Origin of the sequence: Veillonella sp. 27098_8_77, assembly GCF_041431535.1 — a bacterium.
Taxonomy (GTDB): Bacteria; Bacillota; Negativicutes; order Veillonellales; family Veillonellaceae; genus Veillonella.
Map to the genome: position 1 here is coordinate 57,672 of NZ_JAPVXW010000004.1, position 89,640 is coordinate 147,311.

The following is an 89,640-nucleotide window of genomic DNA, read 5'->3' on the forward strand; positions in this document are numbered from 1 at the left end:
ATGCGACGCACATTCGTGTGCACTACATCAGATGTGGTGATACGGTTTCTGTTGAAAGCCACGTATACAAGGGATACTAAGATGTCTATTATGTATACGCCTAAAATCCAGTTAATGGGCATATCGTTGAATACGAATAAGCCTAAAACGACAAAACTGATGAGAAAAAATAATTTCATCAACGTGCCCGCTGTTTGGGGTTCCTTTTGTTGTTGTACGCGATCTCTATGTTGTTTCTTTGCCATGATTACTCCTATATAGATTAGTATGTTGATACGATATATAATTTATTTATACATTACTATTATAATAATAAATCACAAATCAATCTATACAAAAAATAGAAATGGTGAATTGGAGATGCTATTTCGAAGTGCCTATGAGATATGGATATATCAATAAATTTTGTTTTATCTAAAAACCGAACATTAAGAAATACTAATATATATATTATTCGGAAAAATACATAAGATTTATTGAACCGAGCTTTCACATATGGTACAATTATTATATAAAAAATCTAGCTTTCACCATGCAAAGGAGACATCATGATACCACGTTATACACGAGAAGAAATGGGCCATATTTGGAGCGAACGCAACGAGTTCGACACAATGTTATTGGTTGAAACATTGGCATCTGAAGCGCAAGCTGAGCTTGGCGTGATTCCGAAGGAAGCGGCAAAAATCATTCGGGAAAAGGGCAATTTTGATGTTGAAAGAATTCACGAAATCGAACGTGAAACAAATCATGACATCATTTCCTTTGTGACTGCTGTGGGCGAATATGTAGGCCCTGAAGCGGCTAAATACATTCATCTTGGCTTGACATCCACAGACGTTAAGGATACAGCACTTGGCTATATGATGAAACAATCTTGCGATATTTTGATCGAAGATTTGAAACAATTACACGCTGTATTGCGCCGTCGCGCTGCAGAATTCAAACATACGCCTATGATTGGTCGTACTCACGGTATTCACGGCGAACCTACTACATTCGGTTTGAAACTTTGCCTTTGGATGGCAGAGGTAGAACGCGATATCGAACGCATGGAACATGCTCGTAAAAGCATTGCCGTTGGAAAATTATCCGGCGCTGTTGGTACATATTCCAATATCGATCCATTCGTAGAACAATATGTATGTGAAAAACTAGGTCTTGAACCTGTTAAAATTGCCACACAAGTTGTACAACGTGACCGTCATGCTGAATTATTGTCCACCATCGCTATTGTAGGCGGTACATTGGATAAAATCGCATTGGAAATCCGTCACTTGCAACGTACCGAAGTGCGCGAAGCCGAAGAATACTTCAGCCCTAAACAAAAGGGTTCCTCCGCAATGCCTCATAAACGCAATCCTATTACATGTGAAAGAATTTGCGGCATGGCTCGTTTGTTGCGTGGTTACGCACAATCTGCGTACGAAGACCAAGCTTTGTGGCACGAACGCGACATCTCCCATAGCTCTGTAGAACGCGTTATCTTACCAGATGCAACCATCGCGTTGAACTACATGCTTCATCTAACAATCCGTACTATCGATAAATTGTTGGTGTATCCTGAAACAATGCTTAAAAACCTTAACCTCACAGGTGGCCTTGTATTCAGCCAAACAATTTTGACACACCTCGTAGACAAAGGTGCCGTACGTGACGAAGCATACCGTTGGGTACAAAAACACGCTATGGAACGCTGGCTCGAAGGCAAAGACTTCGCTACAGGTCTAAAATCCGATGAAAACATCAAAAAATACATGACCGACGAAGAAATCGATGCATGCTTCGATCCATATAAACTATTGAAACACGTAGATACAATAATGGCTCGTTTCGGCCTATAATTCTACCGGTACAGGACGGGCACCCTCCTCAAAGCCTCCACCGCCTTAATCTGTCCCCTTCGGGGACAGGGCAAAGTCGTTTTGAGAAGGGTACCCGTCCTTTTTCGCTATAAGTTCTATGCCGAACTTTTTATTTGCAGCAAGTGCCGTATTTTCTTATGGCGCTTTTATTAGTTAACGTACATAAGGGAGGTGGTGGTACCGGTAAAAACATGACTTTGGCCCTGCGAAGCCCGAAAGGGCGAAGCAGACCTGGCCGGTGGAGTGTTTTTACCGGTACCACCACCCAAATCTGGAGGATACATGAAAAGCACCATAAGAAAATACGCACCGCCTATCTTTCATTGCATTAACGATTTCGGACAAGGTTCTCTTGCCGCGTTGATACCGTTTTTTATTGCTAATTTTAATCTTAATTATTATCAGTCGGCGGCGATTATTTTCTGTAATACCATTGTGGCGTCTATTGCGCAGCCTGTGCTTGGATATGTGGCTGACCGGTGGCGTGTGCCGTGGTTTATTCCGGTTGGCTTTGCGGTGACGCTCGTATCGATTAGTGCCATTGCACTGGCTACAAGCTATGAAATGATTTTGGCCTTAGCGCTTATGTCTGGGGTTGGGGCTGCACTATTTCATCCTGAGGCGGCTCTACTTGTGAATCGCACACAATCTCATGAGATTGGCAATGCTATGGGGCGCTTTGCAGTTGGTGGCAGCGCCGGATTTGCATTAGGGCCGCTTATTGCTGGTGGCGTTTATGTCTTTGGCGGCCAATTCCTCTGGGTGTTTACGGCTATTGCCGCGCTCGGCGTGTTGCTGTATCTATATGCTTTCACAGGTCACACGACTGAGGCCGGTGATGTGCGTGAATGTGAAAGCCAAATTAAAGCCACAAATAAGGGCATAAATGATTGGGTAAGTTTCACGAAGCTATTTTTTGTCATCGCATCTCGATCTATTTTGTTTTCCGTATTATCTATTTTTATTCCGATTTTGTACATTACGGTTATCAATGGCGAAGCTGGTGCATCTAGCTTGGCACTTACTATGTACTTTGCGATGGGCGCAGTTCTCACCTATATGGGTGGTGCCCTATCTGATAAACTAGGTTTTCTAAAAACAGTGCGCTTAGGTAATCTCATATTCTTACCATCTGTTCTTGTATTTATCTTTGTACCTAATATTTTGGGGTTTTTTGGCGCCATGATACCAATGGCCTTTGGTGTGTTCTCGCAATATGGACCTATTACCGTGTTAGGACAAAAATACCTTGCTAAAAATGCAGGATTTGCATCAGGCATTACATTGGGACTTGGTATTACACTAGGTGGTCTCGTAGCGCCATATATTGGACATTTAGCGGATATTTACGATGTACAAACAGCGTTAATGACCTTGATACCTGTTGGTGCCGTAGGATTACTCATGAGCTTCTGGCTTAAGGAACCAAAATAAAATAATTGTTATATAGTACAGGCTTGTGCTAATTCTTGGGGACGCATAATATACGTCTTTAAAATTAGAACAGGCCTGTTCTAATTTGTAGGGGACATGCTAGGCTTATTTTAATTTATTAATTTAATAGGATGAAATGTCAATAGATAGGGGGTGACCATTGGTCACCCCCTATCTATTGACTTATGGTTTGTAGTGGATTATGTTGAAAATATAATGTTGTTTAGCTGATTATGTCTTTACCTAATATATGTTTTAACATATAATTAAGATAAAGATTTCTTCTAGTAAATAGGAGGAATTAAATGGAATCATTTTCTGTAATTTTTTATGAAACACCTAATGGAGAACAACCAGCCAAGCTGTTTTTGAACGAACTTTCAGAAAAACAACGAGCTAAAACGATTAGGGATTTAAAGTTGCTTGAAACCTGTGGTAACAAATTAAGGGAACCAACTTCAAAATTTTTAGAGTCTGGAATTTATGAACTTAGGACAAAGCAGGGCTCTAATATTTCTAGAATTTTATATTTTTTCTTTGTTGGTAAACGTATAGTTTTGACCAATGGCTTTGTGAAAAAGTCTATGAAGACCCCTAGAAACGCGATTGAATTGGCGTTGAAGTATAAACAAGATTATATTGAAAGGTACACATAATATGGAAACATTAGATCAATATTTAGCTGAGCAATTAAAAAATCCTAAATTTAAAAAAGAATGGGATGAGTTAGAAGATGAGTATCAGATTATTGAAAATATAGTTAAAGCACGTATTGAAGCTCATATGACGCAGACTCAATTATCTGAAATTACAGGCATTACGCAATCAGATATAAGTAAAATAGAAAATGGTAATGGAAATCCCTCGTTGAAAACATTAAGAAAGATTGCTCATGCCTTTGGCAAGAAGTTAAAGATTGAATTCGTGTAATCTTTATTTAGTCATTCCGTGCTTTGCTATTATGTTGTATAATAACTATGGATTAATTTGACTTTCACAATTGGAGGACATAGATATGGCAACAAGTATGGTAATCGGCACTCAATGGGGTGACGAGGGTAAAGGTAAAATCGTTGACTGGATTGCGGAACGTGCAGACGTTGTAGTGCGCAGCCAAGGCGGTAATAATGCAGGTCACACTGTTGTGGTAGATGACAAAGCATTCGCGCTTCGTTTATTGCCAAGTGGTATTTTGTACGATGATAAACAAAATATAGTTGGCACAGGCGTTGTTATTGACCCTAAGGTGTTGTTACAAGAAATCGAAGGTCTTGAAAAACAAGGTAAATCTGCTAAATCCCTTCATATTTCTGACCGTGCTCATGTCATCATGCCTTACCATATTGCTCTTGATATGGCCGAAGAAGCATCCAAAGGTGATGCTAAAATCGGTACTACTAAAAACGGTATCGGCCCTTGCTACGCTGATAAGGTAAACCGTATCGGCATCCGTATTTGCGACTTGTACGACATGGAAACTTTCAAACAAAAATTGGCGTACAATGTTGAGTTTAAAAATAAAATGCTTACAAAGGTATACGATGCGGAACCTGTTAACTACGATGAAATCTTAGCGGATTACATCAAATATGCAGAGGCTTTGAAACCTTACGTAACTGACACAAATAATGCTGTGTTGAAAGCGATTAAAGAGGACAAAAAGGTATTGTTCGAAGGTGCGCAAGCAACTATGCTCGACCTTGACCATGGTACATATCCATTCGTAACATCTTCCCATCCAATCGCTGGTGGTGCTTCCACAGGCGCTGGTGTAGGACCTAACTATTTGAAAAATATTTTCGGCGTTGTGAAAGCTTACGCTACACGCGTTGGTGCAGGTCCATTCCCTACAGAACAACTTAATGAAATTGGTGAAGAACTTCGTACGCTTGGTCATGAGTTCGGTACTGTAACAGGTCGTCCTCGCCGTACTGGTTGGTTAGACCTTATGGTTGTAAAATACGCAGCAGGTCTTAGCAGCCTTGATTATTTGGCTATTACACGTTTGGACATTCTTGATTCTTTCAAAGAATTGAAAATCTGTGTAGGTTACAAATTGAACGGTAAAAACGTTGAAGGTTTCCCTGCTAGCTTGAAAGATCTTGAAGCATGTGAACCTGTATACGAAACATTGCCAGGTTGGGAAACAGACATTTCCGGCATCCGTTCCTATGATGAATTGCCTGAAAATGCTCGCAAATACGTAGAACGCATTGCAGAGGTAACAGGCGTGCCTTTGGGTATCGTATCTGTTGGTCCTAATCGTAACCAAACAATCGACCTTGTTAACGTATTTTAATTAGCATTTCGGTACATCGGGTAACATATCGCTAAAATAATAAGCGGAGATTCTCAATATAGAGTCTCCGCTTTTATGCGTATTTTTGGCCTCATAAATGAATTTGATTAGTCAATTAAAATATTTTAATGAGAATAAAAAGAAAAAAATAGATTTAGATATAAAAATAGTATATAATAGTATAAAAGTAGATTGATAATTTTTGATGTATATTGAGGAGTTTTCTTATGGTTGAAGTTTCTTATGAACGTTTAGCAACGATTTTTAAAGCGCTCAGTGATGAAACAAGATTACATATTATAGATATGTTGTCCTGTAATGAGTTGTGTGCAGCAGATATTTTGGCAAGCTTTAATTTGTCTCAATCCACATTAAGCTACCATATGAAAATCTTAATTGATGCTGGCGTTGTAAATTCTCAACGTAATGGCCTTTGGACTCGTTATTCCATCAATGAAGAAACATTTGGTGACATTTTGGAAATCATTCCGCAATTGTACAAAACAAAAGACGAATGTATTTGTGCACAAATCAAATACTGCCGTCTTGATGAACACGAAAAAGACGCGTAATCATGAGACGCTGGATTATGCATGTTGATATGGATGCTTTCTTTGCATCCGTAGAACAACTGGATCATCCTGAATACAAAGGCCACCCCGTTATCGTGGGTGGTCTTTCTTCGCGTGGCGTTGTAGCCACCGCATCCTATGAGGCTCGAAAGTTTGGCGTCCATTCAGCCATGCCCATTTCGAGGGCTAAAAAGCTTTGTCCTCATGGTATTTACGTGTATCCAAATATGGCTCGTTATAAGGAGATTTCTCATATCATCCACAAGGTGATGGAGGAATTTACACCTATCATTGAGCCCTTATCTCTGGACGAAGCCTTCTTGGATGTTACGGGTATTACCCATAAATTTACAGGCCCCAAGGCTTTGGGCCGTGCCATTAAGGATCGCGTGTTTGAGGAAACGGGGCTCATCATTTCGGCGGGCCTGGCTCCGAATAAATTCCTTGCTAAACTGGCATCCGACTTAGATAAGCCGGATGGTCTTGTGGTTATTCCGTATGGTAAGGAATGTGAAAGCCTCGCCAATTTGCCCATAAAACGCATATGGGGCGTAGGTCCCAGTACGGAACGTCGCCTTAAAGATGGTGGCTTTGCCTTGATTAAGGATGTGCAGGCCTTGCCGGATGAGAAACCATTAGTACCCTATGTGGGTAATCAGGCACGCCGCATTTGGGAATTGGCACGAGGCATTGATGAACGGCCTGTAGAACCGGATCGCCAAATTCAGTCTGTTGGTAATGAGGAGACCTATGAAAGCGATATAGAGGACCCAGCTGTTATCGACTTAGAACTTCATTACTTTGCCAATCGCGTAGCCAAACGATTGCGTAAATATGGTTTGATGGGCTATACCGTATCCATTAAGGTGCGTTACAACGACTTTAAAACCGTATCTCGCCAAAAACGGCTCGACTCCGCTACGGACCAGGAACGTATTATCTATGACACATCTGTATTGTTGTGGAACAAGCTCATGCGCACCGCACCATTGCCTCAATTTGATACCTCTGTTCTCAATATGCCAATTAAGCCCATTCGTCTTTTGGGTGTAACGGTCAGTGGACTTTCAACAGAAGGCATTGTACAAGATGATTTATTCTCCATCGGAACGGATGAGAAAGATGAGAAGCTTTCAACAGTGCTAGATTCGTTAGCCTCTAAATTTGGCGAAGGGGCTATCATGAGTGGCGCTCTTTGGCGTCGCGCGCACGGCGATGGGGGAGAACGACGAAAACGGTCGGAATTAAAGGCCGAAATTGATTTAGAGAATGAAGAATAAAAAATCTTTCATGAATAGAAACATTCATGATACAATGTAGCTATACAGAAATGTGTATACGCAAGAAACTATCTGCAAGAGAGGTATAAATATGAGTATATTTCGTGTGGCCATTCATTATGGCGTAAACAGCAATGGTTTTTTATCTTACGATACTGATACAAAAACCGTAACGGTGGATCTACCGGAACAAGAATGGGTTGACAAGGTGCGTGCATACTTAAACGAAGAACGTGCTATTGAGAATGCAACAGGTCTCGATACATATGAACGGGTACAAGTAAAACCTTTAGACTCTTTGGATAACTTTAAACTAGCTCTTACACGCATGTGGGAAGCCATCGACGTACAAGTCGATTGGAGCCGCCCAGCGTAATGACAATGATACCCCTTTATGGCTGTGGTGATGCTATAAAGGGGTTCTCTTATTGTGGTTATAGTTGTTGTGAGATAATAAATCTATACTATGTTATGGCATAACAAAATTAAGGAACTAAATATATGAAAAAGATATTGATACCTATAGGGTTACTCATTGCATTAATCATTGGCGTTATAATGTCTTTCTCCAAAGGTTCTGCTGAAAGTCCTTCCTTTATGCGTGAAGTGTTACCCAAACAGGACGGATTTGCCTCCGCAGGTAATGGCACTACTGGTGGCTCTAATGCTACAGAGCAGAATGTATTTAAAGTGACGAATAAAAAAGAATTTGTAGCTGCTCTTAAGGATAGGAAAAATACGGCACCTAAGATTGTACTAGTGTATGGCACCATAGATTTTGACACTGATGATACTGGTAAATCGCTGACGATGAAAGATTACATGGCCGATAGTTATGACTTTCAACAATATATAGAAACTCATAAGCCACATAGTACAGCGCCTAAGAGTTTGAAAGATGAGCAGGAAGAAAAGCGCAAGGCGTCGCAAAAGAATCAAAGTCAGTCTATTACGGTTCACGTACCGGCCAATACAAGTATCATTGGCATGGATAATGCGAAATTAAAGGGCGTAGATTTAGTCCTTGATGAAGATAATATTATCATACGAAATATACAATTTGAATCACCATATGATTATTTTCCTGCTTGGGACCCTAAGGATGGACCAGAAGGGAACTGGAATTCTCAGTATGACAGTCTTTCCATAAAAGGTGGTACTCACATTTGGATTGATCATTGCTCGTTCCAAGATGCGCCTGAAACGGTAGAAACATACTTTGGCCGTAAATACGAGCATAGGGATGGATTACTGGATATTACCAACCAAGCGGACTATATAACCGTATCTTACTCTAAGTTCGAGAATCATAATAAAACCATGTTAATTGGCAATAGTGATTCAAACGTAGCAGATGAAGGCAAATTACATGTGACGTTACATCATAATTATTTCCATAATGTAGTACAACGTACACCAAGAGTACGGTTTGGACAGATTCATATGTATAACAATTACTTTGCATCAGATACTACAAATAGTGAATACAAGTATGCTTACTCACTAGGCGTCGGAAAACAATCGCAAATCTATGCTGAAAATAATGTGGCGGACATAGCAGGTAAAGACTATACATCATTTGTGAAAGTATTTGGAGGAAAACAACTTACCACCGTTAATAACATGTTTAACGGAAAAGTTATTGAAACATTTAACGATACGTTAACACCTGTAGATTGGAAACCTGAACTGTTTACTACAATAGATCCTGTGAATGAAGTAAAAGAAAAGGTTTTGCATAATGCAGGGCCTATTATGAGATTAACGGATTATTGAGGATATAGTATAATAATCTTACAAATGTACTAAGTTTACCAAAGATTGGAGGTGGAAAGATGTGCCAAGTTAGTTTAAATGAAGCTCAACATGAGTTAAATAGCCTTATACAGAAACTTAAAACTGGAGAAGAAAGTGTTGTGTATATAGTCCGTGATGATAATACCGTTGCAAAATTAACTTTGTCAGAAGGTAATAGTACACCCGTAAAGAGATTGGGAATAGGAAAAGGGAGGATAATAGATCCTCCAAATTTTGATCAATTGGATAAAGACGTACAAGATATGTTTGGAGATGTAATATGAATTTATTACTAGATACTCATATGTTAATTTGGACTTTTCTCGATAGTGAAAAGTTGCCGACATTTGCAAGAAACCTTATTGCTGATTATCAAAATACAATCTATTTTAGTATGGCCAGTATGTGGGAAGTGGAAATAAAACATATAAAAAATCCAGTACAAATGCCTTATGGCGCAGAACTATTACATGAATTATGTGTAGAGGCGGATTTTAAATGTCTTGATATTGATTTTTCACATATTATGGCTCTTCATACATTAAGCTTATTATTAGGTGCGAAACCACATCATGATCCCTTTGATAGACTATTAATTAGTCAAGCTAAAGCATCAGAAATGATTCTTATAACGCATGATAAATTATTATCAGGGTATGATGAACCTTGCGTTTATACAGTTTAACTAGAAATGCCGTATCATATTTTAAAATAGAAATGTGATACGGCATTTTTTATAGCTGTTTGGGCTAATTGTTACTCATCAAATTTTTTATTTGTTAGGTCTTGATACATAAGCTTACCGATTTCATACTGTGGATCGCCGGCTTGTAGTTGGTGTGATGGTAGTTTAAATACAGCTTCAGCTCTTTCCTCTTTCTTAATATCGATGCCTTTTACATCTTCAGAACGACTTATGGAAATGGTATGTGTTGTTGGATTTATGAAGTATGCATTTACATCGATGCTGAAAGCTTTGTTTTCGTCCTTTCTCATAATTGTACGTAAAATCATAGCCGAAATAGCAGTAGTGCCATCTTTTTCACCTAATAGTTGTTTAGATGTGTAGTCCACATAATCTGCATAGACATAAATGTCGCCAGGTTTAGCCTTGTCATAATCTTGTGTATAAGCCTCTACTAAACGTAAATCGAGTTGTCTGCCGAATGGTCTAGAGAACATTTCGCTTTGTAATACGCGTGTTTCACTTACAGGTGGATAGGACGGTATTGGTGTTAAACCTTTTAGCATATCTGTGCGTGTTTCGTCTTTTCTTTTAGCCTGACGTTCTGCAGTGACCTTGTCTAAGCGTTTATGTTCTTTTAACATGGCCTTTTCTTGTTCTTCTTTAGTTTTGTAAGTTTTTACGGATACAACACGGTTACCAGACATAGTGACTGTCGAATAAATTGGCTTACCGTTAGTAGGTTTTCCCTTAGAAGCATCAAGCGTAGATTGTACCATAGCAGGTGTTGCGCTTTCAATAGATTTTTTTAACTCTGGAATATTAGAATAATCCATCTCAACCACTGCAGCATCTGTACTTTTAGTTGGCTGTACCGGTGCAGCTCCATACGCAGATGATATAGCCAATATAGCTAATAGTGAACTGGTGATAATCGATCGTTTACATAGTTTCATTACATATACCTCTTTTTATAAGAACTCTCTAATACTATCAACAGCTGTATTATAGCATAGTTCTTGCATAGATAGATTTAAAAACGATATAATAAATTATACATGCGTCTATAGCTCAACCGGACAGAGCGCCAGTTTCCTAAACTGTAGGTTGGGGGTTCGATTCCCTCTAGGCGCACCAAAATTGGGGATATTTATGTTTTATAATTGCTAAAAACTTAATAGACCACAGAAAAGCCAACTTTCTGATTTGGCTATATATAAAGAAGGAAGTTACTTTGTTCAGTAACTTCTTTTTTTATAGTTAGTATCTTAGGGTGTGTAGTGTTTTATAGGGGTTTTATTATGGCAGATATTATTACTATAGAGAATAATATTAAGAAATATCTAAAAGATGGAATAAATAAGGAAAATTTCTTTTATGACCTTATATCGAATTACGACTTTCCAACTGCTTCAATTACACGAGCAAGAAATGCAGGTAAAACAGCAATAAAAAATAAGGTAATGTACGAAGTAGTTTCTGAAATATCATCGCCTATGGCTCGTGTTACTGATATGGTAAAAGAAGTATCAGAAGAAAGAAATAAGCCGCGTATTGTAATCGCTACAAACTTTAACGAATTAGCAGCCATTGACACGAAGACAGGTGATTCATTGATTACGTTAATAGCTGAATTGCCATTACATGCAGATTTTTTCTTACCTTGGAATGGTATTGAAAAAGTAGATTATAGTCGTGAAAATCCTGCAGATATTAAGGCTGCATCAAGATTTAAAGAGTTATATCATGAGTTAAGAGAAATTAATAGTTTTAAAGATCAAACAACGCAGGAGCATGCGTTTAATCTATTTTTGATTCGTTTGTTATTTCTTTTGTTTGCGGAAGATACCGATATTATGCCAAAAGGTATCTTTACTAATGCTATTAAAACACGTACTAATGTAGAGGGCTCTAATTTAAATCAGGTTATTTCAGAAGTTTATGCATCATTAGATCATGAAAATCGCGATGCTGAACCTGAATGGTTAAGAGAGTTTCCTTATGTAAATGGTAAGCTTTTTTCCGAGCTTCACGTTGATTTGGTATTTGACAAAACGACTCGTGAACTTATTATTGAGGCTGGTGAGCTACTTAATTGGAATGAAATAAATCCAGATATATTAGGAGCTATGATTCAGACCGTAGCTAATGGAGAAAAACGTTCAGTTACAGGGATGCATTATACAAGTGTAGAAAATATTCGCCGTGTTTTATGTCCACTGTTTATCGATGATTTAAATAAAGTAAAACAAGATATATTTAATCGTATCGATGAAAATGAAGTTAAAAATATTACTGATAAGTCTAAGGGGGCTTATCGGAGAAGATTTATTAAAGAATTAGAAGCTTTATTAGACCGATTATCGAAAATAAAAGTTTTTGATCCAGCGTGTGGGTCAGGGAACTTTCTGATTATTGCATATAAAGAATTACGGCATATAGAAATAGAAATTCTTTCCAAGTTAGATGAATTATCTTCTACTGAATTAGATCAAGGGAGTTGGTTTAATGAAAGTAAGATTTCATTAAATAATTTTTATGGTATTGAAATTGATGATTTTGCACATGAGGTGGCAAGATTGTCTTTATGGATTGCAGAACATCAGATGAATGTTGAGATGGAGCGGCAAGTATTTAATTTCAAATCATCACTTCTACCATTACGTGATGCCGGTCAAATACATGTTGGTAACTCTCTACATTTTGATTGGGAAAATATTATAGAGCTTGATTCTGATTCGGAAGTATATGTTGTGGGAAATCCACCATATATAGGTAGTAAACTACAGTCTAAAGCGCAAAAAAAAGATTTACAAGAATGTATTGGTAATTCATATCGCTGGAAAAAAATGGACTATATTGCAGGATGGTTTTTTAAGGTAGAACCATTACTTACTAGCGATAATGTGAAATGTGCTTTTGTAACAACTAACTCAATTTTCCAAGGTGAGCAGGTCGCTTTTATCTGGGGTGTTTTATTGGATAGTCTTGACATAATTTTTACATATAAGGATATTAAGTGGTCTAATAGTGCGAGTAATAATGCTGGAGTTACAGTATCAATTGTAGGTTTAGCCGGTAAAGAAAAAGATATTGTTGATAGATATATTTTTGACAATCAAGGACATAAGGAGAAAGTAAGATATATTAATGCATATTTAACAGATGGTAGTAATATTATTGTTGAAAGTATCAATCAACCTATAAATGGTTTTCCAAAGATGGTAATGGGGAGCATGCCTCGTGATAATGGTCAATTAATTATTGATTCTTATGAAGATTATCAAAAGATTATTTCAGAGTATCCAAATTTAAAAAAATATATTAAGAAGTATATAGGTAGTTATGAACTTATTAATGGTAAAAATAGATATGTTCTATGGTTAAATTCATTTGATTATAGCCAAGTAAAAGATAATCCATGGGTTGATATGAGAGTTAAAGCTGTAATTTCGTTTAGGGAAAATAGTGATGCAGCATCTACAAGAATGGCTGCTTTAACACCTTATGCATTTGTTCAAAAAGGAGAATGGGAGGATGCCTATGAATTATTTTTAGAGTCGAACTGTAAGGATTTTCTGCAAATTGTTGTTCCTGCTACCTCTTCTGAAAATAGGAATTATATACCGATGGGTGTTGCAGGATTAGATACTATTGTCTCTAATTCTGCATATACTATATATAATGCATCGATATATTTATTAGGATTATTAGAATCTCGTATGCATATGATTTGGATGCGTTCTATAGGGGGAAAACTAAAAACTGACTATAGATATTCTGCAGGGCTTGTATATAATACATTTCCTGTGCCTAAGATTTCGGAACAAGCAAAGGCAGAAATTGAAGATTGTATCTTTGAAATGTTGGATTATAGAGAAATGTCAGGGAAAACATTAGCCGAATTATATGATTCTAAGAAAATGCCAGAAGAATTATTAGAAATTCATCAAAGATTAGATTTATTAGTGGATAAGTTGTATCAAACAAAAGCTTTTGTGGATGATCAAGAACGGTTAAGTCTTTTGTTAAACATGTATAAGGATAAGGTGGAGTCTAATGAGTGATAAAGTTTTTGAGATAACATATGGGCAAAGAGGTAGTAGTGTAAATACTGATTCTCTTGGTATGCGTGAGATGCAGGCTCGTGTATATAAGAAACGTAATAGTAAAAAATTATTAGTTAAGGCACCACCTGCCTCTGGTAAATCTAGAGCTTTAATGTTTGTTGCACTAGATAAACTACACAATCAAGGTATAAAAAAGGCGATAATTGCAGTACCTGAGCGATCTATAGGTCGATCTTTTGCTAGTGTTAAACTATCTGATAATGGCTTTCCTTTTGATTGGTATGTTAAACCTGAGAATAATTTAACCACTATTGGGAGTGATCGAAGTAAGGTTGAGCGTTTTGTTAAGTTTATGCATTCTACAGATGCTTCAGATAATGTGATAATCGTAACACATGCAACATTTCGTTTTGCTGTAGAAGACCTTTCAGATGCAGACTTTGATGATACATTGGTGGCTATTGATGAATTCCATCATGTATCTGATGATACTAACTCCGTTCTTGGTGAAGCTTTACGCGGGATTATTAAGAATTCTAGTGCTCATGTATTTGCTATGACCGGTTCTTATTTCCGAGGGGATAGTAAACCAATTCTTTCACCAGAAGATGAATTAGAGTTTGATAGAGTAACATATACATATTATGAACAATTAGAGGGTTATAAATATCTAAAAAGTTTTAGTATGAATTATAAGTTCTATCAAGGAACATATACGGATGCAATTCATGAAGTATTACCAGAATTTATTGATAAAAAGACAATTATCCATATCCCTAGCGTAAACTCTGGTGAGTCTACAAAAGATAAATATGGTGAGGTTGATGCAATCCTTGATGTTTTAGGGACGATTCAAGGGCAAGATAGTACATCTGGAATTATTACTATAAAAACTGAGTCAGGTAAGTTATTGAAAGTTGCTGATTTAGTAAATGAAGAAGGTCGTGATCGTGTTAGCAGTTATTTAGCTAATATGTCAGAATTAGATGATTTAGATATTATAATTGCTTTAGGTATGGCTAAAGAAGGCTTTGATTGGCCTTTCGCAGAATATGCCCTTACAATTGGTTATCGAAATTCTTTGACAGAGGTAGTACAAATTATTGGTCGTGTTACACGTGATAGTAGTAATAAAACTACTGCACAGTTTACAAATCTATTAGCTGCACCCGATGCTAAGGATGATGAAGTTACATGGGCCATTAATAATACAATGAAAGCAATTTCTGCAAGTTTATTAATGGAAAATGTACTGGCACCTAATTATCGCTTTAAACCAAGAACATCGACTGAACAAGTAAGCAAAGAAAAAGATATTTATGTGAAGGGAATCGCGGAACCATCAACTCCTAGAACTAAGGAAATAATTGAACAAGATTTAACGGAGCTTAAGGCTACTATACTTCAAGAAGATAAAATTAGAGAAGCTATTGCGGCAAATGAAGATACACGAAATATTAATTTTGCATTAATACCACGTGTTATTGCGACTGTATATCCAGATTTGAGTAATCAGGAAATAGAAGAAGTGCGTCAGCATGTAATGGCAGATTTTGTTTTAACACATGCAGAACGCGATAAGGAAAATAGAAGCCTTATTAAAATGGCCAATAAATTTATTAATGTCAATGATTTAAATATTGAGCTGATTGATAGTATTAATCCATTTCAAAGTGCTTATGAAATCTTATCTCGTAATGTAGATGCTAAGACATTACGACTATTCTTAAAAGTTTATGATGCTAAGAAATATGATTTTACTGAAGAAGATCTAAAAATTTTATATCCACAAATTAAGCAATTCAAACAGAGTCATAATCGAAGTCCAGAAAAAAATCCAGATGATGAATATGAAACTAAACTGTACTATGCACTTGTTAAATTGGTTGAGTTAAAACGGGAGCGAGATAATGGGTGACTTTAGTATAGATGATATCTTTAATGATCCGGATTTTGAAGGATTAGCTAAGGATGTTGAGAAAAAGAAAGGAACCGTTAATTTAAATCCAGATATTATTAAATTTGAAGAATTAAACAATTGGATTAAAGCTAATGGTGGCGAACCAACTATTTCGAGGACGAATATTACAGAACGAAAATTAGCTAAATGGCTAGAGGCGTTACGTCAAGATCTTAATCGGATGGAAACTTTACAGGAGTATGATTACCTTAATCTTCTTAGGCCTGAACCCAGTGAATTAAGTCTAGATGAGATTCTTGATGATGATTTGCTAGATGAAGATGAGCAGCTTTTGGCTTCTTTAACTGATATGGGACGTTATAAAAATACTGTTCATATGGCTGATGGATTAAGCCAACGTAAACGCATGAATAAAGGCTTTGAAAAATTCCGCGAAATGTTTAGAAAAACGCAGCAAGAGATTGCTGATGGGAGAAGAAGGGTGATAGATTATTCTGGAAATAGAATACGTTCTAATGCATTTTATATTGATAAAGGTATTCTCCTTTATGTTGAACGTATTTATGACCCAAAGACAGGTCAAACATACAATGAGACTGATGAACGAGAATTTAAAGTTCATACTATTTATGAAAATCAACAGGAAAATGATATTAAACTCTTAAGTTTAGTGTCTTCTTTGTATGATAAAACTAGATACGGTAAGATTGTTACCGATTTGGATGATGTAGATGAGAGTTTATTTACAACTACTGGATATGTGTATGTAGTTAAATATGCTGGTGACCATCAAGATTTACGTAATATCAATAATCTATATAAAATTGGATATACCAAAAATCTTAAGAATCGATTTAATAATACAGAAAATGAATCAACATATTTCTATGCACCAATAGAACTTGTTGCAACTTATGAAATTCAAAATTTATCTGCCTCTAGTGTTGAGAATTATCTCCATAAAGTATTTGCAAATCAACGTCTTATTACTACTGTAAAGTTAGGTAATGGGAAGTATGTAGAAGCTAAAGAGTGGTTTGTAGTTCCGCTCGAAGAAATAACGGATACTATTAATAAAATGATTGTCTCTTTACAACAAGAGTAAATTAATCAAAATATAGTGTGGAGGTATATGTGTACGAACTTAATTGGTCACTTCTTATAGCTTTGCTCAGTCTTGTTATTTCGATATTTGGCTTATATAATAGCTGGAAATCTCGGATAAATAATGAAAAGTTTTGGATGAAAGAGCAGTATTATAAATCACTTGGTGAGGCAGTCAAAATAGAACCTAGTCATGAATATATAGCCTCTAAGGCGACAGAAAGTTCGGTTGTGATTTATAATAAATCCGATTTTAAAGTATATGATGTTGTTGTTCTTCAAGGCTTAAATAATATGGACTTATTTAATGGGCAATGTATATCCAAGGTGTGTTATATTAGGGAAATACGAGGGCAATATTGTGAACATTTTACTATGAAACATAAAGGTTTAGGTATGTCTAAATTTTTAGTAATAGGAGTATTCTTTAGAGATTTCCAAGGGAAAGAATGGTTTAGGGATAGTTATGGTATAACGAAGAATGGAGAGGGTTATAAAGATAGGCTATCTAAATTGCATTTGATTTCTCCACCATATCCTCACAAAATAGATAATCAATAATTGGGATTAAAGTACCGACACGTTTTGTCCTATAAGCCTATAACCCTAAAAATAAAGTAGCTGTTATTAGAATGACCTAATAACAGCTACTTTTGTAGGCGAGCTACTCTTTAAAAAAGTTGATTCTAAGGGGCAAGCCCTTGTCTATATCCTTATTATATGTGTGGATTTATTGCAAGTCAATTTGACTTTGTGAATTTAGAGATAATTTCTTGATCAAGGTAATTTAGTGTGGGGGTTGATAACTTTAATTGGTATAAGGGGTGTGCTTTAGTTTTAGGATAAATAATACGAGCCTTACTTATAGTTGTGATATCTTCTACTTTTAAATAGCTAGAAAGTAATAACTTGGGAGCAGTTTTATAGAAGCTATCGAAATTTTTTAGTGATATTAGGATTTCTTTTAGAGTATTTCTTAATTTAGTATCATCTTCTGATAGACATTTCATAGCTTGATTAATGAACGCGGTACAATTAGTAAATACTGTATCATAAGATCCGATAGCTGGTGAAATTGCTGCAAACCCTCTAGCTTGTAATTCAGGATAAATTCTTCTAAAGGGGCTCCAAAATTTGGAACGTTCTTGATCTCTAATGATAGTTTCTAAATTATCTGCAAGTTCGTAATTGATTGCTAATTGGTGAGGATGAGGTTTTGAAGTTATAGGAACTACTGTTATTTTAGGATTGAGCCTTGGACTGTTATGAAGTGCTACACAATAATGTTTATATCTAAATTCACTTAAAACATTATATCCAAAATTGACATAAAGAATTTGTCCGCGCTTAATGTTGGGAAAGCTTTTTTCAGCACCTTTATTTTCTAATGGAATATAATCGAGATATGTATTTAACCAGTCATCAAGTCTTCTGAACTTCTCGTGTGTATTTTGAGATATGAAATTTAATTTTCGAGTTATACTTTGAATAGACATATTTCTCCCTTATTATTATGTTAGAAAATATGTTAAAAAATGTTATATGGTTATAGTAGTTGATTGTTTATTAATTTTCAATATTGTATATGCTAAGGTAAGAGAATTTGTGTAGAAATTATTGAGACTTTTATATTATATGGGAGGTAATAGCATGAAGGTTGTAAGCAAAATTCCGATATTGTTAGTGTTGCTAATTGGATTGTTCTTGCACGGTTCACCTAACTCTCAAGCTACTGATGTCTGGGTAGCACAAAATAGTAATGGTATAGATATTTATGTTATGGATGATACTATAAAATATGGAACTAATAAAACAGGAAGGTGGTTCTCTGTATCAACAAAAAGAGTTCGTAATGGTCAGTTAATTGGCGTTTCAACAACTCAATATTCAAAATATAAGACTGATATGTGGCGATATTATATAAAAACCCAACAAGCGGGCAGATTTGAACCTGTTACACCTAAAAGCCAAGTGTTTGAGTATGTTATGAAGGATCTTCGTTGGTATTATGAAGTTAAACCAGGATATGGGCGTTCCTCATACTATTACTAAATTTTTATCTTATTAGTAGAAACTTAATAAGTATATATAACAGAGATACGTAGAGATGCGTATCTCTTTTTGTAACTATAGTTTAGTAAATGTGAGGGTTCTTGATTATGATAATATCTCCTCTATCATGATATAATTTAGATAAATAAAGTTTCTTATAAAAATCAGTATACATAGTGGAGAGTCTATATGAGCTTTTACAATTGGATTCAAGAAAAATTTTTTGATGAATACGAAGAATGGCGTTTGAGGTGCCCAGATCATAATCGAAACGGTTTTAATATAGTCGGAATAGATAATACTTTACAGGCCATGCATGATGGATTTTTCATGTATATAGAATTGTACCCACCTCATGCCATCGATGGATGTACTGCCATGAAAGCACGTGTAGGTAAAACGCAGGATGCAGTAGATTTATTCTTAGATATAGATGGCAAGACCTATCGTATGGCTGATGTAAGTTATCCTGACGCAGTGAAGATGATGCGGGCTTTTGTGAAAAAACGCAGAGTACCTGATTGTAGTTTGTGTGTAGAAGTAGCGTATCTAGATATAGAGCAGATGAAATCGACATTTACAGAGCTGGCAACGCTATTGCTAGGCGATGCTAAACAAGCTAAATCGTTTATGACTAAGGCAAAGTTAAACTCCATGGAAGACTTAGAAGATAGCTGGTGGAACCTCTATGAGAAACTACAGTCTAAAGGTCGTGCTGTAGAGCTATCTTTAAAAATTGAATTAGAGGATTTTCTTTATCATGTGCAGAAGTTAATACGTAACAAGTCTTTAGATACTAGCGAAAATCTAACTATTGATACAGCAGGATTAGATGAAGACCAATGTATTATGGACTGGTGTGCACATATTAATGCCACATGGAAAACGCATAAGTTAGTAGATATGGACATAGGAACAGATAGCTTTGTACTTATGGTGCTTTCACATGAGGAATTCAAAACAGCCCAAGAACTAGCGAAAGAATTATTACATAGAATCGATGTAGCTGAACGCTCATGATATAACAGAAATTATGATGAGTACCGTGATTATAATGTAGGAGAGAGTCATATGAGTATTGTACGTGTACCAGAATATGAAGCAGAGTTTGAGCCGGAAGTATTTGAGATCTATGCATTACCGCGCAGAGATGCGAAGGGGGCTAGTCCTTATTTAGAGAAGTACCATAGACCATTAGTGTCCACCGATGCTATCCTAGATACTCGAACTGGCGTGCTTGATCGTAGCGAAGGCATTTTGACGTGGATTATTGAAGGCTTTGACGATGGTTGGGGTTATAGTTTTGAGCCTCATGAGGTCTATAAATTATTAGTTAAGAAAGCAAAACCCTTAGAGGATTTGGGCTATATGCGTCCTTCTTGGAATAATCGCTATTATGTGCTTGAGGTATTAGAGGAACATGCCAAACATAGCGAATTAGAGGCGTTGTCGGCGTATTTGAAAACCCCTAAATACCTTCATACCGACAGGGGTGACTTCTTGTTAAATCGAGAGTATCAATACTATGGATTGAGAATTGATGATTATGCATTCACCCTTGATGTGGATGAGGGCTCTGATGAAAGCTGCACCGTAGCATTGGCTGCTTTCAATACAATCGATAATTTCAAAGAATTTGAACAACGAATTAGTGCATATATTAGTGAAACATTGCTAGACCTCGCTAATGATTGGCTCGACAATGACGATCAAGATCCGATTACATCAGACGTATTTGCTAAGCGTATTACGATGGGCGAATTGGCGTTTCGTAACGATGGATCCATAGAGGTCTATTATGACGATGATGATATCTTCTGGGGACACTGCATCATAGCCCATGTTGATGCGGATGGGAATCCTGTTGATGCGGATATTGCAGGATAATATTTTAATGGAGAGAGAAGATGGAAAATCTGTATAAAGAATTAAAAAGTTTTTTTGCCAATGATATGGATCTAACTGATTTATTTGATTCCGAAGCTATCATTTGGATTGACTGGCGCGAGTATGACGAAGATGTGGTGAATTATTTCAATGATATGATGGATGAGCCTATCGATATTCAAACCGTTAGTAATGGCAAGCCCTATGGCGACGATATTGTGTTACAAAAGGGCGATAAAGAACTGCAAATTCCTTACGGTGATGAGAAAGATAGGGATGTAACTATCAAATACTTCAACGAATTTGTTAAACCTGATTATGAGGTGCGTTGGTTTACTGAAAGCCTTGGAAACGATACACTCGGATTTACCGTGCTTTCAGGGTCGGAATGGGCTAAATTAAGCGACGAATTTGGGGTAGATACAGTTCGTTATTATTTCGAGCCTATCAATCTTGATAGTAACATGTTCAATCTTGATATGAACGAAGTATTTGCACTATTGGCCTTACGAGAAAATAGTGACGGTGTAAATACTGACTTTAGTGTACAGTTAGATTGGATTAAAATCATAAACAAAGAAAAAGCCTTGGCTGAGCAAAAAGAGAACGGACAAATTGACTTGAAACAATACATGGTCGTAAAAAAAGAAATCCAAAAGATTAAAGACGAATTTATAGCGACTCACGGCGAGATGGAATAAGAGCTGTTGTTCTAAAGGAGACGTTTATGGCAATTGACGGTGTAAAAATCATAGATAGTGATGATGGTCATGATATTTATAATGCCATTGTTGAGCGCTACAAGGATGGTGTCAGTGTCGATACCATAATTTCTGAGATTTTAAATGAGGAACAAAGCTTTTGTACTGACGAGTTTTATACAGAGATTTATTGGACTGCGGTGGCCTATTCGTTGTGGAAGATAGGGCATCTACCGGATGACGTCAAAGAGAAAGCCTTAGACATAATCGCTCAGGGCCCTCATGAGTTTTGGTTAGAAATTGATGGTAAGGCCCCTAAACAGCGTCAAAAGGTATTGGATAAGTTAGCCATGCAGCTACAAAGTGAAAATCCGAAGCCACTTAAGGTTCGTAAATCTAAAACAAAGAAAGAACCTTATTTTAATGTGGGCGACGTATTAGCTGTTAAGTTTGAAACCGAGTATGGTGCTATATTCGTCTCTGACGTAGATCAATCACCGCGGAAAATCGAGTATCATTTAGCCTGTACTCGGCTTTTACAAGAAGAAAAACCAACAATGGAGGAGTTTCTAAACAGCAAAATCGCATGCCGGAAAGATAATACAAATTTCGGTATCGATACAGACTGTTGGTTCAATCATAAAGACTTAGGTATGTTGCTAGATGATTTGAAAGTCATTGGGGCCGTTGAACTATATCCGTGTAAACTATGGAAACTAGCACCAGCAGGCACGCTAGAAGATATTTATGAGGAGATTACAGACAACCCTAGGATAGGAAAACTACGTCTTATAGACACCTATGAACTGGTGAAAGAGGTTATTGAGAAATAATCTTCGGGAGAATGCGTTACTATAAAGGTGTAAATTTAATGGATACTGTGACGAAAAAATACATAGAAAATGTGAAAGTCAACGATATACCGTGGCATCGGTTAACGACCACCTACGGACGTGCCACAGATTTCCCTGAGGCGCTTGATGTGTTGTGGAATATGGAAAGCATTGAAACTGTTGATGTGGATGGTGAGGCGATAGGACTCAATATTGAGCATCAATCGACATTGTGGCATGCCACACCATTTGCTATGATTTTCTTGCTTCGTATTTTTAAGAAAGCCTTAGAAGAGAGAACTCAGAATGAAGTAGCTCAGTATTTAGCAGAACAATTGGTCGAGTTGTTTACTGTGATTGCTGAGTGCATTCGAGATGGTCTTATGCTAGAGCATGTAGATCCATTGCTGAACTTTGAGGATATGCTCAACGAAGAATACCTTTGGTCTGAAGAATATGATGAAGACGAAGACGTTCTTAGATATGAGGAAGATGACGTATTCCCTGATGATTTATTCTTTAGCTTTTATTATTACTCCCAACAAGTACTTTTGTTAGCTATTCCACTATTAGATATATCTGATGAAGGAGAGGCTAACTTGCTAGAATTAATTTCTGCTAATAGGAGCGTGTAAGATGAGTTGTTTAGATATATTGCGAAATGATACCAAGTTAGCTAAAGATTTTGATACACTATTTGATTTTCGCTTGCTAGATGCGTTGGAGGAACGTGATACTGCTGAAGGTCGCTGCACATTCTCTTTGCCGGGCATGGCATTTGCTGTAGATGGTGCTGGCGGTGAATATCATCTATTGGAGGACGGATCCATAGGGTATTGGAGTAGCGAAGGTGCCGCGGGCCGTTTAGCTGAAAGTATGGATGATTTGTTTCATTTGATCGTTTTTAGTATTTGTTGGCATGATTACTGTGACTCAAGTAAATATTCTGATGGGGCAACACTTGAAGAATATGGTCAGAATAAGCAGTTAGATATTATCTCTTACTCGCCAATGGAACTTTGGGAACCCATTGTGAAAGCTTTGCATATGCCCATAGACATGAAGCTTTCACCTATTTTACAGAAATTCTATGATGCGGCGCATCGTGAACCGGTATATACCTGCTATTTCCATGAAGATGATGGAAGCGTTACAGAATCGGAAAATTTATTTTTCTAATGTTTAGAAGAGTTTATGAAAGGATTTAATTATGGGACTAATTGCAACTTATAGCTGTTTAAGCGATGCGAATTTAAAAGAGCTTAAAGCTATGGGCTCAGAAGAAGAGGAAATTCTTGAAAACGTTGAAGAGTGGAATGACGATGATGAATTATTGCTTGATATCGACAAGATGTGGGATGTACTCCACTTTGTGCTAACTGGCGTAGGAACTGACCATAAGGATGATAAAAATCCTCTTAGCCAAGCGGTACTAGGCGTAACGGCTGTTGAGGATATATCAGACTATGTAGCATATACAGAACACAATCATTTAGCCAATATCGTGGCGGCCTTAGAGCAGTTTGATATTGAAAATGCTCTGGAATCTTTTGATATGGCAGCGTGCAAAGAGGCCGAGCTATATCCAGATATTTGGGATTACGATGAGGAAGAGGAAGAAATCAAAGACGAACTTCTTCATGATTTTGAACAAATGAAACGCTTTTATAAACAAGTGCTCGAAGCTAAAGGGCATGTGCTTGTATCGATTTGTTAAGGCTCTTAAAATCTGTTGGCTATGTCTCTAGTTATAGCTAAACTAATTATGTAACTGTTAAATATGAGGAATCCAAGATGGCAGTGTTAACGGGAAAGCAAATTAAATACGGATTTGACTACTATCATAAGGATGACGCACGGCCTAAATCTGTGGTAGAGGTCTCTGAATATGATGGTGAAGAGAAGTTGATAATCAATTGCACACAGCTAGATGAAAACTATTCTGCTAAAGATAAGAAACGTATTTTACAGGAGTGGTGTAGTTTTTTTATTGAACATCCAGATACCTTTACAGAGCTCATGTTTTGTACAAGAATGCCACAGGAGTTATTTGATGCGGTGTGCGCTCAGCGTAGACTTAAAAGGTTACATATAAAATGGGGCGTTTATCCAGATATTTCAAAATTAGAGAACTTACAAGAACTAGAATATTTACACATTGGATCCGGTAGAAGTGTATCGAGTTTAGAGCCTATTTCAAAATTAGAAAATTTAGTGGCTCTGTCGATTGAGAACTTTCAAAAAATTGATGATTATATGCCATTAGCGAATCTGAAACATCTTGAAAGTCTCGCCTTAGAAGGGGATTTTGCAGCTCCTAAAATTCTTAAGGTTCAATCATTAGGATTTTTACGCCATATGAAACAATTGCGCTTTTTTAGCTTTTTAACGGCAAAGGTGATAGATAAAGATTACTCTCCCATTTTAGAACTTAACAATCTAGAACATCTTACATTAAGATCTTGTAAAGAGGTTAAGCAATTGTATCCTGAATTCGTTAAACTACCAAAATTAAAATATGGTACAGTTTTAGAACGACCGGAATTATATGAGAATTAATTCCTTGTATTTGCAGGTGTTACTATAAAAGTATATAGTATAGACATGTGATGGTTTTAATCACATGTCTATATTTTTATAAGGAGGACGCTATGCAACACGTTCAAACCCGCAGTACTACATCCGCGTTAGTACTCACAGCCGTATTGATTGCCCTCGCTACATTGCTTACAATGTATACGAAAATCCCAGTACCTGGCATACGCGGCTATTTCAATGTTGGAGATGTCGTTATCATGACATCCGCTTTATTATTAGGTCGAAAATATGGCGCCTATATTGGTGCTATTGGACCAGCGTTAGCTGATTTGTTCCTCGGCTACGCAGTCTTTGTACCAATCACCTTTGTGGTGAAAGGTATTGAAGGCTATCTTGTCGGTACTGTCTATAACAATAAGACAACTACCTCTGCCTTGGTAGCAACTATCGTAGGTGGTATTATTATCGTAGCAGGCTACTTCATCGCCGAATATTTTGTATTTGATCCAGGCGTAGCTATTGCCGGTGTTTTGACTAACACCATTCAAGCCGTTATGAGTGTTATTATTAGCATGATTCTCTATGCTATATTACGGAGACGCTTAAGCTAGTAAATTGACAGTTTCTAGCAATAAATTTGATAACCCTAATGTATCTAAGTATCGCAGCACTTAGTCGCATTAGGGTTATTTTTATTAACTAATTCTATTTTTATTTGTTAAGTAAAACATATATTTGATATATAATGTAATTAAGATAGTCAACGAGGTTGGGACACCCTTTTTCTATGAAGGGGGTGAAGCCTATGAGTGCCTATGAAATCATTATGATTATTCTTGGGATTTTAACAGTCGTTATTTCCTTTGGAGCATTGATAGTGCTGATTTGTCGTAATAACGACAAATAGCCCTTCGTTACCAACTGGTAGCTGAAAACGAAAGGCCATTTCTACATGTTTTATAATGTTTTGGGATGAGCCTAACGGAACCACTCGTTGGCTATCTCTTTATTACATTATAAAGGGGTTAATATATATAGTCAATTCAAATAAGAAATGTAAATTGACAGTCTTTAGAATTCATCTTATACTATAAGTACAAAAGAGCCAGTTAACGTGTTCTAGGCGTTAGGCTCATCAAAAAGTTAGAAATTTGATAAACCTAACGTGTCTAAGTATTGCAGTACTTAGTCTTAAACGTTAGGTTTATCTTATTTTGTAACTATTTACTAGTTACTTTTTAAGAATTAACACTACGAGGGTAGCGAATAAAATCATTAATGATAATGCTTCGTATACAGTCATAATGCCACCTCCCTCAAAAGACGGAGATGAACCTAACTCACGTTAATGGCTCTTTCGTTATTAGTATATAGCGTAATTTGAATATTGGGAAATACAGATTAATTTCGTACAACTTTAGGATGCACAAGCACTAAACTGAATTAGAGAATAGGTCTGTTTATATGATATAATACTTTCATTATGTAGTAAAAAAGGAGATCTAAATGGCAAATTTACCTAACTGCCCTAAATGTGGCGACGAATACACATACGAAGATGGTCATATGTACATCTGCCCTATGTGTGGTCATGAATGGACAGCTGCCGATGCTGCGGCTGCAGCAGAAGCCGGTATCATCCGCGATGCTAACGGCAATGAATTAGCTGATGGCGATACCGTTGTTGTTGTAAAAGACCTCAAAGTAAAAGGCGCTGGCGTATTGAAACAAGGTACGCGTGTTAAAAACATTCGCCTCATTTCTGATGCGAGCGATGGCCACGATATCGATTGCAAAATCGATGGCTTTGGTGCAATGGCATTAAAATCTGAAATGGTTAAGAAAATCTAATCATGGAATCCCTACCGATAGAACGTCGGTGGGGATTTTTTCGTGCTATAATCAAGGTATAATGTGTTACGTAAATTTGTATAATTTTGAGGAGCAATTATGATATCTCAGGAGGAATTAAAGGCGTGTACGTATAATTTATTAAATGAGCGAGGCATTACCGTTCAGGATATTGCAGATATTGTGATGATGATTCAACAGCCGTATATTCCTGATTTGACGATGGACGAGTGCATAGAGAGTGTACAGGCCGTACTTGAAAAACGAGAAACACAAAATGCCATCATTACGGGCATAGAATTGGATAGATTGGCAGAGCAGAAGAAATTATCTGATCCACTACAAAGTATCATGACTCGAGATGAGGCATTGTTTGGTATTGATGAAATTCTCGCGTTATCCATTGTGAATTTATACGGATCCATTGGATTTACGAACTATGGCTATGTTGATAAGGTAAAACCGGGTATTATTAAAAATCTTGATAGCAAGGTTGATAGTCACTGTAATACATTTCTTGATGATTTAGTTGGTGCCGTGGCGGCTGCTGCAGCGGGTCGCATTGCGCATAACACGCCGAATCGGGTGCACCATGTCGTTGTGGAGGGATAGAACATGAACGTTTTAGTCGTAATTGATATGCAACATGATTTTGTGGATGGATCTCTTGGTTCTCCGCAGGCGCAGGCCATTGTGGATAATGTACGTCAAAAAATCGCATCCTTTGATGGTCCTATTATTTTTACACGGGATACTCACGATACTAATTATCTTGAAAGCCAAGAAGGTCGGCATTTACCGGTTGTGCATTGTGTGAAAGACACGATTGGTTGGCAAATTATGGAGAGCCTCATCACGGCCGCAGAAAAGCGCAATACCATCCATCCGTACTTTATCATTGATAAACCTAATTTTGGATCCTCTGAATTAGTTACGCGTTTACAAGGGATGAATACAGCAGAGCCTATTGAAAGCATAACCTTAGTCGGTGTTTGCACAGATGTGTGCGTTGTGTCGAATGCCATATTGTTGAAAGCTGGCTTGCCAGAGGTTCCTATTCATGTAGATCCTAATTGCTGTGCAGGAGTTACTGAGGAAAGCCATGAAGCAGCATTATTAACTATGCGTCAATGTCAGATTGAAGTAGCTAATGATTTGTAATAGAGGTATAGATTGAAATATTAGTTAAATAGTGATATGCTATACACAATTACATAGCAGAGTATGCAAGGGAGCCTATGAGATAGGCTGAGAAAGGGCTGTTAGCACCTGACCTTTGACCTGATCGGGATCATGCCCGCGTAGGAAGCACGCAAAACCATTCAAGGGTATCGATCATATTATATCGATACCCTTTTTCTTGTGTACAAAGCTAAAAGGTTTTATTCAATAGGAGGACATATTATGTTTTACACTCAATTGGAAGCCGCACAAAAAGGCTTTGTTACGGATGCGATGAAAATTGTAGCAGAAAAGGAACGCATGGATGTAGAGCAATTGCGAGCGCTAGTTGCTTTAGGACAAGTTGTTATTCCCTGTAATAAGAATCATACTTGTATCGATCCAGAGGGCATCGGTAAAGCATTGCGCACGAAAATAAATGTGAATCTTGGCACATCCAGAGACGTTACCGATTATGATAGTGAAATAGAAAAGGTAAATTGGGCGATTCAACTTGGTGCTGAATCGATTATGGATTTATCTACTCATGGTGATACACGTATTTTTAGACGAAAATTAACTAGCGAATGTAAAGCCATGATTGGTACTGTACCAGTATATGACAGCGTTATACATCATCAACGGGATTTGGCAGAACTTACTGCTGAGGATTTCTTAGATACTATCCGTCTCCATGCAGAGGATGGGGTGGACTTTGTAACCTTACATTGTGGTATTACGCGTCAAACTATTGAGCAAATTAAAAAGCATAAACGTAGACTCAACATCGTTAGCCGTGGTGGTAGTCTTATCTTTGCATGGATGAGCATGACGGGCAAGGAAAACCCATTCTATGAACATTTTGATGATATTTTAGATATTTGCCGTGAGTATGATGTAACTATTTCTTTGGGTGATGCTTGTCGACCAGGCTGTTTAGCAGATGCTACGGATGTATGTCAAATTGAAGAACTGGTACGACTTGGTGAATTGACTAAACGCGCTCGAGCTAAAGGTGTGCAAGTGATTATTGAAGGCCCAGGTCATGTGCCACTTAACCAAATTCAAGCGAATATGGAAATTGAGGAAACGCTATGTGGCGGAGCTCCGTTTTATGTGTTAGGCCCATTGGTGACAGATATTGCACCTGGCTATGATCATATAACAGCTGCCATTGGTGGTGCTGTGGCGGGCATGCATGGGGCGTCCTTTCTTTGTTATGTAACGCCGGCAGAGCATTTGGCATTGCCTAATGCAGACGATGTGAAAGAAGGTATTATGGCTTTCAAAATAGCAGCCCATGCAGCGGATATAGCACGTGGCATACCAGGTGCCCGTGATAAGGATGATGCGATGGCTGATGCTAGACGCGTACTAGATTGGGAGGCGCAATATGCGTGTGCACTTGATCCTCAACGTGCTCGCAATATTCGTGAAAGCCGAGCTCCAGAGGAGGGGCATAGTGAAACTTGTAGTATGTGTGGTAAATTCTGTGCTGTTCGTAGCATGAATAAGGCTTTGAATAGCGAATATATTGATATTCTGTAATAAATGTTGGTCATATATTGACGTTTATCTATATAGATAGTACAATATGCAAAGAATGATAATTCATATCAATGAAATACCGATGCAGGTGCATCGAATCGCTTTCACAAGAACGATACTAGTTAAGATATCGTTCGTGCCCTAATTAAAAGGAGGACTATTATGAAACCTTTCGAACTCGCACCATTACCATATGCTTATGATTATCTAGAACCTGTTATCGATGCAGAGACGATGAAACTGCATCATGATAAGCATCACCAAGCGTATGTTAATAATTTGAATGTAGCCATCGCTAAATACCCGGATCTTGCCTATGGTTGCGTAGATTGTATTCTCGGCGATATTGCCAATGTGCCAGAGGATATCCGTCAAGCGGTTATCAACAATGGTGGGGGTCATAAAAACCACACCATGTTTTGGGATATCATGACAAAACCTGATACATCTAAATTGCAAGGCCCTTTGAAGGATGCTATCGATGCTGATTTAGGCGGATATGATGCTTTTGTTGAAAGCTTCTCCCAAGCGGCGGCAACACGATTTGGCTCTGGCTGGGCTTGGCTAGTGGTCAACAAGGACGGCAAACTAGAAGTAACCTCTACGGCTAACCAAGATAATCCTCTTTTGGAAGGTAAAACTGCCATTCTTTGTTTAGATGTATGGGAACATGCATATTACTTGCATTACCAAAATCGTCGCCCAGATTATATTAAGGAATTCTTCCGTGTTATCAACTGGGATGCAGTCGCTGAAAACTACGAAAAAGCATTGCAACCTCATCATCAATAAGATGATTGTTAACGAATAGATGATACATCTATGTCCAATTTATGGATTGATTTGTCATCTATTCGTTATTTTTTTGAATAACTTTCAAAAGTATAGCCATGGATACAGATTTTCTAATCGATATCGTTTATCATAGAATTATAGGTTATTAAAGATGACCTTTCGGAATGTAAATTACCTTATATACGAAAACGTATAGAGGCTACTAACATAAGCAATAAACAATATTTTTGACACGAGGGGATCAAAATGGAAAAGAAATTAGATTTATCAAAATCCGTATATGATTTGGTACAAGAATATCCAGAGGTTATAGATATTATGAAAGGATTGGGCTTCACAGAAATTACCAATAAGGTGATGTTCCACTCCGTTGGCAAAATTATGACTATCCCTAAAGGGGCTAAGATGAAGGGCATCTCTATGATGGATATTGTAGGGGCCTTTATGAAAGCTGGTTTTACATTAGAAGGTGATATGCCCAACCTACACGGTGATGATGTAGCATCTGCTAAGGATGTTCCTGTTGAGGCACCAGCCACTCAAGATGAGGAACCTAAGGCTAGTGAAAATACAGAAGCTAACGCAGAGGATACTGTACCCGATAGCGAACGGGTAGAGCAATTAAAAGGCTTCTTAAAACGCTTAGGTACAGGGGAAGCCCTTGGCGATGTGCGCAAAGATTTTGCCAGCCAATTTAAACATGTAGAAGCCAGTGAAATCATGAAAGCTGAACAAGGCCTTATGCGCGAAGGTACACCTCTAGAAGAGGTACAACAATTATGCGACCTTCATTCCGCTTTGTTCCACGGTTCTACCATTCATGAACAAATGGAAGAAGAGCATGCGAAGGTTGAGGCTGCTTTAGAAGCTCAAGATAAGAAACAAACGGTAACAACGCTTGTAGAAACGATAGGCCATCCGCTCAACCAAATGACGGAAGAAAATAAGGCGCTTAATGATTTGATTGAAGAGCTTCGTCCTAAAGTGGCCGATAAAACGGCAACCGTTGATGATGTAAATAGAGTGCGTCAATTATCCGTTCACTATGCTAAAAAAGGCGATTTGTTATATCCAAAATTAAAGGTGGATTATGCTATCGGTGGCCCATCCATGGTTATGTGGACTGTTGATGGCGATATTCGAGACCAATTGGGTGATTTGGCAAAATCTAGTCAAAGTGTAGATGATTGGTATAGACGTTTTGATGAGCTTCTTACACGTGCTCAAGAAATGATCTACAAAGAACAAAATATCTTGTTCCCTATCTGTGCGGAAAACTTTACAACTCAAGATTGGTACCAAATCTATAAGGATACTGCACAATATGAGGAAATCTTTGGTGTAAAACGCATTGCTTGGCCAGAGGCTGATGCGGCATTAGCTACACAAACTAGAAAATCAAGTGGTGATGACAATACCATCGGTTTAATTGGTGGTACGTTAACTGTAGATCAACTCGATGCTATGCTTAACACAATGCCTATGGAAGTAACTTTCGTTGACCATGAAGACATTAACCGTTATTTTAACGACGGCGAAAAGGTCTTTAAACGCCCTACTACGGCAATCGGTCGCGATGTATTCTCCTGTCATCCACCTAAGGTAGAACCTATCGTGCGCGGTATCATCGATTCCTTCCGTAAAGGGGATCGCGATAATGTGGCTGTATGGCTTGAAAAACAAGGTCGTCCATTCTATGTAAACTACATGGCTGTGCGCGACAAAAATAAGAAATACCTTGGCACATTGGAACTCGTACAAGATATGCAATTTGCAAAGGACCATTTCGCAAGATCTAAATAAGAAAATCTATATACGAAAATATGACAAAAGGCTGCTCTAGAACTGATGCTAGAGCAGCCTCTTTATACGTAGGACTAAGAACGGATATGGTCGATGATGCTGTGCGTAGCTGTTTTGATATTAGCTAGGCTCGTGGCTAAGTTAACTCGTACAAAGGTGGCGTAGCTTTCACCGCCAAACCATTCGCCAAAGCTTGGCGCGATACGGCATTGATTTTCAAATAGGTCGTGCATATCTTCAGGTTTTACATAGGCGCCAAAATCAATCCACGCCAAATAAGTACCGTCCATAGGGCTAATGCGGAGCTTTGGTAGGACTAAGAGTAGTTCGTCGCATAGATATTCGTAGTTTTCGCGGATGACAGCGCATACATCGTCTAGCCACGCTTCCGCCTCTAGATGGGTATATGCCGCAGTGATAGCCGTTTCTGCCATGACATCTGCATCCGTGTGGTACACTTGCGCCTTATAGGCGTTATATTGTGTGCGTAATGTCTCGCTTGGAATCATCACTTCAGCCTGATGTAGACTGGCCATGTTAAACGATTTTGACACAGAGGATAGGGTTATCATATGGCCTGCATAATGACCGTTGGATACGGACAGTGCAGATGTAAATGGTATGGGACCGGTAATGAGGTCTTGATGGATTTCATCGCTTATGATGAGCACCTTGTGACGCTCACAAATGTCAAATAACCGGTCCATCTCCTCCTCGGTCCATACATGGCCCACAGGATTATGCGGATTGCAATGGATGAACACCTTCACATCGTTTTGCCTAATGGCGGACTCGAATGTATCATAATCGACAGTATATCTATTGCTCGTCGTGCGATGTAATGGCACTGCAACGATGTGTCTGTTTGCATCATTGGCACGGGCATCGAAGGCTCCGTACACGGGCGTAAGGACTGTAATGGCATCGTTTGGTTTGGTGAAAGCCCCAATACACCACATGATACCGGTAATAACATTGGGGGCGCTAGTGATCCAGTCTTGTTCAATAGTGCAGTTGTGACGGCGTTTGTGCCAATGTATGACAGCTTCTATATAATTTGGATTTGTCATGGTATAACCTAGAGGATTGTTTGTTACATAGTTACAAATGGCCTCTTGTATGCATGGTGGTGTTATAAAGTCCATATCTGCCACCCAGAGTGGTAGTAGGTCGGTGCGACTAAATTTTAAATATTCGCCGTCCCATTTGCGGGAATGAGAACCGCGGCGGTCTATGTAGTATGTTTCAGTAAATTCTGTAGTGTTCATAGGAATACCTCATTTATGTTGCCTTATGTATGTATTATAGCAATAAATGTATATAAAATAAGCATATTGTAGCTCAGCTTCTTGACGGAGCTCGCTTTCACAATTTAAAATGTACTATAGAATAGTGTGTGTCTGACCAGTGACCACACGTCTATCGAATGGTTACAAAAGATAAATGTTAGCAGCATGTGGCGGCGTCCCTATGTGAGAGGGCTCATCGGACAGCTTAGGTGCATGCAACGCTGTATAAGTATAGTACTGGATCCTTGTTAGGAGGCATGTGCCATGAGTAACGAATTAAAACCATTACATTTTGATGCGGATTACACGATGGAGGAGGCGCTCGCTGAGGCGAAACGTTGTCTAAATTGTCCAAAACCTTTGTGCCGCATGGGCTGTCCGATTGAAAACGAAATTCCTCGTTTTATCCAAGCCATCGCGCGCGGTAACTTTGGCTTAGCCAACGATATCTTGGCGGAACGTACAAACTTGCCAGCTATCTGTGGTCGCGTGTGCCCACGCGAAAATCAATGCGAAGGCAACTGCATCATGAATAAGGCTAAGAAACCGCCTATCAACATCGGTAAATTGGAACGTTTTGCTGCCGATTTTGAAAGCATCAATGGATTGCGCAAACCTAAGAAAATTAAACAAGATCTCGGTAAAGTAGCCGTTGTCGGTTCCGGCCCTGCAGGCTTGTCCGTTGCAGGCGACGTAGCAAAACTCGGCTATGATGTCACTGTATTTGAAGGTCAATCCGAACCAGGCGGCGTACTCTTATTCGGTATTCCTGAGTTCCGTTTGTCCAAGTCCGTTGTACGTCGTGAAATCGCCCGTCTTGAAGGCTTAGGCGTTAAATTCGTATGTAATACATTCATCGGCCAAGATAAATCCTTGGATGATCTATTTGCAGAAGGCTTTGATACCATCTTCATCGGTACGGGTACACATATTCCTCAAGAAGTACGTATGGAAAACGATCAAATTACAGGCGTATTCCAAGCAATGTACTTGTTAACAAATGTACAATTGGTAGAAAATGGTGAGCTTGAAGAAAAAGCGATTCCTGTGAAGAAAGGGGACCGCGTTGTTATCATCGGCGGTGGTAACGTAGCGATGGATGCGGCTCGTACATGCGTACGTCTAGGCTGTGAATCTGTCACTGTTGCATACCGTCGTAGCCAAGAACAAATGCCAGCCTTGTTATCTGAATACGAAGAAGCCCGTGCCGAAGGTGTTCAATTCCAATGGTTCGCATCTCCAGTTGGTGTAGAAGGTAAAGACAAGGTAGAAGGCTTTAAATACGAAGTAATGGCCCTTAATGACGATGGTGCCGGTATCCACGGCACAGGTAAATACCAAGTGATGCCTGTCGATAAGATCATCATCGCTGCTGGTCATAAACCTAATGCACGCCTCGTTGGGGAAGGTAACAACCTTCGCGTAGACGAAAAAGGCTATATCATCACATCCGAAGAACCATACGGCATGACAAGCCGTGAAGGTGTATTCGCCGGTGGTGACGTAGTGCATAAACCAGCTACTGTAGTACTTGCGATGCGCGAAGCTAAAAAAGCCGTTGATGGCATGGTTAAATACATGGAAATCAAACGTGCTATGGCTACTGCAGAAGAGAATAAATAAGAGTTTTATGTACAAGAATATACATGTATGTGTGTACAGGTATAATTTTATAACATAATATGTATAAAAATCCCTTGCAATATGAATGTATCGCAAGGGATTTTCTATTATATGTCATCACAATTCAAGTTGGTATGGCCCCTCATAGGTGGTTGCCGTATTGTGGAGGCAAAGAGTTGCTATTATGGATAGTAGAAAGTGAGGTTTCTATGACGTATGATATCGTATGCAGTGAAGCACAGTCAGAAAAGGCTATCCAGCACTTAGGCGTTCTCATTCTATTATGGCGCCGCCACTATCACATAACTCAACAAGAGTTAGCTAAGCGGACGGGCTTGTTACAGTCCTATATTAGCGGACTGGAAAAGGGGAATATAGACCCTCGTATATCTACGCTGTGTAGGATAGTCAATGGCTTTGATAATATGCCTTTAGATACATTTTTTGGAGGTCCTGACTTAGGTTTTATCGACTTTCACGGCATAGAACATCGACATATAGAATTTCATTAAAATCCTAAATCCTCATTGATGATAATAACCTCCATAATTTGCATGTTACGCATTTTCTTATAGTAAATGGTTAAGGCATTGCAAATTCTGTCCGGTGAACCACAGTCGTAGCATTTTTCCTCTAATTTGGCACAAGGGTTTAGTGAACTTTTCTTATTTTTCTTACTGTTCAGAGGGGCAGCCACATTGCGCGCCCGGTAGATGGCAGAGGCCAAGTCCGGTGTAATTTTATTGCGACCTAGCACAAAGAACACCTCTTGCGATCCGAATAGGGATGCTGCTACTCGGTTGCCGGTACCATCGATATTGACCATTTCACCTGTTTGCGCCAAGGCGTTAACAGAGGTTAAAAATACATCGCGTCCCATGGTACGTAATGCGGTGTCGCGGAAGCTTTCCCCCGGAAGGGGACGCTGAATGTCTGTTATGTCATCATTGACCTCGGATAAAGCATCATGAACCTTGAGCTCCAATAAGGTGCGTGAATCACCGATAGCCACCTGTTTATGTTGAATGCGAGACTGTAAATAGTCCACCGCATCAGCGCCTGTTTCAAAATAATGGACTACAAATTTATTGCGCTCTAAAGCTTTGATGGTTTTCTCTATATCGATGGGAGCATCGTTGATTTGAGGATTGATAACTGCATTGATTGTTGTTTCTGTATTGGCCATGAGTCCTCCTTAAAGGGGAATAAAGTTATAATCTAGTGTTCTATTTCTATTATTGTATCGTTTTATATATCTATTATTCAACGATTAGAATGAGAATTCTGTAGCATAATCTATTAGATGTTGGAATAGAATCCTAATTAGTCATAAAATTTTGTAAAAGTTGGAATGAAATCCAAATTAATTGTAAAAAGACAGGAAGTTTGGAATGAATTCCAACTTTCACAATTATTAATATTATAGGATAAAAATTAGAATAATAGACTCAGAAATAAATTTTACTTTTACCTGTAGGTTGAATTTGCTATAATAATAGTATTGATATGGCATAAGCCAATGTTAAGGAGGCAAAAATCGTGGATTTAATTCAAAAATTAAAAGACCAAGTAAAACCATTAGGTAAAAAAATCGTGTTGCCAGAATACAAAGATGAACGCGTATTGAAAGCAACTGAAATCATTTTGAAAGAAGGTTTCGTAACACCTGTACTCGTTGGTAACCCAGCTGAAATCGCAGAAGCTGCTAAAGCTGTTGGCGTATCTGTAGAAGGTGCTGAAATCATCGATCCAGCTAACTACGATCGTTACCAAGAAATGGTTGATACATTCGTAGAATTGCGCGCTAAAAAAGGTATGACTCCTGAAAAAGCTGACGCAACTATGAAAGGTGACTGCTTATTCTTCGGCGCTATGCTCGTTCGTCTTGGCGCTGTAGATGGTATGGTTGCTGGTTCCGGTTGCCCAACTGCAAACGTATTGCGTGCTGCATTACAAGTTGTTGGTACAAAACCAGGCCTTAAAACTGTATCCTCTTCCATGTTCATGTTCACAAGCAAAAAAGAATATGGCGACGACGGTATGCTCGTATTCTCCGACTGCGGCGTATTGCCTAACCCAACTAGCGAACAATTGGCTGATATCGCAGAATCCACTGTAGAAAAAGCTCGCAAAGTTGTTGGCATGGCTGACCCTCGCGTATCCATGTTATCCTTCTCCACAAAAGGTTCCGCTTCCACTCCAGAAGTAGACAAAGTGGTTGAAGCTGTTAACATCTTGAAAGAACGCAACGTTGACTTCAAATTCGATGGCGAATTACAATTGGACGCTTCCATCGTTCCTTCCGTAGCAGAAAAGAAAGCTCCTGGCTCCAACGTAGCTGGTAAAGCTAACATCTTGATTTTCCCTGATCTTCAAGCTGCTAACATTGGTTACAAATTGGTACAACGCTTCTCCGGCGCTGACGCTCTTGGCCCATTGATTCAAGGTTTGGCTAAACCAGTTCATGACCTTTCCCGTGGCTGCTCCGCTCAAGACGTTGTAGACGTTGCTGCTATCGCTGCTGTTGAAAGCATCTAATAGCTGCATAATTTCATATATAAACATATGTTGTATATGTTTTGATATGCTGAAAGCTGGCTCTATGAGCCAGCTTTTTTGTGTTTCAATTGTGGTTAGTATATAATAAAACTAACAATATATTTTGTGTATAGTAATCATTATACTTGTGAAAGTATAGAAGGAGAGAATTATGATTTCTGTATTCGATACAAATTCTGTTACATTTGAAGAGAAAGGTCGTACATTAACGATTAGTTACAATGGTGTGCTCTGTAAAGCTGCAAATGGTACTGTTATAACTGATATTAATTTTGAGGACGTAAATGAGCTATATCTTACAAGATATTTGAATTCAAACAGTAATTATACGATTAGGTTCAGAGACCATAATTGGAAAAGCATAGAAGGTCAAGATTTAGATACTGACCGTAAAGGATCTAATGCTGGTCACAATATCCGCGAAACAAAAGCAATCATTGCTGCCTTTGCTCGCCATAAATTGACAGCGGACTTCCCTGCAAATTTAGATACCCTTCAATTGCCACTTGATTACTCCTACATGGGGAAACGAGAAATCACCATTAAAAATGGTGTTATCTCAAATGGTAAGATTGATATCCCTATTAATGAAATTCGCCGCGTAGTATGTGCATCTAATGGTACAATTAGTAAATTGTTAGTCTATAAAGAAGAAAAACCTAGTTCCTTCTTCAAAAAGATTTTCGACAAATGTGATATGAAAATCACCTTGAATGCCATTACGTTGCCATTATTAGAAGCCATCGTAACACGCAATACAGGCCATGGTATCGACTTCAGTCGTGGTAATGGCTTTGACCAAAAGGATTCTAACTATATCATCATTCGATACCTCGACTCTGGTTATTTCTATAATAAAGATGGTACATTGCCAACAGAATGGCAAAAAACTGCTGCTGAAACAACGGCCAAATTTAATTATGATGTAAATCAACTTATTTAGGTATAAACTTAATATATAAACAAGAGCCTCTATGGATTCCTTATTGGTAAAGGAATGTCCATAGAGGCTCTTTTATGGCTTTAAATCTATTGTAGAGAGTTTAAGTTAGTTTTGTACTGCTGTAAAGCGTTGACGACTAAACTTGTGGTTGTTGATTTCGTCTACATAGAGACTGCCTGCACCACCTATAGCGATGAGGCGTGTATTTGTGTTCTGCTGATGACCTCATTATATAGAGGTGCCATTATTTTGAATAGTAGAATTATTCAGGATATGTACTATCAAAAATGATAGAATTGTGATATTTACTGGACTAAAAATTTTCAAAAAGTTTTGTACCCTTAAAAAAGATACTATAAAATGCTTGCCATACTATAAATTTGTGATATGATTTGAATAACGTTATATACATAGAAAAGGAGAATAACAATGGCAGAGCAACTCGTAAATATTCATGATTTGGTGGGACGCTGCCCATTTGCAACGAGTCAAAAGTTATTAGCAGGTAAATGGTCTTTGTTGATCATGCACGAATTATCTGAAGGTCCTGTGCGATTCCGTGAATTGGAGCGCCGATTACATCCAATTACGCAAGCCACACTTACTAGAGCATTGCGCCAAATGGAAGATGACGGTTTAGTACATCGTGAAGTATACGGCACCATTCCTCCAAAGGTAGAATATAGCCTTACCGAAGTAGGTGCGGGATTTAAAACCGTTCTCGCATCCCTCGAACAATGGGGTAACCAATATATCGACTACATGAAAGCCGCTGGCCGCATCTAAGAAATGCCAGCGGCATTTCTTATTCTTTCTAAAAAATCAATTCGTATTCTTTATTATACTCAAATTCGACTAGGGCTTTATGTAGACGAACCTGCTCCCTAAAAATCGACTTTTGTCTACAAACAGAATTCGTATTTTTTATTATACCCAAATTTTCTAATGTGCTAAGTGTAGGAAGGCCCTGTTTTCAAAAAACGACTTTGGCCCTGTCCCGTAGGGACAGACCCGGCCGGTGGAGGCTTTTTGGAAATAGGGCCTTCCTTTACACAAACGTATATAGAAAAATATGGTATAATAAAGAATACGAATGATATAAATTCTCAGTAGTGTAGAGGTATTGATAACGATGTTAGATGTAACATTTCTCGCACACAGTGGCTTCCTAGTAGATGATGGCAAGCGTTGCTATGTGTTTGATTATTATAAGGATCCAAACAATATTGTTTGGCAATTGGCAAAGCGTGGCCGTGAGTTGTGGTTTTTTATAAGTCATGTTCATGCGGATCATTTCAATCCATCTATTACGGAATTCGATGGTCCACAAACACGTTATATTTGTCATCAAGATGTGCCATTAGAGGGCAAGGTAAGAAAATGCATTACTATGCGTCCTGGCCAAGATGCGACACTTGATGATGTAGGGATTCATATGTATGGCAGTACCGATGAAGGCGGTTCTTTCTATGTAAAGACCAATACTGCTAACATTGACTCAGATTCCATTTTCCACGCCGGCGACCTTAATTGGTGGCATTGGCTTGGTGATACGCCGGAAAATAATGCAGATGCAAAGCGCATGGCTTGGCGTGAATTTAAGGAACTAGAAGGTCTCTCTGTAGATGTGGCGATGTTCCCTGTAGATAATCGCTTAGAAGATGCTATGGAATGGGGCGCCATTGAATTTTTGCGTCGCGTACAGGTGAAAAAGGCATTTATTCCTATGCATTTAAATGGCCCTCTATGGACGCCATCTGTGTATTTTAAAGCCCTTTTTGATGATGTACCGATTTGGGAACCTCAAAAGGAAGGCGATGAATGCATATTTTAAGTGACCCTCTAGGTCACTACGTTATATGGGGAGAGTCTATATACGTAATTGAGTAAGTTAGGATCAAGTGATGATGAAAACAAAACCAGTGGCAACCACGCTGTTGATTGTCATGGCTATCATATTTTTAATTTCATACCCACATAGGCACGATGCACTTTGGGCGTTTATCATGCACGTTTCAGGAGCCGCTATGATTGGTGGTCTAGCGGATTGGTATGCAGTGACCGCACTCTTTACAAAGCCATTAGGTATTCCTTTCAAAACGGCTATCTTGCCGCGCAGTAAAGAACGGCTCATACAGATTGGTCGCACCATGCTTAGCGAAGAACTGCTTCGAGTGCCACAGATGTACTATGCTATTAAACGGGAACGCGTTATGGTGCGCATCATCGAGTATGGCATGAGTGATGCTGGCCAACAACAGATGAAAGACATCCTCTATGGTGTGGGGAGTCAGGTGCTATCCCATATGGATATTGAGCCGATGCGTAAGGAGATTAATAAGGCTGTTTATAAAGGGGTATCCAATTGGAAAGCCACACCTCTCGTTATTCTATTCGGTCGTTGCATGCTGGAACGCCATACGGCTAGTGTGTTTTGGCTCTATTTTAATCGAACTTGTCAGCGTGTTATCGCGTCAAATCAGGTGTATCCATATTTGTATCGTGTCATGCTAGATATTATGAAAACCTATACTAAGGATTCATTTATGCGTGAACTAGCCATTGCCTTTGGTGGGGATGGGCTTTCACCTGAACGATTAGTTGATACGGTACAGAAAAAAGCAGTTCAGTTTTTAAAGGATAATGAAGATATTGACTCGCCATTGGGACGCTATATATGGGGGCAGGCCATTAAGTTTTTCAATAATTTGGAAACTAATGAAGAATGGCAGGCTTTCATCGAAGAACATAAGGATCAATGGGTTAAAATGGTCCTTGAAGAATGGGAAGGCAAGCTCATCGATGGGGATACGCTCGATTGGGTACGCCTCATGGATATCGTGATGGAACGATTGAATATATTGGGTAGCGAAATTCTTCTCAATCCGGATAAGCAGGCGCCGTTCGAACGGTTCTTCTTGTTGCGCAGTATTCCGTGGTTACAAAAACTAAACCCTCTCATCGACCGTGTAGTGGGCGAAGAACTATCTCGCTACTCACCGGATGAGATAACCCAAATTGTACGGGGCAAAATGTATTATGATTTGCAAATGGTCCGTATCAATGGCTCCCTTGTGGGGGCTGTCCTCGGCGGTCTATTTTACGGCATAACCCTTATCATTAAGGGGGTGATTGGATGATTCGCTATTTCAAATCGCTTACCTTAAAACAGCGTGCTAACCGAATTTTGGGGCTTATGGCCATCCTATATTGCTTCGTGTTTATCGGTCAGTTTTTCTATGATGGTGAAAGTTGGTATCAGCCGCTCTATTGGGCGGTACAATCTGCCCTCATCGGTAGTGTGGCGGACTGGTTTGCGGTGACCGCATTATTCCGTAAGCCTTTAGGATTTCCCTATCATACGGCCTTGATTCCACGCAATAAGGAACGCCTTATCAATGGTGTGATTAAGCTTGTAGAAACGAAGATGCTTACTCGTGATCGCTGTCAGGTGCTATTGGAAAAGGTACAATTCGTACCATTATTTGAAAAATTCTTACTATCACCTGAGGGGCAACGGGCGGCACGTCTCGTTATTCATCAGGGGTTACATCTGTTGTGGAAATCTCAAACTACTGAAGAATGGTCACAATGGGGGGCTAAACGCATTCGTGCATTGCTAGAAAAACATTCCCTCGTACCTGTGTTAAAGCACGTATTACTAGATTTATGTGAACACAATCGCTATGAAGGCATGGTTGTACAGGTCTTGAATGTGATTCAAGAGCGTATCAATCACCCTGCCATGGTCACCTGGCTTACGGCCGTCGTTGCAGAGGAAGCGCATAAGAAAAAACGAAAGGGCTTCCTTTCGGATTTCTTGATTTCCTTGTCCGAAGCTACCGATGTTGTCAATTATCGGGAAATGGCAGAGGCCATTGTTACAGAGGCGTATGCCATGTTGGAGAACTGGAAACGCCCTAATAGCCCAGAGCGAACCGCATGGCTCCGTCAGTGGGTAGATCCGATTCGTCACATAGAGGAAAATCATGTGGTCTGCGATGCTCTTGATGAGGCTTGGGAACGTTGGATACGAGAGCAAGATTGGGAATCTATCATTGAAAATCATTTATGCCCATACGTTGAGGAGTTACTCGTTGAAGGTGATGAAAATGGCGAAACGCCAGCTCAAGTTCTTGTAAATATCGCCATTGAACTATGGAATGTATATGGTCAATCTGAAGACTTGCGTAATCGTATTGAAAATACCTTACATGATATCGCTCGATATGTATTGGAACAGGGCTATGACCTTATTGAAACCATTATACGCCAAGTGCTTGGAGGCCTAAGTACCGATAAATTTATCTACTTTATCGAGTCCAAGGTAGAGGATGACCTCAGCTGGATTCGTATCAATGGTGCCATTGTAGGCGCTGTGGCCGGTTTTGTAGCATGGCTATTCCTTGAATATGCTTATATGCCATTATGGGCGCTACTAAGTTAATATCTTCTATGGATTATATTAGAATCATTTATACGTAAAATACCCTCCTACATGTGTTCTCACATCGAGAAACATCATGTAGGAGGGTGTTTTGTATATATGATTCAATTATTCTATCAATGTATCCGATAACGGCAATGTGATAGAAAAGGTGGTAAATACACCTGGTTGACTCTTAGCCGTGATGGTACCGTGATGCAAATGAACAACCTTATCTACAAAGTATAGGCCTAGACCTATACCGTGATTAGATTTTTTATTACGAGATTGCTCCGTTTGATACATGCGATTGAAAATCTGTGAAAGATTATCTTGTTCGATGCCAATACCATTATCGGTAACCTCGATGATCAAGTACAAGTTATTGCGCTTAGCCGTAACATTAATCGTCGATTTTGTAAATTTGATGGCGTTATCGATAAGATTGGTCACAGCGCGACGCAAGGACACTTCGTGGCCCGTAATAACTAAATCATCATCGATATCCAAGTTGATGGTGATTTGCTTTTCTGCACACAAGCGGGTGTAATCATGTACCATATTTATTAACATAGTACTTACATCCACAGGGGCTACGTTCATTTCGTAGTTATTTTCTAACCGTGCCACATCCAATAGTTGCGATACGAGAGAAGACATGAATTTAGCTTGCTCTAGAATATGCTTTAAGCCTTCTTGCATTTCCTCAGGCGTGCGCGCATATTTGATGGCGTATTCGCTTTCAGCTTGGATAACGGCAATAGGGGTACGCAATTCATGAGATACGTCAGAACTGAACTGCTTTTCCCGATTGGATGAATCTTCGAGACCGGATAACATGCGGTTAAAGGTGGTCGTTAATTCATAAACCTCATCCTTTGCAATTTCTGGCAATTCAATACGGCGACTCAAGTCATTATTTTTACCGATAACCTTAGCCGTATGTGTCAGTTTGCGTAGTGGCTTCAATCCTTGTTTTATGAATAGATAACCGCCGATAGACGAAACGAGTAAGGCTACGATGGTAACAAGCAACAGTGCATAAATGGTATTGCTGTTTCTATCGGTAATCTTTTGACTTGTAATAGCCCGTAAGAATCCGCGGTAGTTAGGCGCGTTGATAGGTACATCGTAATAGTAGAATGTTGTACCATTGGCCTCTACCTCACCAATCTGGCCCAGTGATAGACTGGACTGATTTGGGAATCCATCTGGTAAATATCCTTTTGTGATGAGACCATCTTGTGTGTAGACTAAATAGAATGTGCCATCTTCATAAGGCTTAAACTTGCGAATATCCGTAGACATCATGAGCGTTTGTTGCTGCAATCGATCGCGAACCTCTGCGTTGTGAGCCGTTCCAATGTAGTTATAGTAGAAAATGGACATAGAAATCAGAAGGGTAGCCAAGAATAAGGTGTACCACAACATGATTTTAAAGGTCAGTGGAATGCGATTCCATAAGTGCTTGATAGCACCTGACATAGAATTAAGGTCGTGACCTTGTTCCTTAGTTTTCTGTTTTGAGGACATATCCTACTCCACGAACGGTTTGAATCAATTTCACATTTTCATCCGTGTCAATCTTTTTACGTAGATCTTTAATATATACATCAATTAGATTAGAGTAGCTTTCATAATCGTATTCCCAAACATGATCGAGAATTTGTTGACGAGATAATACGATGTTTTCATTACTTGCTAAATAATACAATAAATCAAATTCTTTAGCTGTCAACGTAATCGCTTCGCCATCGCGTTTTACCGTACGTTGAGGAACGTTGATTGTCAATGGGCCAACCTTGATATCGTTTTGTGCATGACGTGCATTACGACGAGCTAACGCATAAATACGAGCCGTTAGTTCCTCTAAATCAAATGGTTTTACGAGATAATCGTCAGCGCCCGTGTTGAGACCTGTAACCTTATCTTGTAAGGAATCCTTCGCTGTTAATAATAAAACAGGTGTTGTATTACCTTCGTTACGCATTTGAGCCAATGCGCTAATGCCATCCAATACAGGCATCATGATATCCATAACGATAACATCATAGCTAGATGTGTTTACATAATCGATAGCTTGTTGACCGTTGAAACATGTATCGACAGTCATATTTTCAGCACGTAAATATTTGGCCGTAATACCATTCAGCATTTCTTCGTCTTCTACAAGTAAAATCTTCATATGTTTGTTCTCCTTATGTATGATTAAATTATATAACTCTCTCTTAATACAACTTAATTACTAATCAGTTTCCATTTTTGTGAAAGCTGCAACACATTAGTAATTAAATTAATATTAACATATTTAAGCTATATTATATAACTAATTTATCTATTATCATACCTTATACAAATGGAATGAGTGAAAAATGAATGTAATAAATGGTGAAACCCCTATATATTCATATATATAGTGTATGTAAGCACTACTATATAAGTTTTGCCTAGTATAATTAGATTTCATAAAATGAAGTATATCGAAGATTGCCGTATATGCATAGATAAGGGTGATTTTACCGATTTTAAAAGATGTAAGGAAAATCACAATAAAAACTTATGATAATAATTATCAAAAGTGAAAAGTATACTAAAATCGAGAGGTTTTAATATACATAAGCTATTTAAAATCCGTGTATTTTTAGTAGGAATTTAAAAATTTTGATAACAATAAATGACCTTATTGGGGTGGTATAGTCGGTAAAACATAGTATTTATTGGCCTCATATGGATAGCTATAAAGTAAAAAATTCGGAACCGAACCAATATAAATGATATACATAAAAATAAATAGAATTTCCATTTAATGTAATCGGAATATTCAAGATTCATCTACAAAAATGCGAAATGATATAGAGTATCAATTAAAATCATCGAAATTAATTATGCATAATAAGGTTTAGACATACGGGGCAATGCTCACTATAATTATAAGTAAAGCTATAAGAAAAATCGCACAAGTGTGAGGCTTTTCTTTAAGGAAAAATGATTAGGTTATCAAAAATTTTTATAAGGTTTTTGAATCTAGATAGTCTAAGAAATTTTCTTTTTATAGGTAGTTATGAGGAGGTCATTATGGAACAGTTTGATGTTCTAGTAGTAGGTAGCGGTGGCGCTGGTCAACGCGCGGCTCTTGAAGTTGGTCGTCGCAAAGGCTTAAATGTAGCTCTTATTACTAAAATTTTCCCAACCCGCTCTGCAACAGCGATGGCGCAAGGCGGTGTCAATGCATGTTTGAACAACGTTGCACCTGAAGACACAATCGAAACACATACTTTCGACACAGTAAAAGGTTCTGACTATCTTGGCGACCAAGATGCGATCGAATTCTTCTGCTCTCGTTGTCCAGAAGGCGTACTTGAAATGGACCACATGGGTGCTCCATTCTCTCGTACTCAAGAAAACAAAATTGCTCAACGTAACTTCGGTGGTCAATCTTATCCACGTACTTGCTACTCTGCGGATAAAACTGGTCACGTTATTTTGCACACAACTTACGAACAATGCTTGAAAGAAGGCGTACACTTCTTACAAGAATGGTACCTTTTAGATCTTGTTAAATCTGCAGATGGTCATGTTGGTGGCGCTGTAGTTTGGAACATGAAAGAAGGTCGCGTAGAACAAATTAAAGCGAAAGCTATCATCTTGTCCACTGGTGGTGCAGGTCGTATTTTCTGGACTCGTACTACAAACCCATTCCTTTCCACAGGCGATGGTATGGCAGCAGCTTTCCGTGCTGGTAACGGCTTGAAAGATATGGAAATGATCCAATTCCATCCAACTGGTCTTGGTCGTACTGGTATCTTGATGTCTGAAGCGGTTCGTGGTGAAGGTGGTTACCTTCTTAACTCTGAAGGCGAACGTTTCATGAAAAAATATGCGCCTAACAAAATGGAATTAGCATCCCGTGACGTTGTAGCGAAAGCAATCGAAGATGAAATCGCTGCAGGTCGTGGTTTTGGTTCTGGTCTTAACGCATACGTAGTAGCTGATCTTCGTCACTTAGGACCTGAAGTTATCATCGAAAAACTTCATGGTATCCGTGACTTGGCTATGTGCTTCGAACATTGCGATCCATTGACTCAACCAGTACCTATTCGTCCTACATGTCACTATACAATGGGTGGTATCGACGTAGTGGACTACAAAACTTGTGCATGTGAATTGCCTGGTTTGTTCGCTTCTGGCGAAGCTTCTTGTATCTCCATCCATGGTGCTAACCGCTTAGGTGGTAACTCCTTGGCTGACGGCGTGGTATTCGGTAAAGTATCCGGTGCTGGTGCAGCTGACTATGCTGAAACACATGAACAACCTAACGTAGATGCAGAATTAGCTGCAGCTGCTAAACACTGGGAAGAAAAATTCACTGAAGTAACAACTCGTGAAGGCGGTCGCCCAGTTGTAGAAATCCGCGATGCATTGGCTGATGCAATGTGGAATAAAGTAGGTATCTTCCGTAATGAAGAAGGTATTACTGAAGCATTGAAAGAAATCGATCAATTGATCGAAGATTACAAAACTTGTTATGTAGGTGACCCTGAACGTACTTACAACATGGCATTCGTAAACTACTGTGAAATCGGTTCTATGTTAACAGTAGCAAAAGCTATTGCAATGGGCGCTTTACACCGTCGTGAATCCCGTGGCGCTCATATTCGTGAAGACCATCCAAAACGTAATGATGAAAGATACTTAAAACATTCTTTGATCAAATTAGGCGCAGACGGTCAATACGAATTAACTGAACGCGACGTAGTGTTCACTAAATACGAACCACAAGAAAGGAAGTACTAAGATGAGACAAATCACCTATCATATCCACCGTTACCAACAAGGTCGCGCGTTTGTACAAACTTTCAAATTCGATTACGAACCTGACCGTACAATTCTTTGGGGCCTTCAAAAAATTAAAGATACTCAAGATCCAACATTAACATTCTTGGCAGCTTGCCGTTCCGCAGTTTGTGGCGCTTGCTCCATTCGCGTAAATGGCGAAGCAATGCTTGGTTGTGAATCTAAAATTGACGAATTAACAGAACGTTACGGTACAGATGAATTAACAATTGCACCTATCGGTAACTTCCGCGTAATCCGTGACTTAGTTGTTGACTGGGAATCTAAAGTTGATCGTTTGAAAACAGTTGCTCCTTGGATTTTCCTTAAAGCAGAATTTAACGAAGGCGACAAAATCGTTCGTCAAACTCCAGCTGATTTCAAAAAATTCGTTGCTGGTACAGAATGTATCCTTTGCGGTTGCTGCGCATCTGAATGTAACAAATTGACTGCACGTCAAGACGATTTCTTGGAACCTTATGTATTCACTAAAGCTAACCGTTTCGTATTGGATAGCCGTGATGATGCACCTATGGCTCACATTCAACCTGCTTATGACAATGGTCTTTGGAAATGCGTTCACTGCATGAACTGTATCTCTCGTTGTCCTAAACACTTAAAACCTGCTCAAGATATTTCCAACATGCGTAAAGAAGCTACAAAAGCTGGCCTTACAAACAACAAAGGCGTTCGCCATGCAGTTGCTTTCAAAGAAGACCTTTACAAAACTGGTCGCTTGAAAGAAGTTTCTATGAGCTTGAAATCTGACGGTGTTGTAGATTCCGCTAAACAAGCATTCTATGCATTACGTTTGTGGAAACACAGCAAAATTAATCCTTTCGAACTTGTAGTACCTCAAAAACCAGTTAATGGTATTGATGGTGTTCGCAGACTTATGAAAGCAGCTGAGGAGGTAAGCAAATAATGAAATACGCATTTTTCCCAGGTTGCGTTCTTGAAAGCGCTGCCAAAGAAGATTACATGGCAACTGTTGCAGTAGCTAAAAAACTCGGCATCGAATTAGAAGAACTTGACGGTTGGACTTGCTGTGGCGCGTCCCACGTTCAAGATATCGCTCCAGAAATTACATTAGCTACAAACGCACGTAACATTGCATTGGCAGAAGAAAAAGGTTTGAACCTTTTAACTGTATGTAACACTTGTACTTTAATGCTTCGTGAAGCTAAAAACGAATTAGACAATAACGAAAAAGAAAAAGAAGAAGTGAACAAAAAATTAGCTCAAATCGGTAAACAATACCGCGGTACAACTGATATCACTCATTTCTTATGGGTATTGATCCGCGATTACGGTTTGGACAAATTGAAAGAAAAAGTTGTTAAACCTTTAACAGGTTTACGTGTAGCTGAATACTATGGCTGCCATATTCTTCGTCCTCAAACTGAAATGGGCTTCGAAGATTATCAAATGCCTACATCCTTAGCAGATTTGATCTCCGCTATCGGTGCTACACCAATCGACTTCTCCCGTAAACTTGATTGCTGCGGTTTCCATGCTGTATACCCTGCACATGATTCCGTAATGCAAATGACTGGCTCCATCAACAAAGATGCAGCTACAGAAGGCGCAGATTGCGTAGTAACTCCTTGCCCACTTTGCCAAATGCAACTTGATATGTTCCAAAAAGAAGCAAAAGAAGTTGTTGGCGGTGGCAAAGATATGCCAATCTTGCACATGTCCCAATTAGTAGGTCTTGCTCTTGGCATCACTCCTGAAGAAATGGGCATGCCTAAACGTCACTTAACTGATACTGCAGCAGTGACAAAATTTGTAGGTTAATTCGTTTTAATTTAGATTGCCTCAGTTGGCTTATAAAAACCTAAATTAAACCTATTATCATAATTACCGTAAAGACCCCCTGGCCTTGGCTAGGGGGTCTTTATTTGATACATATATGGTGTTTATTATATAATAAATAGGTAAGCATTGATGACATTAGGAGGTCTCATGAACGAAGCCTTATTAGAATATATAGACCATAAATTGAATGACGAAGAATTGGGACGCGTATTCCAAGTTACCTTTCAAGGCAATGAGTATTTTGTAAAACGCGCTGTAGGTAATAACCGGTCATCATGGATCAAACCATCCCCTCGTGCATCCTTTGACCATGAGTTTTATATGATGAACTTTGTGCGCACTCAGCTACCATTGGCACCAGAAATCGTGGGATTTCGAGAAAACTATTTCGTGACGCCGAATTATGGCAAGAACTTGACCTACTATGGCCATTTACCACAGGAACATCCAGAGGATCAGTCCTTAGAAGATATGGCAATCCACATTTTTTATGCTTTTGGTAAAGCTCTCGGTACACTCCATGATTATGGCATCGCTCATGGTCGCCCCGCGTTGCGTGATATTGTATATGATCCAGACGCGGATAGTGTAATGCTCCTCGATTGGGAAAATGCACGTCGTTGGCCAGAATTCACGCCTGCTGGATGGGATTTACTTATCTTCATCCACAGCTTTATCCGTGAAGGTGATTTACCTAATACCTATCTATATGCGGCTATGAATGGCTATAGCTCAGCCCGTTGCGCGCGAGAAACTGTTTTGCATGTGAAAGCAGTTTTACAAAAGCGTGACTACCTATTTAAATTCTGTCGTTTATTGGAACCGTTCCACTTTGTAGATACAGAAGCAGCTGTAAAATCCTTTGATTTTATACAAGGACTTAAAACAGAATAACTGTGTATGACTAGTTGATTCTTGCGAAAACAAAATACTAAGGATACCGCAAATGACCCTCCCGTATGGTGAGGGTCATTTTATTATGGTAAAATAGGTTGTATACAGGGTGAAACTTTCACCAAAGTTACATTAAAAAATCACAATCCTCTTGTAGGGGTGGATGAAGAGGTATAACAAGTGGAATATATTATTTCGTTCATGGAAACGTATGGCTATGCGGCTATGTTCATCACAATGGTATTGGAAAATGCGAATGTACCAATCCCTAGTGAAATTGTGCTTGGATTTGCAGGGTATTTGATTGCGCAAGGCATATTTGAACTCCATACTACTATGGTTGTGGGTACCTTGGCGGGTATCGTAGGGTCCATTTTATCTTACTGGATGGGTGAGCACGGTGGTCGTCCTTTATTATTGAAATATGGTAAATATATATTCTTTAATGAACATAAATTTGAGCTAGCTGAAAAGATGTTTAATAAATACGGCGGTGCTGCTGTATTCTTCGGTCGTCTTTTGCCTGGTGTTCGTACCTTTATTTCCTTCCCGGCTGGTATGGCGCGCTATCCAATGTGGCACTTTATCATCTGGACAGCTCTTGGCACGATTCCATGGACGATTTTGCTCGTTTACTTAGGTAAGGTGCTTGGTGAAAACTGGAAGGATCTTATTCAGTATAATCATGAATTTTTGTTAGTCGTGATGGTCATCTTTGCTATTGTAGCTGTCGTGCTTGGATTTAAATTCTATAAGAATCGCCGTAAATCATAAGGAGATTACGATGAAATTGTCTCGTTTGACGCCTGTGTTGTTTGTTGTTTGGCTGGTATTCTTTATGATGGCAAATAATATGCTGCCCGTAACGGATCCGGTAGAATCGAATTATGCGTTAACTGCCAAGGAAATGGTATTATCTGGCGATTGGTTATCGCCTCAGATTTATGGGACGTATTGGTATGATAAGCCTATTATGATTTACTGGCTTATTGCATTGGCCTTTAAAGTGTTTGGATTCGCCGACTGGGTGGTTCGATTGCCTAGTGCCGTATTTGGCGCTTTGTCCGTGGCGGCGATGTTCCAAGCGTTACGGGCTTTTAGTAGACGTTGGCTTATCGGTCTTGTAGGTTCTTCTATTCTTGGTACATCGCTCATGTTCTGGGCTGTTGCCCATGGCGTTATTACTGATATGGTATTGTTATTTACAACCTTGATGGTAATGATGTATGCGTACAAGGGATTGCAAGAAGATTCTAGATCGGCTATGATTGTAGCTTATGCATTCTCCGGGTTTGGCGTTTTAACAAAAGGGCCTGTGGCGCTTGTTTTGCCGGGTCTAATTTTGCTCATCTATGTGGCGCTTTGCCGGTCTAAACGAATGCTATTCCGTCTCTTTGACTGGAAGGGCATTATAGCATTTTTTGTCGTTGCCATGCCGTGGTACCTCTATATGTACAGTGCACATGGACAAGCTTTTGTAGATGGATTTTTAGGCCTTAATAATGTGACACGCGCTACACAGTCCGAGCATCCAGAGGACAATGTGTGGTGGTACTATATCGCTATTTTCCTTGGCGCATCGTTACCGTGGACTGGGGCCGTTATTTATGGCATTATAACAGGCTTTAAACAGCATCATAAGTGGTATATATATTCTCTATGCTGGGGCGTAGGTACCGTTCTGTTCTATTCCCTAATGGCCACAAAATATCCGCTCTACACATTTATTAGTCTCATACCATTTAGCATTCTTGGCACATTGGGGGCTATGAAAGCTCTTCGACCAGGACGGCCACGTTATGTGCCGTGGATTGTTGTGGGGCCGACTCTCTTACTGTGGGTAGCGTTTGTAGTGGCATCATTCTTCGCGCCTTGGGGCTATTATGGTTTGCTCTATGTATTTGCTGGCGTGTCCTTGTTGGGCTTATTCTGGTTCTGGTGGACTCGCCAACGCTATCGTATGTTGAGCACGATTGTAATTGGCACCATGCTCATCTCCTCCATTGTTGTGCTTGAGGGCCTAGTTCCTTTAGTAAAACAACGTAGTGCGGTTAATCTTATACCTGTTGTAGAAGAATACAATGGTAATGTGTATTACTACAATGGATATAGCACATCTATCGTATACTATACAGGTCATGAGGTCATTCGTATCAAGGGGGATAGTAGCCGTTGGGATGATAAAGATAAATTGAAACAACGTAGCGCTGAATGGGATAAGAAATATCTTATGAAACAGGTGACCGAGGACGAATTTATTAAGCGTTTGGCTGAAGGTAAACAGATTATGGTCATCGTTCCGAAGGGCGAAATTAGCCATTTTAAACAGTCTAGCATTGCTCCGTATGTTGGCGAATATAGCGAGGCTGGCAGCTCAGAAATCTATATTTTAAATAAACGACAAGCTTATATTGAAGAATAATATATTGTTAATAGTATTTGTGAAAGTAGCATCAACTGCTCAATGCGGTTGATGCTTTTTTGCGTGTATATGATTGAGCAAATTATTGGATATATGTATGCCTCTATTAAAGTACTTACTATTTCTAAAACAAAACCCATTATACCTGTATGCATTATTGACAGAATAAAAACATATTGATATAGTAGGTTATATAATTTTTTAGAACGAGGTGTTCTGAAACCTTATTTCATCTAGGTTTTAGAAAAGTGCGGAAATAGCATGTGTCAAAATCGCCCCTTGTTATGAGGTAGAAAGAGGGGAAGTTATGAAGAAAACTTGGTATCTAATCATCGGGGTGGTCCTCTTGGTTATTGGCGGTATAGCATATGGCTATCATGAACACCATAAACCAAAGACGGCTCAAGAATTAAAGACTGTACGCGTAGCCTATTTACCAATTACGCATGCATTACCGGTATTTGCTACGAAAGAACTGGAAACGCCAGATGGTCCGGTTCATGTAGAGCTTGTTAAGTATGGATCATGGCCAGAGCTTATGGATGCATTGAATACAGGTAAGGTAGATGCAGCAGCCGTTCTCGTTGAGCTCGGTGTAAAGGCTCGTGAATAAGGTATTGATGTTCGTGCTGCTGCACTGGGCCATACAGAAGGTAATATTATCATCGTCAACAATGATATTAATTCTGTTCAAGATTTAAAAGGTAAATCCTTTGCTATCCCTCATAAACAATCTACTCAAAAAATCCTCGTGGACCTCATGCTGGAACGGGCCGGTCTTAGTGAAAAAGATGTACAAGTCGTAGAAATGAGTCCTCCTGAAATGCCATCTGCTTTAGCGGTAGGCCAAATTGCAGGCTATAGTGTGGCTGAACCATTTGGCTCTCTTGCATTGGAAATGGGAAAAGGCAAGATCTTTGAAGACCCTGATCACCTCTGGCACGATAATATTTGTTGTGCTCTCGTGTTTAATGGTCAATTTGTTGATGAACACCACGATTTAGCGAAAGCTTTCACAAAGGCCTATCTCGATGCCGGTAAATATCTAGATGAGCATCCAGAGGCACAAAAGGAGATTTCCTTAAAGTACATGAAGTTTAAGGATCCGGTTATTGAACGTTCCCTCAAGGTGATTGGGTTTGGAGATTTAGCCCTTACAGAGGACCGTTACAATGCGCTCGTGCATCACATGACACATATTGATTTAATCAAGAAGGTGCCGAGCTATTCAGAGTTTGTAGATCAATCATTGTTACCATAGGAGGGGACCATGAAGAAATATACATATGTGCCAGGGGCATTTATTGCAGCGTGGCTGATTTGGGAACTAATCGTTCGTCTAGGCGGCTTTAACGAGGCTCTATTACCAACACCATATAAGGTATTACTCGGCTTTGGAGAGCTTATTGGAGACGGTGTTCTTTTTAAAGATATTGCAGACAGTTTGGTGCGTTTCTTTATCGGCTATATCATTTCTGTTGTAGCGGGCGTATTTCTAGGTCTTATCTTAGGCTGGTACAAGGGGATTTGGAACTACATCAACCCTATCGTTCAAGTCATTCGACCAATTTCTCCTGTGGCGTGGTTGCCATTTATCGTTCTATTCTTCGGTATTGGTCAAGCACCAGCCATCGTTATCATTTTTATTGCAGCCTTCTTCCCCGTACTATTATCCACAGTATCCGCTATCCAAAATATCGATCCTGTATATATCAAGGTAGCCCGTAATTTTGGTATTAAACAGCCAGAACTATTATTTAAAATCGTGTTGCCTGCTGTATTTCCTGGCATTGCGTCCGGTCTTCACATCGCTCTTGGTACGGCGTGGATCTTCCTTGTAACAGGTGAAATGGTAGGCTCGCAAACAGGTCTTGGCTTTCTCATCATCGATATGAGAAATAATTTGCGCAATGATCTCTTGATGGTAGCAATCTTGACCATTGGTTTTGTTGGGCTTTTACTCGATTGGGGCGTATCCCTCATCGAAAAATGGATTTACAAACGTTGGGGTATTGAGAAATAGGAGGTGGCCTCATGGGTTACATTTCAGTGCGCAATGCACATAAGGAGTTTATGAAGGATGGGGAACCACTCACCATCCTTGAAGATATTAATTTAGATATTGAAAAGGGCGAGTTTATTTGTCTCTTAGGCCCTTCTGGTTCTGGTAAAAGTACACTCTTAAATGCAATGGCGGGCTTTGAGCTTGTTACGTCCGGTTCTATTACGATTGACGGTGAAGAGGTAAAAGCCCCTCAACTTAGATATGTAACGGTATTTCAGAACTATGGCTTGTTGCCATGGCGTACGGTAGAAAGCAATATTGAATTAGGTCTTGAAAGTAAAAAGGTGCCTAAAGAGGAGCGACCAGCTATTATCGACAAATACGTTAAAATGGTAGGCCTAGACCATGCCCGTAATCGCTACCCTGCAGAACTATCTGGGGGCATGCAACAACGTGTATCCATCGCCCGTGCACTAGCTGTAGATCCGGATATTATCTTCATGGACGAACCGCTGGGCGCCCTCGATGCATTAACACGTATCAATTTACAAGACGAAATCTCTCGCATCTGCCGCGAAGAAGGCAAGACAGTTGTATTCGTTACCCACGATATTGAAGAAGCCGTAGTCTTAGCAGACCGCGTTGTTGTCCTAGCGGCTAACCCAGGACGTGTACAAACCATCATCCCTGTAAATATCATCGACAGAACCGGCCGCACATCGGCATCCTTTGTTAATATTCGGAACCATATCTTTGAACAATTCCAATTGGCAAAAGAAGACAAAATCGAGTTCTATATTTAGTTGTATATGTTGCAAAAGAAGCACCCAAGAATTTCTATGCTTGGGTGGTTTCTTTAATTTCTTATGCAATTCGTGTAATTATCATGTATAGTAGATATATATTATTTATTACCTATAAAATTTAAATTGGAGGCTGTATGTCTTTGTTTGAGCTAGATAAGAGCATGTCGTTTGATGAATACATAGCATCCTTTGATGCGGAGCATGTAGAGACGGTGCGCAATTTTGTGGATTGGCTCGCCCAGTATTCTGGTGATCTTGTACATAATCCGTGGGGCGAGGTGAATCCGGATTTAGAGATTGTCACAGACGGTTTTGATGCGGCTCGAGTGCGTCAAGATAATTTGGTAGCCTATTTGTTGCCACGCTTAGGTCGTGCTAAGGTATTTGTAGTGGCTGAGGCAGTAGGCTACCAAGGTGGGCGTTTCAGTGGTATTGCCATTACTTGTGAAAGAATGCTATTAGATAAGCACAAAACAATTCGTGCGAAGGATGTAACCCCTATTCGATTAGACCGTACTAGCTCACCGGCGAGCACATTGTTAAAAGGAACACAGCAGAAGGATGGTTTTAACGAACCTACTGATACGGTGGTATGGAGTGCTATTCTAGAAAAGGGCATCGATCCGTATGATACATTGTTATGGAATATATTTCCTTTCCACCCACATAAGGATGGAAATCCATTGACGAACCGTACACCTACAGAGGCTGAGCAAGAGCAAGGATGGGAGTATACAAAACGATTATTAGAATTACATCGTGAAATGGGTGGAGATGAACCTCTTATGCTAGCGGTAGGACAAAAGTCTGCAGATACGATGGGAAAATTCGGCCTATCTGCTATTGGTTTGCGCCATCCTGCAAACGGCGGAGCTAATCTATATCGGCAAGGGTTTGCTGAGGCTGTAGATACATACTTAAAATAATTTGAGTTGAGAGTTTTGGAGAGAAATTTATGAAACGTTATTGTGATGCTTGCCATCAATATTGTGATGAGGCAGCTATGTTTTGTCCTACCTGTGGTCAGTATACAACGTCTGTTGAGGTGGAACGTATTGCCCCTGAAGGTGATGTCATCTATCCTATGGCTCATTATCAGATGAGTTATAAGGATACATATCTCTATGTGATGAATAAGTTCCTGGATACGGATGGTCGTGCTTCGCGTAGGGAGTTTTTTCAATTCCTTTTACTGTGGCACATTGCTATGGTTGGTTTACTTGCCTTTTTCTATGTTTTGACAGTTATATTTCAAACAGGACCGTATTTAATCGGTTTAGGTGGGGTCTTGACGGCTATACTATGTTTAGTTTCCTTACTTCCGTTAGGGGCGTTGTGTGTGCGTCGGCTTCATGATACGGGGCGAGGTAGCATGAGCTTGTTACTATTCCTCATTCCATTTGTCGGACCATTGATTTTACTGTTGTTATTATGCCAAAAAGGTCAACAGCAGGATAATCAATATGGTAGTGCATTGAAGCATATCGTCATAGATGCAAGGCTAGCTTCTATTATGAAAGTATCCCCTACGAGTAGTTCGTTAACAACGAGAGTTTTAATTGTTGTTCTTGTAACTATATTATGCGTAGTTGGATTTTCTTTACGAAATATGGGACCAGAAAATGAAGTGTTCCCTTCAGGGTGGTTTACAAATGCCATTGTTGGCGAAGGTAGTGAAGCTGCCGCTCGTGCATCAGTACAAGGCTATTTTGATGCGGTAAATAATAAGGACTATGATAAGGCTTTCACGTATGTGATGAACCGAGTTAGGGCCAATCCGGTAGAAAAACAAAAATGGCTCATATCTATGCAACAAGGTGCAAAAGTGGATATGGTTACCTTAGATGTGGCACGGCTGAGTCGTTCAGGCAGTTTAAAGCGTATTGTATTTGAAGCAGATTTACAAACGACAAAGGCTAGTGAAGGCATGGTAGAGGCTAAACCGATGAAGCGATATATTTCTCTTATTGAAGAAAATGGTGCTTGGCATATTGAAGCCTTTTACAAACATTTGCCTGATGATGATAAATAAATATGATATATAAACACGGCTAGATTCTGTATGATAATCAGATAAATCCGTACAAGTTTAATGAAATAGCGTTAACATAAGGGACCTCTTTTGTTAACGCTGTTTTTATGTTACAATAATACTAACGTATGAAAGCGAGGCTTTCATCAGAACGATCGGATTATAATGAACATTAAACGGTAACGATGAGAACGTAACGTCGCGGCTGACGCGTTTAATGGTACACTATACTCATTTGCACGAGGCGAATGGACAAAAGGACTTGGACGGTAACAATTGAGTTGCGCTATTTTTGCGCCCATTTGAGAGACGCTGCTAGATAGCGCCTTTTTCGTTTGTCCGTTCCTCTGTAAAGATCAAATTTTAATGATAGGTGAAAATATATGTTAAACAAATTAATGAACAAAATTTTAGGAGGAACTGTGAACACAACAGATAATCAACATACTGCACAAGTGACTGCAGTAGAGACGGCGCCATCTGCTCAAGGTGAGCAAAAAACAACTCGCCGTCGCATCAATACGCGTCGACCTGCGGGAGAACACCGCAATACAGAAGGTCGTCGTAGTGGTGAACGTCGTCATACAAGCGAAGCTAATCAAAATGGCGAAGGTCGCCAACGACGTACGACACATACAAGAACGAATACACGTCGTCAACGTTCAACTGGCGAGCAAGCTGAACAACAAGGTGCAGAACGTAAAACGCGCCAAACTCGTCAAACTCGCACAACCCGTAGTGGGGATAATACACATCGTACCGAACGAAATGGCGAGAATACTCGTAATACAAGAAATACACGTAATACGCGTACACGCAATACAAACGATGCAAGTCGCAATGAAACTACCAATAACCGTCGCACGCGTACTAATAACCGTCCGATGGCACGTAATCACGACCGCAATCAAGAGGTGCAATCTGATTTAATCGGTCGCCAGCCAGCAGGATCCAACAAGGGGAAATTCCAAATTATCCCTCTTGGTGGCCTTGGTGAAATCGGTAAAAATATGACCATCTTCCAATACGAGGATGAAATTATCGTCCTTGATGCGGGTCTTGCGTTCCCTAGCGAAGATATGCTTGGTGTAGATATCGTTATTCCTGATATGAGCTATATCATTGAGAATAAGGATCGCGTGAAAGCAGTCGTTATTACTCATGGCCACGAAGACCATATTGGTTCCTTGGCGTACCTTATGAAGGAAATTAACTGTCCTGTGTATGCTACAAATCTAGTTTGTGGTTTAATTGAAGGTAAGTTCAAAGAACATAAGGTATCCCCAAAATGCCTTCGTACCATTGCAGCCGGCGATGAAGTTCAAATCGGTCAAGTGAAGGTTGGCTTTATCCAAACTAATCACTCTATTCCTGACTCCGTTGCGGTGTACTTCGATACACCTATCGGTACTGTACTTCATACAGGGGACTTTAAAATCGACCAAACACCAGTTGATGGCAAATTGATGGATATTCATAAATTCGCAGAACTTGGTAACAAGGGCGTATTAGCCTTGATGTCCGACTCTACGAATGTTGAAAAACCTGGCTTTACTGGTTCTGAAAGCTCCGTTGGACCAGCTATTAAGCAAGCTGTAGGAGCTGCAAAAGGCCGTGTTGTATTGGCTACATTTGCATCTAACGTATCCCGTATTCAACAAGCTATCGATGCAGCTGTGATGTTCAAGCGTAAGGTTGTTGTTATGGGCCGCAGCATGGTGAATGTTACAGAAATCGCACAAGAACGTGGTTATTTAAATATTCCGCCAAATACGATTATCGATGTAGATGTAATGCATAATTACACAGATGATCAAATCATGATCTTAACAACAGGTTCTCAAGGTGAACCAATGGCGGGCTTGTCCCGTATGGCTACAAGCAATCACCGTACTGTAGAATTGGCACCAAATGATACGGTTATCATCTCTGCTACGCCAATTCCAGGCAATGAAGGTGCTGTTGGTAGAACTATTGATAACTTACTTCGTCTAGGCTGTCATGTAGTATATGGCAAAGACCGTGGTATCCACGTATCTGGTCATGCGAGCCAAGAAGAGCTTAAAACAATGCTCAACCTTGTGCGTCCAGAATACTTCATCCCTGTTCATGGTGAGTATCGTATGTTGCGCCGCCATGGTGAACTTGGTGTAGCTATGGGCGTAGATCCTAAGAAGGTCCTTATCGGCGACAATGGTCAAATCTTTGAGTTCGATAAAAACGGTGGTCGTAAAGGTGGTCGGGTGCAAGCTGGCGCTATCTTTGTTGACGGCTTAGGCGTTGGCGATGTTGGTAATATCGTTATTCGCGATCGCCAACAATTGGCACAAGAAGGCATGGTTATCGTTGTTATGGCTATGGATACTGCTTCCGGTACAATCATTGCAGGTCCTGATCTCGTATCTCGTGGCTTCGTATACGTTCGCGATGCAGAAGAACTTATGCTAGAAGCAGAACGTCGTGTTCATCAAGTATTAGATGATTGCGAAGCACAACGTATTAAGGATTGGACTACAATTAAACAAAATGTTCGCGATGCATTGGGTAAATTCTTCTACGACAAAACACGTCGTAGACCTATGATTTTACCAATCATCCAAGATGTACACTAAATAACATATCCCTCTCAAGCAGAATGCCACGATTACATGGCGAACAGTCTTGAGGGGGATATCTTTATTATTTTGAGACACCATAAGTAGCGTAGTTGCTGTAATTGTCTACTATATAGGGTATTTGAAGTTACTTCTTTAAACTGCTATAATTAAAAGATAACTGGTATCCTTTTAGTATTGGATGGAGTATTATGAAACAAACAAATACAAGAGCTATGGTGGAGACGGCATTTTTAGCAGCCATCGTAGTTGTATTAACTGTTATAGGTGCTAGCCTCCCCATCTTATCATTGCTAGCTACCATCGTCGCTCCTGCGGCGATTGCTATTGTTGGTATTCGGTGGGGGATTCGATATAGTTGTTCGGCGGCTGTAGTGGCTTTTGTTATTGTTTCCATTTTGTTGGGACCCTTGACCGCTGTAGGAACTATCTTGATGTATGCAGTACCTAGTATTTTTGTTGGACTCGGTTTCCGTAACCGTTGGTCTCCTTTAAAATTAATTCTGGTACCTACATTGGCATTAGCGGTAACTACTATTATTACGCTCTTAGCATCGATGTCGGTGATGTCCGTTGATCTACAGACATCACTTCAAAGCATAGAAGAGGAAATACAGAATGCATTTATAGAGACCGTAAAGCAACAATCGTTGCCACCTGAACAGACAGAGCTGTATATACAGCAAATACAAGCGAGTCTGGTACAGATTAAACGGATGATTGTAACCTATGCGTTTTGTGCATTTGCTGTTACATCCTATATCTTGGCATGGTTTACTGCCTATATTGCAAAACGCACCAATAACCCTGTACAACCATTACCAGCCATTTCATCTTGGCAAATACCTGTTTGGACTGCTGGTGTATTAGCTGTAGGGCTCATTATTATCTATGGTTCATCTTTTGTTGGTATCCATAATGAGATGCTCACAACTGTTGGGATGAACATTGCTTTATTCGGTGCTTTTGCGTGCGGTCTTAATGGAATCGCTAGCTTGCTAGGTATTTTAGAAGGTTATGGTGTATCAAGGGTATTAAAAATTATTATTATAGCTTTTTTATATGTCATGATGCCTGTATCTCTTGTAACATTTGGTGTTATGGATATGTTTTTAGATTTACGATCTCGTTTTAATCAACGAGGTTATTAATAGAAAGGAGGTTGCTATGAAATCCTTTCAACGAAGATGGACGGTAATGGAATGGACTATTATTGGTGTTATCGTTCTATTAGTCTTAATCATCGCTTATTTAAATTGGCTATTAGCTATATTATCGGCTATCGTGGTGGTTGCTGTATACTTGATTAATTACAATACCATCCATAATCGGCGTCGCTTAGCACGCGAACAATTTGGTGCTATGATGAAAAATGTAACGCAAGCAGCTAATTTCGCGTTGCAAAATTTACCGACCGCTATTGTACTTGTCAATAAGCAAGGTACATTGGTGTGGAATAATAGCGTATTTGCCGATTGGGTTCCGGTGGACTGGAATAAATTACAAAAAATGTCCGCTTTAATTCCTGGATTTAGAATTGATAAGATTTGGGGCAAATCAGGGTTCTTGAAGGAGCGCTATGGAGACCGATATTTCCAAGTGGTGTACAAGTTCATTGACCCACGCGATACAAGACCTGATGCAGACCCAAATGATGAATTGACGGAACATGCTGTGATGGCCTTGTATTTCAAGGATATTACGGACATCGAAAAGGACCGTATCAGGGCTCAAGAGGAACAACCTGTATGGGGCATGATTCAAATCGATAATATCGAAGAATTGACAAAAGGCCTCAGCGATAGGGAATATACGAATTTATGGGCTGAAATTAATAATATCGTAGTCGATGAAATCGATAAACACGAAGGCTTCATCCGTAATTTCCAAGACGATATGTATACCTTTGCCGTGTCGCGCGGCGCCTTGCAATCCATGGAACAAGATGGGTTTAAGGTTCTTGAACGGGTTCGTAAATTGCCTTCTCCACGCCAAGTGCCGGCTACGATTAGTATCGGTATTGGTGAAAATGCAGGAACGGTTAAGGACGTATCCGAACGGGCCCGCGCAGCTCTCGACATCGCCTTGGGTCGCGGTGGCGATCAGGTTTGTATTATGGATGGTGAAAGCACCCGCTTCTTCGGTGGTAACACGGCAGGCGTAGAAAAGAATACACGCGTTCGTGCGCGCGTAGTGAGTCAAGCCATTCATGAGCTCATGAATGACTCCGATAAAATTCTTGTTATGGGCCATCAACGCGAGGATTATGATGCTTTAGGTGGCGTTATCGGCGTCGTAGCGATTGCACGTGCTCTTGGTAAAGAGGTGCGTTTCGCGCTCTCAAAAGAATCCAGTGCTATTACTAAAATGGTGAATGTCCTTGATGAAGACGAATTTTGGTTATCCCATAAATTGACGGCTCCTGAAGCAAAGCTTTGGGTTGATGCGAATACACTTGTTATCGTATGTGATACACATAGACCTGAAATGGTAGCGGCACCAGAGGCTCTTGAAGCTTCTGAACGGCGTATTGTTATCGATCATCATCGCCGGGCAGCTGATTTTATTGAAAATCCATTGCTTACGTATTTAGAACCGGCTGCATCATCTACAAGTGAGCTTGTAACAGAACTTGTACAATATGCGGGCGTTCCTGTAAAACTTTCAAAAGCGGAAGCCACAGGTATTTATGCAGGTATAGTTCTAGATACGAAGAACTTTGTTCAACAAACTGGGGCGCGTACCTTTGAAGCAGCAGCATTCTTGCGCCGAGCGGGGGCGGATATTGAACGGGTTAAACAATTATTTATTGAAACCTTCGATTCTATCCAATTGCGTGCTAAAATGGTATTTGAAGCTAGTCGTACCGAAGGAATTGCTATCTCTGTAGCACCTGAAGGTTTAAAGGATATGATGGCATTGGCTGCACAGAGTGCGGACATGCTCATCAGTAATGAAGATATTGAAGCCGCCTTTGTACTTTACTCGTTAAATGACGGCGGTATCGGCGTTAGCGCTCGATCCAAGGGCAAGGTGAATGTACAGGTTGTAATGGAAGCCTTGGGCGGTGGCGGTCACAGAACTGTGGCTGGTGCTCAATTACAAGGTATGACGATAGAAGAAGCGAAGGCCGCTATTCTAGATAAAGCGCTAGAGGCTCTTCATTCTGCTGAAAAAGAGGAGGAACAACAATGAAAGTAGTATTGTTAGAAGATGTAAAAAAGGTTGGCAAAAAAGGCGAAATCGTTGAAGTAAGCGACGCATATGGTCGTAATGTATTGATTAAAAAAGGTCTTGGCCTCGAAGGTACAGCTACAAATGTAAACAATGCGCGCCAAAAACAAGAATCCATTGCACATAACAAAGCCGTAGCAAATGATGAAGCTAAAATCTTAGCGGCTCAACTTACAAAGGTAGAAGTAACTGTTAAGGTTCGCATGGGCGAAGAAGGCCGTGTATTTGGTTCTGTTACTGCTAAGGACATTTCTGATGCAGCTAAAGCTCAATATAAGGTAGATATCGATAAAAAGAAAATCGAAATTAAAGAACCGTTGAAAACATTAGGTGTTCATGATGTAGTGGTTCGTGTACATCCAGAAATTACGAGCACTATCAAGGTTAACGTAGTCGCTGAATAATCTTCGAATCACCATGCTCACAGAGTGTGGTGATTCTTTTTGTGCATAGAACCTGACGAATTCTTTCACAGGGAACATTGTCATAATCGAGTTAAGGGGAGAAGAACATGGACGTACGCATACCACCGCATAATGAGGATGCGGAAAAGGCCGTATTAGGGGCATTGCTAACGGATGGCTCATCATCGGGCGAATCTGTTGACCTGGTGATCAGTATCGTAGAACGTGATGATTTTTATCGTGATACGCACCGTATCATTTATGATGCTATTTTGAGCCTCGTAAAAAGTAATAAAACAATTGATTTTATTACATTAAGTGAAGAGTTAGAACGGCGCAAAAAACTTGATACCGTAGGTGGCATTGCTTATATTACGTCCCTTGCAAACGAAGCAACGGGCTATAACATTGAAGAGCATGCGCGTATTATTGCAGAAAAAGCACAAATGCGCCGCCTCATTGATGCAGGTAATAAGATTGTAGGCATGACCTATGCTGGCGAGGATGAACCATCTGTTATCATGAACAAGGCGGAACAACTCGTTCTTGATGTGGGCGGTCAAACACAATCAGAGTCGACATTTTCTCCAATTAGGGATATCGTTCTTACGAATATTGATAGACTGAATAAACTGCAACAACATAAGGGCTCTATTACAGGTGTACCAACGGGATTTAGAGATTTAGATTTCAAGCTAAATGGCCTACAACGGTCGGACCTGATTCTCGTTGCGGCGCGCCCTGCTATGGGGAAGACGGCTTTCACCTTGAATATTGCTCAAAATGTAGCGATGGGGATTAAGCGGACTGTAGCGTTCTTCTCACTGGAAATGTCTAAGGAACAGTTGGTAGGCCGTATTTTGTCCTCCGTGGCCGGTATTGAATCAGACAAGTTGCGCAAGGCTGACATGGACCCGAATGATTGGGGGAAGGTGATGGCTGCTGCAGATGAGATGAGCCAAGCTAACCTATTCATCGATGATACGCCAGGCCTTACGGTGCAGGATATGCGCGCTAAGTTGCGCCGCCTCAAGGTAGAACATGGCCTTGATCTTGTCATCGTCGATTATATTCAGCTTATGCAGGGCCGTAGCTCCGGTAAGGGCAGTGAGAACCGTCAACAAGAGGTATCTGAAATTTCCCGTAATCTAAAACTGATTGCCCGTGAATTTAATGTGCCTGTTATTGCCTTGTCTCAGTTGTCTCGTAGTGTTGAAAGCCGCCCAGATAAGCGTCCAGTATTATCTGACCTTCGTGAATCTGGTTCTCTTGAACAAGATGCGGACATCGTTATTTTTTTGTATCGCGATAAATATTACGATGAAAACTCTGAAATGGGGGATGAGGCAGAGGTTCTTATTCGAAAACATCGTAATGGCGCTGTGGGGACGGTAAGTCTCTTATTTAAGGGCGAATTAACACGATTCCTCGATACGGTAGATGATGACAAAGTTGGACCAGAACAATAAATGAATGATCTTGGGGTTATATTTACGTAACACCAAAGAATATAAAGGTATCTATTATTAGAAACTATCTCTAATAGTAGATACCTTTTTTGTTTAAAATTATCTTCATAATGGCAAACATACGTTTGAAAATACTGTAAATTTTTGTTATACTAATGATAGAAATTACGGAGATAATAATTTTTGTGAAAGTTAGTGAATTAGCGCTTTAAGGAGGTGTTCGTATGGGTTCAGCTGATACAAATCGGATGTATATGTGCATTGATTTAAAGAGCTTTTACGCATCTGTAGAATGTGCCGATTTGGGGGTAGATCCATTTACGACACCGTTGGTGGTGGCCGATAATTCTCGTGGCAAGGGTGCGATTACGTTAGCCATCTCTCCAGCACTTAAGAAACTAGGCGTTAAGAATCGGGCTCGCTTATTTCAGATTCCTTCACATATTGAATACATCACGGTAAAGCCTCATATGAAACGATATATGCAGGCGTCGGCGCAGATTTATGGGACGCTACTAAATTACATATCCCCTGAGGATATTCATGTGTATTCTATTGATGAATATTTTATAGACATCACGCCATATACGAATTTGTACAAGAAAACGTCTCGTCAGTTGGCTCAACTCCTGCTTGATGCGGTACTCGAGGCTACTCATATTTACGCTACTGTTGGCATTGGGACTAACTTATTCCTCGCTAAAATTGCCCTTGATATACTGGCGAAGCATGCGCCGGATTTTATCGGGTATCTTGATGAAAGCCTTTTTAAAGAGCAAATTTGGCATCATCAGCCCATTACAGATATTTGGCAAATCGGCAGCGGTATCGCCAATCGTTTGCGTAAATTTGGCGCCTTTGATTTGTATGGCATCACCCAAGTACCGGAACATAAATTGTATAAGGAATTTGGTGTGAACGCGGAGCTGTTAATCGATCATGCGTGGGGCCGTGAAAGCTGTACCATTGCCGATATTCACGCCTATAGACCGTCTAAACATTCCCTTTCACAAAGCCAAATTCTATTGCGCAATTATACGGCTGATGAGGCGCGATTGCCCATGCGTGAAATGGTAGAGTCCTTAGTCCTTGAACTGCTACAGATTAAGGCGGTTACAAAATGTATTCATGTTCATATTGGCTATGCGGCAGAGGATCTAAAGTCCACTGGTGGATCTAGGACCTTAGCGCATTATACGGACTCATTTCAAGAGTTATGTCCAGCTGTACTAGCCTTGTTTGATAAAAATAAACGGCCTCATGAGTTGATACGACGCATTGCCGTTCGCTTTGAAGATTTAGTTAATAAGGCCGCTGTACCGACTGAAATGGACCTGTTTAGTAATGCATTAACGGATATAGCAGAGCAAGAGGAACATATACAGAAAACCATGCTGAATATTAAAGGACGTTTTGGTAAAAATGCTATCCTTCGTGCATCTAGCTTGCAAGAAGAAGGGACCATGCAGTTTAGAAATACATTGGTAGGCGGTCATAATGGAGAGTAGATTTTACAATAGGAATTGATGTATTGCGTGAGGGAAGGTATACATTCATGAAACATCGGATGTCGCGCTTGCAACGGGCTAAACAATTTATGCCTTTTGCGGCGTTAAAGGGATTTGAAACATTGCTGGCAGCCGTAGCACGGCCTAAGGAGGTTCGTGTAGAGTTATCTGAGGACCAACTAGAGGAACTAAATCGTACAATCCAATCATTGACAGACGGGAATTTTGTGCGAGTCCTATATTACAACGGTCATTGTTATACGGAACTAGTGGGTGCTATAGAGCTGATAAACAAGACGGCTCATACTATGTCTATAGAGGGGATTGTCATTACCTTTAAAGATATAAAAGAAATCAATCTTTATGAATGAAAATAGTAAATACTATAATGTAAGAATATAGAATTAGCCCATGCGTATAGGTGATACGTATGGGCTGTTTTACATCTTATTAATTTTGATAATTTTTCTTGACATATAGTATAGATTCTATTAAAATAATATATGAACGAACATTCATATGTTGCTTTAATTCATATAGGATGAAAGCTTTCTGTGCTTTCAAATATAGATAAAGGAGATATCATGGAAGAAACATTACTTCTAAAGAATTTAAACTGTCCGAACTGTGGAGCGAAAATCGAAGATCGTATCCGTAAAATGGATGTGGTAGAAACAGCTAACTTTACACTTGCTACCCATCAATTAAAATTAACTGGGTCTTGGGAGGACCGTGAGGCTCTTAAGCGTGACATTCAAGATATCTGTGATGCTATCGAAGAGGGCGTAACAGTAGCTGATTACGAACGTAAATCTAAAGCGGCTGTGGATGATGGCCGTGAAAACAATCAGGACAATGACTCTGTAACAATTGCAGTTATCGTAGTAGGTCTATTATTTATGATCTATGATGCATTGACTTCCTTTGTTCCATCCATCGGATTGCCAGAATCTATTGAAACTCCGATTTACTACGTTGCTTATGTACTCCTTGCATTTCCTGTATTGCGTACAGCAGCGCGTAATATCTTAAAGGGTGAAATATTTGATGAAAACTTCTTGATGTCCATCGCTACATTAGGTGCCATCGCTATCGATGCATTGCCTGAAGCGGTTGGTGTTATTTTATTCTACCGTATCGGTGAATTCTTTGAAGAAAAAGCAACAGATCGTAGCCGTACAGAAATCATGAATGCTGTAGATATGCGTCCTCAAGAGGTGCGCGTCATAGATACATGCGGCGGTGGCGAAATTGTAGTTATGTCCCCTGAAAAGGTTGAGGTGGGCTGGACTATTGAAGTTCGTCCTGGCGATTTGATTCCTCTAGACGGTACGATTCTTGAAGGTGAAACTCGCGTCAATACGGCTCCTGTAACCGGCGAACCAGTACCTGTTCGCGCAGAACCAGGTACACAATTGATGTCTGGCTGCATCAATGAAACTGGACGTATTACGATGCGCGTCGATAAGGTTCTAGAAGAATCCATGGTTACTAAAATTCTTGATGCTGTTGAAAATGCAGCTGCATCGAAACCTAAAATCGATAAATTCATTACGCGCTTTGCTCGTGTATATACTCCAATCGTAGTAGCCCTTGCCCTTGCTGTTGCGATTATTCCATCCCTCATTACTGGCGAATGGCATAGATGGATTTATACAGCCTTAACATTCCTTGTTATTTCTTGTCCATGTGCATTGGTGCTAAGCGTGCCACTTGCATTCTTCTCCGGTATTGGTAACGCATCCAAACATGGCATCTTGCTTAAAGGTGGTCGTGTTATCGAAGCATTGGCTAATGTGAAAGCAGTAGCTCTTGATAAAACAGGTACTATTACATCTGGTGAGTTCAAAGTTCACAACGTAGAAACTGTAGGCTCCCATGTAAGTTCTGGTCAATTATTATCCATGGCGGCAGCTATCGAAGCTGTATCTACACATCCAATAGCAACAAGCATTGTTTCTGAAGCAAAAGATCAAGGCCTTACAGTGGAACCTTCCGATTTCGTTCAGGAATTAGCTGGCGAAGGCATGGTAGGTATGGCAGATGGTCAACAAGTACTTGTTGGTAACCGTCGCCTTATGGAACGCTATGATGTACAAGGCTATCCAACAGAACCTGCTGAATACGGTACAGAAGTTCTTGTAGCCGAAGGTAATACATACCTTGGCCGTATTATCATCGCCGATGAAGCTCGTCCAGATTCTGCTGAAGCGATTGCTGATCTTAATCGTCAAGATATTAAAACTGTTATGCTTACTGGTGATGCTGAAGCAAGCGCTAACTATATCGCCAAAGAAACGGGTGTAAGCGCAGTACGTGCTCAACTATTGCCTCAAGATAAATTATCCGTTGTTCAAGATATTCGCTCTGAATATGGTCCTACCATGTTCGTAGGCGATGGCATCAATGATGCGCCAGTTCTTGCTGGTGCTGACGTAGGTGGTGCGATGGGTAGCGGCGCTGATGCGGCTATCGAAGCGGCCGACGTTGTGTTCATGCGTCCATCTTTGACCGCTATTGCACATATTCTTGATTTGTCCAAATCAACATTGCGCGTGGCTTGGCAAAACGTTGTATTCGCCATTGCTGTTAAAATCCTTATCATGTTGCTTGGCATCCTAGGCTATGCATCCATGTGGTGGGCTGTATTTGGCGATACAGGCGTATCCATCCTTTGTATCTTAAACTCTGTCCGCATCTTAAGTAGAAAATAATACTGATAGATAATAAACTGCTCCTACATTGTATTAGGCAATGAGGAGCAGTTTTTCTATGTAAAACTTTCACAAGAGAATTGAATAGTACACCTAAATAGTATATAATTTTAAAGATGAGATACAGTATTTTCGCTCGGAAGGAGGGATAACATGATCACGGTGTACAAGCACATAGAAGAAGAATTAGTAGCCGATTACACGGTATCAGATGCCACAAAAGGTTCATGGGTAAATTTGGTGAACCCAGACCCCGATGAGTTATCCCTTATCAATATCCTGACGGAAATTCCTACAGACGTATTAAAGACCGCTCTCGATATGGAAGAACGTTCTCACGTGGAGTTAGAGGACAATTATATCTTTGTTGTTATCAACATTCCTGTTGTTCGCGGCAATGATATGTACGATACGGTGCCACTTGGTATCTTTTTGACGCCAGATTTCTTTATTACCATCTGTTTAGAAGAATCTGAAGTGCTCTATCCGTTTATTTCTAATCAGATTTCTACGTTCTATACGTATAAAAAGACCCGTTTCTTGTTCCAAATTTTGTATCGCACGGCGACCATGTTCTTGCGTTACTTGCAACAAATCAACCGTCGTACCGACGATATTGAAGTCCAATTGCGTCATACTACAAAGAACAAGGACTTCTTCCAATTGTTGGAATTACAGAAATCCATGACATACTTCACGTCCGCCTTGCGTACCAATGGTACCGTTATGGAACGTTTATTGCGCTTGCGTGGTCACAGTTCCTATAAACATCTTCTCAAGATGTATGAGGAAGATGAGGATTTATTAGAGGACGTTATCATCGAGAATAAACAGGCCATAGAAATGGTTGAAATGTATTCTAATATCTTGATGAACATGATGAACGCCTTTACATCCATCATTTCAAACAACCTTAATATGGTTATGAAAATGTTGGCAGCCTTGACGATTACCTTGGCCGTACCGACCATTATCTTTAGCTTGTGGGGGACCAACGTGCCATTGCCATTCCAAAACGATGAAAATGGTTTCTTCGAGGTTGTGGGTATCTCCGTAGCCTGTTCCATTGTGGCCATTATTGGCATGTGGAAAAAAGATCTTTTCTAAGATACTGATTATAATAGATATACTGAAAGCTGGCCTAGGCCAGCTTTTTTATCTCTAGTATGATTAGTTCTTCATGGGAGATATCTGAGGTTACCTCTATTCAATTGTTGCACACTTCAATACAAATCTGCTATAATATACCATTATGGAGAGGTGTCCGAGTGGTTTAAGGAGCTGGTCTTGAAAACCAGTGACTCCGCAAGGGGCCGTGGGTTCGAATCCCACCCTCTCCGCCATTCAATTTTATACTTATAGTATCAAAAGCAGTACTACTAGACGTATGATTGGCCGCTTGGCTATTGCCACTCTGTGCCTTAACGTTAGTAGTACTGCTTTTTTGTCCTATAACCTCAAATATTAGTATATAAATAACATAAGTAGGATTATTGCTGCTGCTGTACATGAAGGTACAGGTAGTCAGGCTAATAATCCTACTTATGATTTTAAGATAAGTGATATAAATTTATTTGTCAAGAAACGTAGTAAGAGGGAATTCTCCATACTCTATCATATATATTACCCTGTTGTATGATGATAAATAGAAAGAATTTGAAAAATTCTTTCTATTTATAGTATGATAGCTCTATATGTTATTTTTCTATAGAAAGGAGCTCGTATGAGTAGAATTGGTTTCTCGCGAACTCAGATTTTAATTCTTGTCAGCGTATGGCTAACGTTTTTGATTAGCTTTGTTATGCGCTTATCTTGGGCATCATTGATGCCGATTGTCAATGAAGCATTGAATTTTACACCACAAATGGGGACAACCTATTTATCCGCCTTTTACATGGGGTATGCCATCATGGTATTACCAGGTGGTATCTTAGCGGATAGAATCGGTTATCGTTATACTATATTGGTTAGTTTACTCGCCATGGCAGTCATCACCGCATTGATGAGTACCATTGATAATTATACTTATGGATGGGTGTTGCGTTTCTTATTAGGTATCGTATCCGGTCCTGTACAGGCCTCTTGCTTGAGTGCTATTGGGGATTACTTTGGTTCTAATCAACGTGGCGCAGCCGTTGGTATTTTCATGTCTTGTACATCGCTTGGGGTGGCGACTGTAAATTTATATGCCCCTTATGTAGCAACTAATTATGGTTGGCAAAATGCATTCCTCTTAACAGCTATGTTGCCAGTTCTTATTTTTATACTTAGCTACTTTACAGTTCGTAAGCCAAGTGCTGAAATCCTAGCCCAATGTGAAGCGGAGGCTCATATCGAAGCGGTTCCTGTAGGGGACAAGCCATCCATAAAAGAAAACTTGATTCACGTGTTAAAAAATCGCAATATTCGTTGCCTTGCGTTTGCCGGCTTCTTCGCTACCGGTGCTACATGGGCGGTGGCTCAATGGTCAAACTTGTACATGGTAAAACAACTAGGTGTTAATGCCATCTATGCGGGTCATGTTATGTCCGCTTTTGGCTTAGCTGCACTTATTGCAAAGCCAACCATCGGTATTTTATCCGATATTTTGCCAATTAAGAAAAATCATTTAACAGCACTCGTTATGTTCTTATTTGGACCGGCCTTAATACTCTTTGCGAGCACCACAAACCCAGATATGCTCTTTATTACAGGTCCAATTCTTGGTATTGGCGCATTCATGCACAGTGCGTTGACGAATGCTCTCGTTGTACAATCAGCAGAACCTCACTTGCGAGGTACTACGGCAGGTTTTGTAAACTTATTCAATCAAATCGGTGTTATGTTGGCTCCTATGATTTTAGGTAGTATGCTAACCGCAACTGGTAGCTATAAATCTGCATTGATGACCCTTGCTATTGCACCAGTTATCGGTGCTATTGCCTTGTTCTTTGTAAGACTAAAAAAATAAATTTCGCTTGTGAAAGCCATAAAACAAACCCTCATCGATAACGATGAGGGTTTTCGTGTTTCTAAATGTTTTGGTAAATAATAATTAATGAGGACCTTGACCACCACCATGGCCACCATTCCCGCGACCACCGCCATTACGACCGCCGTTGTCACGATTACCATCGTTGTGATGATTATCGTGATTAGGACTATTAGGTGACATGTCAGCACGACCGCGTCCATGACCATTATCGTTAAGATTCCGGCCATCACGATTCTTGGTATCTCTAAAACCTTGAGGACCAGGAGGTCCTTGTCGATCTGGAAGAGCAATATTTTGATTAGATGGTTGGAATTTACCCATTTGAAGTGCATTTAAATTTGGTGAGAAGCGCCCACGGTCACCTAAGCTATCTGGGTTAGGTCCGCCTACATGACCTGGTTGTAAGCTTGGTTGCATATTAGTCGGAGGTGCAGGCGGTGCGGGTATAACACGATCCATTGGCGTAGAAATAACAGCATCTGTAGGAGGCATGAGACCGAATAATACGGTCCTTGTTTGTTGATCAACTATAGGTGGGAATACTTGTGGTGGAATATATGGATTATCGTATGTATAGGTAATCTTTTCCATCTCTTTAGACGTATTATAGACAAATTCCCCAATGCGTTGTGATGGGCTATTTGGCGCCGCCACATGTTGACCGTAATCCTTTGCTAACCGTTGCTGCGGTAATGTATCGATGGGGTACCCATTTTCTGCATAAAATGTAGGCTTTGATATTTTCCATGCCGTCATCGTCACCGGTGCATTAGGCTGTTGACTGTAAAATGTAAAATTTGTATCGTAGTCTGCGATTACATTATTTTTTGTGTACAAGCTCAACAGTCTAGCCTGTACGGTTTTATAATTAGCAGCAGTCTGTTTCGTATGAATCGAACTAAGGTCGACATACATACGCTCGGTATCGCTAGAATAGGCTAGCTGATATTGAGTGGGCTTTTGCTCTATTTCGTATTGTGATATGGCAAATCCCGATTGCGAGGTACACAATAGGGTTCCCACGAGAGCTAAAAAATATTTCATTATAATTCTCCTCTCCATGTGAAAAAAGTGTACCATAATGTACTTAAAAATACATGAAAATGAGTAACATATTGTACTTTATACATATATATTTTACAATGTAGATGAATTAATGTACAGGGAGGATTTCATGAAAATAATATGTTTTGGAGATAGCATAACCCGTGGATATGATGTGAGACCTGGTCACGGTTGGGTTGAACTCTGTAGTGCCGCACTACCCGCATATCATATGGAAAATCACGGTATTGATGGATTATCAGTACAAGGTTTAATTAATTATTTAGAATCCTGGTGTATCGATAAGTCCTATGAAGATGATCGTTATATATGCATCATGTGTGGCACAAATGATATTTTGCAAAACCGCGATAGTGACTATGTATATAATAAGCTCATTAAGGCTGTTACAATGGCTAGTGAAAAAGGGCATGTTATCATCGGTCTTGAAACACAAATCGATAGTGAAATGGATGGCCTTAATCATGTGGTGGTGGATGTGAACCGTCGTTTACAAGACTATGCCAGAGAACATAATTTAAAAACAATTGATTTTTATACCGTTCTTCATGAAGCGGATCAAATCGGTCAAATCGTATTTGCCGGTGAGGTTCATCCTAACGAACGAGGTTATCGCTTGATGGCCTATAAGGCATTGGAAACATTTACACGATTATAGTAGAAAAGAGCACGTTCCCGTAGGATGTGCTCTTTTCATTATATGTAGTGATCGACATAAGTCGTACACTGGAGGTCTATTATTTTTGTTTGGATGTTTTGTCAGCTGCAGCGTGTGCAGAAGCTGCGATAGCGTAAGCAGTGCCTTTCACAAGTTCATAAGTTTCACCACTGTTACCGGAAACAGTTACAGCTGCTACCGTATCATCAGTGATTGCGAACATAGCTGTTGCGTATGGATGTTGTGCACCATTTGGTACTGTTACGGCACCGGATTTTACAACAATGAAACGACCATTATTGTTGTATACATCATAGTTAGCAGCTTGTTTTACGCCATCATAGCTTTCATTATAAGCAAACAATGTGGATACTTCACCTAATGTTACTTGGCCAGATTGTTGCATAGCGCGTAATTTAGATGCTGCTACGGATGTAGGTTGTGTCATGTTAACAGTAACACGCAAGGATGTGTTATTTACGATTGCTTCTGTAATTACATTTGTTGTAAATACATTGGCGATGCCATTACCAGCACGGTTGTATGTACTAGCAGTTTTTACTTGGTAACCATTTGTATATGCTGGTAAATCGAATGTATAAGAACGACCGTTCAACAATACGTCAAATGCGTTCAATTGGTTATTTCTGTATGTGGATACATAACCGCTGCCACTTTTGCTGAAAGTAAGTGTAGCAGGTGCATCTACAGCTTGTTGTTGTGGTGCGTTAGGGTTTGGAATTGGATCCATGATTTGCATGCCTACAGCTGTTGTTTGTGGAGCCACGAAGATAGGGTCGCCTAAATCTTTAGATACAGGCATTTGTTGGCTCATATCACCTGCTGTATAAGGAACAGCTGGCAATGGGGAATAGTTAGGACGTGGAGGCGTTGCTACATAGCTCGCTTGTTGAACAGGTGCACTGTTTGCAGGTGTATATTGATATTGAGCTTGTTCTGCTGCAGCGCGTTCATAAGCGCGTGCATTAGCGTCCATGGATGCGGCAAAAGCCGAGAAAGATACTGTTGTTGCTGCTAATACGGCGAAAACCGTTGCAATTCGTTTTGTATTCATAATAAAGACTCCTAATCTCACATTTTTACAAATAACACTTCATCTAGACTTCATTATACACGATGAGTATCAATATGTAAATAAAATATAAACAAATTTAACTTTTTTAATTTTTGTAAACAGAATAATGTAAAAATGAGAATTTGTCAAATGCAATTTTGATATTGCATGGTGTACAATAGTATATATATTTATATGTCATATAAGTTATCCATGCTATATATTTTGTCTCAGGGATGATGAAATATAAGCAGAATTACTAAATATAACATCGTTGTGGGAGGTAGTATGAGTATTACCATGTATTATGGTCGCGCTGGATCAGGAAAGACCTGTGCCGTATATGAACGCATTCGGCAGGTCATCACCGAGTGTCCTGGTGACCCTATTATTTTGCTCGTTCCAGAGCCAGCAACTTATCGCGTGGAACGGGAACTTGCGGAATTCATGCCTCAAGGCGGCTTTACGACGGTCCGCGTTGTTGGCTTTGGACGGCTCGCCTATCAGGTGTATCAATCGATAGGCAATGTAAAGGCTCAGCAACAGAGTATATCTCAGTTGGGGAGAACCATGTTGCTAAGCCTTGTGATGAAACGAAAAGGGAATGAGTTAGGTCTATTGTCACAAGCGGCTAAACGGCCGGAGTTTTCATCGGTCTTGCAAGGTTTGTTTTCCGAGTTTCGCTCGTTTCGCATTGGACCTGATGAATTAGAATCTGGTGCGGACCGCGTATCAAATGGGGTGCTACAGAAAAAACTACGGGAATTGGCACTATGCATGTCGGCCTACGAAGAGGAATTGCAGCTTCATGGGCAAATTGATGGGGACCCTATTATGGACCTTGTTCATGCATTGCCACAGTCGCCATTGATGGAAAACTGCCACGTCTTTGTCGATGGATTCCACTGGTTTACACCGGTTCATTTTGAATTATTATACATGCTTTTTGACCTAGCTGTAGAATCGGTAATCACCGTTGATTTACCGGCTGATCCTAAACGTATATTGGCTAATACAGGGCATTACGGCATCTTTAATCGTTCTGTTGAAATTTTAGAAAATCTTTATAAGGAATATGGAAAGAAATTGTCCTTTCAACACTTTACAGGGCATAAAGGGACACCCGTGTTGCAATCCTTAGAGGAAAATTTCTTTCATGGTAAGCGCAATACCACGGATGAACATATACCGCTTGTGAGCGCCTATAATCGAGAACGCGAAGCGGATTGGGTGGCTCGTGATATCCTTTCTTATATTGAAAGCAATCCTAATGCACGCTACCGCGATATATGTATTATGCTGCGTGAATCCGAAACCTATGGCGATACGTTGGAAAAGGTATTTACCCGTTATGGGATACCTCACTTTGGAGACCGTCAACGTCCTATGAATAATCATCCGCTTGGGGAATTGATGACGGATTTGCTCGGTATCGTTAAGCATAGTTATAGTCGTGACATCATGTTCCGTCTATTGAAAACGGATTTGACGCCTCTTAGTCGTGAAGCAGTAGATGAATTGGAAAACTATGTACTCGAATTCGGTATCGACCATCTACAGTGGGAACGGGATAATTGGTCCTATATGCGCCGTGTAACGGGGCTTTCAGACGAGGAACAACCGGATGCACCGAGACATGAGCGCGTGAATGCATCGAGACAGGCCATCATGGATATTTTGATACCTTGGTTTGATTTCGCCGCGTCCAGCGACGCGCATACGGGAGCGGAATGGTGTAAACACATCTACACAGTTCTCGAAGCATTACAAGTGCCTCAACGACTCTATGAATGGTCACTAGAGGCGGAGCGAGATGGCGATTTAGAATCCAAGGCCAGTCACGAGCAAATGTACAATGCGGTTATCGGATTTCTCGATGAAATGATGGTCCTCACCGATACGGAAACATTGACGTTGGATGAAATGATAGCCCTCTTAGAAGAGGCCCTCGACAATGTCCATTATTCTATGATTCCGCCGTCCCTCGATCACGTAGTGATTACCACCATAGAACGGGCGTACAGCCAATCGTGGCCTCGGGTCTATGTGATGGGCCTTAATCAAGGCGTATTCCCACAAAACATGGGCGATGAAGGTTTAATCAAGGATAGAGAACGGGAGGCATTGGCTGAAGCGGGCATCGTCCTTGCGGAAGGGGCCTTGCCAAAGGCGTTCAATGAAAACTTTCTTCTCTATCTAGCGATGACGCGGGCTGAAGAGTATTTGACCATATCCTATGCAGGCTCTAATGATGAAGGGGAAGGACTTGAAAGTTCCCTCGTTATTAAACGATTACAATCCCTCGGTTTCTGTACGTCCCCTATAGAGGTTCCTTTTACCATTCAAGACGGCACAGAAGATGAATATTTATGGCGTCCATACCAAAGTCTATCCCTATTATCTGAACGGTGGGGCGCTTTGTTTAGTGGCGTACCTGTATCACCACTGTGGTGGGGCCTCTATAACTGGGCTCGCTATGATGCGGCCTACAGACCACGCTTAGAGGACGTGAGCCGTGGTATTCGAGATAATAATGATGTACCTGTTATTGCACCGGAGTTAGTAAATGGTCTGTTCCTCAAACGGGGTTATATGTCTGGGTCGGTAACGCGCCTTGAAAAATATCGTCAATGTCCGTTTAAATTCTATGCTCAATATGGGTTAAAATTAGAGCCTCGCAAGGTTCGTTCCTTTGGGGCCCCTGAAATTGGTACCTTTTTACATGCCAATTTAGAGCGGTTGGGAACACAATTACTATCCGAGCATAAGCAATGGCGTGATTTAGACGAAACGGCGCAACAAGAATTATGTGCTCGCGTAGCAGCGGATATATTAGAAGAAAACCGTTATGATGAGGATGAAAAGACAGCCTATGATAAGGCTATTGAAGAGCGCGTTGTAAGAACATTACAGAAAACGGTATCGCGCCTTGTTGATTGGTCTAGCCGGTCCTCCTTTGATACGATGTATTTAGAACAGGATTTTGGACGTCCCAATGGATGGGACTCTATTAAGGTATCCCTTGGAGATGATCGCTATTTACGTTTAGTAGGGCAAATTGACCGTATTGATGAATATAATCGTGATGGTCATACGTACGGTATGGTTATCGACTATAAATCGGGTAGTACATCGGTTAATGCACAAGAAATCTATTATGGCCTAAAATTACAATTGATGACCTATCTATTGGCATTAGAATCGGCTTATAAGAAATACCATGATCAACCGATGACACCGGCCGCTGTGGTGTATACATATGTAAAAAATCCACGAACGCCAGCGGGTGAGCCTGTGTCTTATGAAGAGGCCAAAGCCTTGGCGGATACAAATGGGGCCCTTAATAATAAAGGGTATTTTACAGATGATATCGACATGTTGGAAAAGATGGATAAAAATTTGCTCACCTATAAGAGCAAAGGCCCTTATGTGCCCGTTCGTATTACCGGGAAGGGGACCATCCATTCTGGGGATATGAAAATTGTTAAATCCTCCGGTGATTTTGATATCATGTGCCGTTATACGGAATCGATTATGGCTGATACCGGCTCTTCCATCGGCAAGGGTGAATTCCCCATTGCTCCATATCAGTTGAATAAGGCCATTCCTTGTTCCTATTGCGATTACAAGACCGTGTGTCGCTTTGATAACGAGCGCAATCAATACAATTATTTAAGCGTCTTAAATGAGGCGAATGCCCTTGAAAAAATGCGCGATGCTCTCAATGGTTCATCTAGACAAACTCAGGCTAACGCTAGTATTGGTGAAAGTTCTAATAACGATAGTTCTATGACAGGAGGTGACGACAATGGGCGTTAAATGGACACCGGAGCAGGAATCTGCCATCATGTCCCCGAAGGATAGCAATTTAGGGGCTCAAACCTTGCTCGTCGCCGCCGCTGCTGGCTCTGGTAAAACAGCGGTTCTTGTAGAGCGTATTATTACGCGTTTGAAAGATATGGAGAACCCTTTATCCGTACAAGAACTGATGGTTGTTACCTTTACGAAGGCCGCTGCCGCTGAAATGAGCGCTCGTATTGGCGTCGCCTTAGCCAAGGCTATGGAATCTACCGATGATAAAGCGTTACAAGCGCGCTTAGAACGTCAGCTCAATCTATTGCCATCGGCGCATATTTCGACATTGCATTCCTTCTGTCAGTGGGTGATTCATTCCTATTTTTATAAACTCGATATACCTCCGACGGCCCGCATCGGCAATGAAGCGGAAATGGCCCTCTTAAAACAAGAGGTGTTAGAAAATCTGTTGAAAGAGGCTTATGAAAACAATGCGTATGGCATCTTCGATTTGTCCGACTTCTTTAGCGATGATAAATCTGACGCTGGATTACAAGATAAGGTGCTCAGCCTCTATGAATTTGCCATGTCTCAATCGAATCCTGATGGATGGATGCGCCATGCCGTAGAACCGTACGAGGCTGCTCAAAAACAGGATTTACGGGATACCTTATGGGGCCGTGCTATGTGGGATGACCAACAGGCCGAAATCAATCGCATTGCAGACCGTATCGAACAGATGGAACCTTTACTTGAAAGCCCTGTAGGGCCTAAGAAATGGGACAAGGTGTACCAAGAACAATTAGCCGCTTTGGCACAATTAAAAGGGGCTGAGACTTGGTCAGATATGGTCGACGTATGCCGTAACTTGGATACCTTTACAAAAGCTAGTTTTACAAGCCTTGGCAAAGCCTTAGAAAAGGGTGAAGTCGATGGTGCGTTAGCAGACGGATTTAAATCGCTAGGCTCTCAAAACAAGGATAGCTTAAAGGGGATGAAAAACGGTCTATTCCATATTGATGAATCCGTTCTGCAACAGCAATTTAAAGACCAATATCCGCTCATTCATAACCTTGTAGAATTGACTATCGCCTTTCACAAAGCCTATGACGAGGCTAAAAAAGAGCAAGGCATCATGGACTTTAGCGATTTGGAACATCTCTGCTTGGCACTCCTTGTGGAACCGGGCACAGAAGATGATCCAAAACCATCCGAAGTGGCCCTTGAGTTACAGGATACGTTCAAAGAAATCATGGTGGACGAATACCAAGATACGAATGGTGTACAAGAAACCATTATCAACCTCATTTCTCGCGTAGATAATCGGTTCTACGTAGGCGATGTGAAACAGGCGATTTATAGTTTCCGCATGGCGGATAGTTCGCTATTTATGAACAAGTACAATACGTATGGGCTCATGAATGACGCCGTAGAGCGCCGCATTGATTTGGCAAAGAATTTCCGGTCTCACGAAAATATTTTGACTACTACGAATTTTATTTTCTACCAAATTATGACCCAAGAGGCAGCGGAGCTTGATTATGGTGAAAAAGAATCGCTCATACCGGGCCGTATCGTAGAAAAGGCTCCATCCGATTGGGTGGGTGGCGCTGTAGAAATACATCTCTTGGATACGAGTGATACAAATCGTTCTGACGAAGCTGATGGTGATTCCGAAACCGCCGGCGATGAACCGGAGAACAATGAGCGAGAATTGGATTTTATCATCCAAAAAATAAAGGAATTATACGCCTCGAAGAAACAGGTGCAAAATGCGGATGGCTCGTTCCGCCAAATTCAATGGCGCGACTTTGCCGTATTGCGTAGGTCGCTTGCCGGTTGGGGTACGCGCGCCGTAGCAGCCATGCGCCAAGCCGGTATTCCGGCCGTTGTTAATGAACGAGATGGCTATTTTGAGGCACAAGAAATCCAATTGCTCTTGTCCTTGTTACAAATTATCGATAATCCAGAGCAAGATTTGCCGATGGCCGCCGTATTGCATTCTGGCCTTGTCGGCCTCGATGCGAATGAACTTGGGGCGTTGCGCCTTACCGGAGACGGTTCTTTATGGTCTGTTATGCCTACTTACGCAGAACAGGATCAAGATGAACGATTGCTCCAATTCATCGCTCATATCGAGCGTTGGCGCACATTGTCTCGTCGCCATGGCGTGGCGGATCTATTGTGGGATATTTACGAAACCTTGGACTACGTGAACTACGTAGGTGCTATGCCGAATGGCCTTGTGCGGCGCGCCAATGTGATGGCCCTCTATGAACGAGCTAAGGGATTTGAATCCTCCGGATTCCGCGGACTCTTTAGGTTCCTTCGCTTTGTTGAAAGCTTACGCGATAGCAATCAGGATATGGCCGTTGCCAATGTGGTTACCGAAGCGGATGATGTGGTGCGTCTCATGACCATCCACAAGAGTAAGGGGCTTGAATTCCCTGTTGTATTCCTGTCTGGGGTACAAAAGAAATTTAATACCATGGACTTTAATTCACCATTGTTGGTCGATAAAAATGGCGGCATTGGATTAAAGGGCTATTATCCAGACATTCGCGTATCCTATCCATCTATGCCGTGGCTCTATTGTAAATCTATCAAATCGGATGCCATGAAAGCCGAAGAACAGCGTATCCTCTACGTTGCATTAACACGGGCACGGGATAAGCTATTCTTGATCGGATACATCAACAAGGAAATTAAAAAGGAAAAGGGCGTTGGCGCTCATATAAAACATGCGGCCTTGACGCAGACTCAAGCATTAGGTGCCGATCTAATCAAAGCTGGTAATTCCTATTTGCATTGGCTACTCATTGCCTTCGCTCGTCATCTAGATGGGGGTGCACCACTTCGTAATATCATTGAACTCGAAGGAGAGACGAACTTTGACTTGCTCGACCGTCAATGTCAGGTAAAGGTAGAGATTCATGATGGCTCTCTCTATGGTGATTTGGATTATAAGGCTGATGTGGATGAAACGACCATTAATACGGTTCGAGCCTTGGGTAAGGTCAATGATGTAGAGTTGCCTGAGGAAATCGTACAGCGCTTTGCTTTCATCTATCCAAACCTCGTAGCCGCTAAGACAACGGCTAAGATTTCTGTTAGCGAATTGAAACGGAGATTTGCTGAACGTGATGCGGAGGCTGTATCGGCTACAGATGTATCGATGCAGCAGAGACTGGTACCATCCGGTGAAACCTCTGATGATACTACTGATGAGGCTGCGGTAGTAGATACCAACATCCCTGCTATTAGTGAAACAGAACTGGCCGATTCCGTATTTGGTCGTAAACCATTGGCTATTGCTGACGCTGAGGAAATCGTAACGGGTGCGCAATGGGGCACATTGATGCATGAAGCGATGCAATGGTTACCTGTTAAAAAGTATACGCAACAATCTATGACAGATATGCTCGATTCATTGCAAGCAGAAGGTAAATTTAGTGATGAAGAACGGAGCCTGTTAAGCGACCGTAGCTTATATGGATTCTTTAACTCTGATCTTGGCCAGCGTCTCATTGCTTCAAAACGAGTGGAACGAGAATTGCCATTTAGTATGCTCTTTGACGGTAATCGGGTATATCCAGATGTAGAGAACGGGGAACGTCTATTCTTACAAGGTATCATCGATACGGCCTTTGTAGAAGATGATCAATGGGTCCTCGTGGACTATAAGACGGACCGCGTTAAGAGTAGCGATGAGCTCATTCGTCGCTATAAAATACAAATGGACCTCTACAAAGAGGCCCTAGAACGATTGACAAATATGCCTGTGAAAGCAAGTTATATTTATAGCTTCCGCTTGCATGAAGCGATTCTGTTGTAAGCACATATAAGACAATCTACTTAGCATAATACGAACCCCCTTTACTGATTTGCCAGCAAAGGGGGGGCGTATTGCTTAGAGAAGCGGTTTTTTCTTTTGATGTTTTGTCGGTGCAAATACCTTGAGGACTCGTGGTAATACCTCGAGGTCTACAGGCATATACGGACCGGCATCACCATCCATATTGGTTGGTAAATTATCTACATTGCTCAATAGTTCGATATGAGCTTTTCTGACCGTCAATGTAGTGGTATTGCTAGAGTTATAGATGGCGCCGCTTAGGATAAGAGGGAGAACCTTGAAGATATCGAGGATAAAGTATTCCTTAAAAATAACGAGGCGCATATACCCATCATCTACGGAGGCCTCTGGCATAAAGCGTTCAAAACTGGAAACTACATTGGTAAGTAGAGCCAGTACAAGAGGCGATTTACAGATGAAATCATCATCTTCCGTTTGAATGCGGTATGTATAGTCCTTTGTAGTGAAGAGTGCTTGACCGGCGCGTAAGAAGTAGGCTAATGGACCTAAGATGCGTTTTTCCTTTGGTGTTACCTCTTCGATAACCTTTGGAATGACACCAGCTGCAATATTATTGCAGAAGTATTTATCGTTGCAGCGACCAATATCGATGGAGCGAACTTGGTTGATATCGAGGCGGCGAATTGCCTCTAATGGTCGTTGTGGAATGCCGAGAGCACGAGACATATCGTTAACAGTTCCTACCGGAATAAAGCCAAAGGTTGCTTTGAAACCGCCTTGGGCGATACCGTTTACCGTTTCGTTAACGGTACCATCGCCACCCATGCAGAAAACGGCGTCAAAACCATCCTCACAAGCGGCCTTTGCAAAATGGGTTGCATCGTCGGCACCGGTGGTGAATTTAACTTCAATTGTGTCAAAAAGGGTGCTCAATTTCCACTGTAAATCAAGGGCGTATCGGCGTGCTGCACCGCCGCCAGATACAGGGTTAATGATAACCAAACAACGACTCATAGGGGTAACTTCCTCACTTTTTAACTGTGACTATCTTGAAATTGACAGTCATATGTACGGGACTTATAATTATAGAGTATACAATTATTATATATACATGTGTTCGTATATAAAAATGCTTACATTCTATTATACTCATTTTAGGCGTTCATTGAAAGTATGAAAGCGTGTAAACATTAGAGGGGACCTAAGGCTAGAAATATGACAAAAGACGTGAAGGGTACAAAAGAACCAAAAGATGTGTATCATTTTTCCGCTGTAGATTCAATTGAACGATTGCCTTTAAGTGAACAAGTTTATGTGACCTTGAAACAGGCTATTTTAACAGGGGAGCTATTACCGCAAGAAAAACTAAATGAAGTTAAGATCGCAGAACAGCTCAAAGTCAGTGCAACGCCAGTTCGCGAAGCTTTCAGAAAATTAGCAAAAGATAATCTTGTTGTTATCGTGCCATGGAAGGGCGTTACCGTTAAGGCGGATACACCAGAAGAAATCGTGGCGCTGTATCAATGTCGCGAAGTTATGGAAGGTTTGGGGGCGCGTTTGTGTGCTCGTCACGCTACGCCAGAACAAGTGGCAGAGCTTAAGGAATTATGCAAGGAGATGCATGCCATTGAGGACGCTACGGCACGCGTAGAGGTTAATAGCCGATTCCACAGCATGATCGCTCAATTCTCTGGCAATGATCGCGTTGTTGATTACTTAGCCGATTTCCGTGAACGAGTAAATCGCGATATGTATTTGAGTTCCTTCAATGCAGTGCGCACACACGATTGTGACGATGAACATGATCACATCGTAGATGCTATCGAACGTCACGACGAAGTGGCCGCAGAAAATGCGATGCGTGAACATATCAATAATGCATTTATCTTTAAGCGGGCTAATGCGGAGTTACAAGATAAGAAATTGAACGAAGTATAATAACTACATAGACATAGTAAAAAGGACCCTAGATAGGGTCCTTTGTTTTGCAAAGTCATATATAAGATATTGTAAGGGGTTTATCTTTTATATATGTTGTACGTCTTAAGTAGGAATTATTTTAATTTTATTAATCTAATTTTTGGAAGGTTATATAATGTTGTTTTTGTTGAATATAAGAGAGTGTAATAAGGAATAAATTTTGTCTCTATTCATGAATGAAGTCTATAGATTAGAGACGTTTTTTTAGTTCCAAAAAGCGCTGGTGTGCTAGTCGGAAAAATTCGACTCTTTCATAATGTTTGGAAAGATGTCTATTACAGGATTTATAGTCTTGCGTACGAAGATGTAGCAATTGACTCGTAGAAATATTGAGGCAATAAGCAATTTTAAATACTACCTCGATGGATACGCCTGATATTCCGTATCCACATTCTAATTTACTCAAATAGCTGCGACTAATGCCCACGACATCGGCCAATTGTCGTTGTGAAATGCCCATCGATGTTCGCAGGGTAGAGATTTTGTGACCCAAGCACATGTATTGTTGCTGGAATTTTGGGTCCTGATAGTGATTCCGTCGGTAGGCAGGCATTGTAAGTGTAGGATCCTTCATAAGACCTCCTTTCTGATCCCTACCTTGTGCTTTTAGTATACTTAGCAAATACATTGTTGACTAATACGTAATATGTGATAATTATTATATATATATGATAATTACACGAATCGTTAATTTTATGGAGATCTATTATGGAAAAATATATAGCAATCGCCTGCGGTGGTGCTCTTGGTGCACTAGCGCGAACAGTGGTAGGGGAATGGGTAATGGCGCGGTTAGGACCTTATCCTTTTGGCACCATTATGGTTAATTTAATCGGGTGTTTAATCATCGGTATCATCTTAGGTGCCTATCTTTGTAGACCCGACTGGCCTCAATGGGTTCGGTTCTTCTTAGTCGTTGGTGGCCTTGGTGCCTTTACCACATTTTCTACATTTGCCTTTGAGCTTTTACAGCTCTTAACATCTGGTGATATTACAGATGTTCTATTCTATGGGACGGTGCAAATCCTCGGCGGTTTAGCCCTTTGTGCCATCGGTATGTGGATTGCTAAATTCGTATGTGCGTAAATGCATATTAGCAGCTATCATTCATATGATATAGTAAATATATTGCTATATATTACGTTTGATATACATGAAATAGAATATATGTTGAAAGGTTAGATTATGAAAGAAATAAAAGTACAAGATGCAGTTGGACATGCATTGGTACACGATATTGTACGCATCGTCATCGGCGAGGTGAAAGATACACCATTCCGCCGCGGTCATGTGATTACAGAAGCAGATGTACCTAAATTACTCGATCTTGGTAAAGAACATATTTATGTGATGGAACCAGAAGATGAAGGCTTTCTTCACGAAGAAGATGTGGCCCGTGCCTTGTATGACCTTGCCAAGGGCGACCATATGCATGATGGTCCCATGGCACAAGGTAAAATTGAGGCCATTGCCGATGTGGATGGCCTACTCAAGGTGGATGTAGATAAACTATACGCTATCAATAGCATCGGTGAATTAACTATCGTTACGAAATTGAATAATACGCCTGTAAAAGCGGGGGATAAAATCGCTGGTATGCGTTGTATTCCTTTATTGCTAGAAGAACAACAAGTAACAGAGGCTCAAAAAATAGGTGGACCTATCTTAACTATCAAATCATTCGTACGCAAAACAATGGGCATCGTTACAACAGGGTCCGAAGTATTTGAGGGGCGCATTAAAGATGCTTTCACACCTATCATTGAAGAACGTTGCGCGCCATTTGGGGTGAAAAAAATTGTCCATGAAATCGTAACGGATAACACGGACGATATTGTGGCGGCTATCGACAAAGTAAAAGCGGCGGGCGCAGACATCATATTCTGTACCGGCGGCATGAGCGTAGATCCAGATGATTTAACACCAGGCGCCATTAAACGCTACGCAGACCGCGTTGTAACATATGGACTTCCTGTCTTGCCAGGCTCCATGGTGTGCATTGCATACTGTGCTGATGGCACGCCAATTTTAGGCGTACCAGGTGGTGTTCTATTTAGTAAACCAACGGCATTTGATGAAATTGTGCCACGCCTCATCGCAGACGATGAAATTACAAAAGAAGATTGTATCTGTATGGGGCATGGTGGGTTCTTAGGATAAGAAGTTACAATGATCAATGAAATGCTTATAGAAAAATGGGTATTTACAAATGAATTTATGATTATTTATTATTATTAAAAACAGTATGTAACAGTATGCAATATAAAGGACTTTTAGTGATGAAGTTAAAAACAATTTACTCTGTTTTTTGGTACTTATTTTTAGGCTGCTCTTTTATATGGCTAATTTGTGGATTAAGCTACAATTTTTTATATAATGATAAAGTTGAGCAGTCTAGAGTAGAACTGACGCAAGCTTTAAATGCATATTTTCCTCGAGAACAATATATGATTACTAGTGAAGTATATGAGGCGAACAGAAGAACTCTTTTATCAAAAGGCTTAGCAATTAAAATAAGGAAAGATTCATTACATAAAGATATAAAATTAATAAAACCTATAAGTGGGAATTGGACGTTAGTTGACCAAACTAAGAATCGTTATGTATATGAAAATGAATTATATAGAGTATATGTAACAAAGGATCCATTAAATGATGGATATATTGTAGTGTTAGCACGTAATAATTGGTTAGAACTATTGCATTTATAATTAAATTGGTTTTGATTAATATACCCTTTATTTAGTAGATTACTTTTAACTAGAGGGCCTACTATAAAAAAGAAAGAATGTCGTGTCTGTAGCAATAGAGGTCATTAGAATTGGCGACAAACGACCATCTGGATTTGGGTTTTCCTATAGTATAAATGGAGAACATTCAGTTAAAAAATATTCCTAAAAATTAATGTGAGGATATATGGATAGAAATTATTTTAAATTGAATAGGATACCTTTTGCAGTTAAACTCTATGTTGGTTTGGCCTTATTTGTATTTCTACTAATGGGACTTATTCAGCTTCATTCGTATATTAAAAGGCCGGAGCAGATGCAAAGTCTTCAATTATATGAACAAAAGTTAGAAACTATATCCTCAAAAAAAATAAATGAGAAGTATTATGCATCTGGTAGAGCATCTCAAAATAATAATCTTGAAATTACATATGACTCTGTTACAATTGACGATGTTAAAGAGATACTTTCAAAACAAAATATAGGTTGGAACGAGATAAGCAAAAATCGTATAGTTGGACACGATTATGATGTTAATGTTTATATCGAACTATTTAAAGAACGAGGTTCTAATAAAGTGATTTTAATATTACAAAAAAGAAACTAGAATTTTCTTACGATAACAAATGATTTGTATTACTTATTGATATTTATACTAGTCATATATGTTTAGTATAGGGAGATTTTTATATTAGATATAATTTCCGTGTATGCTAAGAAAATATCGTTAATGAAAAGGGGCTGTAACAGAATGCGGTTTTACCGCATTCTTGTTGCAGCCCCTTTAAAATATAATAAACACCAAGAAAATTAGATTTGTAAAGTCCTATGTTTTCTTGGTATTTTTTGTTTTTAGGCGCACCTAAACAGACCTTTAGGCCTATTAAAAATTTTCTGAGTTTAAGCAGTTTCTTTTGCAGTAAATAATGTTGTGTTAACTCGTCCTGCTTGTATTCTGTTATATAATTTTGCAATATTAAATCCCATAGCTAGTAGATATAGCATCTTATGCACTTTTCCACTGCCACGGTGTAAAAATCGTCTAAGCCCGAGATCTTGTTTTAACACACCAAATGCGCCTTCAACTTGAATGGAACGGTTAATTCGTAATTGAATGCCTGTATCACTAAGCAATCTATCTTGGTTTTCGGCCAATACAGTATCATATGCAGGTGTAATTTCAATTCGTTTTACTGGATTTACTGTTGTTGGTTTCATATACCGCTGGCATTCCCTCTTGTATCCACATCGGTTACAAGATTCGCAGATATATACTTTTCGCTCAGATATAAATCCGGTTTTGTTTTTCGCCTTACGCGTAAAAGCATATTTTAATTTACGGCCTTTTGCACATATAAATGCATCTTCTTCAGGTACATATTCCATATTACGAGCTTTACTAATATCTTTAGTCCAAGCTCTAGTTTTTGCCTTTTCATAATATTGTGGTTTTATACAAGATAGGTAATGGTTGTTCTTTAACCAAGTTAAGTTTTCATGGCTATCATAACCAGCATCAGCTACCACATATGTAAATCGTCGGTTATGAATCTGTTCTAATTGCTGTACAAATGGAATTAAGGTATTAGTGTCGTTAGGATTAGGGAATACACCAACTCCCATAATATATTCAGAATGAACCGCTAATTGTACATTGTAGGCAGGTTTAAGCTGTCCATTACGCATATGGTCTTCCTTCATACGCATAAAGGTAGCATCATGATCTGTTTTAGAATAACTGTTACGTTCCCCCA

Annotated in this window: 80 protein-coding genes, 2 tRNA genes, 1 pseudogene and 1 riboswitch (1 of these 84 cut by a window edge); of the genes and pseudogenes, 70 read left to right on the plus strand and 13 right to left on the minus strand. The window is 40.0% G+C overall.

Annotation, left to right across the window (positions count from 1 at the left end):
- On the minus strand, positions 1-245 hold the 5' portion of the coding sequence (locus tag O3617_RS03675; RefSeq protein ID WP_371448746.1) for a CAAX protease. It extends 163 nt beyond the left edge of the window; only the first 245 of its 408 coding nucleotides appear in the window; the start codon lies at positions 243-245; the stop codon falls past the left edge of the window.
- 303 nt (positions 246-548) lie between these two features.
- Between O3617_RS03675 and purB the strand changes: the two genes are divergently transcribed.
- From purB to O3617_RS03730, 11 genes are all read left to right on the plus strand, one after another.
- Positions 549-1,844, plus strand: coding sequence for an adenylosuccinate lyase (gene purB, locus O3617_RS03680; protein ID WP_371448748.1), 1,296 nt, complete (start codon positions 549-551; stop codon positions 1,842-1,844).
- A 303-nt stretch (positions 1,845-2,147) separates the two neighbouring features.
- Positions 2,148-3,299, plus strand: a complete 1,152-nt coding sequence (locus O3617_RS03685; RefSeq protein ID WP_371448750.1) for an MFS transporter — start codon at positions 2,148-2,150, stop codon at positions 3,297-3,299.
- Positions 3,300-3,604: 305 nt separating this feature from the next.
- The gene (locus O3617_RS03690; RefSeq protein WP_118353874.1) at positions 3,605-3,955 is read left to right on the plus strand and encodes a type II toxin-antitoxin system RelE/ParE family toxin; all 351 of its coding nucleotides are present in this window, start codon (positions 3,605-3,607) and stop codon (positions 3,953-3,955) included.
- Between the two features lies 1 nt (position 3,956).
- Positions 3,957-4,229: a helix-turn-helix domain-containing protein gene (locus tag O3617_RS03695; RefSeq protein ID WP_301836562.1), complete on the plus strand. Its 273-nt coding sequence runs from the start codon at positions 3,957-3,959 to the stop codon at positions 4,227-4,229.
- Between the two features lie 85 nt (positions 4,230-4,314).
- Positions 4,315-5,598 carry an adenylosuccinate synthase gene (locus tag O3617_RS03700; RefSeq protein WP_371448752.1) on the plus strand — a complete coding sequence of 428 codons (1,284 nt, stop codon included), beginning with the start codon at positions 4,315-4,317 and terminating at the stop codon, positions 5,596-5,598.
- 227 nt (positions 5,599-5,825) lie between these two features.
- A complete protein-coding gene (locus O3617_RS03705) occupies positions 5,826-6,170 on the plus strand; it encodes a helix-turn-helix transcriptional regulator (RefSeq protein ID WP_156931794.1) in 345 nt (114 codons plus the stop codon).
- A 2-nt stretch (positions 6,171-6,172) separates the two neighbouring features.
- Positions 6,173-7,450, plus strand: a complete 1,278-nt coding sequence (gene dinB, locus O3617_RS03710) for a DNA polymerase IV (protein ID WP_371448753.1) — start codon at positions 6,173-6,175, stop codon at positions 7,448-7,450.
- A 91-nt stretch (positions 7,451-7,541) separates the two neighbouring features.
- Positions 7,542-7,826 carry a hypothetical protein gene (locus tag O3617_RS03715; RefSeq protein ID WP_371448755.1) on the plus strand — a complete coding sequence of 95 codons (285 nt, stop codon included), beginning with the start codon at positions 7,542-7,544 and terminating at the stop codon, positions 7,824-7,826.
- A gap of 125 nt (positions 7,827-7,951) precedes the next feature.
- Positions 7,952-9,226 carry a polysaccharide lyase family 1 protein gene (locus O3617_RS03720; protein ID WP_371448757.1) on the plus strand — a complete coding sequence of 425 codons (1,275 nt, stop codon included), beginning with the start codon at positions 7,952-7,954 and terminating at the stop codon, positions 9,224-9,226.
- 59 nt (positions 9,227-9,285) lie between these two features.
- Complete coding sequence (locus O3617_RS03725) at positions 9,286-9,531, plus strand: type II toxin-antitoxin system Phd/YefM family antitoxin (protein ID WP_371448758.1); 246 nt, start codon at positions 9,286-9,288, stop codon at positions 9,529-9,531.
- A complete protein-coding gene (locus tag O3617_RS03730; RefSeq protein WP_371448760.1) occupies positions 9,528-9,932 on the plus strand; it encodes a type II toxin-antitoxin system VapC family toxin in 405 nt (134 codons plus the stop codon). Before O3617_RS03725 ends, O3617_RS03730 begins: the two co-directional genes overlap by 4 nt.
- Positions 9,933-10,003: 71 nt before the next feature.
- Here the strand turns inward: O3617_RS03730 and O3617_RS03735 are convergent, their stop codons facing one another.
- On the minus strand, positions 10,004-10,888 hold the full coding sequence (locus tag O3617_RS03735) for a hypothetical protein (RefSeq protein ID WP_371448762.1): 885 nt from the start codon (positions 10,886-10,888) through the stop codon (positions 10,004-10,006).
- A 104-nt stretch (positions 10,889-10,992) separates the two neighbouring features.
- Between O3617_RS03735 and O3617_RS03740 the strand changes: the two genes are divergently transcribed.
- The 5 genes from O3617_RS03740 (at position 10,993) to O3617_RS03760 (ending at position 17,588) form a co-directional block, all read left to right on the plus strand.
- Positions 10,993-11,069 (plus strand) — tRNA-Arg (locus tag O3617_RS03740).
- A 164-nt stretch (positions 11,070-11,233) separates the two neighbouring features.
- On the plus strand, positions 11,234-13,999 hold the full coding sequence (locus O3617_RS03745; protein WP_371448764.1) for a DNA methyltransferase: 2,766 nt from the start codon (positions 11,234-11,236) through the stop codon (positions 13,997-13,999).
- Complete coding sequence (locus O3617_RS03750; RefSeq protein WP_371448766.1) at positions 13,992-15,920, plus strand: DEAD/DEAH box helicase; 1,929 nt, start codon at positions 13,992-13,994, stop codon at positions 15,918-15,920. Before O3617_RS03745 ends, O3617_RS03750 begins: the two co-directional genes overlap by 8 nt.
- Complete coding sequence (locus tag O3617_RS03755; RefSeq protein ID WP_371448768.1) at positions 15,913-17,028, plus strand: GIY-YIG nuclease family protein; 1,116 nt, start codon at positions 15,913-15,915, stop codon at positions 17,026-17,028. Before O3617_RS03750 ends, O3617_RS03755 begins: the two co-directional genes overlap by 8 nt.
- 29 nt (positions 17,029-17,057) lie before the next feature.
- On the plus strand, positions 17,058-17,588 hold the full coding sequence (locus O3617_RS03760) for a hypothetical protein (protein WP_371448769.1): 531 nt from the start codon (positions 17,058-17,060) through the stop codon (positions 17,586-17,588).
- Positions 17,589-17,767: 179 nt separating this feature from the next.
- Here O3617_RS03760 and O3617_RS03765 read toward each other — a convergent pair whose 3' ends face one another.
- Positions 17,768-18,523, minus strand: coding sequence for a hypothetical protein (locus tag O3617_RS03765; RefSeq protein ID WP_371448771.1), 756 nt, complete (start codon positions 18,521-18,523; stop codon positions 17,768-17,770).
- 154 nt (positions 18,524-18,677) lie between these two features.
- Between O3617_RS03765 and O3617_RS03770 the strand changes: the two genes are divergently transcribed.
- The 10 genes from O3617_RS03770 (at position 18,678) to O3617_RS03815 (ending at position 25,649) form a co-directional block, all read left to right on the plus strand.
- Complete coding sequence (locus tag O3617_RS03770; protein ID WP_371448773.1) at positions 18,678-19,079, plus strand: hypothetical protein; 402 nt, start codon at positions 18,678-18,680, stop codon at positions 19,077-19,079.
- 189 nt (positions 19,080-19,268) lie between these two features.
- Positions 19,269-20,099 (plus strand): DUF6630 family protein, encoded by an 831-nt coding sequence (locus O3617_RS03775; RefSeq protein WP_371448774.1) that lies wholly within the window; start codon positions 19,269-19,271, stop codon positions 20,097-20,099.
- Between the two features lie 51 nt (positions 20,100-20,150).
- Positions 20,151-20,966 carry a DUF2262 domain-containing protein gene (locus tag O3617_RS03780; protein ID WP_371448775.1) on the plus strand — a complete coding sequence of 272 codons (816 nt, stop codon included), beginning with the start codon at positions 20,151-20,153 and terminating at the stop codon, positions 20,964-20,966.
- A 20-nt stretch (positions 20,967-20,986) separates the two neighbouring features.
- Positions 20,987-21,667: a hypothetical protein gene (locus O3617_RS03785; RefSeq protein WP_371448777.1), complete on the plus strand. Its 681-nt coding sequence runs from the start codon at positions 20,987-20,989 to the stop codon at positions 21,665-21,667.
- Between the two features lie 26 nt (positions 21,668-21,693).
- Positions 21,694-22,500 (plus strand): hypothetical protein, encoded by an 807-nt coding sequence (locus O3617_RS03790; RefSeq protein ID WP_371448779.1) that lies wholly within the window; start codon positions 21,694-21,696, stop codon positions 22,498-22,500.
- A 38-nt stretch (positions 22,501-22,538) separates the two neighbouring features.
- Positions 22,539-23,135, plus strand: coding sequence for a hypothetical protein (locus O3617_RS03795; protein ID WP_371448829.1), 597 nt, complete (start codon positions 22,539-22,541; stop codon positions 23,133-23,135).
- A 1-nt stretch (position 23,136) separates the two neighbouring features.
- On the plus strand, positions 23,137-23,679 hold the full coding sequence (locus O3617_RS03800) for a hypothetical protein (protein ID WP_371448780.1): 543 nt from the start codon (positions 23,137-23,139) through the stop codon (positions 23,677-23,679).
- 31 nt (positions 23,680-23,710) lie between these two features.
- A complete protein-coding gene (locus O3617_RS03805) occupies positions 23,711-24,217 on the plus strand; it encodes a YfbM family protein (RefSeq protein WP_371448782.1) in 507 nt (168 codons plus the stop codon).
- 77 nt (positions 24,218-24,294) lie between these two features.
- On the plus strand, positions 24,295-25,059 hold the full coding sequence (locus tag O3617_RS03810; RefSeq protein WP_371448783.1) for a leucine-rich repeat domain-containing protein: 765 nt from the start codon (positions 24,295-24,297) through the stop codon (positions 25,057-25,059).
- Between the two features lie 92 nt (positions 25,060-25,151).
- Positions 25,152-25,649 carry an ECF transporter S component gene (locus O3617_RS03815; RefSeq protein WP_371448784.1) on the plus strand — a complete coding sequence of 166 codons (498 nt, stop codon included), beginning with the start codon at positions 25,152-25,154 and terminating at the stop codon, positions 25,647-25,649.
- A 620-nt stretch (positions 25,650-26,269) separates the two neighbouring features.
- On the opposite strand, the gene O3617_RS03820 is transcribed toward O3617_RS03815, so the two are convergent.
- Positions 26,270-26,341, minus strand: a complete 72-nt coding sequence (locus O3617_RS03820; protein WP_219565824.1) for a putative holin-like toxin — start codon at positions 26,339-26,341, stop codon at positions 26,270-26,272.
- A 203-nt stretch (positions 26,342-26,544) separates the two neighbouring features.
- Between O3617_RS03820 and O3617_RS03825 the strand changes: the two genes are divergently transcribed.
- The 6 genes from O3617_RS03825 to O3617_RS03850 all read left to right on the plus strand — a co-directional run bounded on the left by O3617_RS03825 (position 26,545) and on the right by O3617_RS03850 (position 32,196).
- Entirely contained in the window at positions 26,545-26,889 is a 345-nt protein-coding gene (locus O3617_RS03825) for a zinc ribbon domain-containing protein YjdM (protein WP_301834375.1), read from the plus strand.
- A gap of 99 nt (positions 26,890-26,988) precedes the next feature.
- Complete coding sequence (locus O3617_RS03830; protein WP_371448786.1) at positions 26,989-27,501, plus strand: phosphatidylglycerophosphatase A; 513 nt, start codon at positions 26,989-26,991, stop codon at positions 27,499-27,501.
- A 3-nt stretch (positions 27,502-27,504) separates the two neighbouring features.
- Positions 27,505-28,050 carry a cysteine hydrolase family protein gene (locus tag O3617_RS03835; RefSeq protein ID WP_371448787.1) on the plus strand — a complete coding sequence of 182 codons (546 nt, stop codon included), beginning with the start codon at positions 27,505-27,507 and terminating at the stop codon, positions 28,048-28,050.
- Between the two features lie 57 nt (positions 28,051-28,107).
- Positions 28,108-28,214, plus strand: a riboswitch (TPP riboswitch).
- A gap of 79 nt (positions 28,215-28,293) precedes the next feature.
- The gene (thiC, locus tag O3617_RS03840) at positions 28,294-29,598 is read left to right on the plus strand and encodes a phosphomethylpyrimidine synthase ThiC (RefSeq protein ID WP_005378177.1); all 1,305 of its coding nucleotides are present in this window, start codon (positions 28,294-28,296) and stop codon (positions 29,596-29,598) included.
- Between the two features lie 162 nt (positions 29,599-29,760).
- Entirely contained in the window at positions 29,761-30,390 is a 630-nt protein-coding gene (locus O3617_RS03845) for a superoxide dismutase (protein WP_371448788.1), read from the plus strand.
- Between the two features lie 249 nt (positions 30,391-30,639).
- A complete protein-coding gene (locus tag O3617_RS03850; RefSeq protein WP_371448790.1) occupies positions 30,640-32,196 on the plus strand; it encodes a DUF438 domain-containing protein in 1,557 nt (518 codons plus the stop codon).
- 74 nt (positions 32,197-32,270) lie between these two features.
- Here O3617_RS03850 and O3617_RS03855 read toward each other — a convergent pair whose 3' ends face one another.
- On the minus strand, positions 32,271-33,464 hold the full coding sequence (locus tag O3617_RS03855) for a MalY/PatB family protein (RefSeq protein WP_371448792.1): 1,194 nt from the start codon (positions 33,462-33,464) through the stop codon (positions 32,271-32,273).
- Positions 33,465-33,749: 285 nt separating this feature from the next.
- Between O3617_RS03855 and O3617_RS03860 the strand changes: the two genes are divergently transcribed.
- Positions 33,750-35,108, plus strand: a complete 1,359-nt coding sequence (locus O3617_RS03860) for an NAD(P)-dependent oxidoreductase (RefSeq protein WP_005381238.1) — start codon at positions 33,750-33,752, stop codon at positions 35,106-35,108.
- Positions 35,109-35,284: 176 nt separating this feature from the next.
- Positions 35,285-35,620 (plus strand): helix-turn-helix domain-containing protein, encoded by a 336-nt coding sequence (locus tag O3617_RS03865; RefSeq protein WP_371448794.1) that lies wholly within the window; start codon positions 35,285-35,287, stop codon positions 35,618-35,620.
- On the opposite strand, the gene O3617_RS03870 is transcribed toward O3617_RS03865, so the two are convergent.
- Positions 35,617-36,294 carry a lactate utilization protein gene (locus O3617_RS03870; protein WP_371448796.1) on the minus strand — a complete coding sequence of 226 codons (678 nt, stop codon included), beginning with the start codon at positions 36,292-36,294 and terminating at the stop codon, positions 35,617-35,619. The genes O3617_RS03865 and O3617_RS03870 overlap by 4 nt on opposite strands.
- Positions 36,295-36,647: 353 nt before the next feature.
- Here O3617_RS03870 and pta point away from each other — a divergent pair, with 353 nt between their 5' ends.
- The 6 genes from pta to O3617_RS03900 all read left to right on the plus strand — a co-directional run bounded on the left by pta (position 36,648) and on the right by O3617_RS03900 (position 43,057).
- Positions 36,648-37,646 carry a phosphate acetyltransferase gene (gene pta, locus O3617_RS03875; protein ID WP_005378201.1) on the plus strand — a complete coding sequence of 333 codons (999 nt, stop codon included), beginning with the start codon at positions 36,648-36,650 and terminating at the stop codon, positions 37,644-37,646.
- Positions 37,647-37,818: 172 nt separating this feature from the next.
- Positions 37,819-38,610 carry a hypothetical protein gene (locus O3617_RS03880; RefSeq protein WP_371448798.1) on the plus strand — a complete coding sequence of 264 codons (792 nt, stop codon included), beginning with the start codon at positions 37,819-37,821 and terminating at the stop codon, positions 38,608-38,610.
- A gap of 429 nt (positions 38,611-39,039) precedes the next feature.
- On the plus strand, positions 39,040-39,396 hold the full coding sequence (locus O3617_RS03885; RefSeq protein ID WP_016476348.1) for a helix-turn-helix domain-containing protein: 357 nt from the start codon (positions 39,040-39,042) through the stop codon (positions 39,394-39,396).
- 346 nt (positions 39,397-39,742) lie between these two features.
- Positions 39,743-40,444, plus strand: a complete 702-nt coding sequence (locus O3617_RS03890; RefSeq protein ID WP_371448799.1) for an MBL fold metallo-hydrolase — start codon at positions 39,743-39,745, stop codon at positions 40,442-40,444.
- A gap of 70 nt (positions 40,445-40,514) precedes the next feature.
- A complete protein-coding gene (locus O3617_RS03895) occupies positions 40,515-41,750 on the plus strand; it encodes a DUF445 domain-containing protein (protein WP_339360783.1) in 1,236 nt (411 codons plus the stop codon).
- Positions 41,747-43,057 (plus strand): DUF445 domain-containing protein, encoded by a 1,311-nt coding sequence (locus O3617_RS03900; protein ID WP_371448801.1) that lies wholly within the window; start codon positions 41,747-41,749, stop codon positions 43,055-43,057. The genes O3617_RS03895 and O3617_RS03900 overlap by 4 nt, the downstream gene beginning before the upstream one ends.
- A 108-nt stretch (positions 43,058-43,165) precedes the next feature.
- Here O3617_RS03900 and O3617_RS03905 read toward each other — a convergent pair whose 3' ends face one another.
- Positions 43,166-44,569, minus strand: coding sequence for a sensor histidine kinase (locus O3617_RS03905; RefSeq protein ID WP_371448802.1), 1,404 nt, complete (start codon positions 44,567-44,569; stop codon positions 43,166-43,168).
- The gene (locus O3617_RS03910; protein ID WP_005378137.1) at positions 44,547-45,221 is read right to left on the minus strand and encodes a response regulator transcription factor; all 675 of its coding nucleotides are present in this window, start codon (positions 45,219-45,221) and stop codon (positions 44,547-44,549) included. Before O3617_RS03910 ends, O3617_RS03905 begins: the two co-directional genes overlap by 23 nt.
- Positions 45,222-46,111: 890 nt before the next feature.
- Here O3617_RS03910 and O3617_RS03915 point away from each other — a divergent pair.
- From O3617_RS03915 to O3617_RS04020, 22 genes and pseudogenes are all read left to right on the plus strand, one after another.
- A complete protein-coding gene (locus tag O3617_RS03915) occupies positions 46,112-47,830 on the plus strand; it encodes an FAD-binding protein (RefSeq protein WP_371448804.1) in 1,719 nt (572 codons plus the stop codon).
- A 1-nt stretch (position 47,831) separates the two neighbouring features.
- Positions 47,832-48,794: a succinate dehydrogenase/fumarate reductase iron-sulfur subunit gene (locus O3617_RS03920; protein WP_005381216.1), complete on the plus strand. Its 963-nt coding sequence runs from the start codon at positions 47,832-47,834 to the stop codon at positions 48,792-48,794.
- On the plus strand, positions 48,794-49,669 hold the full coding sequence (locus O3617_RS03925; protein WP_005378080.1) for a CoB--CoM heterodisulfide reductase iron-sulfur subunit B family protein: 876 nt from the start codon (positions 48,794-48,796) through the stop codon (positions 49,667-49,669). The genes O3617_RS03920 and O3617_RS03925 overlap by 1 nt, the downstream gene beginning before the upstream one ends.
- 168 nt (positions 49,670-49,837) lie before the next feature.
- Positions 49,838-50,584: a hypothetical protein gene (locus O3617_RS03930; RefSeq protein WP_371448806.1), complete on the plus strand. Its 747-nt coding sequence runs from the start codon at positions 49,838-49,840 to the stop codon at positions 50,582-50,584.
- 180 nt (positions 50,585-50,764) lie between these two features.
- Positions 50,765-51,358: a DedA family protein gene (locus tag O3617_RS03935; RefSeq protein ID WP_371448808.1), complete on the plus strand. Its 594-nt coding sequence runs from the start codon at positions 50,765-50,767 to the stop codon at positions 51,356-51,358.
- A gap of 10 nt (positions 51,359-51,368) precedes the next feature.
- Positions 51,369-53,006, plus strand: a complete 1,638-nt coding sequence (locus O3617_RS03940) for an ArnT family glycosyltransferase (RefSeq protein ID WP_371448809.1) — start codon at positions 51,369-51,371, stop codon at positions 53,004-53,006.
- A gap of 307 nt (positions 53,007-53,313) precedes the next feature.
- Positions 53,314-54,267, plus strand: a pseudogene (locus tag O3617_RS03945) (ABC transporter substrate-binding protein).
- A gap of 9 nt (positions 54,268-54,276) precedes the next feature.
- Positions 54,277-55,029, plus strand: coding sequence for an ABC transporter permease (locus O3617_RS03950; RefSeq protein WP_325192539.1), 753 nt, complete (start codon positions 54,277-54,279; stop codon positions 55,027-55,029).
- 11 nt (positions 55,030-55,040) lie between these two features.
- Entirely contained in the window at positions 55,041-55,814 is a 774-nt protein-coding gene (locus O3617_RS03955) for an ABC transporter ATP-binding protein (protein ID WP_371448810.1), read from the plus strand.
- 137 nt (positions 55,815-55,951) lie between these two features.
- Positions 55,952-56,743 carry a uracil-DNA glycosylase gene (locus tag O3617_RS03960; RefSeq protein WP_371448811.1) on the plus strand — a complete coding sequence of 264 codons (792 nt, stop codon included), beginning with the start codon at positions 55,952-55,954 and terminating at the stop codon, positions 56,741-56,743.
- 29 nt (positions 56,744-56,772) lie between these two features.
- Entirely contained in the window at positions 56,773-57,849 is a 1,077-nt protein-coding gene (locus O3617_RS03965) for a DUF805 domain-containing protein (RefSeq protein WP_371448812.1), read from the plus strand.
- Positions 57,850-58,271: 422 nt separating this feature from the next.
- A complete protein-coding gene (locus tag O3617_RS03970; protein WP_371448814.1) occupies positions 58,272-60,461 on the plus strand; it encodes a ribonuclease J in 2,190 nt (729 codons plus the stop codon).
- Positions 60,462-60,655: 194 nt separating this feature from the next.
- On the plus strand, positions 60,656-61,615 hold the full coding sequence (locus O3617_RS03975; protein WP_371448816.1) for a DUF2232 domain-containing protein: 960 nt from the start codon (positions 60,656-60,658) through the stop codon (positions 61,613-61,615).
- A gap of 16 nt (positions 61,616-61,631) precedes the next feature.
- Entirely contained in the window at positions 61,632-63,659 is a 2,028-nt protein-coding gene (locus O3617_RS03980; RefSeq protein ID WP_371448817.1) for a DHH family phosphoesterase, read from the plus strand.
- Positions 63,656-64,102 (plus strand): 50S ribosomal protein L9, encoded by a 447-nt coding sequence (gene rplI, locus O3617_RS03985; protein WP_016476360.1) that lies wholly within the window; start codon positions 63,656-63,658, stop codon positions 64,100-64,102. The genes O3617_RS03980 and rplI overlap by 4 nt, the downstream gene beginning before the upstream one ends.
- Positions 64,103-64,209: 107 nt before the next feature.
- Positions 64,210-65,571: a replicative DNA helicase gene (gene dnaB, locus O3617_RS03990; protein ID WP_287516890.1), complete on the plus strand. Its 1,362-nt coding sequence runs from the start codon at positions 64,210-64,212 to the stop codon at positions 65,569-65,571.
- A 224-nt stretch (positions 65,572-65,795) separates the two neighbouring features.
- The gene (locus O3617_RS03995) at positions 65,796-67,079 is read left to right on the plus strand and encodes a DNA repair protein (RefSeq protein ID WP_371448819.1); all 1,284 of its coding nucleotides are present in this window, start codon (positions 65,796-65,798) and stop codon (positions 67,077-67,079) included.
- 47 nt (positions 67,080-67,126) lie between these two features.
- Positions 67,127-67,450: a YolD-like family protein gene (locus O3617_RS04000; protein ID WP_038122987.1), complete on the plus strand. Its 324-nt coding sequence runs from the start codon at positions 67,127-67,129 to the stop codon at positions 67,448-67,450.
- Positions 67,451-67,663: 213 nt separating this feature from the next.
- Positions 67,664-69,793 (plus strand): cation-translocating P-type ATPase, encoded by a 2,130-nt coding sequence (locus O3617_RS04005; RefSeq protein ID WP_005378095.1) that lies wholly within the window; start codon positions 67,664-67,666, stop codon positions 69,791-69,793.
- A 153-nt stretch (positions 69,794-69,946) separates the two neighbouring features.
- The gene (locus O3617_RS04010) at positions 69,947-70,900 is read left to right on the plus strand and encodes a magnesium transporter CorA family protein (protein WP_005378032.1); all 954 of its coding nucleotides are present in this window, start codon (positions 69,947-69,949) and stop codon (positions 70,898-70,900) included.
- Between the two features lie 147 nt (positions 70,901-71,047).
- Positions 71,048-71,136 (plus strand) — tRNA-Ser (locus O3617_RS04015).
- Between the two features lie 380 nt (positions 71,137-71,516).
- Positions 71,517-72,743 carry an MFS transporter gene (locus O3617_RS04020; protein WP_005378098.1) on the plus strand — a complete coding sequence of 409 codons (1,227 nt, stop codon included), beginning with the start codon at positions 71,517-71,519 and terminating at the stop codon, positions 72,741-72,743.
- Between the two features lie 84 nt (positions 72,744-72,827).
- Here O3617_RS04020 and O3617_RS04025 read toward each other — a convergent pair whose 3' ends face one another.
- Positions 72,828-73,811: a hypothetical protein gene (locus O3617_RS04025; RefSeq protein ID WP_038149057.1), complete on the minus strand. Its 984-nt coding sequence runs from the start codon at positions 73,809-73,811 to the stop codon at positions 72,828-72,830.
- Positions 73,812-73,941: 130 nt separating this feature from the next.
- On the opposite strand from O3617_RS04025, the gene O3617_RS04030 reads away from it, so the two are divergent.
- The gene (locus O3617_RS04030) at positions 73,942-74,490 is read left to right on the plus strand and encodes a GDSL-type esterase/lipase family protein (protein WP_005378074.1); all 549 of its coding nucleotides are present in this window, start codon (positions 73,942-73,944) and stop codon (positions 74,488-74,490) included.
- Between the two features lie 79 nt (positions 74,491-74,569).
- On the opposite strand, the gene O3617_RS04035 is transcribed toward O3617_RS04030, so the two are convergent.
- Positions 74,570-75,565 carry a hypothetical protein gene (locus O3617_RS04035; protein WP_005377971.1) on the minus strand — a complete coding sequence of 332 codons (996 nt, stop codon included), beginning with the start codon at positions 75,563-75,565 and terminating at the stop codon, positions 74,570-74,572.
- Between the two features lie 288 nt (positions 75,566-75,853).
- Here O3617_RS04035 and O3617_RS04040 point away from each other — a divergent pair, with 288 nt between their 5' ends.
- Positions 75,854-79,384, plus strand: coding sequence for a PD-(D/E)XK nuclease family protein (locus tag O3617_RS04040; RefSeq protein WP_156718295.1), 3,531 nt, complete (start codon positions 75,854-75,856; stop codon positions 79,382-79,384).
- Positions 79,374-83,195: a helicase-exonuclease AddAB subunit AddA gene (gene addA / locus O3617_RS04045; RefSeq protein WP_371448821.1), complete on the plus strand. Its 3,822-nt coding sequence runs from the start codon at positions 79,374-79,376 to the stop codon at positions 83,193-83,195. The genes O3617_RS04040 and addA overlap by 11 nt, the downstream gene beginning before the upstream one ends.
- 75 nt (positions 83,196-83,270) lie before the next feature.
- Here addA and O3617_RS04050 read toward each other — a convergent pair whose 3' ends face one another.
- A complete protein-coding gene (locus O3617_RS04050) occupies positions 83,271-84,191 on the minus strand; it encodes a diacylglycerol kinase family protein (protein WP_156718313.1) in 921 nt (306 codons plus the stop codon).
- A gap of 201 nt (positions 84,192-84,392) precedes the next feature.
- Here O3617_RS04050 and O3617_RS04055 point away from each other — a divergent pair, with 201 nt between their 5' ends.
- On the plus strand, positions 84,393-85,115 hold the full coding sequence (locus tag O3617_RS04055) for a GntR family transcriptional regulator (RefSeq protein ID WP_009660730.1): 723 nt from the start codon (positions 84,393-84,395) through the stop codon (positions 85,113-85,115).
- 232 nt (positions 85,116-85,347) lie between these two features.
- On the opposite strand, the gene O3617_RS04060 is transcribed toward O3617_RS04055, so the two are convergent.
- Complete coding sequence (locus O3617_RS04060; protein WP_005384514.1) at positions 85,348-85,785, minus strand: helix-turn-helix domain-containing protein; 438 nt, start codon at positions 85,783-85,785, stop codon at positions 85,348-85,350.
- A gap of 80 nt (positions 85,786-85,865) precedes the next feature.
- Here O3617_RS04060 and crcB point away from each other — a divergent pair, with 80 nt between their 5' ends.
- The 4 genes from crcB to O3617_RS04080 all read left to right on the plus strand — a co-directional run bounded on the left by crcB (position 85,866) and on the right by O3617_RS04080 (position 88,493).
- Entirely contained in the window at positions 85,866-86,243 is a 378-nt protein-coding gene (crcB, locus tag O3617_RS04065; protein WP_156718319.1) for a fluoride efflux transporter CrcB, read from the plus strand.
- 99 nt (positions 86,244-86,342) lie between these two features.
- Positions 86,343-87,317 carry a molybdopterin-binding protein gene (locus tag O3617_RS04070; protein WP_371448824.1) on the plus strand — a complete coding sequence of 325 codons (975 nt, stop codon included), beginning with the start codon at positions 86,343-86,345 and terminating at the stop codon, positions 87,315-87,317.
- 119 nt (positions 87,318-87,436) lie between these two features.
- Complete coding sequence (locus O3617_RS04075) at positions 87,437-87,868, plus strand: hypothetical protein (RefSeq protein ID WP_371448825.1); 432 nt, start codon at positions 87,437-87,439, stop codon at positions 87,866-87,868.
- Between the two features lie 205 nt (positions 87,869-88,073).
- On the plus strand, positions 88,074-88,493 hold the full coding sequence (locus tag O3617_RS04080; RefSeq protein ID WP_371448826.1) for a hypothetical protein: 420 nt from the start codon (positions 88,074-88,076) through the stop codon (positions 88,491-88,493).
- A gap of 293 nt (positions 88,494-88,786) precedes the next feature.
- On the opposite strand, the gene O3617_RS04085 is transcribed toward O3617_RS04080, so the two are convergent.
- The coding region (locus tag O3617_RS04085; protein WP_371448828.1) for a transposase at positions 88,787-89,640 on the minus strand (854 nt) is incomplete at its 5' end.

Excerpts from the sequence above, each read along its gene's own strand:
- O3617_RS04020 (WP_005378098.1), top strand. The coding sequence starts at position 71,517 with ATGAGTAGAATTGGTTTCTCGCGAACTCAGATTTTAATTCTTGTCAGC.
- O3617_RS03905 (WP_371448802.1), bottom strand. The coding sequence starts at position 44,569 with ATGTCCTCAAAACAGAAAACTAAGGAACAAGGTCACGACCTTAATTCT.
- O3617_RS03700 (WP_371448752.1), top strand. The coding sequence starts at position 4,315 with ATGGCAACAAGTATGGTAATCGGCACTCAATGGGGTGACGAGGGTAAA.
- O3617_RS03880 (WP_371448798.1), top strand. The coding sequence starts at position 37,819 with ATGATTTCTGTATTCGATACAAATTCTGTTACATTTGAAGAGAAAGGT.
- rplI (WP_016476360.1), top strand. The coding sequence starts at position 63,656 with ATGAAAGTAGTATTGTTAGAAGATGTAAAAAAGGTTGGCAAAAAAGGC.
- O3617_RS04040 (WP_156718295.1), top strand. The coding sequence starts at position 75,854 with ATGAGTATTACCATGTATTATGGTCGCGCTGGATCAGGAAAGACCTGT.
- O3617_RS03725 (WP_371448758.1), top strand. The coding sequence starts at position 9,286 with ATGTGCCAAGTTAGTTTAAATGAAGCTCAACATGAGTTAAATAGCCTT.
- crcB (WP_156718319.1), top strand. The coding sequence starts at position 85,866 with ATGGAAAAATATATAGCAATCGCCTGCGGTGGTGCTCTTGGTGCACTA.
- O3617_RS03745 (WP_371448764.1), top strand. The coding sequence starts at position 11,234 with ATGGCAGATATTATTACTATAGAGAATAATATTAAGAAATATCTAAAA.
- O3617_RS03765 (WP_371448771.1), bottom strand. The coding sequence starts at position 18,523 with ATGTCTATTCAAAGTATAACTCGAAAATTAAATTTCATATCTCAAAAT.
- O3617_RS04000 (WP_038122987.1), top strand. The coding sequence starts at position 67,127 with ATGAAACATCGGATGTCGCGCTTGCAACGGGCTAAACAATTTATGCCT.
- O3617_RS03685 (WP_371448750.1), top strand. The coding sequence starts at position 2,148 with ATGAAAAGCACCATAAGAAAATACGCACCGCCTATCTTTCATTGCATT.
- O3617_RS03805 (WP_371448782.1), top strand. The coding sequence starts at position 23,711 with ATGGGACTAATTGCAACTTATAGCTGTTTAAGCGATGCGAATTTAAAA.
- O3617_RS03795 (WP_371448829.1), top strand. The coding sequence starts at position 22,539 with ATGGATACTGTGACGAAAAAATACATAGAAAATGTGAAAGTCAACGAT.
- O3617_RS03885 (WP_016476348.1), top strand. The coding sequence starts at position 39,040 with ATGGCAGAGCAACTCGTAAATATTCATGATTTGGTGGGACGCTGCCCA.
- O3617_RS03860 (WP_005381238.1), top strand. The coding sequence starts at position 33,750 with ATGAGTAACGAATTAAAACCATTACATTTTGATGCGGATTACACGATG.
- O3617_RS03950 (WP_325192539.1), top strand. The coding sequence starts at position 54,277 with ATGAAGAAATATACATATGTGCCAGGGGCATTTATTGCAGCGTGGCTG.
- O3617_RS04080 (WP_371448826.1), top strand. The coding sequence starts at position 88,074 with ATGGATAGAAATTATTTTAAATTGAATAGGATACCTTTTGCAGTTAAA.
- dinB (WP_371448753.1), top strand. The coding sequence starts at position 6,173 with ATGAGACGCTGGATTATGCATGTTGATATGGATGCTTTCTTTGCATCC.
- O3617_RS03815 (WP_371448784.1), top strand. The coding sequence starts at position 25,152 with ATGCAACACGTTCAAACCCGCAGTACTACATCCGCGTTAGTACTCACA.
- O3617_RS04035 (WP_005377971.1), bottom strand. The coding sequence starts at position 75,565 with ATGAATACAAAACGAATTGCAACGGTTTTCGCCGTATTAGCAGCAACA.
- O3617_RS03770 (WP_371448773.1), top strand. The coding sequence starts at position 18,678 with ATGAAGGTTGTAAGCAAAATTCCGATATTGTTAGTGTTGCTAATTGGA.
- O3617_RS03920 (WP_005381216.1), top strand. The coding sequence starts at position 47,832 with ATGAGACAAATCACCTATCATATCCACCGTTACCAACAAGGTCGCGCG.
- O3617_RS03825 (WP_301834375.1), top strand. The coding sequence starts at position 26,545 with ATGGCAAATTTACCTAACTGCCCTAAATGTGGCGACGAATACACATAC.
- O3617_RS03755 (WP_371448768.1), top strand. The coding sequence starts at position 15,913 with ATGGGTGACTTTAGTATAGATGATATCTTTAATGATCCGGATTTTGAA.
- O3617_RS03775 (WP_371448774.1), top strand. The coding sequence starts at position 19,269 with ATGAGCTTTTACAATTGGATTCAAGAAAAATTTTTTGATGAATACGAA.
- O3617_RS03980 (WP_371448817.1), top strand. The coding sequence starts at position 61,632 with ATGAAATCCTTTCAACGAAGATGGACGGTAATGGAATGGACTATTATT.
- O3617_RS03895 (WP_339360783.1), top strand. The coding sequence starts at position 40,515 with ATGATGAAAACAAAACCAGTGGCAACCACGCTGTTGATTGTCATGGCT.
- O3617_RS03900 (WP_371448801.1), top strand. The coding sequence starts at position 41,747 with ATGATTCGCTATTTCAAATCGCTTACCTTAAAACAGCGTGCTAACCGA.
- O3617_RS03830 (WP_371448786.1), top strand. The coding sequence starts at position 26,989 with ATGATATCTCAGGAGGAATTAAAGGCGTGTACGTATAATTTATTAAAT.
- O3617_RS03780 (WP_371448775.1), top strand. The coding sequence starts at position 20,151 with ATGAGTATTGTACGTGTACCAGAATATGAAGCAGAGTTTGAGCCGGAA.
- O3617_RS03695 (WP_301836562.1), top strand. The coding sequence starts at position 3,957 with ATGGAAACATTAGATCAATATTTAGCTGAGCAATTAAAAAATCCTAAA.
- O3617_RS04050 (WP_156718313.1), bottom strand. The coding sequence starts at position 84,191 with ATGAGTCGTTGTTTGGTTATCATTAACCCTGTATCTGGCGGCGGTGCA.
- O3617_RS04055 (WP_009660730.1), top strand. The coding sequence starts at position 84,393 with ATGACAAAAGACGTGAAGGGTACAAAAGAACCAAAAGATGTGTATCAT.
- addA (WP_371448821.1), top strand. The coding sequence starts at position 79,374 with ATGGGCGTTAAATGGACACCGGAGCAGGAATCTGCCATCATGTCCCCG.
- O3617_RS03720 (WP_371448757.1), top strand. The coding sequence starts at position 7,952 with ATGAAAAAGATATTGATACCTATAGGGTTACTCATTGCATTAATCATT.
- O3617_RS03845 (WP_371448788.1), top strand. The coding sequence starts at position 29,761 with ATGAAACCTTTCGAACTCGCACCATTACCATATGCTTATGATTATCTA.
- O3617_RS03835 (WP_371448787.1), top strand. The coding sequence starts at position 27,505 with ATGAACGTTTTAGTCGTAATTGATATGCAACATGATTTTGTGGATGGA.
- O3617_RS03915 (WP_371448804.1), top strand. The coding sequence starts at position 46,112 with ATGGAACAGTTTGATGTTCTAGTAGTAGGTAGCGGTGGCGCTGGTCAA.
- O3617_RS03800 (WP_371448780.1), top strand. The coding sequence starts at position 23,137 with ATGAGTTGTTTAGATATATTGCGAAATGATACCAAGTTAGCTAAAGAT.
- dnaB (WP_287516890.1), top strand. The coding sequence starts at position 64,210 with ATGGACGTACGCATACCACCGCATAATGAGGATGCGGAAAAGGCCGTA.
- O3617_RS03995 (WP_371448819.1), top strand. The coding sequence starts at position 65,796 with ATGGGTTCAGCTGATACAAATCGGATGTATATGTGCATTGATTTAAAG.
- O3617_RS03735 (WP_371448762.1), bottom strand. The coding sequence starts at position 10,888 with ATGAAACTATGTAAACGATCGATTATCACCAGTTCACTATTAGCTATA.
- O3617_RS04070 (WP_371448824.1), top strand. The coding sequence starts at position 86,343 with ATGAAAGAAATAAAAGTACAAGATGCAGTTGGACATGCATTGGTACAC.
- O3617_RS03965 (WP_371448812.1), top strand. The coding sequence starts at position 56,773 with ATGAAACGTTATTGTGATGCTTGCCATCAATATTGTGATGAGGCAGCT.
- O3617_RS03930 (WP_371448806.1), top strand. The coding sequence starts at position 49,838 with ATGAACGAAGCCTTATTAGAATATATAGACCATAAATTGAATGACGAA.
- O3617_RS03730 (WP_371448760.1), top strand. The coding sequence starts at position 9,528 with ATGAATTTATTACTAGATACTCATATGTTAATTTGGACTTTTCTCGAT.
- O3617_RS03705 (WP_156931794.1), top strand. The coding sequence starts at position 5,826 with ATGGTTGAAGTTTCTTATGAACGTTTAGCAACGATTTTTAAAGCGCTC.
- O3617_RS03690 (WP_118353874.1), top strand. The coding sequence starts at position 3,605 with ATGGAATCATTTTCTGTAATTTTTTATGAAACACCTAATGGAGAACAA.
- O3617_RS03890 (WP_371448799.1), top strand. The coding sequence starts at position 39,743 with ATGTTAGATGTAACATTTCTCGCACACAGTGGCTTCCTAGTAGATGAT.
- O3617_RS04030 (WP_005378074.1), top strand. The coding sequence starts at position 73,942 with ATGAAAATAATATGTTTTGGAGATAGCATAACCCGTGGATATGATGTG.
- O3617_RS04025 (WP_038149057.1), bottom strand. The coding sequence starts at position 73,811 with ATGAAATATTTTTTAGCTCTCGTGGGAACCCTATTGTGTACCTCGCAA.
- O3617_RS04010 (WP_005378032.1), top strand. The coding sequence starts at position 69,947 with ATGATCACGGTGTACAAGCACATAGAAGAAGAATTAGTAGCCGATTAC.
- O3617_RS03790 (WP_371448779.1), top strand. The coding sequence starts at position 21,694 with ATGGCAATTGACGGTGTAAAAATCATAGATAGTGATGATGGTCATGAT.
- purB (WP_371448748.1), top strand. The coding sequence starts at position 549 with ATGATACCACGTTATACACGAGAAGAAATGGGCCATATTTGGAGCGAA.
- O3617_RS04075 (WP_371448825.1), top strand. The coding sequence starts at position 87,437 with ATGAAGTTAAAAACAATTTACTCTGTTTTTTGGTACTTATTTTTAGGC.
- O3617_RS03810 (WP_371448783.1), top strand. The coding sequence starts at position 24,295 with ATGGCAGTGTTAACGGGAAAGCAAATTAAATACGGATTTGACTACTAT.
- O3617_RS03955 (WP_371448810.1), top strand. The coding sequence starts at position 55,041 with ATGGGTTACATTTCAGTGCGCAATGCACATAAGGAGTTTATGAAGGAT.
- O3617_RS04005 (WP_005378095.1), top strand. The coding sequence starts at position 67,664 with ATGGAAGAAACATTACTTCTAAAGAATTTAAACTGTCCGAACTGTGGA.
- O3617_RS03870 (WP_371448796.1), bottom strand. The coding sequence starts at position 36,294 with ATGGCCAATACAGAAACAACAATCAATGCAGTTATCAATCCTCAAATC.
- thiC (WP_005378177.1), top strand. The coding sequence starts at position 28,294 with ATGTTTTACACTCAATTGGAAGCCGCACAAAAAGGCTTTGTTACGGAT.
- O3617_RS03850 (WP_371448790.1), top strand. The coding sequence starts at position 30,640 with ATGGAAAAGAAATTAGATTTATCAAAATCCGTATATGATTTGGTACAA.
- O3617_RS03975 (WP_371448816.1), top strand. The coding sequence starts at position 60,656 with ATGAAACAAACAAATACAAGAGCTATGGTGGAGACGGCATTTTTAGCA.
- O3617_RS03960 (WP_371448811.1), top strand. The coding sequence starts at position 55,952 with ATGTCTTTGTTTGAGCTAGATAAGAGCATGTCGTTTGATGAATACATA.
- O3617_RS03925 (WP_005378080.1), top strand. The coding sequence starts at position 48,794 with ATGAAATACGCATTTTTCCCAGGTTGCGTTCTTGAAAGCGCTGCCAAA.
- O3617_RS03910 (WP_005378137.1), bottom strand. The coding sequence starts at position 45,221 with ATGAAGATTTTACTTGTAGAAGACGAAGAAATGCTGAATGGTATTACG.
- O3617_RS04060 (WP_005384514.1), bottom strand. The coding sequence starts at position 85,785 with ATGTATTTGCTAAGTATACTAAAAGCACAAGGTAGGGATCAGAAAGGA.
- O3617_RS03750 (WP_371448766.1), top strand. The coding sequence starts at position 13,992 with ATGAGTGATAAAGTTTTTGAGATAACATATGGGCAAAGAGGTAGTAGT.
- O3617_RS03785 (WP_371448777.1), top strand. The coding sequence starts at position 20,987 with ATGGAAAATCTGTATAAAGAATTAAAAAGTTTTTTTGCCAATGATATG.
- O3617_RS03715 (WP_371448755.1), top strand. The coding sequence starts at position 7,542 with ATGAGTATATTTCGTGTGGCCATTCATTATGGCGTAAACAGCAATGGT.
- O3617_RS03855 (WP_371448792.1), bottom strand. The coding sequence starts at position 33,464 with ATGAACACTACAGAATTTACTGAAACATACTACATAGACCGCCGCGGT.
- O3617_RS03940 (WP_371448809.1), top strand. The coding sequence starts at position 51,369 with ATGAAATTGTCTCGTTTGACGCCTGTGTTGTTTGTTGTTTGGCTGGTA.